Annotated in this window: 96 protein-coding genes and 2 tRNA genes (1 of these 98 cut by a window edge); 36 read left to right on the top strand and 62 right to left on the bottom strand. The window is 37.1% G+C overall.

What is annotated here, in order from left to right; genetic code table 11:
• From ACGHIN_RS03025 to ACGHIN_RS02940, 19 genes are all read right to left on the bottom strand, one after another.
• The coding region (locus ACGHIN_RS03025; RefSeq protein WP_390450698.1) for a glycosyltransferase at positions 1 to 2077 on the bottom strand (2077 nt) is incomplete at its 3' end.
• A complete protein-coding gene (locus ACGHIN_RS17360) occupies positions 2071 to 3150 on the bottom strand; it encodes a HEAT repeat domain-containing protein (RefSeq protein WP_438825483.1) in 1080 nt (359 codons plus the stop codon). The genes ACGHIN_RS03025 and ACGHIN_RS17360, both read right to left, overlap by 7 nt.
• A gap of 8 nt (positions 3151 to 3158) precedes the next feature.
• Positions 3159 to 3515: a response regulator transcription factor gene (locus tag ACGHIN_RS03020; RefSeq protein ID WP_390450697.1), complete on the bottom strand. Its 357-nt coding sequence runs from the start codon at positions 3513 to 3515 to the stop codon at positions 3159 to 3161.
• Between the two features lie 10 nt (positions 3516 to 3525).
• Complete coding sequence (locus tag ACGHIN_RS03015; protein ID WP_390450695.1) at positions 3526 to 7428, bottom strand: response regulator; 3903 nt, start codon at positions 7426 to 7428, stop codon at positions 3526 to 3528.
• A gap of 343 nt (positions 7429 to 7771) precedes the next feature.
• Positions 7772 to 8551, bottom strand: coding sequence for an alpha/beta fold hydrolase (locus tag ACGHIN_RS03010; RefSeq protein WP_390450693.1), 780 nt, complete (start codon positions 8549 to 8551; stop codon positions 7772 to 7774).
• A 13-nt stretch (positions 8552 to 8564) separates the two neighbouring features.
• Positions 8565 to 9554: an NAD(P)H-dependent flavin oxidoreductase gene (locus ACGHIN_RS03005; protein WP_390450691.1), complete on the bottom strand. Its 990-nt coding sequence runs from the start codon at positions 9552 to 9554 to the stop codon at positions 8565 to 8567.
• Positions 9555 to 9646: 92 nt separating this feature from the next.
• A complete protein-coding gene (locus ACGHIN_RS03000; RefSeq protein ID WP_390450689.1) occupies positions 9647 to 11011 on the bottom strand; it encodes a peptidylprolyl isomerase in 1365 nt (454 codons plus the stop codon).
• Positions 11012 to 11097: 86 nt separating this feature from the next.
• Complete coding sequence (locus tag ACGHIN_RS02995; protein ID WP_390450687.1) at positions 11098 to 12021, bottom strand: PfkB family carbohydrate kinase; 924 nt, start codon at positions 12019 to 12021, stop codon at positions 11098 to 11100.
• Between the two features lie 28 nt (positions 12022 to 12049).
• Entirely contained in the window at positions 12050 to 12607 is a 558-nt protein-coding gene (gene gldD / locus ACGHIN_RS02990; RefSeq protein ID WP_390450685.1) for a gliding motility lipoprotein GldD, read from the bottom strand.
• Between the two features lie 44 nt (positions 12608 to 12651).
• A complete protein-coding gene (gene mutY / locus ACGHIN_RS02985) occupies positions 12652 to 13695 on the bottom strand; it encodes an A/G-specific adenine glycosylase (RefSeq protein WP_390450683.1) in 1044 nt (347 codons plus the stop codon).
• A 25-nt stretch (positions 13696 to 13720) separates the two neighbouring features.
• The gene (locus ACGHIN_RS02980; RefSeq protein ID WP_390450681.1) at positions 13721 to 14185 is read right to left on the bottom strand and encodes a hypothetical protein; all 465 of its coding nucleotides are present in this window, start codon (positions 14183 to 14185) and stop codon (positions 13721 to 13723) included.
• A 74-nt stretch (positions 14186 to 14259) separates the two neighbouring features.
• The gene (locus ACGHIN_RS02975) at positions 14260 to 15621 is read right to left on the bottom strand and encodes a DUF5458 family protein (RefSeq protein WP_390450679.1); all 1362 of its coding nucleotides are present in this window, start codon (positions 15619 to 15621) and stop codon (positions 14260 to 14262) included.
• Between the two features lie 16 nt (positions 15622 to 15637).
• Positions 15638 to 16198: a type VI secretion system contractile sheath small subunit gene (locus tag ACGHIN_RS02970; protein WP_390450677.1), complete on the bottom strand. Its 561-nt coding sequence runs from the start codon at positions 16196 to 16198 to the stop codon at positions 15638 to 15640.
• Positions 16199 to 16355: 157 nt separating this feature from the next.
• Complete coding sequence (locus ACGHIN_RS02965) at positions 16356 to 18452, bottom strand: M13 family metallopeptidase (protein ID WP_390450675.1); 2097 nt, start codon at positions 18450 to 18452, stop codon at positions 16356 to 16358.
• A gap of 216 nt (positions 18453 to 18668) precedes the next feature.
• Positions 18669 to 20726: a M13 family metallopeptidase gene (locus tag ACGHIN_RS02960; protein WP_390450673.1), complete on the bottom strand. Its 2058-nt coding sequence runs from the start codon at positions 20724 to 20726 to the stop codon at positions 18669 to 18671.
• A 97-nt stretch (positions 20727 to 20823) separates the two neighbouring features.
• Entirely contained in the window at positions 20824 to 22068 is a 1245-nt protein-coding gene (locus ACGHIN_RS02955; protein ID WP_390450671.1) for a CinA family nicotinamide mononucleotide deamidase-related protein, read from the bottom strand.
• A 138-nt stretch (positions 22069 to 22206) separates the two neighbouring features.
• Complete coding sequence (locus ACGHIN_RS02950) at positions 22207 to 22749, bottom strand: lipocalin family protein (protein ID WP_390450669.1); 543 nt, start codon at positions 22747 to 22749, stop codon at positions 22207 to 22209.
• Between the two features lie 60 nt (positions 22750 to 22809).
• Entirely contained in the window at positions 22810 to 23544 is a 735-nt protein-coding gene (locus ACGHIN_RS02945) for a LytR/AlgR family response regulator transcription factor (RefSeq protein WP_390450667.1), read from the bottom strand.
• A gap of 98 nt (positions 23545 to 23642) precedes the next feature.
• Positions 23643 to 25391: a histidine kinase gene (locus ACGHIN_RS02940; RefSeq protein WP_390450665.1), complete on the bottom strand. Its 1749-nt coding sequence runs from the start codon at positions 25389 to 25391 to the stop codon at positions 23643 to 23645.
• 223 nt (positions 25392 to 25614) lie between these two features.
• Here ACGHIN_RS02940 and ACGHIN_RS02935 point away from each other — a divergent pair, with 223 nt between their 5' ends.
• From ACGHIN_RS02935 to ACGHIN_RS02925, 3 genes are all read left to right on the top strand, one after another.
• Positions 25615 to 27378, top strand: coding sequence for an amidohydrolase family protein (locus tag ACGHIN_RS02935; protein ID WP_390450663.1), 1764 nt, complete (start codon positions 25615 to 25617; stop codon positions 27376 to 27378).
• Positions 27379 to 27528: 150 nt separating this feature from the next.
• Positions 27529 to 28200 (top strand): SIMPL domain-containing protein, encoded by a 672-nt coding sequence (locus tag ACGHIN_RS02930; protein WP_390450661.1) that lies wholly within the window; start codon positions 27529 to 27531, stop codon positions 28198 to 28200.
• 11 nt (positions 28201 to 28211) lie between these two features.
• Complete coding sequence (locus ACGHIN_RS02925; RefSeq protein ID WP_390450659.1) at positions 28212 to 29414, top strand: vWA domain-containing protein; 1203 nt, start codon at positions 28212 to 28214, stop codon at positions 29412 to 29414.
• A gap of 69 nt (positions 29415 to 29483) precedes the next feature.
• Here the strand turns inward: ACGHIN_RS02925 and ACGHIN_RS02920 are convergent, their stop codons facing one another.
• Positions 29484 to 30173, bottom strand: a complete 690-nt coding sequence (locus tag ACGHIN_RS02920; RefSeq protein WP_390450657.1) for a complement C1q domain-containing protein — start codon at positions 30171 to 30173, stop codon at positions 29484 to 29486.
• A 220-nt stretch (positions 30174 to 30393) separates the two neighbouring features.
• Here ACGHIN_RS02920 and ACGHIN_RS02915 point away from each other — a divergent pair, with 220 nt between their 5' ends.
• Positions 30394 to 30981: a Crp/Fnr family transcriptional regulator gene (locus ACGHIN_RS02915; protein ID WP_390450655.1), complete on the top strand. Its 588-nt coding sequence runs from the start codon at positions 30394 to 30396 to the stop codon at positions 30979 to 30981.
• Positions 30982 to 30984: 3 nt separating this feature from the next.
• On the opposite strand, the gene ACGHIN_RS02910 is transcribed toward ACGHIN_RS02915, so the two are convergent.
• The gene (locus ACGHIN_RS02910; RefSeq protein WP_390450653.1) at positions 30985 to 32220 is read right to left on the bottom strand and encodes an NAD(P)/FAD-dependent oxidoreductase; all 1236 of its coding nucleotides are present in this window, start codon (positions 32218 to 32220) and stop codon (positions 30985 to 30987) included.
• 84 nt (positions 32221 to 32304) lie between these two features.
• Here ACGHIN_RS02910 and ACGHIN_RS02905 point away from each other — a divergent pair, with 84 nt between their 5' ends.
• A complete protein-coding gene (locus ACGHIN_RS02905) occupies positions 32305 to 32685 on the top strand; it encodes a SpoIIAA family protein (RefSeq protein WP_390450651.1) in 381 nt (126 codons plus the stop codon).
• Positions 32686 to 32853: 168 nt separating this feature from the next.
• Positions 32854 to 33198, top strand: coding sequence for a mannan-binding protein (locus ACGHIN_RS02900; RefSeq protein ID WP_390450649.1), 345 nt, complete (start codon positions 32854 to 32856; stop codon positions 33196 to 33198).
• Positions 33199 to 33248: 50 nt separating this feature from the next.
• Here the strand turns inward: ACGHIN_RS02900 and ACGHIN_RS02895 are convergent, their stop codons facing one another.
• Positions 33249 to 34439, bottom strand: coding sequence for an MFS transporter (locus ACGHIN_RS02895; protein ID WP_390450702.1), 1191 nt, complete (start codon positions 34437 to 34439; stop codon positions 33249 to 33251).
• A gap of 211 nt (positions 34440 to 34650) precedes the next feature.
• On the opposite strand from ACGHIN_RS02895, the gene ACGHIN_RS02890 reads away from it, so the two are divergent.
• Positions 34651 to 35511, top strand: a complete 861-nt coding sequence (locus tag ACGHIN_RS02890; RefSeq protein WP_390450647.1) for an AraC family transcriptional regulator — start codon at positions 34651 to 34653, stop codon at positions 35509 to 35511.
• Positions 35512 to 35577: 66 nt separating this feature from the next.
• Here the strand turns inward: ACGHIN_RS02890 and lipA are convergent, their stop codons facing one another.
• Positions 35578 to 36444 carry a lipoyl synthase gene (gene lipA, locus ACGHIN_RS02885; protein WP_390450645.1) on the bottom strand — a complete coding sequence of 289 codons (867 nt, stop codon included), beginning with the start codon at positions 36442 to 36444 and terminating at the stop codon, positions 35578 to 35580.
• A gap of 114 nt (positions 36445 to 36558) precedes the next feature.
• On the opposite strand from lipA, the gene ACGHIN_RS02880 reads away from it, so the two are divergent.
• Complete coding sequence (locus ACGHIN_RS02880) at positions 36559 to 37197, top strand: hypothetical protein (RefSeq protein WP_390450643.1); 639 nt, start codon at positions 36559 to 36561, stop codon at positions 37195 to 37197.
• Positions 37198 to 37209: 12 nt separating this feature from the next.
• Here ACGHIN_RS02880 and ACGHIN_RS02875 read toward each other — a convergent pair whose 3' ends face one another.
• Positions 37210 to 37770, bottom strand: a complete 561-nt coding sequence (locus ACGHIN_RS02875) for an RNA polymerase sigma factor (protein ID WP_390450641.1) — start codon at positions 37768 to 37770, stop codon at positions 37210 to 37212.
• A gap of 373 nt (positions 37771 to 38143) precedes the next feature.
• Between ACGHIN_RS02875 and tyrS the strand changes: the two genes are divergently transcribed.
• Positions 38144 to 39439: a tyrosine--tRNA ligase gene (tyrS, locus tag ACGHIN_RS02870; protein ID WP_390450639.1), complete on the top strand. Its 1296-nt coding sequence runs from the start codon at positions 38144 to 38146 to the stop codon at positions 39437 to 39439.
• 163 nt (positions 39440 to 39602) lie between these two features.
• Here the strand turns inward: tyrS and ACGHIN_RS02865 are convergent, their stop codons facing one another.
• Both ACGHIN_RS02865 and ACGHIN_RS02860 read right to left on the bottom strand, forming a co-directional pair.
• A complete protein-coding gene (locus tag ACGHIN_RS02865) occupies positions 39603 to 40007 on the bottom strand; it encodes a hypothetical protein (RefSeq protein WP_390450637.1) in 405 nt (134 codons plus the stop codon).
• 23 nt (positions 40008 to 40030) lie between these two features.
• Positions 40031 to 40537 (bottom strand): outer membrane protein, encoded by a 507-nt coding sequence (locus ACGHIN_RS02860; protein ID WP_390450636.1) that lies wholly within the window; start codon positions 40535 to 40537, stop codon positions 40031 to 40033.
• Positions 40538 to 40819: 282 nt separating this feature from the next.
• Between ACGHIN_RS02860 and ACGHIN_RS02855 the strand changes: the two genes are divergently transcribed.
• Together ACGHIN_RS02855 and ACGHIN_RS02850 are read left to right on the top strand one after the other, a co-directional pair.
• The gene (locus ACGHIN_RS02855; protein WP_390450634.1) at positions 40820 to 42847 is read left to right on the top strand and encodes an ATP-binding protein; all 2028 of its coding nucleotides are present in this window, start codon (positions 40820 to 40822) and stop codon (positions 42845 to 42847) included.
• The gene (locus ACGHIN_RS02850; protein WP_390450632.1) at positions 42834 to 43472 is read left to right on the top strand and encodes a response regulator transcription factor; all 639 of its coding nucleotides are present in this window, start codon (positions 42834 to 42836) and stop codon (positions 43470 to 43472) included. The genes ACGHIN_RS02855 and ACGHIN_RS02850 overlap by 14 nt, the downstream gene beginning before the upstream one ends.
• A 65-nt stretch (positions 43473 to 43537) precedes the next feature.
• On the opposite strand, the gene ACGHIN_RS02845 is transcribed toward ACGHIN_RS02850, so the two are convergent.
• Positions 43538 to 43987: a hypothetical protein gene (locus ACGHIN_RS02845; protein WP_390450630.1), complete on the bottom strand. Its 450-nt coding sequence runs from the start codon at positions 43985 to 43987 to the stop codon at positions 43538 to 43540.
• A gap of 285 nt (positions 43988 to 44272) precedes the next feature.
• On the opposite strand from ACGHIN_RS02845, the gene ACGHIN_RS02840 reads away from it, so the two are divergent.
• The 3 genes from ACGHIN_RS02840 to ACGHIN_RS02830 all read left to right on the top strand — a co-directional run bounded on the left by ACGHIN_RS02840 (position 44273) and on the right by ACGHIN_RS02830 (position 46873).
• Positions 44273 to 44911: an alpha/beta hydrolase gene (locus ACGHIN_RS02840; RefSeq protein WP_390450628.1), complete on the top strand. Its 639-nt coding sequence runs from the start codon at positions 44273 to 44275 to the stop codon at positions 44909 to 44911.
• Positions 44912 to 45018: 107 nt separating this feature from the next.
• Complete coding sequence (locus tag ACGHIN_RS02835; protein WP_390450626.1) at positions 45019 to 46347, top strand: PDZ domain-containing protein; 1329 nt, start codon at positions 45019 to 45021, stop codon at positions 46345 to 46347.
• Between the two features lies 1 nt (position 46348).
• Entirely contained in the window at positions 46349 to 46873 is a 525-nt protein-coding gene (locus ACGHIN_RS02830) for a hypothetical protein (protein ID WP_390450624.1), read from the top strand.
• On the opposite strand, the gene ACGHIN_RS02825 is transcribed toward ACGHIN_RS02830, so the two are convergent.
• Entirely contained in the window at positions 46870 to 47898 is a 1029-nt protein-coding gene (locus tag ACGHIN_RS02825) for a L,D-transpeptidase (protein WP_390450622.1), read from the bottom strand. The genes ACGHIN_RS02830 and ACGHIN_RS02825 overlap by 4 nt on opposite strands.
• A gap of 276 nt (positions 47899 to 48174) precedes the next feature.
• Here ACGHIN_RS02825 and ACGHIN_RS02820 point away from each other — a divergent pair, with 276 nt between their 5' ends.
• The 8 genes from ACGHIN_RS02820 (at position 48175) to ACGHIN_RS02785 (ending at position 56004) form a co-directional block, all read left to right on the top strand.
• The gene (locus ACGHIN_RS02820; RefSeq protein ID WP_390450620.1) at positions 48175 to 49644 is read left to right on the top strand and encodes a tetratricopeptide repeat protein; all 1470 of its coding nucleotides are present in this window, start codon (positions 48175 to 48177) and stop codon (positions 49642 to 49644) included.
• A gap of 309 nt (positions 49645 to 49953) precedes the next feature.
• Positions 49954 to 50883: a hypothetical protein gene (locus tag ACGHIN_RS02815; RefSeq protein ID WP_390450618.1), complete on the top strand. Its 930-nt coding sequence runs from the start codon at positions 49954 to 49956 to the stop codon at positions 50881 to 50883.
• A gap of 20 nt (positions 50884 to 50903) precedes the next feature.
• Complete coding sequence (locus tag ACGHIN_RS02810) at positions 50904 to 51887, top strand: hypothetical protein (RefSeq protein WP_390450616.1); 984 nt, start codon at positions 50904 to 50906, stop codon at positions 51885 to 51887.
• Positions 51888 to 51995: 108 nt separating this feature from the next.
• Positions 51996 to 52682, top strand: coding sequence for a hypothetical protein (locus ACGHIN_RS02805; RefSeq protein WP_390450614.1), 687 nt, complete (start codon positions 51996 to 51998; stop codon positions 52680 to 52682).
• A 48-nt stretch (positions 52683 to 52730) separates the two neighbouring features.
• The gene (locus ACGHIN_RS02800) at positions 52731 to 54314 is read left to right on the top strand and encodes a hypothetical protein (RefSeq protein WP_390450612.1); all 1584 of its coding nucleotides are present in this window, start codon (positions 52731 to 52733) and stop codon (positions 54312 to 54314) included.
• Between the two features lie 46 nt (positions 54315 to 54360).
• Positions 54361 to 54921, top strand: coding sequence for a hypothetical protein (locus ACGHIN_RS02795; RefSeq protein ID WP_390450610.1), 561 nt, complete (start codon positions 54361 to 54363; stop codon positions 54919 to 54921).
• Between the two features lie 334 nt (positions 54922 to 55255).
• Complete coding sequence (locus tag ACGHIN_RS02790; protein ID WP_390450608.1) at positions 55256 to 55681, top strand: transposase; 426 nt, start codon at positions 55256 to 55258, stop codon at positions 55679 to 55681.
• A complete protein-coding gene (locus ACGHIN_RS02785) occupies positions 55678 to 56004 on the top strand; it encodes a helix-turn-helix domain-containing protein (protein ID WP_390450607.1) in 327 nt (108 codons plus the stop codon). The genes ACGHIN_RS02790 and ACGHIN_RS02785 overlap by 4 nt, the downstream gene beginning before the upstream one ends.
• 94 nt (positions 56005 to 56098) lie before the next feature.
• Here the strand turns inward: ACGHIN_RS02785 and ACGHIN_RS02780 are convergent.
• From ACGHIN_RS02780 to ACGHIN_RS02690, 19 genes are all read right to left on the bottom strand, one after another.
• A tRNA-Asp gene (locus ACGHIN_RS02780) sits at positions 56099 to 56172 on the bottom strand.
• A 33-nt stretch (positions 56173 to 56205) separates the two neighbouring features.
• Positions 56206 to 56279, bottom strand: a tRNA-Asp gene (locus tag ACGHIN_RS02775).
• A gap of 126 nt (positions 56280 to 56405) precedes the next feature.
• On the bottom strand, positions 56406 to 56723 hold the full coding sequence (gene trxA, locus ACGHIN_RS02770) for a thioredoxin (RefSeq protein WP_123262984.1): 318 nt from the start codon (positions 56721 to 56723) through the stop codon (positions 56406 to 56408).
• Positions 56724 to 56795: 72 nt separating this feature from the next.
• Positions 56796 to 57971, bottom strand: coding sequence for a cysteine desulfurase family protein (locus ACGHIN_RS02765; protein WP_390450606.1), 1176 nt, complete (start codon positions 57969 to 57971; stop codon positions 56796 to 56798).
• Between the two features lie 15 nt (positions 57972 to 57986).
• Positions 57987 to 58463, bottom strand: a complete 477-nt coding sequence (locus ACGHIN_RS02760) for a hypothetical protein (protein ID WP_390450604.1) — start codon at positions 58461 to 58463, stop codon at positions 57987 to 57989.
• A 23-nt stretch (positions 58464 to 58486) separates the two neighbouring features.
• Positions 58487 to 59074, bottom strand: coding sequence for an HAD family hydrolase (locus ACGHIN_RS02755; RefSeq protein ID WP_390450602.1), 588 nt, complete (start codon positions 59072 to 59074; stop codon positions 58487 to 58489).
• Between the two features lie 4 nt (positions 59075 to 59078).
• The gene (locus ACGHIN_RS02750; protein ID WP_390450600.1) at positions 59079 to 59804 is read right to left on the bottom strand and encodes an SDR family NAD(P)-dependent oxidoreductase; all 726 of its coding nucleotides are present in this window, start codon (positions 59802 to 59804) and stop codon (positions 59079 to 59081) included.
• A 3-nt stretch (positions 59805 to 59807) separates the two neighbouring features.
• On the bottom strand, positions 59808 to 61124 hold the full coding sequence (locus ACGHIN_RS02745; protein ID WP_390450598.1) for an FAD-binding oxidoreductase: 1317 nt from the start codon (positions 61122 to 61124) through the stop codon (positions 59808 to 59810).
• Positions 61121 to 62008 (bottom strand): decaprenyl-phosphate phosphoribosyltransferase, encoded by an 888-nt coding sequence (locus ACGHIN_RS02740; RefSeq protein WP_390450596.1) that lies wholly within the window; start codon positions 62006 to 62008, stop codon positions 61121 to 61123. Before ACGHIN_RS02740 ends, ACGHIN_RS02745 begins: the two co-directional genes overlap by 4 nt.
• A 107-nt stretch (positions 62009 to 62115) precedes the next feature.
• Positions 62116 to 62805: a YiaD family glycine zipper/OmpA-like lipoprotein gene (locus tag ACGHIN_RS02735; protein WP_390450594.1), complete on the bottom strand. Its 690-nt coding sequence runs from the start codon at positions 62803 to 62805 to the stop codon at positions 62116 to 62118.
• Positions 62806 to 62830: 25 nt separating this feature from the next.
• Complete coding sequence (locus ACGHIN_RS02730) at positions 62831 to 63322, bottom strand: hypothetical protein (RefSeq protein WP_390450592.1); 492 nt, start codon at positions 63320 to 63322, stop codon at positions 62831 to 62833.
• Between the two features lie 121 nt (positions 63323 to 63443).
• The gene (locus tag ACGHIN_RS02725; RefSeq protein WP_390450590.1) at positions 63444 to 65150 is read right to left on the bottom strand and encodes a S8 family serine peptidase; all 1707 of its coding nucleotides are present in this window, start codon (positions 65148 to 65150) and stop codon (positions 63444 to 63446) included.
• Between the two features lies 1 nt (position 65151).
• Entirely contained in the window at positions 65152 to 65775 is a 624-nt protein-coding gene (locus ACGHIN_RS02720; protein ID WP_390450588.1) for a WbqC family protein, read from the bottom strand.
• 55 nt (positions 65776 to 65830) lie between these two features.
• On the bottom strand, positions 65831 to 67492 hold the full coding sequence (gene lepB, locus ACGHIN_RS02715) for a signal peptidase I (protein WP_390450586.1): 1662 nt from the start codon (positions 67490 to 67492) through the stop codon (positions 65831 to 65833).
• A 75-nt stretch (positions 67493 to 67567) separates the two neighbouring features.
• On the bottom strand, positions 67568 to 68269 hold the full coding sequence (gene dapB / locus ACGHIN_RS02710) for a 4-hydroxy-tetrahydrodipicolinate reductase (RefSeq protein ID WP_390450584.1): 702 nt from the start codon (positions 68267 to 68269) through the stop codon (positions 67568 to 67570).
• A gap of 131 nt (positions 68270 to 68400) precedes the next feature.
• The gene (locus ACGHIN_RS02705; RefSeq protein WP_390450582.1) at positions 68401 to 69039 is read right to left on the bottom strand and encodes a DUF5683 domain-containing protein; all 639 of its coding nucleotides are present in this window, start codon (positions 69037 to 69039) and stop codon (positions 68401 to 68403) included.
• Positions 69040 to 69930, bottom strand: coding sequence for a ParB/RepB/Spo0J family partition protein (locus ACGHIN_RS02700; RefSeq protein WP_123262971.1), 891 nt, complete (start codon positions 69928 to 69930; stop codon positions 69040 to 69042).
• A 40-nt stretch (positions 69931 to 69970) separates the two neighbouring features.
• Positions 69971 to 70744 (bottom strand): ParA family protein, encoded by a 774-nt coding sequence (locus ACGHIN_RS02695; RefSeq protein ID WP_123262970.1) that lies wholly within the window; start codon positions 70742 to 70744, stop codon positions 69971 to 69973.
• 166 nt (positions 70745 to 70910) lie between these two features.
• A complete protein-coding gene (locus ACGHIN_RS02690; RefSeq protein ID WP_390450580.1) occupies positions 70911 to 71741 on the bottom strand; it encodes an energy transducer TonB in 831 nt (276 codons plus the stop codon).
• A 392-nt stretch (positions 71742 to 72133) separates the two neighbouring features.
• Here ACGHIN_RS02690 and ACGHIN_RS02685 point away from each other — a divergent pair, with 392 nt between their 5' ends.
• From ACGHIN_RS02685 to ACGHIN_RS02670, 4 genes are all read left to right on the top strand, one after another.
• Positions 72134 to 73744: a hypothetical protein gene (locus tag ACGHIN_RS02685; protein WP_390450579.1), complete on the top strand. Its 1611-nt coding sequence runs from the start codon at positions 72134 to 72136 to the stop codon at positions 73742 to 73744.
• Between the two features lie 81 nt (positions 73745 to 73825).
• Positions 73826 to 75697, top strand: a complete 1872-nt coding sequence (locus ACGHIN_RS02680) for a hypothetical protein (RefSeq protein ID WP_390450577.1) — start codon at positions 73826 to 73828, stop codon at positions 75695 to 75697.
• Positions 75698 to 75837: 140 nt separating this feature from the next.
• On the top strand, positions 75838 to 76674 hold the full coding sequence (locus ACGHIN_RS02675) for an N-acetylmuramidase domain-containing protein (RefSeq protein WP_390450576.1): 837 nt from the start codon (positions 75838 to 75840) through the stop codon (positions 76672 to 76674).
• 12 nt (positions 76675 to 76686) lie between these two features.
• Positions 76687 to 77235 carry a TIGR02594 family protein gene (locus tag ACGHIN_RS02670; protein WP_390450574.1) on the top strand — a complete coding sequence of 183 codons (549 nt, stop codon included), beginning with the start codon at positions 76687 to 76689 and terminating at the stop codon, positions 77233 to 77235.
• Positions 77236 to 77272: 37 nt separating this feature from the next.
• On the opposite strand, the gene ACGHIN_RS02665 is transcribed toward ACGHIN_RS02670, so the two are convergent.
• Positions 77273 to 78559, bottom strand: coding sequence for an adenylosuccinate synthase (locus tag ACGHIN_RS02665; RefSeq protein ID WP_390450572.1), 1287 nt, complete (start codon positions 78557 to 78559; stop codon positions 77273 to 77275).
• Positions 78560 to 78753: 194 nt separating this feature from the next.
• Here ACGHIN_RS02665 and ACGHIN_RS02660 point away from each other — a divergent pair, with 194 nt between their 5' ends.
• Entirely contained in the window at positions 78754 to 79002 is a 249-nt protein-coding gene (locus tag ACGHIN_RS02660) for a type II toxin-antitoxin system ParD family antitoxin (protein WP_390450571.1), read from the top strand.
• Positions 79002 to 79301 (top strand): type II toxin-antitoxin system RelE/ParE family toxin, encoded by a 300-nt coding sequence (locus ACGHIN_RS02655; protein ID WP_390450569.1) that lies wholly within the window; start codon positions 79002 to 79004, stop codon positions 79299 to 79301. The genes ACGHIN_RS02660 and ACGHIN_RS02655 overlap by 1 nt, the downstream gene beginning before the upstream one ends.
• Positions 79302 to 79360: 59 nt before the next feature.
• Here the strand turns inward: ACGHIN_RS02655 and abc-f are convergent, their stop codons facing one another.
• Entirely contained in the window at positions 79361 to 80950 is a 1590-nt protein-coding gene (gene abc-f / locus ACGHIN_RS02650; protein ID WP_390450567.1) for a ribosomal protection-like ABC-F family protein, read from the bottom strand.
• Between the two features lie 334 nt (positions 80951 to 81284).
• On the opposite strand from abc-f, the gene ACGHIN_RS02645 reads away from it, so the two are divergent.
• The 3 genes from ACGHIN_RS02645 (at position 81285) to obgE (ending at position 83529) form a co-directional block, all read left to right on the top strand.
• Complete coding sequence (locus ACGHIN_RS02645; RefSeq protein WP_123262961.1) at positions 81285 to 81839, top strand: phosphoribosyltransferase; 555 nt, start codon at positions 81285 to 81287, stop codon at positions 81837 to 81839.
• A 47-nt stretch (positions 81840 to 81886) separates the two neighbouring features.
• Positions 81887 to 82465 carry an adenylate kinase gene (locus tag ACGHIN_RS02640; RefSeq protein ID WP_390450565.1) on the top strand — a complete coding sequence of 193 codons (579 nt, stop codon included), beginning with the start codon at positions 81887 to 81889 and terminating at the stop codon, positions 82463 to 82465.
• A gap of 80 nt (positions 82466 to 82545) precedes the next feature.
• On the top strand, positions 82546 to 83529 hold the full coding sequence (obgE, locus tag ACGHIN_RS02635; protein WP_390450563.1) for a GTPase ObgE: 984 nt from the start codon (positions 82546 to 82548) through the stop codon (positions 83527 to 83529).
• Between the two features lie 63 nt (positions 83530 to 83592).
• On the opposite strand, the gene ACGHIN_RS02630 is transcribed toward obgE, so the two are convergent.
• A complete protein-coding gene (locus tag ACGHIN_RS02630; RefSeq protein WP_390450562.1) occupies positions 83593 to 84324 on the bottom strand; it encodes a class I SAM-dependent methyltransferase in 732 nt (243 codons plus the stop codon).
• Between the two features lie 191 nt (positions 84325 to 84515).
• Here ACGHIN_RS02630 and ACGHIN_RS02625 point away from each other — a divergent pair, with 191 nt between their 5' ends.
• Positions 84516 to 85004: a DUF6438 domain-containing protein gene (locus ACGHIN_RS02625; RefSeq protein ID WP_390450560.1), complete on the top strand. Its 489-nt coding sequence runs from the start codon at positions 84516 to 84518 to the stop codon at positions 85002 to 85004.
• An 83-nt stretch (positions 85005 to 85087) separates the two neighbouring features.
• Complete coding sequence (locus ACGHIN_RS02620) at positions 85088 to 86398, top strand: DEAD/DEAH box helicase (protein WP_390450558.1); 1311 nt, start codon at positions 85088 to 85090, stop codon at positions 86396 to 86398.
• A 3-nt stretch (positions 86399 to 86401) separates the two neighbouring features.
• On the opposite strand, the gene ACGHIN_RS02615 is transcribed toward ACGHIN_RS02620, so the two are convergent.
• The 8 genes from ACGHIN_RS02615 to ACGHIN_RS02580 form a co-directional block, all read right to left on the bottom strand.
• Positions 86402 to 87472, bottom strand: coding sequence for an acyltransferase family protein (locus tag ACGHIN_RS02615; protein ID WP_390450556.1), 1071 nt, complete (start codon positions 87470 to 87472; stop codon positions 86402 to 86404).
• Positions 87473 to 88237, bottom strand: a complete 765-nt coding sequence (locus tag ACGHIN_RS02610) for a TatD family hydrolase (RefSeq protein WP_390450555.1) — start codon at positions 88235 to 88237, stop codon at positions 87473 to 87475.
• Between the two features lie 5 nt (positions 88238 to 88242).
• Positions 88243 to 88770 (bottom strand): DUF4269 domain-containing protein, encoded by a 528-nt coding sequence (locus tag ACGHIN_RS02605; protein ID WP_390450553.1) that lies wholly within the window; start codon positions 88768 to 88770, stop codon positions 88243 to 88245.
• On the bottom strand, positions 88763 to 89722 hold the full coding sequence (locus ACGHIN_RS02600) for a GSCFA domain-containing protein (protein ID WP_390450551.1): 960 nt from the start codon (positions 89720 to 89722) through the stop codon (positions 88763 to 88765). Before ACGHIN_RS02600 ends, ACGHIN_RS02605 begins: the two co-directional genes overlap by 8 nt.
• 70 nt (positions 89723 to 89792) lie before the next feature.
• Positions 89793 to 90764 carry a polyprenyl synthetase family protein gene (locus ACGHIN_RS02595; protein WP_390450549.1) on the bottom strand — a complete coding sequence of 324 codons (972 nt, stop codon included), beginning with the start codon at positions 90762 to 90764 and terminating at the stop codon, positions 89793 to 89795.
• Between the two features lie 101 nt (positions 90765 to 90865).
• A complete protein-coding gene (locus ACGHIN_RS02590; RefSeq protein ID WP_390450547.1) occupies positions 90866 to 92008 on the bottom strand; it encodes an inorganic phosphate transporter in 1143 nt (380 codons plus the stop codon).
• A gap of 12 nt (positions 92009 to 92020) precedes the next feature.
• Positions 92021 to 92659 (bottom strand): DUF47 domain-containing protein, encoded by a 639-nt coding sequence (locus ACGHIN_RS02585; protein ID WP_390450546.1) that lies wholly within the window; start codon positions 92657 to 92659, stop codon positions 92021 to 92023.
• A 151-nt stretch (positions 92660 to 92810) separates the two neighbouring features.
• Positions 92811 to 94493 carry a DEAD/DEAH box helicase gene (locus ACGHIN_RS02580; RefSeq protein WP_390450544.1) on the bottom strand — a complete coding sequence of 561 codons (1683 nt, stop codon included), beginning with the start codon at positions 94491 to 94493 and terminating at the stop codon, positions 92811 to 92813.
• A gap of 275 nt (positions 94494 to 94768) precedes the next feature.
• On the opposite strand from ACGHIN_RS02580, the gene ACGHIN_RS02575 reads away from it, so the two are divergent.
• The 3 genes from ACGHIN_RS02575 to ACGHIN_RS02565 all read left to right on the top strand — a co-directional run bounded on the left by ACGHIN_RS02575 (position 94769) and on the right by ACGHIN_RS02565 (position 97973).
• The gene (locus ACGHIN_RS02575; protein WP_390450543.1) at positions 94769 to 95434 is read left to right on the top strand and encodes a DUF2461 domain-containing protein; all 666 of its coding nucleotides are present in this window, start codon (positions 94769 to 94771) and stop codon (positions 95432 to 95434) included.
• Positions 95435 to 95690: 256 nt separating this feature from the next.
• Complete coding sequence (locus ACGHIN_RS02570; protein WP_390450542.1) at positions 95691 to 96485, top strand: FkbM family methyltransferase; 795 nt, start codon at positions 95691 to 95693, stop codon at positions 96483 to 96485.
• Positions 96486 to 96494: 9 nt separating this feature from the next.
• Entirely contained in the window at positions 96495 to 97973 is a 1479-nt protein-coding gene (locus tag ACGHIN_RS02565) for a lipopolysaccharide biosynthesis protein (protein ID WP_390450540.1), read from the top strand.
• Here ACGHIN_RS02565 and ACGHIN_RS02560 read toward each other — a convergent pair.
• The 4 genes from ACGHIN_RS02560 to ACGHIN_RS02545 all read right to left on the bottom strand — a co-directional run.
• Positions 97966 to 99039 carry a hypothetical protein gene (locus tag ACGHIN_RS02560; protein ID WP_390450539.1) on the bottom strand — a complete coding sequence of 358 codons (1074 nt, stop codon included), beginning with the start codon at positions 99037 to 99039 and terminating at the stop codon, positions 97966 to 97968. The two genes, ACGHIN_RS02565 and ACGHIN_RS02560, sit on opposite strands and share 8 nt — an antisense overlap.
• Positions 99040 to 99041: 2 nt before the next feature.
• Complete coding sequence (locus tag ACGHIN_RS02555; protein WP_390450538.1) at positions 99042 to 99896, bottom strand: glycosyltransferase family 2 protein; 855 nt, start codon at positions 99894 to 99896, stop codon at positions 99042 to 99044.
• A gap of 81 nt (positions 99897 to 99977) precedes the next feature.
• On the bottom strand, positions 99978 to 101378 hold the full coding sequence (gene aspA, locus ACGHIN_RS02550) for an aspartate ammonia-lyase (RefSeq protein WP_390450536.1): 1401 nt from the start codon (positions 101376 to 101378) through the stop codon (positions 99978 to 99980).
• A 63-nt stretch (positions 101379 to 101441) separates the two neighbouring features.
• Positions 101442 to 102168: the 3' portion of an N-acetylmuramoyl-L-alanine amidase gene (locus ACGHIN_RS02545; RefSeq protein WP_390450534.1), read on the bottom strand. 299 nt of this gene lie beyond the right edge of the window; 727 of the gene's 1026 nt are visible here — the last part of the coding sequence; its start codon lies off the right edge, out of view; the stop codon is at positions 101442 to 101444.

Below are 102168 nucleotides of genomic sequence, written 5' to 3'. Positions count from 1 at the left end.
CTGTATTGGAATTAAGAAAATAATCCCATTTACTTTTTGACGCTTTCTGATCAAGCTTTCCGGCACGGTAAAGATCAGCAGGTTCTGCCATATCTTTCGGAATACATAAAGCAGCTAAACCTAAGCAGAGAAATACCAATCCTATATAGACAGATTTGAAAGCCGATTTAGCAGCCAGCCAGAACGGAATAAATGATGCAATAATTAAAAGCCCTAATAATGCAAAGTTTTTTAAATTAAACATTCCGCTATCCCGTAAATTCTGTTCTATCTCCGCTTTGCTATAGTTTAAAATATCTGCCCCCAACAGTTTATGGGTTTCAGAAAAATATAAGAATAAAATGTAATGTGCGATAACAACAAATAAACCTATAATAATGGTTACTGTCTTTGCCCAGCTTTCTTTTATAAAATTCAGCAGTATATAGACCACTCCGGTTCCGAAAATAATCTTAAACATAAAGATAAAGTTATCCAGGAAAAGACCTTTGGCAATAATTGAAATATTCAGCCCTGAAACATAATACCGGTACCAAAACCACTCTACAGCTATTCCTAATAAAAACAGGCCGGAGAAAACGGCTGCGAACATGCCCCATGTTCTGAGGCTCATTTTCAGAATAGCGGACATTCTTTCCTTAAAAGGTAAATGCTGTGTGCTTTGATTAAAGCCTTGTCTCGTCATTTCTCCCCAGCTATGAGACTTTTTAAAATAATCTATAAATCCCTTCACACTTGCCTTGACAACAATAGGATGAAAATAAAAAGGTTCTAAAAAAGCGGTTCCGATTAATGTAAGAAAGTCCTTTCTTTTGGTGTACACCTGCCTGCTGACCAGATCTACCAATATACCATATATGGAATAAAGGAAACCGGTGGAGATCACTAAAGCAAACAACACGGTAAAAAATGACCAGTTGATAATTCCCAGCAATAAAAACACAATGAAAATAATGTACCCCAGAAACTCAACCAAAGGGCCTAAAAATTCAAAAAAGAGCCAATACGGAAGACTAATCATTCCTAGTTTTCCATATTTTGGATTAAATATAAGTCTTCGATGTTTCCAAAGGGTTTCCATGGTTCCGCGCATCCATCTGTTACGCTGTTTTTTAAGTATTTCTTTTGTCTCAGGAACTTCAGTCCAGCATAAAGGATCGGGAACTGTGATCACTTCATAAGGTTCTTTCTTTTCTTCCATATACTTTCGCATCCGGACAACCAATTCCATGTCTTCTCCTACCGTATTTTTATCATATCCACCGCATGCCAATACAATTTTCCTGTCGAAAACGCCAAACGCCCCCGAAATCAGGATAAGTCCGGATGCCCGTGACCATGCCATTCTACCCAGTACAAAAGCTCTGATATATTCTAAAGCCTGAGTTTTCCCTAACAGGGTTCTAGGCATATTAACATCTACCACTTTACCATTTTCAATCTTACAATTATTGGCAAGGCGAATTACCCCGCCACAGGCAATGATTTTTTTATCTGTTTCTTCCAAGAATGGTTTTGCGAGACGAAGAATAGCGTCCTGCTCAAGAATACAATCCACATCAATGCAAACAAGATAATCTCCCGAAGAAACATTGATTCCTACATTCAGGGCATCTGCCTTACCGCCATTTTCTTTATCGACTACAATAAGCTTTTTAAAGGCCGGATTCTTGCTTTTATAAATGCTTCTTATTGCATTGGTTTGTATTTCACCCTGTACAAAGAAAGATATGGATTCCAATTCATACGCTTCGATAAGCTTTTGTATGGAATCATCTTTGCTTCCGTCATTGACAATAATAATTTCCAGATTATGGTAATAGAGTGATAAAAGTGATCTTACGTTTTCCACTATGGTCATCCCTTCATTGTATGCCGGAGCGATAAGACTAAAAGTCGGAGCATTGGGATTAACAGCGATAATATTGTAATCGGTAAATGCATTTTCCTTCTTATAGCGTATCACTGCTCCTAAAGCATATACTCCTATCCATCCATAGATAAGAGCTACCGCCGAACCATAGAGCAAAAATACCCATATAACAATTTCGTAGACAATGTGTGAAAATTCTAGCATACTTTTTCCTGTAAAGCGTGTTTGATAATTTGAACCAATTGTTCTGATGAACCCTGATCATTGGCAACCTGTACCAGGTAATCGTGATGGCCCAATGAAAAAAGAGCTTCTGCCGAATAAATTTTGACTGCTGAAAAAGGGCTCTCCACCAATTGATGCTGTAAAAAACCCGCACAACATTGTTCTTTCAAAACCCGCATTACTCTGAGAATCTCAAGCTGCACTTCAAAAGGCTGTTCAGGATAGATATTCGTAAGTTCTGTAATGGTGGAGGAGTTTTCCAGTGACTGGAGGGCTTTCACAGCTTGTATTCTTACTTCTACAGAGGAGTGATATAGCAAATTCATCACTGCCGGATAAAAAGATAAAAGCTGGAATTTCTTCAGTAATCGAAGTGTGAAAATAATAACGGTATCGTTGGGGCTTTCAAGCCAACTTTTAAGAATGTCTTCATGATCCGCAGGAATATGCGTAATGGAAAGAAGTAAACGTAGCTGCTGCCATTCTGAAATTTTGGTAGAGATGGTATCCAAAAAACGCAATCCTTCAAATCCTTTAAAACTCACCATCGCATATTGAGCTTCCTGATACACCTGAGCTGAAGGATGTTTCAGGAACAATGAAATTTCCGGCAATGCTTCTTCAACATTCATTGCCGTAAGTTCCTGTATTCCTCCCGCAATGAGGTAAGGCTTCTTTTGATTAAGCTTTTTAAAGGCTTCGTCCTGAAGATTATAATCATTAAACAAATCTTTTATTTTGTTCTGCGCAGTGCCTGAAAACTTATTATCCGTTTCTACCAGTTTTTGCAGGAATAAATTCCTGAATAAAGGATAACCTGAAAATACTGAAAATCCGTCATTTGACGAGTCTATTTCTCCTTTATCATATACAATAGTTTCGGTTACTTTTTCATTAATGAGATCAGACCATTTTGAAACCCGGGCAGATTCTTTATATTGGTAAAAACTGTAAATAAGCACTACTAAAATTAATAATACGACTAACGACAGCATTCCTAAAAAAACGAGGAAAAGGTAATGAATTGAGCTTGAATCGGCTAAAAATAGCATTGTTATTTTTATTTTGGAGCAAATCTTTTAATTCTTAACATCAACTCATTAGGACTGAATGGCTTCACAATAAAATCGGAAGCTCCCATATCAAAAGCATTCAGTACTACTTCTTCCTGCCCCATACTGGAAAGCATAATGACAGGTATTTTTTTTTCCATTGTTTTTATGGATGACAGTATTTCAATGCCCGAGGCAAAAGGCATCATGATATCTGTGATGGCAAGATCCACCTCTCTGGTTTTTAAAGTATCAATAGCATCTTTTCCGTTGCGGGTAAGAATCACTTCATGTCCTTCTTTCAATAATTTGTGTTCAATAGTTTTCAAAATCAGTTCGTCGTCTTCAGCGATTAAAATCAACATAAATTATTTTTTATTGTATTAAACCTTTAATTAAGTTGAGCCCTATAGTCATTTCTTCGGCAATTTCCTCCTGCATGGAGGCATAATCATTAGTCTCCTCAATTTTATTTTCCCATTTGGCAAATGATTGGGCGAGTTTGAGCAAGCCTGCCACTCCCGCAGTTCCTTTTAGTTTATGAAGAAGCGCTTTGACGACAGCTAAATCTTCTTGTACTGACGCCTGTTTTAGTTCTTCATTGGAAGCGCTAAGCTCCTGGATCACCAGATTCAGAAATACTTTTCTAAAATCTTCGTCATCTCCTGTCTGTTCATTCAAAAGATTAATATCCAGATGTTTTTCCAACTCTAAAGAACTGCTATCCTGAGTTTTGTTGCTATGATGAGACATGTGCTTATTAAGCATTTCCAGAAGATCATTCTGCCTTAATGGTTTAGGAAGGAAATCGCTCATGCCCGCTTCAAGGCATTTTTCTTTTTCTCCTAAAATATTGCCCGCCGTAACTCCGATAATGGGAACGGTTTTATAATCTGACAACAAGCGTATCTGCTTTGTCGCTTCGATTCCATCCATTACCGGCATCTGAACATCCATCAGCACAAGATCAAAATGTTTTGCTTTACATAGCTCTAATGCCTGAAGCCCGTCTGTAGCCTCCGTTAACTGCGCATCTGGTATCAATGACTTCATCATTTTATGATTAAGCACCATATTCACAGGATTATCATCCACCAGCAAGACCTGAAGGGAAGGTGCAAACACCGGCTGTTCTGCTGATGTCGATAAAACCGTTCCACCCATATCTTTTTCAGTATTTTTTGAAGCCCTTTTCAATGTCCTGTACAGTTCTTCAGATTTTATAGGTTTAAGCAGGAAATAAGAATCTTCATCACGGCGGAAGGAATTGAGAACATCGTGTTCTTCCGAAGAGGTGTGCAAAACAACCAGTGGTGAATGCTCTCCCTGCGCATTAAATAATTCTTTGATTTTCTCGATGGTTTCAAGCCCCGAAATCACCGGCATATGATAATCCATTAAAATCACATCAAAACGTTCTCCTTGCATCAATATATGAAGGGCCTCCATTCCATTCGCAGCAAGCTTGGAATCAATGTTTTTATAAGCCAGCATGTGTTGCAGGATGATTCTGTTGCTTTCATTGTCATCTACTACAAGCACCTTATTAAGCTTCAATTCTTCATCTTCTTCAGGGCAGGACATTTCATAAGGAACCTGGATATCAAAATAAAATACAGACCCTTTTTGCAGCTCACTGTTAAGCGAAAGCTTGCTTCCCATATACTTCAGGATATTGTTTGAAATGGTAAGTCCCAATCCTGTTCCCCCGTAACGCTTGCTCACCGAACTGTTCTCCTGGGTGAAGGCATCAAAAATATGTTGCTGCTTTTCTAAAGGAATTCCAATTCCGGTGTCTCTTACAGCAAACCTCAACGTAATATTTTTATCGTCTAAAGCCAGTTTTTCAACTTTCAGCTCAATTTCACCATGCTCTGTAAATTTAACAGCATTTCCAAGGAGGTTGATCAGCACTTGCTTAAGGCGTGATTCATCCACCCATATGGTTTTCGGCAAACCCTGCTCTACATTCAGAAGCAGTTCTATATTTTTTTTCTGAGACTGGTAAAGGATTACATTAACCACCTGGCTTACCATATCATACATGCTGGATCTTTCTACTAAAAGGTCCATCTTTCCGGATTCTATTTTGGAAAAATCAAGAATATCATTGATAATATTGAGCAGATTTTCACCCGATTCATTAATATAGTTCAGATATTGAGTCTGTACTTCATTGAGTGGTGTTTTTAGTAAAAGATCTGAAAACCCGATCACCCCGTTGAGAGGAGTCCTGATTTCATGGCTCATATTGGCTAAAAACTCAGATTTGGCTTTGCTGGCAATATCTGCCATATTTTTGGCTTTCTTAAGCTCTTCATTTGTTTTCACCACATTGGTGATATTTTGTGCCGAAATAATGATACCACCGATATCACCTGAAAGATACCACGGTCTTACTTCGAGATTGTAATGTTGCCTGCCTTCTTTATGGAAGCCGTCTATAGGCATATTCTCATTTTTATACGCTTTACCTTTTAAAGCTTCTTCATAAATCTTTTTTCTGTCTTCAGGTACATCTGAAACCTCGAACATACTTTTTCCTACAAGCTCTACATCATTCATCCGGAATTCATCTTTCCAGCGGCTGCTCACCGAAAGATAATTGAGGTCTTTATCAAGCATAGCCACAGGTGCGGGAACATAATTAACGAATGACTGCAACATGGCTTCTTTTTGAGCCAACTCAAGGTAAACTTTCTTGAAGGCATCAATATCCTGGATGATTCCGAATACTTTAGTACACGCTTCATCTTCAAATTCCGGTATCCCTTTTACTCTTACCCAGATAGTCTCCCCGTCATTCCGTATAAGCTGAAGCTCTTCATCATAAGGTATCCCTTCTTTAACCGCCCTGTCAAATAGGAAATCCATCTTTTTTCTGCTTTCTTCTTCATAAAAGTTCAAAGCATTTTCAAAAGTAGGTTCAAACGTTTTCTCTACTCTATGAATATCTCTTGTAGATTGTGACCAAAATACAGAATTGTTTTTAAGGTTAATTTCCCATCCTCCTACCTGAGCGACAGCACTGGTTTGCTCAAGCATTTTCTTTGCATATACAAGATCTCTTTCCAGGCTCATTCTTTCCGTTACATTCAGGGCTGTACTGATCACATAAGGGTTTCCTTCTTCATTGATTTCAACCAGATTGTGGTATATCCAGATCATTTCTTCGCCTTCTTTTGTTTTCAGGATCATGGTTCCGAAATCTTCTTTATTCTCGTTGATCCGTTGTATGTATTGTTCAAGCAAAGGCCAGTTTTTTTCAGGCACAAGATCTTTCAGGTTCAGCCCTTTAATTTCATCTGCTTTATAATGCAGGGTTTCCCTGCCTTTTTCATTCACAGCCAGAATATATCCTTCCATATCATGCATACTCATAAGACCTATTGCATTTTCAAAGAAACTTCTGAATCTTCGCTCGGAACTCTCCAGTTTCATCTTTTCTTCAATAAGATGGGTGATATTGATGCCGAAACATAAAATTTCGGTGCCATCCTGGTTCTTTTTTAATGACCACTCAATAATGACAGTTGACTGATCAATCTTTGTGGAAGTAGTGAATTTATATTCTTCTTCTTTTTCGGAGAAATCTTCTACCTGTGATCTTAATACAGGGCAATGTTCTCCCAAAAAAGTTAAAAAGTTCTGATTTTGTGCCTGATTCTTTTTTATACCGAATGTTTTTTCAAAAGCCGGATTTACATCTTTAATCATTAAATGTTTATCCAGAACACCAATAAGGTTATTAGAAATACTGAAGGTCTCTTCAAAATATTCGGCTTGAATATTTTTTCTTTTTCCCATCAGCAATTTCATAATTGCATCACCTATTTTCTTAAGTAACCTTATCTGATCTTCCGAAATTGCCCTCGGCTTATAATCAATAACACAAAGGGTGCCCATTACAAAACCTTCATCATCCAACAGAGGAACCCCTGCATAAAAACGAATCCCACCGTCTATCATGATCTGATTACTGCAAGATCTGTGATCCAATAATGTATCATTAATGACCAGAACTTCTCCGCTGGCAATAGAGTATTGACATATTGTGTCTTCACGGTTCACAAAATCCAATGGCAATCCCACACAACTTTGAATGGTCTGTGTATCACTTTCCATCATAGCGATAAGAGATGCGGGGCAATCGGTAATCATGCTTGCCACTTCCGCAAATACATCCAATTGTGGTTCTTTTCCCAAATTTAAAAGCTCGAAAAAGGCCATTTTTTTGAGGCGCTCATCTTCATTCCCAGGAACAGAATATTTATTCATATATACTTTAAATAAGTTAAGTGAGTTCCATTTTTAGTGAAATACACGTAAAAGCAAGTTACAAATTAATTCGAATAGGATTATAAAAAAAGTTACAATAAACACATATATGTAATAATTTAATAAATAATTCAAATTATAACACGAAACAAATCACCAATATCAAGTATTGATTAACAGAGGCTTACATGATTAATAACTAAATATAATTCACCCTTAAGACATAATTCCTTTCACCATTAATAAATGTGATTTTCATAATTCATTAGAGAAAGAGAAGTCAAAAATATTCTTAATAAATGGTATTATACATTAAAAAGTAGAAGCGGGCTAAGGCCCGCTTCTACTTTTTAATAATTGTATTAATAAATTCCACTGATCGGTGTAAAACTAATTCTGGGATTTCTTTATGGGGTGTATGGCCAATATCTGGAATAATATATTTCTCTGCGATTCCATTTACCTGGCTGATCGTTTTTTCAACCTGATCCAGAGTACCATATTCATCTGCTTCTCCCTGGATAAATAATAACGGACAGTTTATACCGGGTAAGAGATATTCAATATTCCAGCTTCTGAACCGATCGCTTAGCCAAGTTTCCGTCCATGCTTTAAATAGCATATCTACCTTATCTCCATGGTATTTTTGCAGACGTTCTCCCAGATTAGTCGTTTGGTAAGCCTCAAAAGCATCTTTAACACCTTTTACCGTGACATCTTCTACAAAAATATGTCCAGCCTCACAGATGACGGCATTGATCTTTTCGGAATATTTACTCGCGGTAATTAAAGCTATGGTTCCGCCATCACTATGTCCAAATAAAATAACATTACGGAGATTTAATGCATTTAACAGATCATTCAATACATCTGCTTCCTGCTCCATATAATTGTTTTGTCTCTCATGAGTGGGCATTGGGCAGGATTTTCCGTAACCCAACCGGTCATACAACAAAATATTGCATTGAGCTTCTGCAGCAATCTTAGCCGGGAAATCCCGCCAAAGCTGTGCACAGCCTAAAGAATCATGCAGGAAAACAATAGTGGGCTTATTTTCAAACGAATTGTTGTATTCTATATAAAGGGCTTTCCCTTTGATTTCAATGGATTTACTTTTTATCAAAACTCAAACTTCATTAGAATGCAGGCATTTTTGTTTCCTCAAATTCTCTCAATAGATTATTGAAAACGGTTTCTACCGGAAGAATCTCATCAATTAAAGCTGAAACCTGACCTATTTCCACCTCTCCTTCTTCCATATCACCTTCAAACATTCCTTTTTTGGCTCTGGCTCTTCCTAAAGCGGTTACTAAAGCTTCCGTATTTCTTCCAGTCTGGTAGATGGTTTCGAGCTCATTGAAAAACTTATTTTTCACCATTCTCACAGGGGCCAGCTCCTTTAATGTAAGATGGGTGTCTCCTTCCTGAAGTTCCGTTATCTTCTTCTTCCAGTTTTCATGAGCACTTGCTTCAACCGTTGCGGCGAAACGGGAGCCTATCTGAACTCCGTCTGCTCCTAAGATCATAGCTGCTTTCATTTGGGAACCTAAAGCAATTCCTCCTGCTGCGATCAATGGTTTGGAAATGTGTTTTCTGACGTTCGGGATCAGGCAGAAGGTGGTGGTTTCATCTCTTCCGTTATGTCCTCCGGCTTCAAAACCTTCAGCTACCACTGCATCTACTCCTGCATCTTCGCATTTCATGGCAAATTTTGTAGAGGATACCACGTGAGCCACTTTCAGTCCTTCTTTCTGTAAAGTTTCCGTATAGGTTTTAGGATTTCCCGCAGAGGTAAAGACAATTTTCACGCCTTCTTCCAGAATGATCTGAATCACCTCATCAAGATTGGGATACAACATGGGAACATTCACTCCGAAAGGCTTATCTGTAGCCTGTTTACATTTCTGAATGTTTTCTCTTAATATATCGGGATACATACTTCCAGCTCCTATTAAACCTAATCCGCCACAGTTTGAAACGGCGGAAGCCAGCCTCCATCCTGAGTGCCAGATCATTCCTGCCTGGATGATTGGATATTGAATATTAAAAAGTTGTGTGATTTTATTCTGATTACCTTGCATTTCGTGAAGCTTTTTCGCTGAATTGAAATCTATAAAATTGCTCATGTTGTAAAAATACTAAAAACAAAGGTTCTTGAAAAATTTTATCCGGAAACATGAATAAAAAAAACCTCCAGATTTTCTGAAGGTTTTAATTTTTATTTATTGATTGATTCTTTTTTCCAGTTGGCTTTAAAGTTACAGGAATCATAACGTCCGTCTATGGAAATAAAAGTTGTCGGAAGCTTGGAGTTGACAAACTTTTCAACCATTTCGTTTCGTTTTTTGTTAAGCGCCATCTGCTTGATTCTGTCGTAATCTGTTTCAAGAGTGATCTGGTGAGCAGGAATTACCTCTTCAATTTTAACAATTTTAACAACTTTTCTTCTGTTATCTTCGTCTTCAAAAGCTGTGGTGATGTCACCTTTATTTAATCCTGCTAATTCATAGCTGATGGTTCCAGGAACAGATTCTCTCTCAATTTTGCTTGAACCGTCCGCACCCGGAATTAAACCGGCATTGAATTTAGTTCTTTTATCATCAGAATATCTGAACGCCACATCTTTAAAAGTCATTTTCCCATCAACGATTAAAGTTCTTAGACTGTCTAGTTTATTCTTAGCCGTCTTAACTTCCTCATCTGTAGGAGTAGCTTTTAAGAGAATGTGCCTTGCATCATATATTTTCCCCGATTTTCTTACTAGCTGAATCAAATGGTATCCGAATTCGGATTCCACAGGTTCTGAGATTTCTCCCTCCTGAAGGTTTAAAGCAGCAGCTTCAAACGGTTTTACCATCTGTCCTTTATTAATGTTTTTGTATAATCCTCCATTAGCCGCTGAACCTTCATCTTCTGAATAGATTCTTGCCTGGCTTTCAAAACTCTCTCCGCCCTGAATATCCTGCTTGATCTTTTTCAGCTTGTTGATAAGTTCTTCTTTATGAGCTTCTGTAAGTTTAGGATACATCATGATCTGAGCCAGGGAAATTTCATCTTTTACTTCCGGAAGCTGCATTTTATACATATTGTAGAAATCCGTTACCTCATTAGGAGTAACGTCTGCTTTTTCTGTAACCCTCTGATATTTTGCCTGACCATAGTACGTATCGGTATCGATTTTCTCGATAGCGTTCTTCATTTCATACCCTGTTCTGAATTTATATGCTGCAAGCATGGTTTTTTCATCCGGGAATTGGGAAAGCAATTGATTATATTTAGCGTTCGCCTGTTCTTTAATAGCTGCCGAACGGTTTTCAATCAAAGTATCTTTTTTCGCTTCATAAACAAGAAGCTTGTTATTGATCAGATTTTCCAAAAACTCACACTTATCTGTATTGGATGCTCCCTGCTGCTTTGCATAATTCATCTGTTCGCTTACATCAGACTCCAGAACAATTTCATCCCCGATCACCGCTGCAATCCCATCTACCAACTGCCCCTGCTGTAATTGAGCTTTTGCATGCCCGGAAAACAACATCATAAAAACACCTAAAAGAAAAGTGATTTGTAGTTTATTTATCATTATACTATTTAAATAAGTTGCAAATTTAGAATTCTTAATGAATTACACTCAATTTTTTATTATAAATATTTCTTAAAAAGACCCATTTATTGCAGTTCGACATCAAATGTCGTCAATTCTTTGAATTGTCTTAATCTGCTGAACATATCTGATTCCGTTACTTCCTGAAGTCTTTCGGTTCCAAATTTCTCAACGGTGAATGAAGCCATTGCAGAACCTACGATTAATGCAGACTTCATTGTTTCGAAATCGAATTTGCCTTTTTTTGCCAGATAAGCCGCAAAACCTCCCGCAAAAGTATCTCCGGCTCCGGTAGGATCAAATACTTCTTCCAGCGGAAGCGCAGGAATAGCGAAAATTTTGTTATCATGGAAAAGTAGTGCGCCATGCTCTCCTTTTTTAATGATCACAAATTCAGGCCCCATGGTATGAATTTTTTTAGCTGCTTTTACCAGTGAATATTCTCCTGAAAGCTGTCTTGCCTCTTCGTCATTAATAGTGATGACATCTGTTTTGGCAATCATATCCATTAAAGTATCCCAAGCGGTGTTCATCCAGAAGTTCATCGTATCCAGGATTACCAGTTTAGGACGCTGATTCATTTTTTCAAGAACAGATAGCTGAACTCCGGGATGCAGGTTCCCTAAGAGCAAAATTTCGGAATCCTGCATGGAATCAGGAATTTTAGGATCAAAATTTTCCAGAACATTCACTTCGGTTACCAAAGTATCCCTGGTGTTCAGATCGTTATGATATTTTCCTGACCAGAAAAACGTTTTCCCATCCTTTACAATTTCAATACCCTCGATGTTCACATCTCTGTCGGTAAGCAAATCCAGATATTCCTGAGGGAAATCACCTCCTACTACGGAAACAATTCCTGATTTCACTCCTAAAACGGATGAAGTCAACCCGATAAATGTGGCTGCGCCTCCTAAAATTTTATCTGTTTTACCAAAAGGGGTCTCAATTGCATCAAATGCAACGCTTCCTACAACTAAAAGTTTCATATATTTTTCAATGTATTTTTATACGTAATTATTTTTTCCATTCAAATGTGTCCAGCAGGTGCATCATGTCTTTTTTGATGTAATTAACTGCGGGAGCCAGTGAATCCGGCTTTGGTCTTGTGTTAAAGTATAAATAAGCCGTCACAAAATGTCTTGTGCTGTCTGTAGCATAAAACTGAAGGTTAGAGGCACTTTGTCCTTTTAATTCATAAAAGTTTCCATATACTTTTCTTTCAGGATATTCGAAAGATTTTGTATCGATAGCACTCGCTTTAATGGTATGCTCATACACCATTTTCTCCGCTTCTTTGATATGGTCTGCAAAGTCATTCTTAATTGGATAATAAGTAATGAAGACTTTTGCCTTCATTTTCGGGTAATTAAGATAATACCAACAAGGTCTTTTGGCGTCTGTAATGGTGGCAAAATCGGAATACTCAAAACCGTATGCACAATCCTTATCCAGTTTCTGATATTTAGGCGCGGGATATTCGAGACGAAGCTCCCCGTATGGCTTGGGAACAGGATCTTTTCCACAGGACCATAACAGCAATGATGCAAAAATAAAAATGACTTTTTTAATCATTTTGCAAAAGTACAAATTAGATTTTAGATTTAAGAAGACAAATTTCAGTCTTTCAGTGAGTTTTGAATATAATTTTCCAGCGGTTTGGGAAAAGATTTTTCATGGGAACCTTCAAAGTCTGTAATGAGGTATTGATTTTGCGCTATAAAGTTATTCCAGACAGGTTCTGAAACCACATCCACATTAGAAATCTCAATTGTCAGATTTTTATGTGTTAGTTTATGATTGATGGTTTTTACTTCTTTACTGAACGGTTCCAGTTCCTCAGGAATAACAGCCGGAAATTCAAAGAGCTTTTTCCAGATGAAGTCGTCTTTTCTTTGCTGAATAAGAAACTGACCGTTTCTGTGCACGAAATAGTATTTCAGATGAAGGTCTTCACTTTTTGCTTTTTTGGTTTTTACAGGAAATTCCGAAACTTTATGAAGCGAAAATGCCAAACAGTCTTCTTGTAAAGGACATTCTCCGCATAATGGATTTTTAGGTTTACAGATTTCTGATCCGAGGTCCATCATAGCCTGGTTAAAATCTCCTACATTTTCAGGCAGAATTAAAGTTGCTAATTCCGAGAAGTAAGCAAATGCCCTCGAATTGGAAATATCAAAATCATCTGCAAAAATCCGGCTCAACACTCTGTAAAAGTTTCCGTCCACTGCCGGAATTTTACCCCCGAAACAAATGCTGGTAATGGCAGCAGCAGTATATTTCCCTACTCCATTTAATTTCAGGATCTCATCATATTGAGACGGGAAAACACCGCTGTAATCGTTCATGATCTGTCGGGAAGCTTTGTGTATGTTGATGGCCCTGGAGTAATATCCCAGACCTTTCCAATACAGCAAAACCTCATTTTCTTCAGCTTTAGCCAAAGTTTGTACATCAGGAAACCTCCGGATAAAATTATTATAATGATTCAGCCCCTGACTAATCCTTGTTTGCTGAAAAACAATTTCACAGATCCAGATTTTGTACGGATCTTTTGTCTGTCTGAAGGGTAAATCCCTGGCATTTTTCCTATACCAGCTCAGAAGCTTGTTGCCTATGTATAAAAATTTCGAGTCTTTATTATTCTTGTCCAAAAAAGTCATCTCATTTAATCCTGCAAAGATAAGCTTATTTGTTTTCCTTAGCCACAGAATATACGGAAGCTCCCTTGAGCCATTGGTATTTAAGGTTTTTTTCTTTGGCAATAAAACGATATCCTTTAAGCTTTTGTAGATAGAGGTACATGGAATCTTTTTTTAGTTTCAGCCTGTAATTGGAAAGGAACTGCAATGGATAATTAATGGCAGAATCCCTAGTGGTTTTCACTAATTCTCCTGAACTGACCTTATAAATGAAAACTGCTTTTCCCCTGCCAGAAGAACTGTCTGCAAGTTTTACATCTGAGGTTGCAATGACCAATTGACTCTGATCATAGCATTCTTCTTCACTCATTACGTAAGCTTTTCCTTCATGTCGTTCATCGGCAAAAAGGTCTATTTTATGTTCAGGACGCTGTAGTTTTTTATCTTCACAGCTTATCAGAAAAGCTAAGAAAAATAAAGGTAAAGCATAAATAACTCTACTTTTGATCATATTAATTTTCATATTATGGTAGAAAAAAACCGATGTAAAGTTGCATCGGTTTTTTATAGATATTAAGTTCAATTTTATTCCTGAGCGTATTCTGCATCCCATTCGTTACCATCATCTCCTTTATGCCCGTCCAATTTAATAACGAAGCTTTTAGTAGGGAAATAAGGGGTTAAACGGATGTCCAGCCATACTCTGTCTTTGTTCACTTTATCCTGTTCAAAACGAACGATCTTGAATTTTTCAATCAGTTTATCCGGGCCTTTGATACCGTCTAAGAAGGTTACGATCTGTCTTCTCAAATCGTCTTCGTTTCTTGCATTCCAGTTTTCGAAAGCACGTCTGTTTAAGAAATCTAATAGAACTTTCGTTACATAATCAAATACACGAACCACGGAATAGGTTTGAAGTCCGATATTGTCTCCGGTAAATAATGTTTTTGCCGAGAAAGCCATAATTTTACCATATTCATTTACCATTGGTACCAGTCCCATTTTTTCCAGCTGGGAAATTTCGCTTTTCTTCAGCTCGAATTTCACGGCATCCACTTCGTTGATATTGCCATGCTTTTTACCTGCTGCAACCTGAGACATCAATGTTTTATGGATTTTTCCGGCTAATGAGGTGGAAGGTGGAAGCTCTACATTTTCTTCTTCCCCTACTTCTTCAGCTTTACCACGTCCTACAAGCCAGTTGCAGGTCATAATCACGTTACTTCGGTGCAGCTCTCCCCCTGTAAGATTGGCTGAGTGGAAAAGATCTACCACATCATCCGGCTTATCAAGATTGGCGAAATCCGTAACCATCATTACTTTGTTTTCGTTACAGATTTTAGCCCATTTTTCAATGACTTTATTAGAACCTAAATACCCGGGAATGGCCAGGATAGAATAGTTATCTCTAAGATCCAGACGATCATAGTAGTTTTTAAATTCTTCAGCAATCGCATCAATGAAAAGCGGGTTATCCAAATCACTTACCTGATCAAGACTGGCGTTGACGATATTTACATTGTCTACTTTATCTAATTCCGTATTTTTATAGAATTGAGCCACAGTTCTGTAGTTGGTTTCCAGCTGACGAACCGCATCAAGGGCATTTTTCAGGTTTCTTTTTAAACTCTGATCAGCCTGTTGTGCTTTATTTTTGCAGGTTTCTGCCATTTTATCGGCGGATTCGTTCCCTTCTAAAAGGCTTATCCAAAGGTTGATTTTTTGAAGTAATTCTTTTCTTTCGTCTGCTTTATTGCTATCATTAAGGAAAATTTCTTTCCTTGCTTTTCTTGTAGGGTTCATATTGGCAATGCCATCCACAACGGATTCAACAAAGCCGAAACCTCCCATTTTATTAAGTTCGGCCAGTGGGTTCCCCTTCGGTTTACCCGCCTGTTGCTGTTGACCCTGTTGTTGGCCTTCTGCTGCCTGTAGTTTACTGTCCATGATTAAAGTCTTTTAATTATTTTTCAAGTTCTTGTGCCACTTCTTTCAATACTTCCACAAATGCAGCTCTTGTCTGCTCGTTTTCCAGCATATTACGCAGAATTTTATTCGTTTTCAGCTGGCGTACAATTTTATTGTACTGCTCCTGTTCCATACTAAGCTGTTGTAAATAATTTGAATTCTGGGTAAGATTTTTGGGTGTGAAATCCGCAAGATTCTGAAAACGGAATTCCTCTTCTACCACTCCACCGTCTTCCGTTTCATGCTGTACGCTCACAGAAGGTTGAAAATGTTTGAAGACGTCATCCACAGTCTTTAATCCTGTTACAATTTCAGGGGTATAAGACTCCTCGGTAGTAAGCTGACTTACAATGAGTGATTTATTCTCTTGTATTTCCTGAATAGCTTCATTAGCGTCTACTTTGACTTCGTTTCCGCCAACACCATAATTGAACATTGCCATATTATTATTATTTTGAGATTTTTGATTTTGGTGAGGATTGTTTTTAAAGTAACCTGTTGCAGATTCGAACATGCCACCAATCCAATGTTTAAATTTAAAAAAAAACTGTAACATACAAAATTTTGTTAAGATTTTTCTTGAAATATTTAATTTAATTCATTATGTATCAATTAAAAAATAGCATTTAATGATGTCACTAAACTATGAAAAATAAATAAAAAAACGCATCATTCAGATGCGTTTTCTTTTCTAACAATTGTCGGTAACACTATTACCAGATTTTTATCCTGTCCTGAGGAGCTTTATACATTTTATCACCAGGCTTTATATCAAATGCCTTGATAAAGGAATCCTGATTGACTAACGGACCAAATGCCCTGAAGTACCCCGGTGAGTGCGGGTCTGTTTTTACCTGGTTTACCATATGCTGATCCGTAGATTTTGTTCTCCATACCGTAGCCCAGCTCATGAAGAATCTTTGATCCTGAGTGAATCCGCTGATTAATCCCGGATTACCATGATCTTTCAGATACATTTGAAGGGCGTCATAAGCAACGGCTACTCCGCCTAAGTCCCCAATATTTTCACCGCTTGTAAATTTACCGTTCACAAAGCTTCCTTTTACCGGCTCATAAGCATTGTACTGAGCTGCCAATTGCCCCACTTTTGCATCAAAGTTCTTACGGTCTTCATCTGTCCACCAGTTATTCAGGTTTCCGTCTCCGTCGAATCTTGAACCACTGTCGTCAAATCCGTGAGAAATTTCGTGCCCGATAACGGCTCCAATTCCTCCGAAATTCACCGCTGCGTCCGCTTTAGGATTATAGAAAGGCGGCTGAAGAATAGCTGCCGGGAAAACAATCTCATTGTTTGAGCCGTTATAGTAAGCATTTACCGTTTGAGGAGTCATTCCCCATTCTGTTTTATCTACCGGTTTTCCTACTTTTTCCAGACTTCTCTGATATTGCCAAGCTGCAACATTCTGAAGATTGGAGTATAAAGTGGCTCCCTGTTCCGGAGAGTTTACTTTTAATTGAGAATAATCTTTCCATTTATCCGGATAAGCAATTTTCACACTGAATTTAGATAACTTTTCCTGCGCTTTCACTTTGGTAGTTGCCGACATCCAATCCAGGTTATTAATATGGGTTTTGAATGATTTCAACAGGTAATCGATGTAGGTTTCCATCTGTTGTTTGGCTTCCGGAGTGAAATATTTTTCAACATACAGCTTCCCGAAGGCTTCTCCAAGCACTCCGTTCACAAGAGATAATCCTCTTTTATCCATCGGACGCTGTTCTTTTTGTCCCTGAAGATATTTGGAATAGAAATTGAATCTGATCTGCTCTAAATTCTGATCAAGATTACTAGCATTTCCATTAATAACATGATATTTAAGGTAATCTTTTACCAGCGGGAGGTTTTTCTGGGTCAGGAACTGATCCATATTCTGATAATATTTCAGCTCTCCGATAATTACTTTATCGGTATTGACTCCTGCTTCCGTTAAATATTTAGCCAGGTTGATGTTTTTAACCAAACCTGATAATTCAGATACTTTTTTAGGATTGTACCTTAGATTGGCATCTCTGTTTTGCTCGAGCGTTAAAAGATATTTAGCCAGCTGCTTTTCAAAAGCCACTACATTCTGAGCTGTCTGGTCTGAGTTTTTATATCCTAAAACACCAAATAATTGAGCTACATAATTCTGATATTCCGCTAACGTTCTGTTGTTGGCTTCATTTTCTTTCTGATAATAGTCTCTTCCTAAACCAAGATCTGGCCCTCCAAGATATACAGCATTCATTTTAGAATCCTTCATATCTGCTCTTACACTCCATCCATAAAAAGAGTTGTCCCCGAACTTTGTTCCTTCCAAAAGATATTTCTGAAGATCATTAAGGTTTTTGATGGCATCGATTTTTGCCAGATCTCCTTTGATGGGAGCCAAACCTTCTGCATTTCTTTTATTGGTATCCATGAAAGAAGCATACAGATTCTGGATTTTCTGCCCTTCTGAGCCTTCTGAATATTTCTCGGAAAGAATTTTATTGAGAATATCCAGGGAAGCGTCATCCACATTTTCTCTCAATGCATTGAAAGATCCCCAGCTTGATTTATCGGAAGGAATCTGAGTGGTCTTTACCCAATTTCCGTTAACATAGCTAAAAAAATCATCCTGCGGACGAACACTTTTATCCATATATGATAAATTGATCCCCTCTTCTTTTACTTCTTGTTTCACAGGTTCTGCCACTGCCACTGCAGTTTCTGTCTTAGTGCTTGTATCAGCAGTTTTTGTTGTACCGCATGAATTTAAAAATACGACCCCTGAGAAGGCAAGTATTCCAATATTTAGCTTTTTCATTAAAAATAATTTTTGATTGAACACAAACTTACCAAATATACGAACTTTAATGATAAGTGATTAATGATAATTGATAAATGGTCAAAAATTGACAGCTGTGAATCCCGGAGTTTAGTTATGAGGTACAGGATTTGGGTTAGACGTTTATTGAGAAAAATGATCAATTATCAAAAAAACCGCTCATTGCTGAGCGGTTCTATTATTTATTGGTAATGATTACCAGATTTTAATTCTGTCTGCAGGTTTTTTATACAGCTTATCCCCTTCTTTTACATCGAATGCTTTATAGAAAGAATCAACGTTGATAATCGGGCCGAAGCTTCTGAAATAGCCAGGAGAATGCGGATCTGTCTTCACCTGGTTGATCATGTATTTTTCACTTGATAATGTTCTCCAAACGGTTGCCCAGCTCATGAAGAATCTCTGATCTTGGGTATATCCGCTGATCGATCCCGGGTTTCCTTTATCTTTTAGATACATCTGAAGCGCATCATAAGCGATATTGACACCACCCAAGTCGGCAATATTCTCACCATTGGTAAAAGTACCGTTAACGAAGGTTCCTTTAACAGGTTCATATTTATCGTATTGAGCAGCAAGAGCTTTTGTCGCTTTTTCGAAGTTGGCTTTATCTTCCGGCGTCCACCAGTCTACTAAGTTTCCGTCTGCATCGAACTGCGCTCCTGAATCGTCAAATCCGTGGCTCATTTCGTGACCGATCACCGCACCGATTCCACCAAAATTAATAGCTGCATCAGCCTGAGGATTGAAGAAAGGCGGCTGAAGAATTGCAGCAGGGAAAACGATCTCGTTGTTTACCGGGTTATAATATGCATTTACAGTCTGTGGAGTCATTCCCCATTCTGATTTATCCACTGCTTTACCGATTTTTGCCAGGTCTTTGTTATACTGCCATTCTGTAATGTTCTGAAGGTTTGCATATAGGTTTCCTCCTTTCGCTTCAGAAACGATATTTAATTTAGAATAGTCTTTCCATTTATCCGGATAAGCAACTTTCACCGTGAATTTGTTCAGTTTCTGCATTGCTTTTTCTTTGGTAGTGGAAGACATCCATGTTAAACCGTTAATGTGAACTGCAAAACTTTTCTTTAAGTAATCAATTAACTCAACCATTTGAGCTTTAGCTTCAGCAGGGAAATATTTTTCAACATATAATTTTCCGAACGCTTCACCCAATGTTCCGTTGATCAGCTCATATCCTCTTTTGTTCAAAGCTCTTTGTTCCTGCTGACCTCTTAAATATTTGCCATAGAAAGCAAATTTCATATCACCCAGCTTTTCGCTTAAGTAAGAAGCACTTCCGTGGATCATGTGGAATTTCAGATAATCCTTGATTACAGGAAGATTCTGAGCATTGATGAATTGATCCAGGTTTTTGTAATACCCGATTTCCCCGATGATTACTTTATCTGTATTCACCCCTACTTTTTTAAGGTAAGCAGGAAGGTCTACATATTTCACCAATCCGGAAAGCTCAGACATTGTTTTTGGATTATACTGAAGGGTATTGTCACGGCTTTGCTCGTTCGTTAAATACGTCTGTGCAATGCTTTTTTCGTAATCAACGATTCCTTTTGCCGCTGCATCAGCATTTTTGTACCCTAATTCTTTCAACATGGAAGCTACATACTTGGTATATTCTGCAAGGGCTTCGGTATTTTTTTCGTTGACTTTCTGATAATAATCTCTTCCTAAACCAAGAGCAGCGTTACCTAAGTAAACCGCATTCATTTTAGAGTCTTTCAAATCTGCATCCACTCCCCATCCGTAGAACGTATTTTCTCCTTCTTTCGTTACTGAAGTCAGGTAATTCTGAAGATCTGCCAGATTTTTGATCGCATCAATTTTACTGATGTTAGCCTGAATAGGTTTGATTCCGTCTGCATTTCTCTTCTGCATATTCATATAGGTAGCATACAGATCCTGGATTTTTTTCCCCTCTGTTCCGTCAGCAAACTTATCTTTCAAAAGAGAGTTCAAAATCGTCATGGAATTGTTATCCGTATCGTCAGCAAGCTTATTGAAACTTCCCCAAGTTGGCTTATCAGACGGAATTTTGGCAGTTTTCATCCATGTTCCGTTCACATAGTTATAAAAATCATCCTGAGGACGTACAGATTTATCCATCAGACTAAGGTCTAATCCTTTATCCGTAGCATTCACAGCCGTTTTGGTTGCATTAGCCTGAGCCTGCAATACATTCTGTGAACAAATTCCTGCTAACAAGAACAGGGAAAGCGTTAATTTTTTCATTATAATTACAATTTATACAATATGTATGTCTTTTCTTCAATTTGTTACTGGAAGTAATCTTTTTCCCGTTATTATTTATGCTATAATTATCTTCAATTTATATCAACATCCCGATCAGGTCCTGAAGGATTTTCTGTGAAACAAAATTCATAAAATCAAGTCTTTCCAGATGGGGCATATATAATTTTGAGGTTTGTTCTTTTTCTTTGATTCTGATGGTATAAAAAACGGTTCCCACCTCTTTTCCGTCCTCACCTTTTCCGGGACCCGCCACTCCGGTAGTGGAAAGAGAGATGTCTGTATCAAATAATTCCTGACAACCTTTTGCCATTTCCTGGGCAACTTGTTCGCTTACTACAGTATACTGATCAATGGTATCCTGTGAAACTTTTAAAATTTCAACCTTTTTTTCCGAAGCATACGCAATGATTCCCCCCAGAAAATATTTTGAGCTTCCTGAGTTGGAAGTGATCATTTTGGCCAGTTCGCCTCCTGTACAACTTTCTGCGGTAGAAATGGTTAGTTTCTTTTCATTCAGCAATTCGCCTAAGATTTTTTCAATTTTATCTTCGGATGTAGCAATGGTATGCCCCTCCACTAAAGGGAGCAGTGTTTGTATCTGATCTTCCAATTGTTGCTGCAACAGATCTTCATTATTTCCTTTTGCGGTTAATCTCAGCTTTACCCGGGTTCCTACCGGAAGATAAGACAATGCCATATGATCTGGAAGAGCAAGCTCCCAGTTTTCAATGGTGTCTGCTAAAATACTTTCGGGAATTCCTACCACGGAAACAATTCTTGTACTGATATAGTTAAGGTTGAATTTATCTTTTAAATATGGAATGATCTGATCTTTGATCAGTGGCTTTACTTCATAAGGAACTCCCGGAAGGCTGAAACACAATTTTCCGTCCTGCTCCATCATCATACAGGGAGCGGTTCCGTAATAATTTTGAAAAACTAAGGATTTTGTAGGGACAAAAGCCTGTTCTCTGTTTCTTTCAAGAATTTCAAGCCTTCCCCTTTTTTCCATATACTTTCTCAGATGCTCGAAAGTGACCTCATCCAATGTAATTTCATCATTGAAAAATTCAGTAAGGGCTTTTTTGGTTTTATCATCTCTGGTTGGACCTAATCCTCCTGTAGTGATCACAAGATCGCCCAGTTCAAGTGCGAAGCGCAAGGTTGTTTTGATGGTTTCAATTTCATCTGAAATAGTGAAGATCTGTACTACCTGTATTCCAATGTTTTTAAGTTCGGTAGCAATAAAATTAGAATTGGTGTCAACGGTATTTCCTGAAAGAATCTCATCACCAATGGTAATCAGAACAGCTTTTTCCATATGTATATTCTCGAAAAAATTCTTATACAAATGACGGGAAAATAAATGTGGCGGACAATATATTTAACTTAAAATTGTAGAAAAGCGAAATCGAGAAATCGTAAAACCGCTGCATTGTTTACATGCTTACTTTCTTTACTATTTATGATGTCTTACCCAAATCAATTCATCCGTATTATATCCTATCCTTTTTGCTTTTTCAAGAAATCTTTGCCGTATGCTTTCAGGGATTTCCGTAGTTCGGGAAAGTATCCAAAGGTATTTTAAGCTGTTTCCGGCAACCAAAGCATATTGATAATTTTCATCAATATCAATGACATTGTATCCGGACCAAATAGGTTTAAAGAAAGATACTTTGAGACGGGCTTCCGTTTTATCTTTTACAAATCTTGCTTCTCCTACCGCTTCTTTCCATTCTTTTTTCACCACGTTGTAGCCTCTGTTTTCTACACGGATGCTTCCATTGGGATTTTGAGTATAGGTCGCAGTAACATTATCCATATTCCGTTCAAATTTATAATCGAAACGGGCTATTTCATACCATTTTCCCAGATACTTCTGAGCGTTAAAGTTTTTTATGGCTGTTGCTCCTCTCGGAATTCCCACGGAACAGGAATTAAACAAAATCACTCCTAAAACACCCAATGAAACAGGAATCATTATTTTCTGAAGATTTTTCATAATCATATAGTTTGGTGGTTATGATGAAAGCGTCAAAAACAATGCCTTTACTTTATGAATCTACGAGAAAACTTTCAGGAAATTATCTTTAAAGCTGCCAGAAACTTCAATTTCTGTATCGTCAGATAGTGTTACCGTTCCGCTTTTGTGATAGGATTTTACAAAATTGGTATTGATGATATGGGAACGGTGTACTCTTACAAAAGGGGCTTCCAACAAATCATCAAAATGTTTCAAAAACCTGCACACCATCTTTTTGGAGTGATCGGTAAGATAGACCTGGGTAAAGTTTCCGTCTGCCTGAAGCCGTACAATATCTTCTGTTTTCACGACATCAAAACCTTGTAAGGTGGGCAATATAAGCTGTTGCTTTTCAGGCTTTAATTTTAAATTTTCCAGTAAAATTTTATTTCTGTTGAGCTCTTCTTTCTTTTCGATGCTTTCCACCACTTTATTCACCGCCACAATGAGCTCCTGAATATCAATCGGCTTTAAAATATAATAGCTTGCAGATTTGTTCAGTGCCTGTAAGGAATATTGTGAGAATGCAGTAATGAAAATGGTTTCGTAAGAAAAATCTTTGGTAGCTTCGAGCACATCAAACGCATTTCCAAAGGGCATTTCTACGTCCAGAAATACAAGTTGTGGCTGTTTTTCCGCAATCAGGGGAACCGCTTCTTTTATATTTTCTGCCTCTCCGAGAATGTCGACCTGCGGACAGTATTTGGTGAGATAGTTCTTCAGAACATCTCTTGCAATGGTTTCGTCGTCTACGATTACGGCTTTTATTTTCATTTTTCAGGATTTAAATAAGGATGAGCATGAGTATGAATTATGAGTTATGGATAATACAACTCGTTCCCCGTAACTCTTAAACCATAACATCATGTAACTCATAATTTATAACTTATAACAACCAAAACTCCCTGTTCATTTTTCTTATCTGTAATATGGCATTGGATGTCTTTATCATACAGATCATTCAATAAGGCAATCCTCTCCAGCGTATTTTTCATTCCGCGCCCTTCTCTCGTTTTCTGATGTTGTGTTTTTTGCTTTTTGCTTTCCTCTATTCCTATTCCGTTGTCTTCAATGGTGATTTTCAAATGATGATTGGGTTTTTCAAAACTCAGTTTCAGAAATCCTTTTTCTGTTCTGTATCGCAATCCGTGCCAGATGGCGTTTTCCAGAAATGTATGAATAAGCATTCCCGGAACTTGAAGGCTTTGCATGTTCAATCCTTCATCAACATGGATTTCATAATCGAATTTATCCGCAAAACGTGTTTTTTCCAAAGCGAGATAATTTTGCAGTAAATCCAGCTCCTGCTGAAACGGAATAAAGTCTTCAGTGGAATTTTCCATCACCCCACGCATCAGTTTTGAAAATTTAGTCAGATACTGATTCGCTTCCAGTTCATTATTGGTTGCAATAAATTGATTGACACTATTTAAGCTGTTGAAAATAAAATGCGGATTCATCTCGCGGCGAAGTGACTGTAATGCAATTTTTTTATTCTTAACCTGAACTTTTTTCAGGGTCCAGAAAATAAATCCTACTAATCCCAATAGCAGGATCAACGCCCCTATCAAGCTGTAATTAAAGACATTTTTCTTACGAATAAGCTCATCTTTCAGCTCTTTTTCTTTCTCCAGTTGTGAAATCCGTTCTTCGGTATCTTCTAAGATTTTGTTATCCACCAGACTTCTGTCCTTGGAAACCAAATTAGGAAGTTTGCCGAGAAAATCCCTGTAAAGCTGTATGGAAGCTCCGGTATTTTCAGAAACATTGTATAAACTGTCCAGTTTCTGAACACTTTTTTGTGCTTCCAGTGTATGTCCTTTTTCTATGGCAATGGCATAGGCATTTTTTAATAAATTAATCGCCTCCTGCGGATCATTTTTTTTAATGTAGATATCTGCCAATTCCTGGATCTGATTTACTTTTTCTTCTGTGTTTTCCTTTACAAAATCTTCTTTCAGGACTTTCTTTTTGGCTTCGATCGCTTTATCAAAATCTTTATTCTCCACATAAAAATCCGTCAGTTTCTGGTTGATTTCCAATGCCTGTTGCGGGGCAGCCTGTTCTTTAGAGATTTGATAAGCATTATTCAGGTTTTCTTCTGCCTTCGGAATATTTTTTTGTTGAATATTAACATCAGCCATTTGACTATACCCTGCTGCCAAATCTCCTTTTTCATTCTCTTTTCTACTGATACCTATATTATTGCGAATAGCCTCAGCTTTTAATTCTGCTGAAGGAGAAGCCAGCCTTGCCGCATCATTAGAATTCACTGCCCTGTTCTCTTTGGAAAAGCTGATTTCTGCCGCCTTGCTGTAATTACTGATAGCAGGGGTAATTTTATTTTGTTTTTCCTGGGACTGGGCCAGTTTTCTGGTTACTGTTTCCAGATTTTTTTTATCATTTAAATTCTGATAAGCGTTTCTGGCTTTGATCAGGTACTCTTCGCTTTTGGCATAATTTCCCTGGTTATAGTAATCGTTAGCTATCCCTACATAAGTATCTGCAACACCTTTTTCGTCATTGTTATCAACTGCTTTTCTCAGTTTCGATGCAGATTTAAGGGCTTTTGAAACCCGCGTAGAGTCTTGGGCAGAGGAAAAATTTCCAACCGCAAACATGAAGATTAATATGATTTTGAAGAGTAATTTCACTATTTCCCAATCTATACTGCAAAGTAACTAAATCTTTGTTTATACTTCCTCATTCTCTACCAAGTCAGAACACCTTTTCACCAAGTTTACCTTAAAGGCTTTTCAATAAAAAAAACGTATCCTTGAAATTTTATAACATTTGACAGGAACTGTTTCGTTATTTTTGTTCAAAAGAAAAACTTGATTGACCATGAAAAAAACCTGTTGTCTATTTCTTATCATATACTTTCTAAGCAGCTTTATCCATCCCTTACAGGCTCAGACTTATATTGAGAATGTTACTATTGTAGATGTGATCAATAAGAAACTTATTCCTAACCAGACTGTTATTATTAATAAAGGTATTATCGCTGAGATCAAGCCCGCCGGAAAAGTAAAGCCTCCCCAGAAGGCCAATATTATTTATGGTAAAGGAAAATTTTTAATTCCGGGAATGACTGACGCGCATGTGCATTTCTTCCAGAGTGGAGGTTTATATGCAAGACCTGATGCATTAGACCTGAGGAAACATACTCCCTACGAAAAAGAAATCGATTGGGTACATAATCATATGGAAGATTTCATGCAGCGTTATCTTAAATCCGGGATCACATCCGTAATTGATGTGGGAGCTACCTATAATTTTCTAACTCTTAGAAATTCATTTTTACAAAAGGCTAATCTACCCAGTGTATATATGACGGGACCACTCTTAACTACCTATGAGCCCGAAGTTTTTAAAAAGTTGGATAAAAATGAACCCTTCAGCCTTGTCACTTCTATAGAGGATGCGAAGAAGCTGGTACAAGATCAGCTTCCTTACAAACCTGACTTTATCAAAATATGGTATATTGTAATGGGTGAAGGTAAAGAAGCGGAGGCTGCCGCAAAAAAGCATGAGCCCATTATAAAAGCTATTATTGAAGAAACCCATAAAAATAATTTAAAGGTAGCTGTACATGCAACTGAACGGATTACAGCACAGATTGCAGTTCAAAACGGAGCTGATTTTTTAGTACATAATATTGAAGATGAAGTGGTTTCTGATGACTTTGTAAAACTATTGAAATCAAAAAAGGTGGTTGTATGTCCTACGCTTATTGTAGCAGATAATTATTACAAAACGTATGCTCAGAAAAATGCCTACACCACCTATGAATTGGAAAATTCTAATCCTACTGCCATAGGGTCCATATATGATCTGAGGCATCTGTCTGATACTGCAGATTCATTAATGATTAAAAAATTAAAGACCAGGTTTAATCTCCCGCAAATAAATACTTATACGGCAAAAGTAGATTCCGTCAGAATGGTTAATTTAAAAAAACTGGCTGATGGCGGCGTAACGATAGCTGCAGGTACAGATGCGGGAAATATAGGGACTCAGCATGCCACATCATTTATTGCTGAACTCAAAGCTATGAAAGCAGCAGGAATGAGTAACTGGCAAATTTTAGAATCCGCTACTATAAATCCTGCCAAAATATTCAATAAAGAGAACAGCTCCGGAAACGTTTCCTTAGGTAAAACTGCCGATCTGGTCCTGTTGGACTCTGATCCTATTGAAAATTTAGAAAATCTCACCAAGATAAATCTCGTAATTAAAAACGGCCAGACATTAGAACCCGGCACAATAGTGAAAGTCACCCCGGAAATTTTAGTGCAGAAGCAGCTTAATGCCTATAATGCAAGAGATATTGAAGCTTTCGTGGAGCCTTATTCAGATGATGTAGAGCTTTATCTTTTCCCTCATCAATTATTGAGCAAAGGCAAGGAAGCCATGAGAAAAGACTATGGAGAGATGTTCAAGAGGCTTCCGGATCTTCATTGTGAGATTAAGCAAAGAATCATCAATGGTAATTTCGTTATTGATCAAGAAAGTGTTTCCGGGATGAACCCCACCAAGAAAGTGGAAGCAACCGCTATCTATGAAATTAAAAATAATAAGATCTCCAAAGTGTATTTTTTACAATAATAAGACTTTTATAAAATCAGAATACAGAGGCAATCCTTAACGGGATTGTCTTTTTTTATGCTCACCAATTCAAAAAGCAGTTTCACCAAGTCTCCCGATTTCCGGTCTGTCATACCGCTACCTTTACTTCAAAATTTAAAACAAGAAATTATGAAATTGAGACATTTTTTATTGATCGGAATCTTTGCACTGGGAAGTTTTATGAATGCGCAGGAAGTAAAGAAAAATGCAATTGAAGTAACAGGAATTGCCGAAATGGAAGTGGAACCTGATGAAATTATCTTCAACATCGGGATAAAAGCGGATAATAAAAATGATCTGGCCGAAAGCGAAAAGAAATTATTCGAAATCTTAAAAAGCAATCATGTGAAAAATGAGGATATAGATTTCAAATCCATGTACCAGAATATCTATTCAAAAACTAAAACTTTCACAAAAAGCTACCAGTTCAAGGTCGGTACAAAAACAGAGGTAAACAAATTGTTTGAGGATCTGAACCAAAAATGGGTAAGCAACATTACCATTGCCGAAATTAAAAACACCAAAATAGCGGACTTTAAGAAAGTAGTAAAGATCAATGCCCTAAAAGCAGCCAAGGCAAAAGCAGATTACCTGTTGGAAAGCATTGGTAAGAAAACGGGAAATCCTTTGGAAATTATTGAGATCGAAGATTATACAAGCGATGCAGTTTTACCGGCTTATGCTCAAAAAATGGTAAGCAATGTTCAATTGCAATCTGAAGCTGCACAAGACTATTCTTTCGATAATATTGAAAAAATCAAGCTGAAATACAGCATCAAAACAAAATATGAAATCCTTTAAATAATAACATCATGTCAACTTTTAAAATCTTAACATTAGTAGCAGGAGCAGCGTTTTTAAGTGCTCAGAATCCTTCACAGGTGGGCTGCATCAAAAGAAACCCGTACGTTCAAAACGAAAGGACATTTGTTCAGCAAGAAGCTTCTTCAACCTCTTCAAATTCCCTCGCTAAGGAAAATAAAATCCAAGTGGCCCTTTTATTAGATACTTCCAATAGTATGGACGGGCTTATTGATCAGGCTAAATCCAGACTCTGGAATATCGTGAATACATTGACCACCTTAAAGTATAACGGACAGGCTCCACAGATTGAAATTGCTTTATATGAATATGGTAATGATGGAATAAGCGACGAAAATTACATCCGACAGGTAACTCCGTTAACACAGAATCTGGATGTCGTTTCCGAAAAACTGTTTGCTTTAAGAACCAATGGCGGAAGCGAATTCTGCGGCGCCGTCATCCGTGACGCTTCCATGAACCTGAACTGGGATACCAATGATAAAAGCATGAAGCTGATTTATATTGCAGGAAATGAGCCTTTTGACCAGGGAAGAATCAATTATAAAGAATCTGTTTCATCGGCAAAAGCTAAAAGGATCTATACCAATACGATTTTCTGTGGAGACAGAAATGAAGGAATCCGGACTTCATGGCAAAACGGGGCTGCAATCGGTGATGGAAAATATTTTAATATCGACAGCAATAAAAAGGTGATCTACATTGAGACGCCTTACGATATCAGAATTTCCGAATGCAATGCTAAATTGAACGACACCTATATTTATTACGGAAGCGCCGGTTATGAATCTAAGAAAATGCAACTCGTGCAGGATAAAAATGCCGCCATGCAGTCTGCTTCCAATGCTGCGGAAAGAACGGTAGCCAAAGCCAAGAAAAATGCTTATAAGAATGATAATTGGGATCTGGTAGACAGAGCGGAAAAGGATATTAATTTCATTACAACCGTTAAAGAGGAGGAACTTCCTGCAGAACTGAAAGGTAAAAGTAAAGAGGAAATAAAAAAAGCAGTCGCAGCAAAATCTGCTGAACGTGAAAAAATTCAGAAAGAGATTGAGGTGCTTTCCAAAAAAAGACAGGATTATATTGATGTTGAAATGAAAAAGAGAGGCAATACAGATACGGATGATCTTGGAAAAGCTATTGAAAAATCTATTGTAGAATTAGGCCGTCAAAACGGATATAGTCTATAGTTATAAATGTACAGGAACGGCCGGCTTATATTAAGCCGGCCGTTCCAAAGTACGAAAAAACACAAATCATTATTTTATCTGGTGAATGGTAAATAATGATGATGCCCCTGATAAAAGGTCCAACGTCGGTACAGATGCTTTGGCCCCAAAGAAAACCTGATCCCCCGACTTCAGTGCTACTACTATCTGTGTTCTTCTTGTAGCAGGAGATACAGGAACTCCGAGAAGGCTAAGATTGGTGTAGCTTTCTTCCGCCACCAGCTCCGGTGGCAATATTCCTTTTTGTACAAAAATCCCGATTCCTAAATCACCTGCAGAAATTGCCGATGACACCTTATACTGAACATACACTTCATAAATGCCATCCAAAGGAGCCGTAAAAATGTTATTGACCATATCAAAATCACTATTTTCATCGATAAGCTCTTTATCAAATAATATTTTTCCCCAATTGTTAGCCGATGAAATTGCCACAGGAATTATATTATTGTTACCTGTTCCGGATACAAATGATTTATTACCCGAAACAGGTGCTGCCAGTTGAGCTTTTGAGATCGTCTGAACATATCCCTGTGCATTCTGTACCAGGATAGAGTCCGCGCAAGAAGGTGTCAAACATTTTTGAGTGACACGAACACGTAAATTTCCATTAATATCCAGGGTAGCTTGCGGATCAGTTGTATTGATGCCCACCTGTGACCAGCACTGCACTCCTACCCAAAAGAACAGCAACACTGTGATGAAGTATTTTTTTTTCATGATCTGGTTAATTTTAGATTTATCAACAAATTTAAAACCCAGCCACAAATAAATTATCATAATCATTAACAATTTGATATTTTATTAGCAAAAGCTAAATTATTTATTAACTTTCGTTAACGATAAATCAACAAAAAACTGCAAATCATTATTATTTACTCAGTTATAATTGTCAAATTTGGATTAATATTATTAAATTAGTTATCCAAAAAAAACACAAATGAGATCTAATGAATTTACTCAAGACTATTTTGAGCAAAACGGTTTTCTACAGGACAGTGACCGGGAAAAACTGTTGGAATTGGTTCAGATGGTTACCTTTCCGGAGAATAAAATTATCCTTCACAGAGGAGAACAAATCAGCCAGGTGGGCGTTGTTTTAAAAGGCCTTATAAGAGTATACGACAAAAACAATAAAACTGTATGGTTTGTTCCTGAAAACGGTATATATGGCTGTATGGAGATTTTAGCTCTTAAACGTCCTTCATCACTTACCTATGAAGCCCTGGAAGAGACCACCATGTTCCTTCTTAATTATGATGACTTGGAGGAATCGATAAAAACCCACCCCAATATAGCTACCCTGCTTTTAATGTATTGGAAAAAAACAGCAATGGATATATATGGTAATTTTTATTCTTTCCTTCATCTGACTCCCGAAGAAAGGTATCTTCAGCTGCTTAACCAGAATTCCAAATTGATCCTAAGAGTAAAATCTAAGGATCTTGCTACTTATCTGGGGATACATCCTGTGTCATTAAGCCGATTAAAAAAACGATATTTTAACTCAAATGATGACAGATCTTAAAGTTTATCTTTCAAACTTAAAATATCTTGATAAGGGGTGTTTTTTGTTTTTCATGAACAATGAAGCCATTTCCATCCCTGTCACCGAAAAAGTGATTCCGTTGCCCCCAAAACCGAGAACAAAATATGAATTTTTAAACCTGGGATGTTCTCCGATGTAAGGCAGCCCGTCTTTGGTTTCCCCAAAAGTTCCTGCCCAGACAAAATCTGTGTACAACAGATAATCAGGCTTGATTTTTTTCAGGGCCTTAAGAATTTCTTTTTCTTTTTTGTCAAGAAGTGCATCCCGTTTTCCGGCGTCATGAAAATCTTCGTCTCCACCCCCAATCAGCATTCTCCCGTCATCCGTGGTCCGCATATACATATAAGGCTTGTCTGTGTTCCATACCAATGTATCTGTCATATTCCTGAATTTAGTTTTATCGATCTCGGAAACTATGGCATAGGTACTTTTAAGATCAACAAAATTTTCTTTGATGAGGTTTTTGCTTTCATATCCTATACAGTAGATTATTTTTTTAGCTTTAATCTTTGGTCCGTTAACGGTAGAAACAAGATTATAGCCTTTATAGTGTTCTACAGACTTCATCTCCGTCTTATCAAAGATCTTTAATCCTTTTTTAATATTAAGCTTAAATAATTCATGAGCCAATTTAAACGCATCAATGCTTGCTCCCTGAGCAGACAGTATTCCTCCATATGTATTTTCAAAACCGAATTTTTTCAGAATGTCATCACTTTCCAGCCATTTTACTTTAAAACCTGCTTTTTTGCGGACCTCAAATTCCTTTTTCAGCCATACAACATCATTTTTTTTTGAAGCAAAATATACGGATTGCTTTCTTTTAAATCCTGCATCAGATTTAATTTCCTTTGCCAGCTTTTCAATCGTATCAATCGCTTTTGAACAAGCTTTATAACTTTCTACGGCCCCTTTTTCTCCTACCTGTTCCATAAGATCAGAAAGCGGAACATCTATTTCATACTGAAGCATTGAAGTGGTTGCCGATGTACTCCCGTTACAAATTTCTCTTTTATCGATAAGAATCGTATTATATCCGTCTTCTATCATTTGATGGGCAATTAAACTTCCTGTAATTCCCCCTCCAACAATAAGAACATCACATTTTTCATCTGATTTTAAGGAAGGATAAGAAGCAATAAGCCCATTTTTTAACAGCCAGAACGGCTCATTCGATTTGAGATCCATATTAATATTTTTCACTAAAACAATCAACATTTATACCTTTTTTAACAATTTTCCTTTAAGTTATGGTTTAATTATTGCTGTTTCCTCAATTCAACCACATTAAATATTTAGACTATGATCACGATTATTCCTGAAGCACCGGAGAATGTTGCGGCTTTCAACGCAACTGGTGAAGTTACTAAAGAGGATTTTGAAAGTGTTATTATTCCCCATGTAAAAGCTAAAGTAGACGAGTTTGAAGAGCTTAATTACTTACTTTATCTGGATACAGACGTAAGTAATTTTACGATGGGAGCCTGGCTGCAGGATGCACTTTTAGGGTTGAAGAACTTAACAAAATGGAACCGCACTGCCATTGTTACAGACCAAGAAGGAGTGCAAAACTTCACTGATATTTTCAGTGTTTTAATGCCCGGAGAATTTAAATCTTTCCCGAAAGAAAACTTGTACAACGCCCTTTACTGGTGTAAAAACGGCGATGAAGTTGAGGCATAGTAAACAATTTAAATAAAAGAGAGAAAACTGTCTTCTGTGAGATCATAGAAGGCAGTTTTTATTTCTACCCGTATAAATACCTAATCATCAATTTGGTATTTTATACGCTATATATTTCTCTGAAGTGTGAATACATTTGTAATGTTAACCAACACAAAAATTTACACTATGTCAACATTTAAAATCAACATTATTGCAGGACCACTTTGGAGCAATGATGAAGCACAGAAATTAGGGAGCCGCATTGCAGCGGCCCATTTAGGAAAATTTACCGGACAATGGGCTACCATTGTGGAGGGAGAAATGAGCGTGATAGAAGTAGAATATAATACACAACCAACAGGCAGCACAGAATATACTTTAGATGTATTAGCTGGTCCGATTTGGAGTGACGAAGATGCCAAGGCAGTTTGCCCGGCTATCTGCGCTTCTTACGGAGGTACCTGGAACGGACAATGGACCACCGTTGTGGAAGGTAAAATGAGCGTTTGCAGCTGTGTATTCAAATTCTAAAAGAATTTAAACCATACCAAAAAATTCGGCCTCCTTCGGAGGCCGAATTTTTATTGATCGCAGGAAATACAATTTGCGGGTATTTCCTCTTCATCTACAGACCTGTACAAGTACATATATCGTATGCTGATCATTAATCCTATAAAAGTCATTCCCACTCCTACCAACGAAGGATAATTGAATGACAAACCATATTCCAAAGGGATTCCTCCTAAAAATGCTCCCATCGCATTGGCAATATTGAAAGCTGCCTGCATAAAAGCGGCTGCCATCATTTCACTTTTCGGTGCTGCTTTCATCATCATGATGTTGATCGGAGAAGCAACAGACATAGACAAAGCCCCGCAAATAAAGGTTAATACCAATGCTATATTCTGATACTCCGAAAGGAAATATACCCCTGCAAGTGAAGCCATCATCAGGAACAATAATAAGGAACATGTTTTTTCAGGGCCTAATCTGTCTGATAAAAATCCGCCGGCAAGATTTCCAACCACCATTCCACTTCCGGCAAGAACCATTACATAAGCCATTTGGCTGCTTTTAATCCCGGCAATTACCGTCATCAGCGGAGTGATGTAACTAAACCATGTAAAGAGGCCTCCAAATCCGATCGCCGTGATCATTAAAACCAGCCATGACTGTTTGTGTTTAAGGAATTTCAGCTCTTCAAGGAAATGACTGTCTTCCTTTCTTTCAACAGCAGGAAGCCAGAGTTTCAAAGACAAGAGAGCCAATAAGCCTATTATAGCCACAATAACAAAATACCACCTCCAATGAAAAGCATGTCCAATATAAGTCACCAAAGGAACCATCGCCAAATTAGCTACGGTAAGCCCGGTAAACATCAATGAAATATAAAGTGCTTCTTTTCCTTTACCTGCAAGCCTTGAAGCAACCACGGTCCCAACTCCGAAAAATGCTCCATGTGGTAATCCGGACATAAACCGGATGATCATCATCGTCGTGTAATCAGGAGCTACTGCTGACAGGGCATTAAATAATGTAAAAAGGATCATTAATGCAATCAATACTTTTTTAGGTGGAAACTTTACTGAATATCCTATTAAAATAGGGGCCCCCATCACTACACCCAATGCATATGCCGAAATCAAATGTCCGGCTTCCGGAATGGTAATCTGTAAAGTTTTTGCCATATCGGGAAGTAATCCCATGATTGTAAATTCTGTAGTTCCGACCCCCAAACCACCAATAGCAAGTGGCAGTATCCTTTTGTCCATCATTCCTGATATATTTTAAAAATTTGGTCAATTGATTATGACGGTTCTGAGCAATTTTAAGAAAAATATAAACCTGATAACCAATTGTATAGTTTGAAATGCAAAAATCGAGAGAATTATCGGTTCTTACTTCTTTCTGAATGATCTAAATTTGCTCTGTATTATCATTTATTTTTATTTTTAATTTCACAAATAATCAAAATAGAACCAAATGAAGATCCAGAAAGAAATTATTGAGTTTGAAAACGGAAAGTCCTTTAAACTCTTCTCCCCTTCTTTAAAGAATTGCTTTTTCTGGCATTATCATCCCGAAATAGAGCTGGTTTATGTAGAAGCAGTAAGCGGAATCCGCCATATCGGGAAGGATATTTCCGGATTTGCCGAGAGCGATCTGTTATTAATAGGCTCCAATGTACCTCATCTTAATTTTGACTATGGGATTCAGACCGAATGCTGGCAAATGGTATTGCAGATGAGGGAAAATTTCCTTCAGCAGACCATTCTTCCTGTTCCGGAATTTGAAAATATCAAACTTCTTTTGGAACGTTCCTATCTTGGGTTGTCATTTTATGGAGAAACCAAAAAACAGGTGGTGGAAAAACTTCATCTTCTGAGAAAAAAGAATTCGTTTGATTCTTTAATCGGTTTGATCGAAATTTTACAAATTTTAGCAGAATCCGACGAAGTAAAGGAGCTTAACAGTGAAGACACCAGAATTAAATGGTTCCTGAACGACAAGATCAGAATGGGAACGATCTATGACTACATTCATGAAAATTATGATAAAAAACCGAATGTGAATGAAATTGCCCAAATGGTCAGCCTGAGTACTCCTGCTTTTTGCCGTTATTTTAAAAAGCAAACCAATATGACTTTTACGGATTTTGTAAATAATTACAGGATCAACCAGGCAAGGATATTTTTATTAAAAGAGTCTTCCATCACGGAAGTTTGTTTTATGGTGGGGTTTGAAAGCCTCTCCTACTTTAATAAACTATTCAAGCAGCATGTGGGAGAAACACCCTCGGAATTCAGAAAAAGGCATTTGAATAAAATTGATATTGTCAGGTAAGGCCGAGGATAAGATTAAGGATAAGTTTTTAAATGAAAATCGCTCCGGTTTCGGAGCGATTGTATTTTAGTGAATATGTTTTTCTGCGTGGTAAGAACTTCTTACAAGAGGCGAGCTTTCCACATGTCTGAATCCTAAGCTTCTTGCAAAATCCCCGAACTCATCAAATTCTTCCGGTGTAATGAATTTTTTTACAGGCAGATGTTTCTTCGTTGGCTGTAAATACTGTCCTAATGTAATGACATCTACATTGGCATTTCTGATGTCTTCAATGGTTTGGAATACCTCATCTTTAGTTTCTCCCAATCCCAGCATCACCCCTGTTTTAGTTCGTCTTTGTCCTGCTTCTTTCAAATATCTTAAAACGTCAAGGCTTCTTTCATATTTAGCCTGAATTCTCACTTCTCTGGTTAAACGTTTTACCGTTTCCATATTATGTGAAATCACTTCCGGAGCTACGTCTACTAATCTGTCAAGATGTTTAGTGATCCCCTGAAAATCCGGGATAAGAGTTTCCATTGTGGTTCCCGGAGAGATTCTTCTTACGGCATTGACTGTTTCACCCCAAAGAATAGAACCCATATCTTTAAGATCATCACGGTCTACAGAAGTAAGAACGGCATGTTTGATCTTCATTAATTTGATTGAGCGGGCTACTTTCTCCGGTTCGTCCCAGTTGACATCAAGTGGTTTTCCGGTTTTCACACCGCAAAATCCACAACTTCTGGTGCAAATGTTTCCCAAAATCATGAAGGTAGCAGTACCTTCTCCCCAACATTCTCCCATATTCGGGCAGCTTCCGCTCTGGCAAATGGTATTTAATTTATATTTATCTACCAAAGTTCTTAATTCTCTGTAATTCTTTCCTGTAGGAAGTTTTACACGGATCCACTTTGGCTTTTGAACGGTAGTATCTTGAATTGAATTTTCCATTTCTAAAATTGAAGGTCAAAGTTAAGGAATTTTTAATGGAAACCATCTAACGGAAAAATTGATGGAACAGATAATTAATAATTGTACATTTGCCTTACACCAAATTCAGACCTTATGAAGAAGACAGTTTTTATTTTATCTATAGTATCCACTACATTTTGTTTTGCTCAGGAAGAATTTCGGCCAGCGGGTTCGGAGGTTATAGAAACAGTAGACGGCGACCTTGACGGCGATACAATTCCGGAAAAAGTTATTGTTTATAATACAAAAGACACTACAGATACCGGAAACATCCGTGAAATCCAGATTTTGAAAAAGGTAAACGGAAAATGGTCAATACTGGAAAAATCCAGAAATGCCGTTCTTGAAAGTAAAGGTGGCGGCATGATGGGCGATCCTTATGGAGACACGAAAATCGAAAAGGGCATTCTAATGATTTCCCAGTCCGGAGGAAGCAGCTGGAAATGGGGGTATACAGATAAATACAGGTTTCAGAACGGACGCTTTGAACTGATTGGTCATTCTTCCTCCTATGGAAGACCCGGGGATTATTGGGTAGATGTGGATTTTAATCTTTCCACCGGACAATTGGTGTATGAAAAGGAAGTGGAAGATACCACCAATCCAAGTAACGGAAAGTCCCAAAAGGAAACTTATATCAAAAAAGGATTAAAAATCAATCTGCAAAACAGGAATCAGAAAGATGAGATAAAAATAGTTCTTCCTAAGACAAAGGCGGAAATTTATATTTGATTAAAGCGTTAATTAATCTTCCTCAAATTCATTATTTTTAAGTAATTCGGCTAAGACTTTTTTAGCACGCATTACTCTTACTTTGGTATTGGCAACGGAAATTCCCAACTCATCCGCAATTTCTTTAATGCTTTTTTCCTCAAAAAACCTTAATCTGATAATATCCTGGTAATTAACGTCTAAAGATTCGATGGTTTTGATGATCTTTTTTTGTTCTTCTTCAGAGATCATCAGTTCTTCCGGAGATTTTGCATACTGGTTTCGTACTTCTTCAAGATTTTCTGTGGCATCCTGATTTTCCCGGCTTCTTTTTCTCCAGAAATCAATCACCGTATTCTGGGCAATCGTAAGAACCCAGGTTTTAAACTGAAAATGCGGATCGTACATATCCAGCTTCGATAAAACTTTGGAGAAAACATTGACGGTAATTTCATCTGCATCATTCTCATCCCGTACTTTTTTCATAACAAAAGAAAAAACATCCACCCAAAAAATATTAATGAGTTTCGTCTGAGCTTTCTGGTCTTTGTCCTTTGCTTTCTGGATGAGCAGGAATAGTTGTTCTTCGTTCATTATTAACAAATATAATCTATTTTGGGGAAAATTACAAAGAGATAATCTACTATAAGCGAATATGATAATGCAGATTCCACGCTCCATTTCATTTTGCTCTGAATAACAAGCTTGTGGTTGATTTTATCCTGTCAATTTGCACTTTCTATAAAACATCATCTTTGTCATTCCGTAGGAATCCATACCTTATTTTCCTTTGAATGGTTGAGATTCTCCGGCGACATTCTGACTGACAAAAAGCTATGTTATTTTCCCTCAATCCAGCTCTAACCCATTTTACCATTTTGCTTTTTTCCCTTTTAACTCTTCCGTTTTCACCTTCTTACCACTGAATTTACTATCTTTGCACCGTTAAATTTTAAAGAAAATATAAATGAATTCCTTTATTGAAGAACTAAAATGGCGTGGTCTTTTTGCCGATATGATGCCCGGAACCGATGAGCAACTGAATAAAGAGGTGACTACTGCATATATTGGTTTTGATCCAACTGCTGATTCTTTGCATATCGGAAGTCTTATTCAGATAAAAATCTTAGCGCACTTTCAGCAACACGGCCACAAACCTATTGCTTTGGTAGGAGGTGCAACAGGAATGATCGGAGATCCGTCCGGAAAATCTGCAGAAAGAAATCTTTTGGATGAGGCTACTTTGCTTCATTATGTAGATTGTCTGAAAAACCAGCTTTCAAGATTTTTGAATTTTGAAGGAAATGAGCCGAATAAAGCGGAACTGGTGAATAACTATGACTGGATGAAGAATTTTTCGTTCCTGGATTTTGCTAAGAATGTGGGTAAAAACATCACAGTAAACTATATGATGTCCAAAGATTCTGTAAAGAAAAGACTTACGGGAGAAGGCGGTGCGGAAGGGATGAGCTTTACTGAGTTTACGTACCAGCTTATTCAGGGATACGATTTTCTTCATTTATACCAGAATAATAATGTAAAACTTCAGATGGGAGGTTCTGACCAGTGGGGAAATATCACTACCGGAACAGAATTGATCAGAAGAAAAGCACAGGGTGAAGCTTTTGCTTTAACCGTTCCTTTGATTACAAAAGCGGACGGATCTAAGTTCGGAAAGTCTGAAAGCGGTGAAAACTATTGGCTGGATAAAAAGAAAACATCTCCATATAAATTCTACCAGTTTTGGTTGAATGCGACTGATGAAGATGCAGAAAGATTCATCAAATTCTATACATTCTTAGGGAAAGAGGAAATTGAAAGTTTAATTGAAGAGCATAAAGCCGCTCCACACGAGAGAAAGCTTCAAAAGAAACTTGCTGAAGAAGTTACGGTTTGGGTTCATGGAAAAGAAGAATATGAAAAAGCTTTAAAAGCTTCTGAAATTCTTTTCGGCCGTTCTACCGCGGAAGATCTTGTAAGCCTTGACGAAGAAACTTTTTTGGAAGTATTTGACGGTGTTCCTCAAAAAGAGATTGCTAAAGCCGATGTGTTAGGAATAAATATTATCGATCTTCTTTCCGAAAAATCCGGGTTTCTGAAATCTAAAAGTGAAGCACAGAGAGAAATAAAAGGAAACGCAATTTCAGTAAACAAACAAAAAGTGAACGATACTTTCACAGCTAATGAAAGCGACCTGATTGATGGCAAGTTTTTACTGCTTCAAAAGGGTAAGAAGAGCTACTTCATTATTAAAGTTCAATAAAAAGCTTCAAACAATATCATTATAACGAGAGAGACACTTTGGAATCAAAGTGTCTCTCTTTTTAATACAAAATTAACGGCATGAAAAAACTACTTCATTGTAGAAAATCAATTCAAGTAAAAAAGCCGCGTACCACTGCGGCTTTAGAGAAAGTTATCATTTTTTAAAAGTTATAGGTCGCGTGTGCTGATAACGCTTGTCCTGTGGCAGTTGCTTCTTTTTTCAGTTCTCCGTCTACAAAAATCTGAACTTTTAAGGTAGAAGAAGCATCAGCGCCTTCAGCATTCATTCCCATATTTACTCCCATAGCGCCAGGAGGAACGGTGATTTCCGGACTTGTCCATGTAGTACCGCTAAGGCTCGTTGCCGTGGTAAGAGTAGTATCGTACCCATAAGTCACCATATCCATATCACTCCCAGCAGAAGCAGTAGCTTTGAAAACTACCTTATGGCTTGTTCCGTTGTCATCATCATCATTACTGCATGAAGATGTAATGCCTAAAAATAATGTAGTTAGTAAAATAACAAATGTATACTTAAGTGTTTGGTATATATTGATTCTTTTCATATTCTATTTTTTGAGATAATTGATTAAAATTTATAAGTTATTCCTGCTTTTCCACCAGAAGCAATTGTTCCGCCCCCGAATTCAACATTTACTCCGAAATGATCGGTGAAATAATATCTTGCTCCGGCCTGTCCTGCAAAACCTACTCCTGAAGATTCTCCTCCATAATAGTCATAATCAGCTCCGTTATATTTGTAGGAGAATGAGTTGTAAGCCAAAGTTACTCCCGCATAGATGTCCCACTTATTCGGTATTTTAAAAAGAGTATTAAAATGATAATTCCCGTTTACACCGATTCCGAACCAGGTTCCTTTGATATCCCCTGCATACTTTTCAGTGGTAAAGCTTGCTTCGGCTCCTATGGTAATGTCATTGTGTATTCCATAATCAAAACCTGCATAAATTGGCATTCCCCATCCGTTTGACAGTCCGATACCCGCATTCACCTGGGCTTCACCTTTTTGCACTCTTTGCGCATTCATTACCCCGAAAAGGGAAATCAACCCCAGTAAAAAGATCTTCTTTTTCATTGAAATATTATTTTAATGTTTAATTTGAGAATTCATGAGTCATTGTGACTTATGCAAAACTATCAGTGTCCGGCACAGACTGCAATCCTGAAAAAACAGTAATTTTTTCTACCAGTTTTCAGGTATATTTTATGAGGGGCTGATCTAGTATATTTGGCAAAATATACCACTAAGAAGTTTAGTTTCCGGATTTTATCCTGTCAATAAAAATAACAGGCATTAGATACTATAATTCTTAACGTATTTTTCTATTTTTGAATTGTTACATCCTCATCACAGACTATGGCAAATAATTATCTATTTTTCTTATTATTTTCATTATTGGGTTCATACGAAGCCAATGCCCAGGGTGCCTATTTTTATTATCTGGAAAAAAAGAACAGTAATTTTGACAGCCTGGTTGCAGCCACCAATAATGAAACCATAGACACTGTAAAAGCACTTAAATCTTATCAGATAGCCGCCACTTATTTCACAAGGCAGGATATAGAGAATTATAATAAATATCTTAAACAGGGAATCAGCAGCGCCTCCAAAAGCCAATTGTATAAAGACATAGGACTTTACTACCAGTCTTTAATCAATTTTACAAAACCAGATGTAGCCTCTCTTCTTGAAAAGGATTTCACAGCCATAGAATCCATTCTAAAAAAATACAAAAGTAAAGAAGCAAAAAAAATAAGGGTTATCATGTTTCAGAACCTTTCCTTAGTGAAAAGAATGCAGAATAAGGAAGTGGAATCCATGAACATTATTATCACCAAGGCGATACCTTTAGCTCAATCCATCGGAGATTATGAACTTATCGGTGGCTTACATAAAGGAGTAGCCCTCTCCTTTTACAATTCACAGGATTTTGCAAAAGCTATAGAACATTGTAACACAGCTGAAGCTTTTTTTAATAGGTTGAAAAGGCAGACGCCACAGTCAAAAGGCTTTCTGGGCGAAACTCTTCTGGTGAAAGCCGAATGCCTGATGAGAGAAAATAAGATGCAAGAAGCGAAGACAGAACTCAATAAAACCTATGCTATCATTAAAGACTATCCTGAATCCAACTTTCACTCTTTTTACTTCAGTACTTTAGGCTACTATCAGATGAAACTGGGAAACTATTCTGAAGCATTTAGGGATTTTGATTTAGGACTCACTAATGCCGAAAAATATAAGAATACTACCATTATTGAAAGAATAAACCTGTTTAAGCAACAAATTTACCGGGAGATGAAAGATTACCATAAATCTAATGAAATCCTGGCCGAAGTTTACAAAACATCTGCTTACAAAAAAAACAGACAGGAGACTTTAAAAGAACTGGTAAGAAATTATACAGCGCTTAAAGATACAGCCAATGCCAATTTCTATGGCGAAGAGCTTATCAATTCTATAGACAGCACCAACACAGTGCTTATTCATCAAAACATAGCTGATCTTGAAGCCAGATATAAAAAAGCAGAATCTGAGAAAAAGATTGCCAGTCTCAATAAAGAAAAAATTCAAAAACAATTGGAGGTCAATAAAAAAAATTCCTATTTGTGGATTTTAGGATTGGTTTTATTATTATTTCTCAGCCTTCTGATTTTTCTGTTCCTTTTGTACAGAAAAAATAAAAAACTGTCCGAACAAAAGGAGATTAATCTTCAGCAAAAAATAAAAGATATTAAGCAAAAAGAAGAATTATCTCTTACAAAAGCTATTCTGGAAGGAGAAGAAAGAGAAAGGGAACGGATTGCTAAGGACCTTCATGATGGCCTCGGAGGCATGCTTGCCGGTGTTAAAATCAACTTTTCCACATGGTCATCCACTAATCTGGAAGCAGACCAGCACAAGGAGTTCTATAAAATTCTGAATCAGCTGGATCATTCCGTTACCGAACTGAGACATGTAGCCCGAAACCTGATGCCTGAATCCCTGTTGAATTTCGGCCTGGAAATCGCCCTTAAAGATCTCTGTGACTTCTATACCAGGAAAAATCTGGAAGTGGAGTTTCAGCCTATTAATATCAATAAAAACATTCCGCTTTCCATACAGCTTAACATTTACAGGATCGCCCAGGAATTGCTGACTAATTCAGTGAAGCATTCGGAAGCTACCAATATATTGCTGCAATGTTCACAATCTGACGAATACTTCTTAATCACCGTCGAGGATAATGGAAGAGGGTTCAGAGAAGAAGACTTTAAAAAATCCAAGAGCATGGGTCTTCATAACCTTAAGAACAGAGTAGACTATCTCAAAGGCAAAATGGAAATTAATTCTGACCACGAAGGCACCATTATTAATATTGAATTAAATACCTATGCAATCTCATAAGATAAATATCGTTATTGTGGATGACCACCCGATTGTTATTGAAGGGCTGAAAATGATGCTTAAAAGCCATTCGTTCTTCAGTGTTTCCGAAAGCTTTACTTCGGCATCAGAGATCACCCAGTATGTAAAATCCAATATGGTGGATATTATTCTGCTCGATATTACTTTACCTGATGCCAATGGGATCGAGCTGTGTAAGGACATTAAGAAAATATCACCCGACACTTCCGTGATCATGTTCAGCAACCGTTCTGAACGGAGCATCATTATGCAGTGCATCCAAAATGGAGCAAGTGGCTATTTACTGAAAAACACTTCCATTGAAGAGCTTATAGAATGTATAAAAGGAGCCCTTTCCGGGAACATTGTCTTTTGTAACGAAACGAAACAGATCATCAGTAAACCTTCTCAAAGTGAACTGTCATTGCCCAGGCTTACCAAAAGGGAAAAGCAGATCTTAAAGCTTGTAGCCCAGGGAAAAACAAGCAGCATGATCGCAGAAGAGCTTTTTTTAAGTCCTCTTACTGTGGATACCCATCGAAAAAACCTTTTACAAAAGTTCCAGGCAAAGAATTCAACCGAACTTATCACCATCGCTTTACAACAAAATATGATAGAGGAATAACAGCTATAAATAAAAAATACCGCTGAATAGCGGTATTTTTTTATTGTAATATAACTTGCTTTGATTTATAATTCCAAGAAACTGTGGGCAACAGAAACACTTTTCGTTCCGCTTCCTTCAACAGTTTTAGTTTCTGCAATTTCACCATCAATCCAAATGGTTACGGTTAATTTAGAATCTGCATGTAACAATTCTGCATTCGCAGCTAAATTTAATTGGGATTGGCTGGAATTTACAAAAAACTCTCCGCTTGTCCACGTAAAACCTGTTGGATCAAAAATAGTATTTGAGCTTGTTCCCACCTGTGTAACAATAGTCTTGAACTTACTAAATGTAGTCGGTGGCGGAGTAGCCGGTCCCCCGTTAACTATTTTAGCTTCAAACTGCACAATATGATCTGTAAATTCATCATCGTCATCATCTTTACAGGAATTAACAACAGAAATTACCGAGAATAATACGATGAATAAAAAAGAAAGTCTAAGTAAACTTTTTGATTTGTAAAATTGCTTCATTTCTCCAAATAGATTTTTAATGTTCCAAATATAGGTTTTTTATCAATATAAAAATAACTTTTTTGAAAATTTTCCAATAAAGATTTCTAAACGATATCAAATCAATAAAAAGCAAAAATATGGTCTATTTCAACATATGAATAATTTAAATTAAAATTTATATAAACTATATAAAAAACTATTAATCAGATGTTAAATTATAATTTATTTGAACATTATATTTAAATAATAAATATTCTAAAACCCAGAGCACTTTTTAATTCAATTTATAGCTATATTTGTTTTATGAATTTAGATTACATCATTAGGGAGCCGGAGAATATCTCTCCAGATACACCTGTCCTTTTTATGCTTCACGGATATGGCAGTAACGAGCAAGACCTTTTCAGTTTCAGGGAAACACTACCCCAGGATTGGCTGATCATAAGTTTCAGAGCGCCAAGAAATACTCAATTCGATGGATATTCCTGGTATGATATAGATTTCAATAATCCTGAAAATTTTATAGATATTGATCAGGCCAAAGAATCCCTTCGTGCTGTTATGGAAAACATTATGGATATTATCAACCGTTATGGATTAACTCAAGGGCAAACTCATCTATGCGGATTCAGTCAGGGAGGGATTTTATGTTATGCTCTGGCCCTACAATATCCTGAGCTGTTTCACCGTATTGCCTGCATGAGTGCTTATCCTGAAAATAAATTACTTGGAAACGTTACCAAAGACAAAAAGAAACTGGAGCATCTGCGATTTTTCATCTCTCATGGAACGGATGATGCGGTTATTCCATTAGATTGGGGAAGAAAGGCTGCAGATTTGTTATATGATCTCAATTGCTATTTTACCTTCCGGGAATATATGAGCGGACATGGTGTAAACCAAAAGAACTATATGGATTTAATGGAATTTTTCTCGAAATAACCCAAATTAAACAAATAATATTTGAATTTATTGCAGTTTATATAAAGATTCTCGACATTGAGAATCTTTTTTATTTTTCATAAGAATAATTTCACTAAATTCAGTAAATGAATTTAAGATACTTTCTACTTACCCTACTCTTTAGCATTTTCATCAATGCACAAAACACTTTTGAGATAAAAGATGCTAAAAAAACCATAATTCCATTTAAACTTATTAATAACCTTATTTTCATTCCTGTTACCGTTAATGGAGCTGAACTTACTTTCTTACTGGATACCGGCGTCGCAGAAACCCTGCTTTTCAGTTTAGAGAATAAGGAAATTCAGTTAAGCAATGTGGAAAAAGTCAGATTTTCCGGGTTAGGTGGAGATTTAAGTATTGATGGATTCAGATCTGACCACAATGTCGGAAAAGCAGGTGACAATTTCATTAATGGCTCTATGACCATTTTTATCATCACCAATCAGGAGTTTAATATTTCTACCCATGTTGGAATTCCCGTGAATGGAGTAATCGGGTATCATTTCTTTAAAAATCATCCTATTGCCATCGATTATCTTTCCAAGAAAATAACCATTTATAACAATGATAACCTGTTCAGAAAAAAAGCACAAAAATTTGAAGAGTTTCCTATTTCCATTGAAAAAAATAAACCTTACATCTATGCAGATGTAGAAATGACCAATGAAAAGAAAAGCTCTAAACTTTTAATCGACTTAGGAAACAGCGATCCTATCTGGCTCTTCCCTACCCTGATTAAAAATTTCGTATATAATCGCCCTAATATTGACGACTTTTTAGGAAGGGGCTTTAATGGGGATATTTATGGCAAAAGAAGTCGGATTCATAATTTTTACATCGGTGATTTTAAGTTTGAAAAACCCCTTACTGCCATGCCCGATGAATATTCTATTCAGCACGTAACTTTAGTAGAGGATAGAAAAGGTTCCGTAGGAGGCGAAATAATGCGTCGTTTTACGGTTATTTTTGATTACCCTAATGAGAAATTGTATCTGAAAAAAAACAGGCATTTTGATGATCCTTTTCATTTTAATATGAGCGGACTGGATTTCAGGCAGGACGGCCTTCAATGGGAAAAAGACTTTGTGTCTGTAGAAACTACCAAAACCAATAAAATTGCCGCTGAACTCACCGCCGGTGAAAGGTTTCAGTATAAATTTGTTTTAAAGCCTGTTTTCTCCATTTCCGGAGTAAGAAAAGATTCACCCGCAGATAAAGCCGGCTTTAAAAAAGATGATCAGATTATTACTATTAACGGAAGCAAAACCTCTGATATGACCTTGGAAAAAATTATGGAAATTATGAAATCCGAAGAAGGAAAATCCATAACCATGGTTGTACACAGAAAAACAGCCAAACTGACCTTAAGTTTTATACTGGAAGACCCTATCCCATATCAAGATCAAGAGTAATATGAAAACCGAAGAAACCACTTTAGACAAAATAAGAACCAGACCGAGGTTCAAAATGTTTACTGATCTCAGCAAGGAAGAATATGCCGAAAACCTCAGGACCTACCTCAATGAGCATAAAGGTGAATTTTCTGGCAATATCAATAAGGAGGTTGCTACTATTTTCGTAGAAACTGAAAACGATAATTACTGGAAACCCAGGTTGTCACTAAGAATAGAAACCGAAGATGAGCAGACCACCATAAGAGGTGTATTCGGGCCAAGCTCCGCAGTATGGACGTTCTTCATGTTTCTCTATTTTTCATTCTCAATATTATGGATGACTTTTTTCACCATGTACTATGTGGAAAAACAAATTAACAGCAAGGAATTTCCCTGGGCCCTGAACGCTTCATTTGCTATGCTCGTCTGTATAGGCTTAACGTACGCCGCCGCAAGATTCGGACAGACTAAAGCTAAAAACGAAATGCAAAAGCTCAGAAAGTTTGCCGAGGAGTCTACTTTACAGTTTGAAAAAAAGAACTAATGCAGAGCTTCTCCCACAGGTTTATCTTCCGCAGTTTCTTTTGCTTCCAGCTCTAAGGCTTTCGCAGCTTTAATAGAATCGGCCACCTTTTCCCTGTTAGCCTGCTCTTTCAGCATTTTTTCAAGATTAGGCTCAATGAGCTTAGTCATTTCCTCTATGGAAATATTATTTGCATTAGGATCATCCAATAGCTTTCTCCAAGGCTTTCTGCCACCCCATTTATAATCTCCAAAGACTATTACCGGTGTTCCATTAGCTTTTAATGTAGCTCCTCCCGGGTTCAAAATCCAGGTATCGGCATAAGAATACAGCCATTGAGCATCTTTCATCAATAACCGAAGACAGGAATGTGAGGCAGGATACCCGGGAAGATCATACTGATGCCATCCGATTCCTCCCGTATTGTGAATATTAAAATTATAAGGAAGCTTCCATTCACTACTTACTGTAGAGATAGCCAATTTCTTTTTCCAATTGGCGAACATCAGTCCTCTCTTGGTTTGTGCCGCTTTTTTTCCCATACTTGTTGGTCCCCATTTTACCAGACTCCCGTTAGAATATACTCCATAAGCCTGAATAGGATAGGAAAAAACAATAAACTTCTTTACTTCGCTCAATACATCCAGCTGCATCGGGAAAGGTGAATAAGCCATCAGAGTCGTATCTATTTTTACGGGAACCACCAGGGTGTCCGCATTCCATTTATTTTTAGAATCAAGCCTGTTGAGAGCAAGAATTGCATAACGCTCCTTCTCGGTATACTGCTTATTGAAAACCGAAAACATGGAATCTCTCAGCTTTTTATCTTTGGGAAGTATGAAAGCTCCATAAAATCCGTTATCCTTCATTTGAGGAGGTATAGATTCTTTTACCACTACAGAATCCTTTTTGATAGAGTCCTTCTTTTGGGACGGAGATTCCATAGAAGAAGAATCTTTAAAAGTATCGCTTATTTTTTCTATTTCTTTTTTACATGAAACCAGTAATAAAGCACATAAGCATGTGTACAGAAATGATTTTTTCACAAATTTGTTCATAAAATAAAACAGGTCATTTAGTTTCGCTACTGCAGTACAAATATCAGACCTAAAATCTAATAATAAAAATACTTTGAAAAATTACCGTAAAAAAACGGATTAGAAAAATCATCAATACAATCTGATTAATTGTATATCACTTGGTATAAAAATGGACCTCTGTATCTGTAATAGCATATTAAACTCAGAGAATTCAGAACAAATAGTTAAAAGAAAACTTTAAACCCGATATTTATTCCGTGTATTTTTCTATTTTCGTATTTAATGAAATACTTTAAATACCTATTTCAATTCATCATTACTGTTGGGCTATTATCCTCATCAGCAATGCTGCTTTCTCAAAATATTTACAAAAAGTACGATTCCATTCTTCTGAATAAGCCTAAAGAAATGGGGAAAAATAATATTCCCAGAGAGAAGATCATTCTGTGGAATATGGAAATGCTGGAAAAAATGAAAAAAGAAAATTATACCAGAGGAATAATTTGGGCTCATATTAATCTCGCAAATCAATATTGGAATTTAGGGAAAGATGAAGAAAGTATTAAAAATTTAAACATTGCCAAAAAATTATCTGATGACCATGGGGTTGATTTTTTCACCCGTGCTAAAATTTATCAGGAATATTCTCAGACATATTATAATATGAACCTTATAAAAACAGGGTTAACATATAATTCTAAGGCGGGCTATTATGGAAATAAAATTGAAGACAAGGACAGAAGGAGTAAATTCTTATACTACGTCTATTCTTCAAGGGTAAATTTTTTATATGATACCAAAGAATTAGATTCTGTTTTATTTTATTTACATAAATCAATAAAGCTATATGAAAGCCCGCATATTGCTTCGTCTATAGCTAACTTTTATATAGAATATCAACCTAATCAGGACTCTGCCAAAGTCTATTTAGACAGAGCTCTCAATGTAATCAATCAAAAGAAAAAAGAAACAAATAGCTATGAAGTTTCTGTTGTATATTATTACTATGCCCAATATTTTTTCAGGGAAAAGAATTATGAAAAGGCCATCAGCTATTTACATCAATCTCTTGAATATAATGAAAAATTAAAAAACAATGGTCACACCCAAAATATATATCAGCTCTTGGCATTATGCTATAGAAATCTGGGAAATATAGAAAAAGAAAAAGAATATCTGGAACATTACGTAAAGCTGAAAGATAGTTTAGGCCAGCAACAGGCCAAGGGTATAGATTTGACACTAAAAAATATAGAACAGGAAACAGCCGAAGAAAAGGAAATTCTTAAAAAAAAGACCCTCATCAATGTCAGTATTTTGCTGGGCCTATGTTTTCTGGTGTTTGCCTACCTGTATTATCAGAATAATAAAAAAAAGAAACTGATCGCAGAAAGCAAAAAAATCATTTCCCAGAAAGAAGATGAAACAAAAAAATTAGAAAAAAGGATTGCAGGAGCTCATGAAGATTTAATCCAACTGGCAAAAAATAATGATATGGGGTTTCTGGAAAAATTCCAGGAAGTTTATCCTAACGTGGTCCAAAAGCTCCTAGAATTAAATCCGGATCTCACCCAGGCCAACCTTTCATTCTGTGCGTTAATCTGGCTGGGATTTTCTTCTAAAGACATTGCCGAGTTTACTTTTATGCAACACAAATCTGTACAGATAAAAAAGAACAGATTGAGAAAAAAACTCAACCTGGGATCGGATGTAGATCTCTATCATTTCCTTAAATCTCTTACGGATAATTAACACTTCCAAATCGTTTTTTAGTTAAACTTCTTGGTTTCGACTTTTGAAACAAAATTAATATAACATTGTAAATCAAAATGTTACATAAGTGTTATACCTATGTTAAGCCTGTTTTTATCTTTATAATTAGGTTCTGATATAAATTTGTCACCATAAACACAAATGTACTATATAGGGCAGTAATTTCTTGTAATGAAATACCTGTACCTCACTCATCAATTTAGATGAGATGGTTGTAAGCTATTACCTGAAGGGCTGCCTTATTTTAGTATCTCCATTTACTCAAATAATTAAAAATTGAACAAGTTTATGATGAAAAAAAATTTTTTAGCAGGCTTATTGCTTTCTTTTATGTCTGGGCACGCCCAAGTGGGGATTAACCAAAATAACCCTTCCGCTACTTTAGATATTCTCTCAAAAGGAAATACTTCGGCAACAAAGGCTTTTGAGGTAAACAATTCTTCAGGAACGGAGATTTTTACTATTCTGGACAACGGAAATACCGGAATCAATGTACCTGCTCCCACGGCAAAACTACACACCAATGGGAATATCCGATACGAAAACCTGCCACAGCTCACATCCGGTGTCACTCCTTTAGCCATAGACGCAAACGGATATGTGGGCACTTATACCCCTGTTGCGCTCTACTCATATATTACTATTGATAATACTCAGGTTACCTCAAGTTTTTCTCTTTACAGCAGCGCCATATATTATAATTTACCATTCCAGGCTACCGGTATTCTTAGCAATTCCCTGGGCGTGACGCTGGGTTCTGATGCTTCGGCAACGCTCAGCAGGACCAGCGGTGCCAATGATGCGGTAACCAATGTAGTGTATATTACTATTCCCAGTCCGGGGGTATATAAACTGAATTTAAATTACTATACCAATTGTACCGGTTCCCCATCCGGCTCTAGTGGGGGCGCCAATTTTCTGGGCATAGGAAGCGGCATTTATCTGGCTTCTTCCGGAAGTACTGCTTATGCAGAACAATCTACTATACGTAACAATGCTTTTCCTTTACGGGATAGTGCCGGTAACCTAAACACGGGGCAATATAACTATCCTGCACAAAATAATGTATTTACGATTGTAGAAACCACCTCCCCCAACCAGAAAATTGCCTTATTTGTCAATTGGGGAACTGCAGATCAGTTCAATACCAATGTGTGCTCTCTTTCAACGCCTACCGGTCTTGATAAGAAAGTAGCCTTGATTATTTCCAAATTATAATAAAAAACTGCACAAACAAAATGAATAAAATATTCTTCATACTAACCCTTGTTTCGTGTTTTTTATCTGCTCAACAAAATCAGATTGGGATCAACACGGCAACACCCTCTGCAATGCTGGATATAGTGTCTAAAGACAACACCAATATTACAAAGGCTCTGGAGGTGAACAATTCGTCTGCAACAGAATTGGTGAAAGTAACCAATGCAGGCAATGTGGGAATTAATATAGGAGCTTCTGTTCCCGCTGCCTTACTACATGTAAATTCTGCAGGAAGCCTGAATATAAGGCATGAAAATTTACCGGCATTGTCTTCACCAGCCTACACACCTCCCTTCAACAAACTAGGAATAGATGGTTCCTTTAATGGAGTTGGAGTACCTGGTACGGTTAAATATTTATATTATCAGCAAGCCTCTAACTATCCTTCTACTTATACAGGCTCACCAACTTTTACAGGAGGTTTTTCTCTGTATGACTCAAATCAATATACTAATATTCCGATAGGTAATGATGTCGGCCTAAAAGGCAATACTGCAGGGTTTACCTTCGGGACAGATGCTACAGCTACAGTTAATGGGCAGGTGGTGAGCAATGTAAAATATGTAATCATCCCTGAACCCGGTGTATATTCTTTTGAATTTTGGGGATCTCTCCGCTGCAATAGATACAACAGCACTCAAAACTATACCTTAACCGGGCAAATGCAGGTAAATACGGTGTTTGCTACCGCGTCCGGAACAACTTACACTACTAATACCATTGCAAGAGGTATCTTAAACTCAACAAGAGATAATTCCGGGAATACTACCAATACCTCTTATGCTTTTGCCAATCCTCAGGTATTGACGCAAGTATTACAGACAACAGTACCTAATCAGAAAATAGCCCTGTTCTTACAATACATAAGTGGTGAACCCAATCAGTTCACACATGATGAATGTTATCTGAATGTACCCGCCGGAAGCAATACAAGTTATTATTTAATTGTCACCAAAATGTAACCGCATCCAAAGTTGAAAAACAAACAATTACACAATACCTTATTAAAATTTAAAAAAGTTGTTATGATTAGAAAAAATTCTTTTTACAAAGCCCGATTGGCAAAAAAAATGGCAAAAATTTTATTGACCATTTTACCATTGTATTTCAGCTTTTTATCCGGTCTTTTATTTGCCCAGACCGGTAATGTAGGAATCAACACAACCAATCCTACTAATACACTGCATATAGTCTCCGGGGCGGATCCTTTGAGATTGGAAGGTTTACAGCCGGGAAATTCAGGAAATAACATCCTTACCGTTGACGGAAATGGTGTTGTGAAGCAAAACGCCAGTGTAGTGGGCTTACAGAACGGAAGTTACTTTGCACAGGGAAACAATCTTGTAAGTATTCCTGCAGGTCAGGCACTACCTATTGACGGAGTTACCATAACTTTCACTCCGACTGTCAATGTGAATGCTATGGTTACAGTATCTGCATTGCCATTGCCCTCAGCAGCAGGTTCAAATGTACAGGGAAGTATTGATCTATTACAAAACGGGGCAAAAATATCATCCCAGTACTATTCTTCCTGGGATGGGCAAAATCTTAATCGCCTGGGAAATTATTCCACAACGACCAGGCTGGTTCCCCTAACAGCCGGTACCGCTTACACCTTTTCGGTACAGGCTAAATCCTGGATAGGAACTACCGTATTTAACAAAGACCCTACTGTAGCACCAACCTATCTAAATGCCACAGCAAGTGATTCCAATTCGATGAAAACAACAATGACGATTGTATTATTTTCAAGATAAAAACACAAACAAACAGATTCAGCATTATAATCTACTTTAATTAAAAATATGATGAAAAAAAATTTTTCAGGATGGTTATGTCTCATAGCCGGGGCTGCCATTCATGCCCAAATGAACGTAGCTTTTACAAGCAAAAGCTTTGCGACAAGCGGACAGGAAGACCTTTTACATTCAGGTTTTACTTATTTTAATGCAAAGGCTAATCCGGTTAAAATTCAGGAACCCTCGGCAGGCTCCTATCAATCGGGTGTTTACAAGAGTGTTTTAGTTCAAGACTCTGATGGTGACGGCATTACGGATGATCTTGATCTGGATGATGACAATGACGGAATATTGGATACGGTAGAATGCCCTTCTATCACCAATCATCCCGTGTATCATTTGTATGATGATAATATTTCATCTACTAACTTTTTAGACCTATATAAACAATTAGATGGGATTGGTTCTACATTTGTCTGCCCTGTAATTAACTGTAGTGTTAATCCATATGGTTCTTTATATAAAAGTACAAATATAACCGGAAGCGTAACCAATCTTGCGTATGATGACAGTAAGTATTATACCGTAGATGCCGCAGGAAATCTATTGTATACCAATAATATTATTAACGGAACGTTTACCAATTTAGGCAATGCCAATATAGGAACCGGTTTCCTAAACTTAGCCTATGATAATGGCATTTTTTATCATTGGAAAAGAGTTGGTACCACTAATGCTTTTACCTTATACAGCTCGCCAGATCCGACTACAGTTCCATGGGTATTGATGGGGACAGTCAATGGAAGAGTATACTCATTTACAAGTGGTGGTTATACCTATGAATTAAAAGATATGGCTGTAGATGACGGCGTTTTCTATTTCATGTACTATTCTGCAAATGTAGCAAATAATGACAATGCTAATCGTACGATTGTTTACTCTACAACGACTCCTACTGCTTTAACTCCAACATGGCAAAATTTAGGTTCCACTAATTTTGGAACGGGAGTTTACAATATTGCGATTGGTTCTGAAGATTTATATGTAACCTGTGACCCCGATGGTGACAATATTCCCAATCACCTGGATTTAGACTCAGATAATGATGGTTGTGTAGACGCAATGGAAGGTGATGAAAATGTAACTGTTTCCCAATTGGTAACAGCAGGAGGTACTGTTGTAACGGGTTCTATGGCAAGTAACCAAAACTTATGTGCTTCGGTGACCTGTGTAAACGCACAAGGCGTTCCTTTGGTTGTAAATTCCGGTGGTGCTGCTGACATTGGTGGAGACCGGGGACAGGGTATCGGATCATCACAAAATGCAACCGTAAATAGCTGTGCCTGCTACAACAATCCATCTACCTCAACGGGAATAGATTCCAAATTCGGAATTACCCTTCTGAAACGGGCTGGAAATCAAAATGGCACTACACCAACAACCAATCAATGGCCAATGGTTCGTAAATCAGCACATGCCGTTTTAGAATCCAATACCAAAGGATTTGTCGTAACCCGTGTATCAACAGCCGGTTTATCTTCTATTACAAATCCGCAGGAAGGGATGATGGTGTATGATACGACTGCCAAATGCTTAAAGATTTATGATGGTGCTGCATGGAGCTGTTTTTCAAATCCAGCATGTCCATAACGAAGAAAGCCCTAAAACTTTTTTAAACTCTTCAAAAACAAAATCAATGAAAAATATAAAAATTATATTATCGCTTATAACAGTAGCCCTATCCTCTACAGCGTTTTCACAAATTATTATTGGTGACCAGACGGGAACAGCAACAGCAAAGACCTCTGTATTATTAGAATTTGCCAATACCGGCAACAAAGGAATTATTTTGCCTTATGTGAGAACTATCCCCGCATCTCCTACAGAAGGAACCATTATTTTAGATGCCAGTACAGCAACCACTGCACGGGTAAAATACTATAATGCCAACAGCATAGCAGGAACCAACGGCTGGACAGATTTAAGCGGACAGAATGCAGATATTACCGCCGCGCTTGCCCAACAGCCAACCGGTGTTACGGAAAGTACTGCTAAAACAATAATTGGGGCAGTAACTACCACATCAGATGGTGTATTGGTTTTAGAATCTGCCACAAAAGCAATGATACTACCTATAGTGGCATCTACAGATAATATTCCGAGCCCAAGCCCCGGAATGATGGTGTACATCAATAAAGCGGGAGCAAAACGCCTTGCCGTTTTCAACGGAAGCAAGTGGAGCTATTGGAGACCATAGTCTAAATTTCCCTTCGGACAGAGAGTTAAAATCAAAACACAAATGTCATTATAATATGAAAATCCGAAGGGAATTTATCTTTTAGTAACGGTAAAATAATTATCACTGTAACGATCATTAAGAATAATGAAATTCAGCATTAAGTATGCATACATTATTGGAAAAACAAAAACTGAGGTTTTGAAAGAACTGGGAAACAACCTTATTTTTTTTCAAATAATATCTGGGTGTATCATTTAAATACAAAATGGTGGCAAAAGCGAAAAAAACTTTATCTATTTTTTGAAAATAATCGTGTAAAACATATTAATATAGAAATGATATTATAATAAAAATGGAAAATTTCAAAAACATTCATATAGGTCGTTTAATCAGTCAGGCTGTCCGGGAAAATGATATGGAGCTATCCCGTATCTGTAGTTTTCTGAAACGTACAGAAACAGAAGTTCACCAGATGTATGAAGCTGATAGTCTTGATACAGAAATCCTTTTAAGATGGAGCAAACTTTTGGGTTATGATTTTTTCAGAGTGTACAGCCAGCATTTGATACTATTTTCACCCTCATCGGCTGCTGAAAAAGGTGAACCTCGTCATAAATCGAACCTGCCTCAATTCCGAAAGAATATTTATACAAAAAATATGATTGATTTTATTCTTGATTTATTAGAAAATGGGGAAAAAACCAAACTACAAATTATTAATGAATACAAAATTCCAAAAACTACTTTATATAAATGGATACACAAATACAAAAAATGAATACAAGACCGGATTACCATAAGATTTATTCGGATATAATCCAGTTAAGATATCCTGAGAAAGAAAAGTATTGCCAGGTTATTCTTTCCCAAAATCCTATTTCTGAGCTGGAGGTCATTAAACTTAATGATATTATTTTTTCTCAGCAGGAAAATGAAAATCAGATTTCCAACCAAAGGCATCGTGCTTACAATGAGCAAGTGATTTTAAAGATCCTAAATTATCAGAAGAAAAACAGATTGAATAATACCCAATTGGCCATTCACTTCAATCTTAGCAGAAATACCGTAGCCAAATGGAAAAAAATATATAAAATAATATAATTCTTTTCTGCAGGGCTATGAGAATTTTATTTAGATACGTTGCTAAATAGTATTAAAAGAAAAAGTCGCTATTTAGCGACTTTTTTATTTGTAGCGATCCGGACGGGACTCGAACCCGCGACCTCCGCCGTGACAGGGCGGCATTCTAACCAGCTGAACTACCGGATCAATTTTTTTAAAGTAAATTGATAAAAACTTATGCGATCCGGACGGGACTCGAACCCGCGACCTCCGCCGTGACAGGGCGGCATTCTAACCAGCTGAACTACCGGATCATTAAATTTAAAAGAGCTTGTTTCTTTTTGTGATTGCAAAAATACACCTTTTTTAGTTACCTGCAAATTATTTTTTAAAAAAATGCCTCCCATAGCTGGAAGGCGTTCATTATCAAAGTTATTTTTTTACAAGTGTGCGCTTAGCTTTTCAGCGATAACATCTTTAGGAGCTACCCCTACCAGTTTATCCACTACTTCTCCATTTTTAAAAATAAGAACCGTAGGAATATTTCTGATTCCGTATTGCATTGAAATTTCCTGGTTGTTATCAACATCCACTTTTCCTACTACTGCTTTTCCTTCGAAGTCTGCAGCCACTTCTTCAATAATCGGTCCCAGCGTTCTACAAGGTCCGCACCATACTGCCCAAAAGTCTACTAATACAGGTTTATCTGATTTTAAAACCGTTTCCTGGAATGAGCTATCTGTAATTTCTAAAGCCATTTTATTTTTATTTAATTAATATTATATTTTCAATTATTTACAGTTCAAAATTAACACTTTTAAGCCATAAGCTTATCTATGCTGAGCATTTGTTTTTTCTATAACAAAGTCATTTGAAATTTCTTTCAGAGCTGTTACTAACGTATCAATATCTTCTTTAGAGGTCAGATGACTAAACGAAATACGTAACGGTGTACATTGATCCATTTCATCTTCAGATAATACCATCATCATAACCATAGAAGGTTTTGAAGCTCCCGAAGAGCAGGCGCTTCCCTGTGAAACAGCTACCCCTTTCATATCCAGCTGAAGGCCGATTAATGGATTTTTATAAGGCAATAATGCGCTTAAAACCGTATACAGGCTATTTTCTTTTTCCGCACTCCTTCCGTTAAATTTAATCCCCGGAATTTCGGCAGATAATCTTTCAATGGCATAATCTTTAATCCCCTGCATATGGTTGGTATAAGCCTCCATATGGTCCAAAGACAATTCTAAGGCCTTGCCTAGCCCTACAATCCCACTTACGTTTTCAGTTCCCGCTCTTAAGCTTCTTTCCTGAGGTCCGCCGGTAATAATCCCTTTAAGGCCCGTTGCTTTTCTAATGAATGCAAATCCTACGCCTTTCGGCCCATGGAATTTATGAGCGCTGCATGAAGCAAAATCAACTTGAATCTGAGAAAAGTCAAGGTTCATATGAGCCATAGTTTGTACAGTATCTGAATGGAAAAGAGCGTTATGCGCCTTACATAATTCAGCAATCCTTTTGATATCTGTAATATTTCCGATTTCATTGTTAGCATGCATTAAGCTCACTAAAGTTTTTTTATCAGAAGATTTTAAAAGTTCTTCCAGCTTATTGAGATCAATATCACCTTTTTCATTAGGGCGGATGTAAGCTACTTCCACTCCTTTTCTGTTTTTCATATCCAAGATACTTTCGGAAACACATTTGTGCTCTAAAGGAGAACTTATGATCCTTTCCACGCCAAGATGCTCTACGGCGGATTTAATGATCATGTTATTGGATTCTGTTCCGCATGAAGTAAAGATAATTTCAGCAGGAGTTACATGCAGATAGTCTGCAATCTGCCTTCTTACATTTTCAAGCAGAATTTTTGCTTCCTGTCCAAAACTATGGGTAGAGGATGGATTTCCAAAATTCGTCTTCATGATGCTTACCATGGCATCAATAACTTCTTCTGAAAGAGGCGTGGTTGCAGCGTTATCTAAATAGACTTTATTCATTTTTAGTTTTACTTTTTACTTGGAATATTTTAATTCTACAGCAGTGAACTGGTAATTGGAAGGCACAGTGAAAATCATCCATGGTTTTGAAATCACCTGTATTTCCATTCCTCCTGAAAGGGATTGCGGAACTTCAACGTACAAGATATTATTCTTCACTGAAACACTTTTTATTTCAGTGATTTTATGATCTCCTGATCTGAATTCTCCCAGATTATACAATATAACTTTCTTATTTTCAGGAAAATCCGGATAATTACCCGCAGGTTCTTTGCCGACTTCCCCAATTGTAAAGCTTCCGCCTTTTACTGCTTTCAAAAATTCCTGTTCGTTTTTTAAAATAACAAATCCGGGACGGCCTGTTCCTCCCTGAGATTCTGATACAAGAATTTCTGCATTGGTCTGCATATTCTGAGATTTTTGGGATGTTTGGGATGGTGTGTTGACACAACTCATAAGAATTGCAAAACACCAGACAATCAGTTTGTTCATTTTTACATTTTTACATTCCAAAATTAATGAAAAAATTGGTAATGTCCTTCATTTGCCCATTTAAGCATATACTTGTCCCCCGAAGTATCTCCGAAAGCTATAATTTTATCAAATTTAGAATTGCTGATTTCTTCTTTTATGCGTACAAGCTTTTCTTTTCCGTTGCAATTTTTACCGATAAAATTCCCCGTAAAAATGCCGTTCTTAAACTCCGCTTTGGTGGAAACCAACTGCATTTGCAAAGCATCAGCAAAAGGTTTGGCCCAAATATCCAGTGAAGCGGTAACCAGCAAACTCTGAGTATTAGTGCGGTCCATATGATTGATAAAATCCAGTGCGTTTTCACGGACAATTTTAGGATAGTGATGTTCAAAAAATTCTTTGGATTTTTTTTCTATCTTCTCTTTAGTCTGCCCTTTAAGAATAGAGCCTATGAAGCTTTTTTTTACCTTTTCAGTCTCTGCAAGCTTTAATTTCAATAAAATAAAGAGCGGAACATGTTTAATAAATTGTAGTCGGAATTTGCCAGGATCATAAAACTTAAGATACATAAACATGGTATCTTTATACGTTATAGTACCGTCAAAATCAAAACAATACAATTTCTTCATAAGGCTAAAGCTTTAATTTTTTGAAAATAAATTCAGGGATATTCCTGATGATCATCATAATAACGCCCCAAACCGGTAAAACGTATGCGACGTTCTTTTGTTTTTTGTAAGCTTTATAAATACAGTCTGCCGCCTGCTTTGGAGTCGCCGTTAGTTTAGGGTTTAAAGGGAGTCCTTCCGTCATTTTTGTAGCCATAAATCCGGGCTTTATGGTCAGCACGTGAACTTTTTTATCAAAAAGATAATTTCTCAATCCGCTTAAATAGGCCGTGAAAGCTGCTTTTGCGCTTCCATAGATGAAATTACTCTGTCTTCCCCGGTCACCCGCAACGGAAGATAAACCGATAATGGTTCCGGATCTCCTGCTTTCAAATTTCTGAGCAAAATAGTTGATCACCGGAATCAATCTGGAGTAATTGATATCTATAATTCTTTCCGTATTCTTATGATCATAAAGCCCTTCTTCCGTTCCTTCACCCAGATATCCGGTGGCACAAAACAGCAGGTTGGAATAAATATGATCAAATTGGTTATAATCGATTTCTTTCAGTAAATCCAGCTCAATCACTTCAGATTGCTGAAGAAATTTCACATCAATATGTCTTGCAAATCTTTCCGTAGTTTCTTTATTTGAGGTAAGGAGGTATATTTTTTCAAATTTTTCTCCTTCCTGAAGTGCTTTTTCCACAAAAGCCTGCGCTACTTCAGACGTACTTCCCAGAACTATCATTGGCTAGTGATTATTTATGATTCTTTTGTGCTGTAAAGACACAAATTTTGGGTTTTGAATGTTTTTAAGATAATTGGTCAGAGAAGATCTGCTCATACTGTCTTTCGTCAGATAAATCCGGCCTCCAAACTCCTGAACGATCTGATCCAGCTGATCCACCAGTTTTTTCAGCTTTGAATTAACCTTAAAGTCTAATGCCAAGGTATAGCCTTCAAAAGGGAAAGAATTGTAAGCTTCCGGATTATTTTTTCCAAACAGCTTTAGCACAGCCAGAAAGGATCCGTTTCCACTATTGGCAATGGTTTCCAGTATTCTTTTCATTCCTTCTTTTCCTGTTTCTTTCGGAATTACCATTTGGTATTGGATAAACCCGGACTTGCCATAAATTTTATTCCACTCATTAATGGCGTCTAAAGGGTAAAAGAAGGTTTCGTAATCAATAAAGCTTTTAACTTCTTTTTTGGCCTGCTTTTTATAATACAATACATTAAAAATCTTTACGGTAAGAGCATTCAGAACAAAATTAGGAAAGTAAAAAGGAACTGTTGGCTGGAATTTCTTTTTCAGTCTCAATGGGTTTTGCTTTAAATGTTGAGGAAGCTCATGCTGAAAAGCATGTTCACCCCTCATCAAAATACTTCTGCCTATGTTTTTTCCTTTCTGAAGACAGTCAATCCACGCAACGGTGTAGGTCCAGCTTTCACTTTCTTCAAACAGTTTGAAAATTTCGTCAAGGTTCTCCGCTTTGATGCTTTCCTGACGAATGTAGGCCGTTTCTATATTTTTAAGCTTGAATTTAGCGGTCAGAATAATTCCGGTGAGCCCCATTCCGCCAATCGTCGCCCAGAACTTATCTGCATTCTCTTCCCGGGAACAGGTAATAATTTCTCCGTTTTCATTCATTAACTTGAATTCAATCACGTATTCTGAAAAGCAGCCCTCGGCGTGGTGATTTTTTCCATGAACATCAGAGGCAATAGCTCCACCTATGGAAACAAATTTGGTTCCCGGAGTCACATACAAAAAATATCCCTGCGGAACCACCACTTCCAATACTTCTGAAAGCAGAACTCCGGATTCACATTCCATTACACCGTTTAAACGGTCAAAACTGATCAGTTTATTAAGTTTTCTGGTAGAAAATATATGTTCGCCCAGTGAAGCATCCCCATAACATCTTCCGTTTCCTCTGGCAATAACTTCATTATGGCTGAGTATAAATTCTTTTATTTTACTGAAGCTGTCATCCGATTTCATTTCTTTTTCCACTACCGGATAATTGCCCCAGTTGGTAACCTTCTGTATAAAATTCGGCTTCATTTTTTAAAATAAATTTGAATTAGAAATGTGGCTACCCATAGTAATAAAGTAACCTGGATATACCGGTCTCTGTACACAATTTTTGTCGGCGATTCCGTTCTGTTATACACTAAGGTCTGCTGCAGATACCTTAGGAATGCAAATACTACAAAAATAACGGTATAAAAAACTCTTTCATGAAACCTGTCCTGAACTTCCGGTGATAAGGTAAACATCAGGTAGCAAACAATAGCTAATGTGACGGATATGGAAAGGGCAATATCTGCAAACTGCACATTATAGCCGTCCAATGCTCTTCTTGTCTTTCCGGAAACCTGTGCGTTGATAAGTTCGCCTCTTCTTTTTCCAATAGCTAAAACCAATGCTAAGACGAATGTCAGCAGGATCGCCCATTGGGAAATACTGATCCCTGTTATATATCCTCCTGCCAATACTCTCAAAACGAACCCGATCGCAATAATAAAAATATCAATAATGGGAACATGCTTTAATTTAAATGTATAAGCCAGGTTCATCACGAAGTAGAAAAGGATAATCGTGGCAAATTTCCATAAATCCTGATGAAAATATGCCTGGGCGAAAAATACAAGGGCAATGTCAGCTGCAATTAACCCTATAAGGATTCCTATCGCTTGTGATTTTGAAATAGCTCCGCTTGCCAATGGTCTTCTTCTTTTTTCAGGATGTTTTTTATCTGCTTCAATATCATTATAATCATTAAGAATATAAACTACACTGGCAGCGAGGGAAAAGATGATAAAAGCAAATATGCTTTTGGTAAGTAAGTCCAGATTGGTAATGTTGCCGGAAAAAAACAGCGGGACAAAGACAAACAAATTCTTTACCCATTGCTCTACACGCAGCAATTTCAGATATTTCTTCATTTATGTTATTTCAATTGCAAAAATAGTAATTTCAAAATTTCCAGCATAAAAATACAAAAAAAACCGCCGAAGCGGTCTTTTAAGAAAATATTTATATGTTTAATTAATTACTGTCCTTGCTGGGCATCATTAATCATTTTCTCGTTGGCAGTAATTGCAAATTCAACTCTTCTGTTTTTTGCTCTACCTTCTTCTGTATCATTAGTTGCTACCGGCATGCTTTCTCCTTCTCCCATAGCAAATAATCGGCTTGAAGCGATTCCTTTAGCTGATAAATAGGCTTTTACGGAATTCGCTCTTCTTTCTGAAAGTCCCATATTATAATCATCTGAACCTTTGCTGTCTGTGTGTCCGTAGATATTGATATTGGTATCAGGATTGTTGATAAGGACCTGAGCCAGTTTATCCAGGTTGGTTTTAGCTGTGCTTGTAAGATCTGATGAATCAAAAGCGAAGTTAACAATACTTTCACTCATGGTAATTTTAATACCGTCTCCTACTCTTTCTACTTCAGCTCCAGGCAAAGTTTCTTTAATTTCTTTAGCCTGCTTATCCATTTTAGAACCAATAACGTTACCGGCTACACCACCAATAATACCTCCTAATACAGCGCCTAATGCAGCATTTTTACCTTTTCCTACATTATTCCCCAAAATACCTCCAATTACTGCTCCTGAAGCTGCCCCTACCGCAGTTCCTCTCTGTTGGTGGTTTGAGTTTTGAACTGCTTCACAGCTCGTTAATAACAAAGCTGATGATAAGAAAAATGCTCCGATATATGTTTTGTTAAATCTCATCTTATTGAATATTTATTATTAATAATTATTTCATTCCTGTTCTTTGAAAATTGTACACAACCCTTACTGTGCTTCCATCAAAAGGAACATTCTGTTCAAGCGAAAACTGGTCTGTAGTCTGATTGATCAGGTTCAAAGTATATCCTGCAGTATTTTGCTTAGCTTTTGTTCCTGCATAAATTTTCTTGAAAGAGAAAGTGTTTCCTCCTGTAGCGTCGATCTTGATCGGTTGCGTAACGGCAGGACAAGATCCGCCACCGTTTAAAGTATATGCCCCGGAATAATTATTAGGGATCAATCTCCAGTGGCTTCCTACGAAGCACTGAGCGTCTGCCCCTTCATCAAAAGGTTTGATTTTATACTGTTTGTCGTAATCAATACTTACGATTTGCCAGTCTCCCTTCATCTTAAGGAATTCTGCTCTCTGATTTTGTGATGCTTTTGCATTGTTAACTGAGGAACAAGACACTGCAAAAAGTGATGTTCCCAACATTCCTGCAAGTAGTAACTTTTTCATATCTGTTTATTATTTTAGATACAATAAAGTTACAAAAAACCGTGCCAAAATTGTAAAAAAAAAGAAAAAGTCCCAGAGATTGGGACTTTTTCTAGTATAAATTTAATGTAAGTATCCTAATTTACAGCTTGATTGGTTTCCCTGCAGGCTTTTTCACCTTTTTAGCAGGCTTTACAGCTTTTTTAGCAGCGGAAGATGATTTTCCGTTATAGAAATTGGCGTAAGCATATTCAGCTGCCTTTTTCAAATCGATAACACCTCCTGCCTGAGAGTAGTCTCCAAACTGGTTTTCTGTATTTGGATTGCTAGATTTCACTAAAGATTCAATAATCTGATCCGGTTTAAGATTTGGCATATAAGACAACAGAACTGCTGCTGCACCTGCCACTACAGGAGAAGCCATTGAAGTTCCCTGAAGGTATCTGTATTCATTTTTCGGAACGGTAGAATAAATTTCTTCACCCGGAGCAAATACATTCACCATTTTTTTGTTAAAATTGGAGAATCCTGCTCTGAGCTCATTGTTTCTGTTGGTACTTGCTCCCACTACAATAACGTTGTTTACAAACGGCTTTTCATCTGTAACATTTTTAAAGTTGGTAGGATAAGCAAGGTGTTCAGCAACGTCTTCGTTTTCATTTCCTGCCGCTTTTACTAAAAGAACTCCTTTATCCTGAGCATATTTGAAAGCATCCCAAACTACATTTTTGCCGGGAGAAACGGGTTTACCAAAACTCATATTCAAAATTTTAGCTCCGTTATCAACAGCATATCTGATTGCATTGGCAACGTCTTTATCTCTTTCATCCCCATTTGGAACCGTTCTTACGGACATAATTTTTGCTACTTTTGAAGCAACCCCGTACTGAATTTCTTTTCCCTGAGGAAGTCCCGCAATGATACCCGCCACGTGAGTTCCGTGTTCTGCGTCCGGCCCTTCATAGTGATTGTTTCCGTAATTTTTTTCAGAATAGTCATCATAGTTGTCTCCAACGATTTCTTTTCTCGGATCATAGTTCACGTCATACTGCTTGGATTGAGGTCCGAAATGGTCTATCGCTTCTTTCATTTGCGACTTCATTTCTTTTTCAAATTCCGCAGCAGATTTCCCTTTAAATTCCGGGCTTTGAGCCACCTGATTTAAGATCTGAAGGGCAATAGCGTCTTTTTGATCCGTTGAAGGCTTAATAGCAGAAATATTTTCAGCCGTTACAGATTTACCGTTCAATAATTTAACCATATTAGGAATTAAATCGTTGATCATGGTATAGGTCTGCATGCTTTGTTTTGCTTCCATACTTTTCTTGCTGAAAAGCTCTTTGGATTTCATATACATGGCAAATTCCTCCGGCATTTTAGCCTGATTCGCTTTATTTTTTGCAGAATCTTCTCCTTCAAAGACTGGTTTATATCTGGCAACCACTCTGGTTACTTCCATATTATCCACATCAACATCTCCATTTTTACCTCCTATGAAGTTCCAACCGTGAATATCATCGATGTATCCGTTCCCGTCATCATCCTTTCCGTTGTTGGGAACCTCATTTGGGTTCGTCCATATATTTTTAACTAATCCCGGGTGATCTACCTGAACTCCACTGTCCAAGACTCCTACAACCACAGTTGTCGGCTTCAACCCTTTAGATTCTAGAAATTTATATGCATTTTCCGTATTCACTCCGTATACTTTTGCCGTAGCATAATCTTTATGATACCACGTCATTAAGTCTTTATTCTCTTTAGGGTCCACAGCTTTTTCCTGGGCTTCCTGGGCATATGTAAAGCTAAATCCCGCTAAAAAAACAGCAGCTAATAATACCTTTTTCATGTTAGTATAAATGTTTAATATTTTTAATATAAGTCAAAGATTCAGGCCCTTTGTTACAAATTAAGTCCAAAATTGACAAATCTTTTAAAAACCCCAGCTTATCTGAGAACGTCTGATAGTATTCTTCCATTTCAAATTCCGAAGGAATTTTAGCTGAAAAACGCTCTCTGAAATTGATCTCGTCAGGATTTTTGATATATTCTACATTCAAAGAGTGTGCCTTTTCTGTTTTTAAGATCTGTTGGATGATTTCCAATCCTTTCAGATTAAAATCGACCAGTTTTTTTTCATTAATATCAAAAATTTTCCTGATTTTATCCTCATAATACTCAAAATACGGGGAGCTCTGATACGCGGTTTGGATCGACTTCCAATGAAGCTTTCTCCAGTCTTCGGATTCGGAGATCTCTATATCCTTTAATTCTCTTTTCCCATTGTGACTAATGGGAATAATCAATGAAAGTTTCCCGTTTGCCCCGTAAATATTGGCTCTGTTTCTATACGTCTGCTTTGGAAAGCTTTCAAACTGTTCAAATATAATATTGTTTTCAGGGTTCAGAAAAACTGAGAACCATGAAATGGGTGGTAAATAAAATACCGGCAGTAACACATTCTTCATATTCATTATACAAAAATGAAGTATTTTTTCAAATACTTCATTCTATTTCTGTTTTATTTAATTATAAATCTTCTTCTGTTTTTTTCTTTCTGAACAACTTTACAAAATATTCCCATCCGAAGAATAAGATAAGGATCATTGCGGCAATCCACCAGTATGATGTTTTGTTGGCTTCTCCTGTATTAGTGGCCTTGAACATTCTATCCCAACGTACTTTAAATGGAGCCTGGTAAGAAGAGCTTGCATCAGCAAATGCTCCCTGTAAACTCATCCAAGTGAACATTGGCTTACCAACAATATTCTCCTCAGGAACGAAACCAAAGAATCTTGCATCCAATGATGCATCTCTGTTGTCCCCGACCATCATATAATAATCCTGCTGGATTGTATATTGAGTCGCTTCTTTTCCATTGATGAAAATTTTTCCGTTTTTATTTTCCAAGCTGTTGTGCTCGTATTCGGAAATGATCCACTGATACATGGGAAGTGTTTCTTTATTGATCGCCACAACATCCCCTTTCTTAGGAATTCTCACAGGACCATACCAGTCCTGGTTCCAAGGTTTGTTGATAGGGAAAATAGACTGGGTAGTATCTATGCTTTTTGTATAGGCAGTTCTATCAGCATTTAATTTATATGAAATGGTTGCGGAATCTTTCGGATAGATGTTTTCTTCCATTGAAATAACATTCGGTAACGCTTTGATCTCTGCAGCCGTTTTATCCGTTAATCCCTGGAAAATATATTCAAAACCTTTATCACCCTGCATTTCTCTTACCGGTAAGAATCCATAGGTATTATACAGTGACGGAATATCCAATTGCTCTCCCGTATTTACGGTATATGCATGCTGAACTTCCTGATCTCCCAAAACAGTTTCCGGTTTTCCGTTCACGAAAAGTCTTCCACTTCTCATTTCAAATGTATCTCCGGCTGTAGCCACACATCTTTTTACATACGGATCTTTTCTGTCGATCGCTGTATGTACTGAATCCTGCGGATAGTTGAATACTACTACATCATTTTTCTGAGGTTTATTGAATTGTAATATTCTTGTGTATGGCAACTTTACTCCCTCCACATAAGATTTGGGATCATTTTTAGGATTTCCATCTTTTTGGGTATCATAAATTGTACCCTGCAAGAACGGGATTGCTAACGGTCTCATCGGCAATCTGTACCCATAACTCCATTTGTTTACAAATAAGAAATCTCCTACTAACAATGTTCTTTCCATGGATCCAGTAGGAATTCCGAAAGGCTGGGTTACAAATACGTGAATGATGGTTGCAAAAACTACTGCAAAAGTAATAGACCCTAGGAATGTATCTTTCTTTTTAGCATTTTTCTCTTCATCCGTTAAAAACAATTCATTGGCATTTTCATCCTCCAGTTCCACATCTTTGGAATAGTTCACCGTTGCCATATAAATGAACGGCAGAATTACTGTAAGAAGCTGATGCTGGAAAAGGTTTTTTCCAAATTTTTTCATTAAATAAATATGGAAAACAGACATCATGATTGGTCCTACAATCGGTAAATAGGATAAAACAGCCCACCATTTTGGATGTTTGGTTTCTTTTAAGATAATGAAATAATTATAGAAAGGTATAAATGCGAATAACGGACTATAGCCCATTTTCTTGAACAGCTTCCATGTTGAAATTCCCATCAATACGGATAGGATGAGAACATATACTGTATAAGTTAAAAAGTAATTCATAAATTTCGTGCCTATTCTGTTAATTTGTGTTGAGCAACTTATTATTAGTTAATCATTATGAAGTTTTGTTACAGCTTACAGTCCCAAAACGTCTTTCATGGTAAAGTTTCCTTTTTTGTCTTTGATCCATTCCGCAGCCACTACCGCACCTAACGCAAAACCGCTTCTATTGAAAGCCGTATGCTTTATTTCAATTTCATCTACCTCACTTCTATAGAATACGCTGTGGGTTCCCGGAACCTCATTTTCACGGATGGCAAAAATACCTAATTGGTTTCCCTGAGTTTCTTCTAACTTCCAAGCTTCAAATTTAGGGTTATGCCTGAAGATCCCTTCAGCCAGAGAAATAGCCGTTCCGCTTGGAGCATCTAATTTATGAACGTGATGAATCTCTTCCAATTGACAGGAGTACTCATCTACGTTCTTCATTAAATCGGCTAATTTTTCGTTCAAAGCAAAAAATAAGTTTACGCCTAAACTGAAGTTGGAACCATATAAGAATGCTGTATTATTTTCCACAGCCAGTTTTTCAATTTCGGACTTCTTTTCAAGCCAGCCCGTTGTTCCGCAGATTACGGGAATTTTGTTTTCCAGACATGCTTTTATGTTATCAAATGCCACTTCAGGCAATGAAAATTCAATAACAACATCCGGATTATTAAGGTTTTCAGAAGTTGGGGTTTCTTTCAGTCGGGCAACTACTTCATGCCCTCTTTTTGTGGCAATTTCATCAATGATCTTACCCATTTTACCGTATCCAACTAATGCTATTTTCATATTTATTTTATTTAACTATCCGTTTTATCTATTTTTCAAAGCAAAGATCGCAAAGAAAAGTTAACATACTTGAGCTCGCAAAGGCATTTCATTTAGCAAGTATTCAATAAAAACGTATTCAATATTAATTTTTAAAATCTGTAACTTAAACTCAGGCCTGTTTTAGGAGGTGCCATTCCATACTGATCCTGGATTACGGCTGGATTTAAAGACAGATCAGGGTCATGACGGCTTTCATAAAGATGAGCATCTACCACCGCATCTACAACATTCAATATATATATGAGCGCTGTAAAGGCAATAGCATAATCTCTTTGCCTTTTCGCTCTATCCTGGGCATTTCCCAACGCTACTTTATCCAAGTTAGGGTGACTATCGACAAATTCGTTAGGAGTCCCGTTTAATTTGGCAATGTAATATTCTCTGTATTTTCTGTATTGCTTATCATTCCAGACCGCAATTCCTACTCCTGCTCCCACAGCTCCCCAAACGATAGGAATTTTCCAGTATTTTTTATTGTAATACTGTCCTAATCCGGGAAGAACTGCAGAATATAATCCTGCTTTTGTAGGATTCAGCTTAAGGGTCTGTTTGGTGGGCCCGTTCGCATTTTCAAGATCAGCAATGATCTGGGATTCGGATTTCGCAGGTTTTGCCGCAGAGATACTGTCTTTCGGATGATATTCCACCCGAATGGTATCATTGGGATTAACCTGTGAATATGCCGTCACGAACAGGCATAAGAAAAGTGTGAAAAGTATTTTTTTCATTTATTTAATATGGGATAAAATATATTCCAGCTCATCTTCATTTTTGAAGTCCAGAACAATTTTACCTTTTTTACCATTTCCGGAGGTTTTGATCTCCACTTTTACGTCTAAGATATCAGCAATTGTTTTCTGAGCTCTTTTATAGTTGTTAGACAGTTCCGGCTTCGCTTTTTTAGCTGCGGGTGATTTCGGGTTTTTAAGAAGTGCGGACGCCTGTTCGGTTTGGCGAACATTCAACTGTTCCTTGATGATCTTATCAAAAAGAATTTGCTGTAATTCATCATTTTCCAAGCTTATGATGGCTCTACCATGTCCTGCAGAAATTTCACCGCTTCGGATCGCATTCTGTATATCCGGGCTTAATCTTAATAATCTGATGGAATTGGTAATGGTACTTCTGTCTTTTCCCACTCTCTGGCTCAGATTTTCCTGCGTCATCCCGATTTCATCCAAAAGCCTTTGGTATGTTAGTGCGATTTCAATGGAGTCAAGATCTTCTCTCTGGATATTTTCCACAAGAGCCATTTCCAACAGTTCCTGATCGTTAACCAAACGGATGTAGGCAGGAATAGAGGTAAGACCTGCCAATTTACTGGCTCTGTAACGTCTCTCCCCGGATATGATTTCAAACTTTTCCCCATCTTTTCTTAAGGTAATCGGCTGGATCACGCCTAAGTTTTTGATAGACTGGGCAAGTTCATTTAATGCTTTTTCGTCAAAATAAGTTCTTGGCTGGGTAGGATTCGGGTAGATATCCTCTATAGACACTTCTACAATATTCCCTACAAATTTATCTGCCCCTTCATCGGTAGCAGAGTTGATTGTCGCTTTGGATTCGGCACTTAAAATAGCGCCCAAACCACGTCCCATAGCTCTTTTTTTGTCCTTCATATTATACTTCAAGCTTTAAGCTTATGGCTTTAAGCTATTTTTAATTCTTTACTAATTTTTCGTTCTTCAACAGCACTTCTTCCGCCAATTGGATATACTGGATGGCTCCTTTACTTTCGGCATCATAATTCAGGATGCTCTCTCCGAAACTTGGTGCCTCACTCAATCTTACATTTCTGCTGATGATGGTTTCAAAAACCATTTCAGGGAAGTGTGCATTTACTTCTTCCACTACCTGGTTAGACAATCTTAATCTGCTGTCATACATGGTAAGAAGCAATCCTTCAATATCTAAATCCTTGTTATGGATCTTCTGTACATTTTTAATGGTATTCAGGAGTTTCCCTAATCCTTCCAATGCAAAATACTCACACTGGATCGGGATAATTACCGAATCTGCTGCTGTAAGTGCGTTAACGGTGATCAAACCTAAGCTTGGTGCACAGTCGATAATGATGAAATCATAATCATCTCTTACACTCTGCAATGCCTGCTTCAGCATATATTCCCTATCTTCCTTGTCTACCAGCTCAATTTCTGCCGCTACCAGGTCAATATGTGAAGGAACAATATCCAGATTAGGTGTACTTGTTTTTTGGATACAACTTTTCGTGTCTACACTATGCTCCAATAAATTGTAAGTGGAATACTGCACTTCCTCAACACCCAGGCCGGATGTTGCATTCGCCTGAGGATCAGCATCAATAATTAATATCTTCTTTTCCAATACCCCTAATGCCGCGGCCAAATTTACAGCTGTTGTTGTTTTTCCAACTCCCCCCTTTTGATTAGCGATACCTATGATTTTTGCCATTATTAGAACTTTAAGCTTCAAAAATACACTTTTTTCTTTGCTCTTCGTGAACGGTGAAAACTAAATTGAGTTAAAATATTGTTAATAAGAGTTTTATGCATTAAAAAAATTATCCACAAAAAATAGCTCTTTGTGGATAACTGTTCAAGATTTGTAATTAATAATATTATTCAAATTTCATTGAAATCGGAAATTTGAAATAGCTTCTTACGGCTTCTCCTTTTTTATTTTTTCCAGGGACCCATTTCCCTCTGATCGATTTAATGGTTCTGATAGCTTCATTATTAAAATCTGCGTCTCCTCCATTGGCTTTGATTCCGGAAATAGTCCCGTCAGTTTCCACAATAAAGGTAATGGTTGTTTTCATCAGATCTCCGCTTCCTTCGAAACCGGAACCGTCAAAGTTGCTGATTACTTTATTTCTGAAGGCATTGATTCCGCCTACGAAATCTGCTTCAACAGCAGGTACTTCAATTACATCAGGATTCTTTTTTTCAACAGGTGGTTGTGGCGGCTTCACTTCAGGCACAATAGGTCCTCTTCCGGTATTTGAAGTTGGAGGAACATAATCATCTGTTTTTGTCGGAGGTGCATTAAAATTGTCAACAGGTCCGGCAACAGCATCATCAGGTACTTTTTCTGTTTTTTTATCAGGAGCCTTAATTGATGGTGTAGGAACAGCATCAATATATGTTCTCACTTCAGGACGCGCAGGCTGTACTGCTGGCGGCTTTACTTCAGGAGGGTTAACGTCCACAGGATCCAAAATAAATGGCCCTTCAGGGGTCGTAGTTATTACAATGGGTTCAGTTTTAAACGCCGAGATCACCATTGGAGTAATTGAAATCGCAGCCAATAAACCAACGCCTACAAAGAGTGCTTTCGTTAGTAGTCTGTCTGATTCATTTCTTAATACATAGGCACCGTATTCCTTATTGCGGTGCTCAAAAAGAATTTCATTCAAGCGAAATTCTTGGCTTTCGTGTAGGTGTTTCATCACTAGTAAAATATTTAAACTGTTAATACTTGTGATTATTAGTTTTTCAATGCTTATCAATAAGTATTATACCAATATCAAAATATTTGCCAAAATTTTGCCAAAACCTCATCATTTTATAAAAAATTATACCAGCATTTTAAATTTAACTATGCATACAATAATAATCTATTAACAATAAGATTGTTACAGTTTTTATTTAACAACAATAATTATTAAAAATTTAAAAAAATTCAACATAAAATAAAAAACAGTAAAAACCACATCCTCAAAATCGGAAAAACACTGAGATATTTTTTCTGAACCCAAAATACATTTGTACCATACAAAACAAACAAAAAAGGGAAAGCTGAAAACCTAACAGAGTAAGCACTATTTAAAAACTGATAATTATGCCAACTTTAACACAAGAAGCAAAATCCAACTCACTAATGAGTATGCTATTGAAGCAAGTTTATGACACTGTAACCAACGGAGGGAATCCTGATTCTTTAGGACCGGATGATTTCATTGCCTTTGATCCGGTAGGGATTACTCTTTCTGAAGACACTTTCGATTATGCGCTTAACGGGCTTTTCGGAGATGCTCCATCACCAAAACCAATGCTTGACGGGACAGGGAAACCGATCCTTGATGCCAATGGAAATCCTAAAGTAGATATGGAAGCCTACCAAAACGCTTTATCTAACAGCAAATTCAGAAAATATCTTCAAATGGAGCAATTTGCTGCCATGGTAGATGTAGTTCCTTCTCAACTTCCCCCTCTTACACCGGACGGAAACGGAAGATCTATGACTATTATGAGTGTTATGAACGACTCCCAGAAAAGAGTTTCTAAAGTATATGAGGATCTTTTACAGTGGTCTGTAGTTGTAGACACTCAGTTTGATGAAAAGGTTGAAAAGAAACTGGATTCTTTAAGAGATAAATTATTCAAAATTAAAAAAGTAAAAAATCCAGACTTTGATGAAAATGCACCGGTAGACGATATGAATAAGCCGGAAATCTTCCACACTTTCGTATCTCCAACATATGCCAAATATATCGAGTATCAAATGAAATACTATGATGTGGTAGATGCCAACAACGAAATCAGAACCGCTGCTGATAATGGAGACGCGGAAGCTATGGCTAAGCTTTCCATCGACGGTAAAAACATGAAAAAGCGTGAAGATGCAGCTTTAAAAGCATGGCAGTCTTTAGGATATAAAGAAGCAGTGGAAAGAATTCAGAATTACCTGAGCGAAATTGAAGAAAAGCATATGCTTGTTATCAAGAAAAGAATTCAGTCTGAGTTCAGAAACAGCCAGAGAACAAGAGTGCTGGACTACACCAACTACTCTCCTTCTATTCCGGTTGCTGCTAATGCTTTGAAAGAATCTAAAGGATGGCCAACCATTACCATTACGGAAGGTGAATCCAATTATGACTATTCAAAAACAGTTCATAACTGGAGTGCAGCCGGAGGATTCAGCATGGGAATTTTCTCTATCGGAGCCAAAGGTGGAGGAAAACACGAAAAAACTAAAGTGAATACAGATTACACGAATATGAAGATCTCTTTCAAATTAGGAAAAGTAAGAGTGGAAAGAGGTTGGTTCAATCAACAGTTCGTAGAATCTAAATACTGGAAGTTACACGAGCAATCTCCACAAGCATTGAACGGAGATATGATCAGCGACGGTAAGGGTAAAGGATTAATGCCTTCTATCATTACAGAATTGATTATCGCTAAAGATGTTTCTCTGGATTTCACCAATAACAGTACAGCATTCACGGATGTTAAAAATTCAGTAAGCTCAGGAGCAGCCGTGGGGATCGGACCTTTCGTATTCGGAGGCAGCTACAGCTATGACAACCAGGATGTAAAATCCAATGCAAAATGGAATGGTAAGAAATTAACTTCAGACGGAATCTACATCATCGGTTACAAATGCCACGTAGTTCCAAAATCTCCAAACCCAAATCCGGAGATCAAGAAGTGGACAGACGGAAAATCATAATATCTTCTCTATAAATGAGTAACCGGCAGGAGCTTTTCCTGTCGGTTATTTCCCAAAAACTAATTACCAAAACTAATAGCCATGAAATATTTTATTGCCGTTTACCAAAAGCTGAAAAACATTTATATGTCACAAAGCTCCATGGAAAACGATTTACCGATGATCTGTCCTTCTTTGAGAATCTATGAAAATGAAGACCTTGAATTACTGAAACCTCAAAGCCTGCTTAATGATGAGCAAAAGAAAGCGCTCTCCATTATTAAAAAACAAAATATGGCTTATGAGCTTAATTCCGTGCCCATTTCTTCCAATTTCTGGGATCTGAATCCTAACAATTCTCTTTTTGATATTTACAGGGACATCCTTGAAAAAAATAATCTGAAAAATATTGAGGAACACCTGGACAAAGTACTGGAAACCAAAAGCACCATTCTTTTTGATGCTAAAAACAACGATACCAAAGAGTTTAAAGCTTATAAAAAGTATCGAACCAACCACGAAACTGCTGTCAACAATATCACTTCCCATCTGGAATTGTTTGACGGATTGGACACAGATGAAGAAAAAAACAACTGGAACGATCAGCTGATCCACCTTAACAATATAAAAGAGCTTGCTTTTTCCGAATGGAAAGTAAAAGGCAATAAAGATATCATTGAAAAAGAACTTGCCAAGATCAACAAAGCAACAGAAGCGGATCTGTATGTGGCGATGGCTCAAAATGCCAGAAATACTTTTGAAGCTGCTGAAAAAACAGATGTCATCAACCAGGCGTCCATCCATGATATTAATTTCATCCCATATGATTTTATGGAAAATGAATCGGGATGGAACAGCATGCGAATTGAAAAGTCTGAGCTGGAAGGATTACATTCTGAAGCCAAGAATGCTACGGAAAATCTGCCTTCTGAAATTCTCTCCATCGATTATGATGAAAGCATGATCGAAGCTGTGGAACTTGAGTATTCTTTTGTGCATTTAAAAAGAAGCTGGTTTAATAAAAATTTTATGCTGTCTTCTGTATTTGAGTGGAATGAGCCTAAAAAAATATCGGACGGAATGACGATTTCCAATGATTTCAAACTACCTGCATTCCCCAAAACAATGATGCTGATGAAAAACCTTAAGATCATTCTGAATCCGGCGATTAATAGTGAAGCGATAAGCAATCCGAATCAGCTGGTATATTTTGGTCCGCTGGTCATGAAGCAACAGGTTTTTGTGAATAAAAATAACAATCAAAAGTTTTTAAAAGCCATTACTAATGTGAAGACGATCAAATCTGATCAGCTTAATTATATGGCTAAAAAAACGGCGACTGTTGAAACCATGAAAATGACTCCCGTGAATGATATTGCTGTAAAGCCAGCCGTTGTTGAACCAACACCTACTCCTGCGCCAGAAGCGATGAAAGCCGCAGCCAGCACTGCTTTTGTTAACAAAATCAATCTGGGTGGAATGATGGGCGGAATCAAGATTCCTGCAACCCATGGAGCAAGCCCTGTACAGCCAACCCCAAAACCAGTAACCCCTTCTCCAAATCCCATTAAAGTTCCTTGGGGAACATGGGGTCCTAAATACCCAACTACTCCTATTCCAACCACCCCGCCACCTCCACCGCCTACCGGAGCGAATGTACAGTTCAAGATTTTGGATAAAATGAATAACGAACCTATTTACAAATGTGCGCTTTCGATCAAAGGAACCAATAACAACCGGATTTTTGAGATCGAATCCAATGAAATAGGAATCATCAACCAGTTTATTCCTATCGGGGATTACAGCATCGAGCTCAGAATTGATGATTATGCTGTACTGCAGCAGAATTTCAGTGTGACCAATGCGAATCCATTGTCCCTGGAATATAAACTTCAAAGAGAGGAAGTGAAATTCAAATCGTTCTTCCTGATTGGCATGATCTGCGAAAGAATGCCTAAAATACCTATGAATTAGTAGTATTTGTACTCATGTATTCATGTATTATGTATTAATGATTAAAGAGTTTATGTGTAGATTTTGCCTTTATTTATTAACTCGAATCCCGAAACACGAAACTCATACAACCCGAACTTATAACTCAAAAAACTAAAACCATGAAACTTTTAAAATATTACACAAAATCTCCGGAAGTTCTCACCCTCTGTGAGCTTCTTTACAAACTGGGATATAATATCCGGATCTCTGATTCTTTCAACCTGGAAGTTGATGCTGCCGTAAAGGATTTTCAAAAGAAAAACTTTTTGGTGGTGGATGGGATTGTAGGGGTAAAAACCTGGACGATGCTCCTTGAAAAAACTGCTGCTCCGGTAAGCTCCATAAGCTCCACTGATAAATTCTTAAAGGAAAGCGACCTGATGGGTTTTGCCGACCAATACGGTCTTGAATTGGCTGCCGTAAAAGCCGTCAACGAAATTGAAAGCAGCGGAAAAGGATTTTTAATCAACAATAAACCTAAGATCTTATTTGAAGGACATATTTTCTGGAATGAACTGAAGAAAAGAGGTATTAATCCGAGTTCTTTTTACAATGCCAATAATAAAGATGTTTTATACCCTAAATGGACCAAAATTTATTATCAGGGAGGAGTAAAAGAATATGACAGGCTCAACGAAGCCATTTCATTGGGAAGCGATCCAAAATTTAAGGACGCAGCATTGTGTTCTGCTTCCTGGGGATCATTTCAGATTATGGGATTCCATGCTAAAAATCTTGGGTATTTCGATGTGAATGAATTTGTTTCCAAAATGGAGATCAATGAAGGGGAACATCTGAAAGCATTCGGGAAATTCCTTGAGAAAAACGGACTTTTAATCCATTTAAGAAATAAAAACTGGGCAAATTTTGCCAAAGGATACAATGGCGGCGGGTACAAGCTCAATAAGTATGATGAAAAACTGGCGAAAGCATACGCTAAATATTCTAAAAACTAAACACTTATAACCATGGCACTTACAAAACAATATGAATGGCTCGTGAAAGAAAACGGGCCTATCATGATCAAACAGGCACTGAACCTTTTCGGTACTACAGAAGTACCCGGTGCGGGAAATAATGCAACCATTTTATCTTGGGCACAGGAAGTAGGGCAAGACCCGATGTACAATGGCGTTAAAAAATTCTACAATGCCGATTCTATTCCCTGGTGCGGGCTTTTTATGGCGGTTGTAGCCAAAAGAAGCTCCAAGCAGATTGTTAAAGATCCTTTATGGGCCTTGAACTGGGGAAATTTCGGGAAACATACTCCTACCCCAATGCTAGGCGACGTGTTGGTTTTCATCCGAAACGGCGGTGGACATGTCGGACTGTATGTGGGTGAAGATTCCACCTGCTTTCACGTATTGGGCGGAAATCAAAGTGACAAAGTCTGCATTACCAGAATTGAGAAAAAGCGGCTTTATACCGCCAGAAGACCAAACTACATCAACCAACCTGTTAACGTAAGGAAAATTTCACTTTCTTCTTCAGGCACCGTTTCAAGCAACGAGGCCTAATAAAAAATCCTGCTTTCGCAGGATTTTCTTTTTTATCTTAGAATAATTCTTTTCTGATGATGTTCTGACTTCTTTCAGGTCCCACAGAAACCAGGTATACATTGATTCCTAAGTATTGCTCAATAAACTCAATGTATTTCTGAGCATTGGCAGGAAGTTCATCGTAGCTTCTCGCTTTTGTGATGTCTTCTGTCCACCCCGGAAGCTCTTCATAGATCGCTTCGTAGTCGTAAAGCTTTGTTGTTGAAGAAGTGAAATAATCGATGATTTTCCCATCTTCTGTTTTATACTTGGTAGCGATCTTCAAAGTATCAATTCCTGTAAGAACGTCTAGTTTTGTAATAACAAGGTTGTTGATCCCGTTGATCATACAAGCATGCTTCAAAGAAACCAGATCTAACCAACCTGTTCTTCTTGGTCTGCCTGTCGTCGCTCCAAATTCGTGTCCGATCTGTCTGATCTTCTCGCCTAATTCATTATCCAGTTCAGATGGGAAAGGTCCGTTTCCTACTCTTGTACAATATGCTTTGGCAACACCAATTAAGTTTTGAAGAGATGTCGGCGGAACTCCTGCTCCTGTACAAACTCCTCCTGTAGACGGAGAAGATGAAGTTACGTAAGGATACGTTCCGAAATCGATGTCCAACATCAACGCCTGAGCTCCTTCGAATAAAACATTCTTTCCTTCGTGGATCGCTTCGTTCAATTCCAGTTCCGTATCAACAATTCTGTCCTGAAGCTGTTTTCCGATCTCTAAAAACTCATTGTAAATTTCTTCAACATCTAAAGCCGGCTTTCCGTAATATTTTTCAAACAGAGAATTCTTAACTCTTAAGTTTTTCTCAATTTTCTCTCTTAAAATTTCAGGATTTAAAAGGTCTACCATTCTGATTCCCACTCTTGCGATCTTATCTTCATAGCAAGGTCCGATTCCTTTTTTGGTAGTTCCGATTTGTGTTCCTCCGTGCTCTTCTTCACGGTACGTATCCAGCAAAATGTGGTAAGGCATGATCACATGCGCTCTTCTGCTGATAAAAATGTGGTCTGTTCTTAAGCCTTTGCTTTCAATTTGATTAACCTCCTTAATAAAAGATTTAGGATTGACCACTACTCCGTTCGCAATGATACATTTCCCTTTGCACTGAAGAACTCCCGATGGAAGAAGGTGCAACACAAATTTTTCTTCACCTACATAAACGGTATGACCTGCGTTGTCTCCCCCCTGGAAACGTACAACGTAATCCGATTTAGCCGATAAAACATCTGTGATTTTTCCTTTACCTTCATCTCCATACTGAAGACCTACAACTACGTAAGTTGACATATTTTACTTTTGTTTTTAGATTCGTGCAAAATTACTTTTAAAAAATTGGGTGAGCAAATTTGTGGGGAATTTTATTTTTTGGGTGGGTGGAAATCATGTTGTTGACAATAATTATATCAAAACTAATAGTTTGTTTATCTACATCTATTTGATTAAATACCAAGAATTGGTATATTTGATTCAAAATTATAATTATGGCAAAAAATACATCCATACTTTTAGGTGATTATTTTGATAATTTTATTAATCAGCAGATTAAATCCGGAAGATTTTCTTCTGCAAGTGAAGTGGTGAGAGCTGCTTTACGAATGTTTGAGTATGAAGAATCTAAAAAAGCAGAACTCATCAACGAATTAAAAAAAGGGGAGAAATCTGGTTTTACTGAAAATTTTGACCGCAAAGAATTTTTAGATAACCTTCACCAGAAACATACTGCTGAATAATGAAATATAAAATCAGCAAAGAAGCTTTAAACGATTTAGAAAAAATTTGGCTATATACATTTGAAGTGTGGTCAAAAGAGCAGGCAGATCATTATTTCAATTTATTCATAGATGAAATTGAATATTTATCCGAAGATCCAAAATCAGGAAAAGATTACAGTGAAATCAGAAAAGGATATTTCCGTTCGAGGGTAAAATCGCATTTTATCTTTTATAAAATTAATCTTAAAAATGAAGAGATTGAAATCATCAGAATTCTTCATCAACAAATGGATATTTCATCAAGGTTAGACGAATAAAAAGCAAACCTTACAGGTTTTAAAAACCTGTAAGGTTTCAGACTGCAAGAAATCTCTTTTTAATCCAAAATAATTTCTCCACTTACTCCAACCTCCTTCACAAACACCCCATCATGCGAAATCACCAGCAAAGTTCCGCGATAATCTTTGATAGAATTTGTTAAAATCTCCACATTTTGAAGGTCTAAATTATTCGTTGGCTCATCGAGGATAATCATATCCGGAGCTTTATTACTGATAGAAAGTCCGCATAGAAGGATGCGCAGACGTTCTCCCCCACTCAGAACATCACATTTTTTGTCCCACGTCTCTTTTCCAAATAAAAATCTGGATAATAAGGTTTTCACTTCAAATTCCTGCAGGGCGTTATCATTGAACTGTTGCACAAACTCATATACTGTGGCATTTCTATCGATCAGAGAATATTCCTGGTCAATATACATCGTCTGAAAATCTGATCTTGTAACTTTCCCGGAAGAAGGTTCCAAATCTCCCAACAACAGCTTTATTAAAGTCGTTTTTCCGGAACCGTTGGAACCTTTGATGAAAATCCTGTCACCACTCCGGATTTCAAGACTGAGATTTTCTTTCCAGAGATTTTCTTCGCCATATTTAAAATTAATTTCCTCCGCAGAAACCAGAATTTTTCCGGAATGCAGATTCGAATCATTAAAATTCACTTTCATCTGGTCAGAATTCCTTACAGACGAACGCAATTCCCGCAAATCCCCGGAAATATCATTGATTTTCTCGGCATGAACGCTTTTCAATTTGGAAGTATTTTTTTCCGCATTATTCCGCAGCGTATTCATCATGATTCTCGCCACGCCTGATTTCTCCTGTTTTCCTTTTCCTCTTGCATCGAGCTTCTGTTTCCGTTCCAGTGTTTCACGTTCCTTTTCTTTCGCCTTTTTCAGTGCCCGTTCTTTGGAATGAATATCATTTTGCAATGCCTCATTTTCGATTTCTTTTTGTTCAGCATAAAAATCATAATTCCCACCATACGTAGAAATTCCCTGATTGCTCAATTCAAAAATAGTATCCACTAAATTCAGCAAAGTCCGGTCATGACTCACAATTACAACTGTAGAACTTGTTTTTTGGATGAATTCATATAATAAATTCCGACCTTCCCAATCCAGATGATTCGTGGGCTCATCCAATAAAATAATATCCGGCTGATTGATCTGAATTCCGGCAAGAAAAACCTTTGTCTTTTGTCCGCCACTCAGGCTTTTCAGTTTTTGGTGTAAGTCCACATTCTCAAGTTTCCAGTATTGTAAGGCATTCTGACAGCGTTCTTCAATGTCCCAGTCATCATTCAAGGTTTCAAAATAGATGTCATCCACTTCCCCATTGGTAATTTTTTGAAGCGCTTCTAATTTTTTGTCAATTTTCAGGCATTCGGCAACGGTCAGGTGATTAAAATTCCCAAACATTTGCGGAACATATAACAGATCACCTTGAATATTGATATTTCCTTCCAGAAGTTCAATTTCACCGGCAATCAGTTTCAGTAAGGTGGATTTTCCCATGCCGTTACTTCCGACCAAAGCCGATTTGGTATGAGATGGTATCGTTAAATTTATAGAATTAAAAAGCAGATTCCCCGCAGGAAACCCAAAGGATATATGATGTAGAAAAAGCATGATTTCTTTCTTAATTAAGGTTAAACTTCAATAACCGAATGGTTATTTTTAATTAAAAATCCGAAAGAAACTGTATCCTACATGTCTGTTATTTTGGGGTTTGTGAGTTACAAAGATAGTGATTTGTTTTAAATTTGCTTTTTTATCTTTCAGTTTGTCATTCTGACGAAGGAAGAATCTCTTATCCTCTATCCATAACTTGTCAATAGATTCTTCATTCCACTTCGTTTCATTCAGAATGGCATTTCAACTTAAATCCTTTTCGGAATCTGAAATAAAACAGGAAAATATTTTCATCAAAAATCCGTAACTTTGCCTCCTACTAATTTTATTTATGGAAAGCATTCAAGTTCACGACAAAACTTTCGTTCCTTATCTGAAGGACGCCGAAATTCAGGAGATTGTAAAAGCTACGGCTTTAAAAATTTATGAAGATTACAAGGATGAAGTTCCTGTTTTCATTGGTGTTTTGAATGGAGTGATCATGTTCTTTTCTGATCTTTTAAAATATTATCCGGGAGAATGCGAAATTGCCTTCATCCAGATGAGTTCTTACGTAGGAACAGAATCTACCGGGATTGTTTACCAGAAAATGGAGCTTACCAAAGACGTGAAAGACCGTCACATTATTCTTGTTGAAGATATTGTGGATACAGGAAACACGGTGGAAAGCCTTTTCAAATATTTCAAGGAAACACAGCGTCCAAAATCCGTAAAACTGGCTTCATTCCTATTAAAACCTGAGGTGTATAAGAAAGATTTCAAACTGGACTACATTGGAAAAGAAATTCCTAACAAGTTTGTTCTTGGTTATGGATTGGATTATGATGAATTGGGAAGAAACTTACCGAATTTATATCAGCTGGAAGAAGGAAAAATCAACGAATAATTTCAAAATCTGAAATTCAATTTTAAAAATATCTAATTAAGTAAAAAATGATAAACATTGTTCTGTTCGGCCCTCCAGGAAGTGGAAAAGGAACACAAGCACAAAACTTGATCGAAAAATTCAATCTAAAGCAGGTTTCTACCGGTGATCTTTTCAGATACAACATGAAAAATGATACGGAACTTGGAAAACTGGCTAAGTCTTATATCGATAAAGGCGAATTGGTTCCGGACCAGGTAACAACAGATATGCTGATCGATGAGATCAGAAAGCCTACCGATACGAACGGATTTATTTTTGACGGGTACCCAAGAACTGTTGCTCAGACGGAAGCGTTGGAAAAAATCGTTAAAGAAGAGCTGAATGATGAGATTGATATCTGCCTTTCTCTGATCGTGGAAGATAAGATTTTAGTGGAAAGATTGCTAAAAAGAGGGGAAACCAGCGGAAGATCAGACGACAGCAATGTAGAGATCATTGAAAACAGAATTAAAGAATATTATACGAAAACAGCGGAAGTTGCCGAGCTATACAAGCAACAAGGTAAATATGTAGAGGTAAACGGTGTGGGAGAGATTGATGAGATTGCCCAAAAATTGTTTGCTGAAGTAGAGAAAATTAAATAGTTAAAAGTGATGAGTGATGAGTTATAAGTTTTTACAATTCATACTCATAATTCATAACTCATAACTCCTAATTATAAGAAATGTCAAATTTTGTAGATTACGTAAAGATTCATTGTAAAAGCGGACACGGCGGTGCAGGTTCTGCCCATCTTCGCCGTGAAAAGTATATCCCAAAAGGTGGTCCTGATGGTGGAGACGGGGGACGCGGCGGACACATCATCATGAAAGGAAATGCCCACGAATGGACTTTACTCCCTCTTCGTTATACCCGTCACGTAAAAGCGGAACGCGGTGAGAACGGAGGTAAAAATCAGTTGACAGGGGCTTTCGGTGCTGATGTTTATATTGAAGTTCCCATTGGTACCATCGCTAAAAATGAAGATGGCGAGATCATCGGGGAAATTTTAGAGGACGGACAGGAAATCATTCTGATGCACGGTGGAAAAGGTGGTTTAGGAAATGAGCATTTCAAATCTTCTACCAACCAGACTCCCAGATATGCGCAACCGGGGCTTCCTGGTGAAGAAGGCTATATTACTTTTGAGCTTAAAATTTTAGCAGATGTAGGATTGGTAGGATTCCCGAATGCCGGAAAATCGACTCTTCTGGCTTCCGTTTCAGCTGCAAAACCTAAAATTGCCAATTATGCATTTACAACATTAACGCCCAATTTAGGAATTGTAGATTACAGGAATTACAAATCTTTTGTAATGGCAGATATTCCGGGGATTATTGAAGGTGCTGCAGAAGGAAAAGGTCTTGGACACCGATTTTTGAGACATATCGAAAGAAACGCTATCCTTTTATTCCTGATTCCTGCAGATTCTGAAGATCATTTCCAGGAGTTCAAAGTTTTGGAAAATGAGCTGAAGGAATATAACCCTGAACTTCTTGATAAGGATTTCATTATTTCTATTTCAAAATCCGATCTTCTGGATGATGAGCTGAAGAAAGAAGTGGCGGCAGAATTCCCTGAAAACAGACAGCCTTTGTTTTTCTCAGGGGTTACCGGTGAAGGTCTCACCGAATTGAAAGATGCAATCTGGAAAAAATTACACGGATAGAATCCATATAAAAAAGGATCAACAAATTGTTGATCCTTTTCTGTTTTTATCAGGCCGACTTTTCTATTTCCTGCAAATAATGATTTTTTCATTAGCGGAAAGTCCATAAAAGTCATCAGCCGCAAAAGTTCTGACTTCTGTTTGTAATCCTGCTTCTTTTAATCTGTTTTCCAACCCTGATACTGAATAAATCCTCACATGATTATCCTGACCGAAGTATTTCAACCTGTCTTCGGGAGTGGTAATAGTATAATCTTCATATATTTCCCCTTCTTTAAAAGGGGTTTGTACCAACAAAGTGCCTCCCGGCTTCAGTACTCTGTGCAATTCTTTCATGGCTTCAGTATCTTCAATGATGTGTTCCAGAATATGATAGCATGTGATAAGATCAAATGTATTGTCTTCAACATTAATATTTCTGATATCAAAATGGTAGTCTGCCAGAAAATCATCTTCATAATCTGAAGAAAAATACTGAATATTTTTATCTGCTTTTAATTTTTTATACAAAACCCTGAAAGGAGAAAAATCCAGGAAAGACATATCAGGCTTTAAAAACTCTGTTTCCAAAAGCTTATACAGTCTTCTTATTCTTGGAATGCTGCCACAAACAGGACATATCTTTTCCCCGTTCGGTAATTCTGCAAACCCTTTCAGTTGTGTGCCGCAAATATTACATCCATTATTATTTCCCCTATAAAAAGGAACTAATAATTTCCTGAATTTTTCTTCATTATTAATAAGTACTTTTTCGGGAATTAGATTTTTTGCAACAGTTTTTAAGAAGTTATACATGGGAAAAAGGTGAAGTAAATTATACGAATTAATCTGATCAGAAAAAGTTTATTGTTCCAATATCCTGTAGGTGCTACCCTGCAAATATATAACAAATTAATTGATAAACCCGGACCGGTTTCATCACTTCATTTCTTTATTCTTTTAATGTTTTTGGAACAATTCTTGACAGACCTCCATAAAATTGAATTATGAAATATGTACTAAGTCTTTTTGCCTTTGTCTTTTTATTTTCATGCACTGCACAGAAAACACAATCGAAATTTGCTACAATTGAATATGAAGCCGGAGCATGTTTTGGCTTCTGCCCTATTTTTAAAATGACCATTAATCCGGACAGAACGGCCGTTTTAGAAGCGGAACATTTTAATTTCACCAAAGATCCGTCAAAAGCTGAGTTTTCCAAAGAACGGGAAGGGACTTTCAAAGCTACGATTAAGGAAGCAGATTATAACAAACTGATTTTATTACTGGATGGACTGGATGTAAAGAATTTACAGGACAACTATGGAAATCATAATATTACAGATCTTCCGTCCTCTTATCTCAGAATCAATTTTACGGATGGAAGTTCTAAAAATGTAGAAGATTACGGAAAGAACGGCAGCGAAAAATTATCACAGGTCTACCAGTTTTTTGAAGATTTGAAACATAATCAGCAGTGGACTAAAGTGAAATAAGCTTTTTAAAATATTTAGACTACCTTTGCATAAGCTAATTCCTTCAATGTGAAGGAATTTTCATTTAATTAAAAACAATTCATTTGAATTTTACAGATCTAAACTTAATAGAATCCATTGCAAAAGCAATCAAGGAACAAGGATATACCCATCCAACCCCAATTCAGGAAAAATCCATTCCTGAAATTTTAAAAGGAAAAGATTTCCTGGGATGTGCACAGACTGGTACAGGAAAGACGGCGGCTTTTGCTATACCTATCTTACAGAACTTAACAAACAGCAAAACGCCCAATCGTCATATAAAAGCTCTTATTCTTACTCCTACCAGAGAATTGGCCATACAGATCGAAGAAAACATCAATGCGTATGGTAAATACCTCCCATTGAAAGAGCTTGTTATTTTTGGCGGTGTGAAACAGGGAAACCAGGAAGCGGCTTTAAGAAAAGGCGTTGATATTTTAGTGGCAACACCGGGAAGATTGCTTGACTTTATTTCCCAGGGAATTATCAGCCTAAAAAATATTGAAATCTTTGTTCTAGACGAGGCGGACAGGATGCTTGACATGGGCTTTGTACATGATGTAAAGAGGATTATTAAACTTTTACCTCAAAAAAGACAATCTCTTTTCTTTTCAGCGACGATGCCTGCAGAAATCCAGAAGCTTGCGGATTCTATTTTAAGCAATCCCGTAAAAGTTGAAGTAGCTCCGGTATCTTCTACTGCTGAGACCATCAAACAATCGGTTTACTTTGTAGAAAGGGAAAACAAGCTGAATCTTCTTACCCACATTCTTCAAAATGACATTTCCGATTCTGTTCTTGTATTTGCAAGAACGAAACACGGAGCAGATAAAATCACAAAAAAACTTGTAAAGAGTAATATTTCGGCTCAGGCTATTCACGGAGACAAATCACAGAACGCAAGACAGAATGCGCTGAATAATTTCAAATCAGGAAAAACCAGGGTTCTTGTGGCTACTGATATTGCTGCAAGAGGGATCGATATTGATGAATTAAAATTCGTTATCAATTTTGAACTTTCTGACGTCTCCGAAACCTATGTACACCGAATCGGAAGAACGGGAAGAGCCGGTGCGGAAGGAACTTCTATTTCTTTTGTCGACGGATTAGATTTATTAAACCTTAAAAATACCGAAAAGCTGATCGGAAAAAAGATCCCTGTGATTAAAGACCATCCTTTCCATACGGATGATCTGGTGGCACAGAAAAGAGATTCCAATAATAAGCCAGTACCTGCAGGTGGTGAGAAACCAGCTTCCCCGTCTTTATCAAGGGGATCCGGAAACAAGAACAAAAACAATAAGAAACCCGGTGCATCAGCCTCTTTGGGATATAAAAAACCCAAGAATAAGAATTTCACCAGAAAAAAATAACATCTATTGTGATGCTGGTCTGAACTTACTTTTTAAGGTAAGGAATTTCTTTTCATAGTATTTGTACGAAAGATGAGATATGAATACAGTGATCAATATGATCAATAGAAAACTCGAAACAATAACTATAGGTACACTTATATTATATTGAGCTGTCAGCTTTAGAAATATAAAACCCATAGGCTGCATAACAATGGCGTGGTACATATAAATTCCATAAGATATTTTTCCCAGATAGATCAGTTTTTTATTCTCAAAAAAACTGATCTGCTTTTGGGTAAATGAAATAAGAAATACGCCAAATAAAACCATACTGAAAAGATGATATGGTAGTCCTTCCATCATATTGGTAAAAAAGTCGGTTGTAAAATAAACCAATAACAGAATATAGCTTATACTCCGGATAATACCGGGAAACATAAATCCTCTTCCTGCGATTAAAGAGCACCACCCCGCAAAAGAGAAATAAAAAAACATCATGTTATATTTTCTGAAAAAATCAAATTCCGGAAAATAATATACGCCAATAAATAAAAAGCTGAACAGTAATAAAAATATTCTGATATTTTTCTGCGGCATTAAGAGAATAAGAGGTGCAATTAAGAGGTAAAACTGTTCTTCAACCCCTATAGACCAAAGTATTTCAAGAATCCCTCCGGGACTATAGGTAGCAAAAATATTTGGAAAAAATGTAAACAAAAGAACTGCTCCTTCCCACAAATTATAATTTATTGCAAAATCAAATCCTATTTTGGGAAGTAGCACATTATAATATAACAATCCTACAATGGCTACCAGATAATACAGTGGAAAAATTCTGAGTATCCGTCTCATATAGAAATTTTTCAGATTGATACTTCCTGAATCTGTCTTTTCTTCAAACAACTGCCTGATGATCAGAAAACCGCTCAAAGAAAAAAACATGAATACAGCCTCACTTCCTTTATTAAATACAGGTAGTTCATTATAAGCCGGTAATCCTCTGTTTTTAAAAAATTGGGGGATATGAAAGATCATAACTAACAATGCCAGAAAGAATCTTAAGGAGGTAATGTTAGGAAGAGTCCTCATCATTTATTTACCAAAAATATTTTTTGCATTTTCAGTCGTAATTCTATCAATTTCAGAAAATTCTTTTCCATAAATATCCACCAGTTTTCCTGCCACCAGATCAAGATAAGAGCTTTCGTTTCTTTTACCTCTGTGCGGAACCGGAGCCAGATAAGGGGAGTCTGTTTCCAGAACGATTTTTTCTAAAGGAATCTCATGGAGAAACTGGTCTATTTTTCCATTTTTAAAGGTGACTACTCCACCGATTCCAAGAATGAAATTCAGATCAATGGCATGGTTTGCCTGCTCCAGATTTCCTGAGAAGCAATGAAAGATTCCACAAAGTTTCGGATGTTTTTTTCTTTCCAGCACTTCAAAGACCTCATCAAAGCTTTCTCTGGTATGAATAACGATAGGTAGATCTTTTTCAATAGCCCAGTCGATCTGCTGTTCAAAAGCTTTTATCTGAATATCTAACGTTGTTTTATCCCAATACAGATCAATTCCGATCTCCCCGATCGCAGGGAAGGCCCTCTGATCAAGATAGTTTTTTACAATTTCCAATTCTTTTTCCCAGCTTTCCGGCTTTACATAACAAGGATGCAGTCCCATCATGGAAAAAATATGCCCGGGATATTCCGACTCTAATTGAAGCATTTTTTCATGCGACTCTGAATCTATAGCCGGAAGATAAAATTCCGTAATTCCTTTATCCAAAGCTCTCTGAATAGCTTCTTTTCTATCTTCATCAAATTCTTCTGCGTATAAATGAGTATGTGTATCAATCATTTCTTTTACATTTTTAATAGATCTTCATAAGGATTTTCCAGATTGAGCAACATTCCGAAAGCAGGCTCAGTTTTGATTCCTTTTTTCTTTAATTCTATTATTTTCCGTTTAAATTCTTCTCCTTTTTCTTTTAATATTCTGTATTCCGCGATCATATGTCGATAAGCATTCTGCTCAACGGTTGGTGTATTCTGTACGAAGATTTCAATGGGAAATTCCTCCAGCATAAAGTTGATCACAATAGTTTTTTTACCGTTTACAACCATATTTTCAACCTTAACTTCAGCATCATATGGAATCAAACCGCTTAATGCCACCATTTCCAGAAAATCATTTTCACACTCCAGATCATCTTCACAAATAATATCCAGATCGCTGGTTTCAATATCAATTCCAAGCGGAATTGTTCCGGTAAGAATGGGAGAACAGCCATTTAGTTTTTCAAAAACCTGATATTTTTTCAAGACTTCGTAAGCTCTTCTCTGCTTTTCATTACCTTCTTTCAGGTAATCAATTCTGGTAAAGTCAATCATTTGAAAATATCTTATGCTTTACTTTTTTACGCTGAGCTTCAATTCTCTGATCCAATTTTTCTCTGAATTCGATATATTTCGGATCTTTTTTATCTTCCGTTTTATGTTCAAGTGCCTTATTGATCTTAAAATTCTCTTTAATAAATTCCTTGGTTTCTTCAGAAAAATACGCTTTCCCAAATTTCTCAAAAATATAATTAATGGCCTGAGCATTTGGATGAATCATGTCTTCCTTATAAAAGCGATAATCACGAAGATCATCCATTACAATCTCATAAACGGGCAGATAATGACAGTTTTCCAGTCCCGAAATCACTTCATGAACAGCAGTAATCAGTTTGGATTTGCTCAATTGGTTTTCAACCATTCCGTCTTTGGTATGGCGAACCGGGGAAACCGTAAGCAGGATCTGCACATCATCCTTGCAAATATCCTTCAGGTTTAATATGGTATTATAAACCGAGTCCGTAATTTCCTGCTGGGCTAAAAGCCTCTTCTCAAAATATTTCTGTGGAATCTTATGGCAGTTGGCCACCAGCTTTTTCTTAGGAATAAACTCATAAATAAATGAGGTTCCGTAGGTAATGATCACCCAATTGGTTTCCTGAAGAAACTGATTGCCTTCAACTATTTTAGTATTGATCTTTTGTAACGTCTGATGAATATATCGTGTATCAAAACTTGTATGATGATCCAGTGAAATATAAGCATCGTTAAAGGTAATTAAATCCTCTTCCGTATAAAATTCCGAATCGTGAAGCCTTTGTACCGCATTACTGATCGAAAAGGGGTTAAAAACAGTCCCAAAGGGGTTACTCACGGTCTGAAGCTGTCCCTGTTTGAACAAATCCGACATTTCTGAAGCAAAACAAGACCCGATTGAAAATATCTTATCTTCAATTTCTATTTTGTGCTCCGATTCATGAATGTCTACTTCAGTCCTGAATTTCATGGGTATAGATGGTAGGTTCAAGGTGTTAGGTTATAGTTAAATGCTGCAACCTAAAGTCTGCTACCTAAATTTAACTTTCTCTTCTTAACAAATAATTAGCCAGCTCTATAAACGGCTTTTTCTTCTCCTCAGAAATATTGATTCTTTGTAAGTAGCTTTGTCCAATTTCGTTATGCTTTTCAATCAGACGCAATGCTTTTTCATCAACCTTAGTTCTTCTGAAAATCTTTTCAACACCATATACTTTATCAATATTATCGGTTTTTTTAGAATACCAGTAATCCAGCTCTTTCCTTTCTTCATCCGTTCCATGCTCTCTCGCCAGCAAATAAAGAACTGTTTTCTTGTTTTCGTAAATATCTCCTGCATGCTTTTTTCCGAACTGTGCCTGATCACCAAATACATCCAGATAATCATCCATAATCTGGAAAGCGATTCCGATATGTTTTCCGAAATTAAAAATAGCTTTGGCATCCTTAAAATTAGCTCTTGCGATGAGAGCTCCTATTTCAAAGGATGAAGCACTCAAAACCCCTGTTTTATAAGTAATCATTCTGATGTAGTCATCAAATGTTACATTTTCCTGGGTTTCGAAGTTAATATCATATTGCTGTCCTTCGCACAATAATAGCCCTGTATGGGTAAAAATCCTGATGCAGGCTTTGAAAATTTCAGGCTCAAGATCTTCAAAAAATTTATAGGCCTTCAGCATCAATCCGTCACCTGAAAGAATTCCTACATTTAGGCCATGCAATGTATGAATGGTAGGTTTATTTCTTCTCAGGGGAGCTTCGTCCATAATGTCATCATGGATCAAAGTAAAATTATGGAAAAATTCGATAGCCAGTGCCGGTTTCACAGCCTGCTGGAGATCGCCGCCAAATAAATCGCAGGCCATAAGAACCATTATCGGGCGAAGGCGTTTTCCTCCATGAGAGATAATATAGTTCATAGGTTCGTATAATTCGGCAGGCTTGTCTTTGAAGGTATATTTGGTAATGGCTGTTGCAACCATTTGCTGGTATCTGTCTAAAAATTCCATAAAATGCTATAATTTGAACAAAAATACGATTTTTCAAGGCTTTATAAAACAAAAAACTTTGCCTTTCAGGCAAAGTTTTATGATGGTATAAGTATCTTTTCTTATGTTAACCAGGTTACTATAAGATAAGTAATCCCTGCAACGATGGCTGAAATAGGAATCGTTAGTATCCAGGCCCAAAGTAAGCTTACAGTAATCCCCCATCTTACAGCAGAAACTCTTTTCGTTAATCCTACTCCGATAATAGAACCGGTAATGGTGTGGGTGGTAGATACAGGAATACCGAAATGGTCTGTAATGAATAACGTAATAGCACCCGCAGTTTCGGCGCTCACCCCTTCCAAAGAAGTTACTTTTGTAATTTTGGTCCCCATTGTTTTGATGATTTTCCATCCTCCGCTCATCGTTCCTAAACCAATTGCCAGGAAGGAAACCAAAGGAACCCAAAGGTAATGTTCGGCAAAATAATCGAAACGGGCTGCAGATTCAAGATTCACATAAATAGGATCATTCAGCATTTGCACATGATAATAAATCAATGCTGCTCCAATAATCCCCATTACTTTCTGGGCATCATTCAAACCGTGTCCTAAACTGAACAAAGCGGAAGACGCAAGCTGTAGTCTCTTGAATGATTTATCTGCCTTATGAGGGTTTGATTTTTTATACAGGTGGACAATGATCAGGGTGATAATGATTGAAATGATCATCCCGATAATCGGAGCCATGAAAATAAACAAAAAGATAGGAATCACTTTGTTAAATTTCACAACGTCCTGCTTGGTTAATTGATTAAAGGCCAATTTAAGAGTATCAATAAAACCAAGATCAGGCTGACTTGCCACTACATGATGATAATCCATCATAAAGGCATGAGTTAAAGCTGCGCCTAAAAAGCCACCAATCAGAGTGTGTGATGATGATGAGGGAATCCCAAACCACCATGTTAACAGGTTCCAGGCGATAGCTGCAATAAGACCAGAAAATATAACTTCAAGATTGATAAAATTCTCATTAACTGTTTTGGCAATCGTGTTACCAATTTTAAATTCTCCAATTACATACGCAGCTAAGAAAAAAGCTGCGAAGTTCCATAATGCGGCCCAAAGTACAGCCTGGAAAGGAGTTAATACTTTTGTAGAAACTATAGTTGCAATTGAGTTGGCTGCATCATGAAAACCATTGATATAATCGAAGATTAAAGCCAGGGCAATAATAACTATAAGTAAAACCGGAAATTCCATTGTTATTATTGTTTAGGCGTATTTAATCATGATGTTCTCAATCGTGTTGGCAACATCTTCTGCTTTGTCAGTTACAACTTCAAGATAGTTCAGTACAGATGAAACTTTAATGATATTGATGGCATCGTTTGTTTCAAATAATTCAACCATTGAGTTGGAAAGCAAATCGTCTGCAATATTTTCGATAGAATTTACTTTGATACAAGCTTCTTTTACCTGCTCCATATTTTTAAACCCTTTCAGGTTTTTCATAGCATTCTGGATCTCCAGACATGCTTTATGGATCAATAAGGAGAAGTCTGCGTAAGCCTTCATTAAAGGCGATTTATATAAGAATATATATTTTGTAGAAGCATAAATGTAGTCTGCAATATCATCCAGCCCTGTAGCTAGTGTATGAATGTCTTCACGATCGAACGGTGTAATAAAGTTTTTGCCCAGTTCTACGAAAATTTCGTGGGTAAGCTCATCATTTTTGTGTTCGTAGTCGCTCATTTTTTTCAACATAGAGTCGTCATTAAGATCGAAGTCTTTTACTCCATTGTTGAATTCTTCAGACATTGCCACCAGGTTTTCAGTTACTTTTTCGAAAAGTACAAAGAAGATTTTATCTTTTGGTTGAAAAGCGTGGAAAATATTACCAATTCCCATTGTAAAGTTTTTATAATTTGTTTGCAAATTTCTTAAAAAAGCATGGTACGTGAAACAATCTTATGTTAAGTTTTATTAACATACGCTTACTCCCTGATTATCAAATAAAAAACCGGCCAAAAAAGCCGGTTCTTGTATTTTTTTCAGGACTTTAGTTTGCCACTTCCGCCCTCATTTCCTTTCCTTTGAACTTCATGGAGGAAATATTACTCAACACATTATCTTTAAATGATTTTTCCACTTCAAAGAATGAGAATTTTTCCAGAATTTCAATATCACCGATTTCCGCTCTTTTTTTGCTTTTTCCGGCAGTTGCCTTATTAATAATATCCAAGACATCCAGTTTTTTCAACTGATCTTTTTTACCCAGATTAAAGAAAAATCTTACCATGTTTTCATTTCTTCTTCTAGGTTTTCCACCACGATCTCTGTCTCTTCCATCTCTATCTCTATCCCTTCCTCTATCGCGGTCTCTCCTGTCTCTTCTTGAACCTTCATCATCCCTGCTGCTTAGCTTTTGCTCTACAAGATCATGCCTGTCTCTATAATATAAGGCAAGATCTTTAAGCTGAACCTGTAGCAATCTGTGAACTAATTCTTCTTTGCTGAATTCTGACAGATCAGGAATTAAAGCATCATCGAATTCGAAATAATCTTCATGTTCTGCAAAAAGATTTTCAAAAACACCTCCCACCTGAGCTTTCACAATTTCTTCTCCGGTAGGCACTTTCTTCTCGTTGATCTCAATTTTGGTTGCGAATTTAATTTGCTTCAGCTTTCTGCTTTCTTCAGGCTTGATCAAAGCCATTGATATTCCGTCTTTTCCCGCTCTTCCTGTTCTTCCGCTTCTGTGAACGAATACTTCAGGATCATCAGGTAAAGAATAGTGGATCACGTGTGTAAGGGAGTTTACGTCTAATCCTCTCGCAGCTACATCGGTTGCTACCAAAATATCGATATTCTTCAATCTGAATTTCTTCATCACCGTATCTCTCTGCGCCTGAGAAAGATCTCCGTGAAGCGCGTCCGCAGCATACCCGTTCTGCATTAAGAAATCTGCTACTTCCTGAGTTTCCATTCTTGTTCTGCAGAAAATAATGGAATACTGGTTCGGATTGGCATCGATTAATCTTTTTAGGGCTTCTTTTTTCTGACGGTAGCCTACCACATAATACTCGTGAGTAATGTTTTTCTTCACTTCGTTAATAGAACCTACAGAAATACGGTGTGGCTTGGTGAGATAATTTTTGGAAATTCTCTCTACCTCTTTGTTCATCGTAGCCGAGAACAGGAAAGTTTGTTTGGTTTCCGGAGTTTCACTTAAAATTGTTTCCAATTCATCTTTGAAGCCCATGGAAAGCATTTCATCAGCTTCGTCCAGTACTAACCAGTGAATGGCTGAAAAATCAAGCGCTTTTCTGTTGATCAGGTCAATTACCCTTCCCGGAGTTCCTACAATAATCTGAGGTTTATCCTTCAAAGATCTTATTTGTTCTGTAATGCTGCTTCCACCATAAACCGCAGTGGTTTTGATGTTTTGCATGTATTTAGAATAGTTCTTTATGTCTTTAGCAATCTGAAGACATAATTCTCGTGTCGGACAAAGCACCAATAGTTGGATTTTGCGACTCGTATCGTCAATCATATCCAAAATCGGAAGCGAAAATGCTGCTGTTTTGCCTGTCCCAGTCTGCGCAAGTGCGATTAGATCGCGAATATCTGAAAGAATAAAAGGGATAGTCTGTTTTTGGATTTCTGTCGGGCTTTCGTAGCCCATTTCGCCAATTGCCTTAAGAATGTCAGGACTTAAATTGGTTTCCGTAAATAAATTCATTAAATATTTTAAAATTTTTGCAAAGATACAATAATTATTTGAATTTTATTTCAAGTAATATTACGAGATTAATAATTTTATTTTGAAAAATCATATTCATTTTAAAATTTTCTCAAAAAAAATGCTTAATTTTTATTGGGTATCTAATTACATTCCGTCAATATTTTCATAATCAAATTATTGGATTTTTTTTCTCAAAAAAAATATAATCTGTAAGGCGGAATACGGCTTGGGGGTATGAACTGTTTTAATTACATTTGAGTAAAATTAAAAAAATGTCAGCTACTCTTTCTCCCAAAACATTCGAATTTTTAAAAAAATTAACTAAAAATAATAGCCGTGAGTGGTTCAATGAAAATAAAAGTCTTTATACAGAATCTCAGGAAAATGTAGTTGAATTTTTGGAAGATCTTATCAAGGAAATGGCTGGTTTTGATGAAGAGCTTTCAAAAATTGATGCTAAAAAGTCGCTCTTCAGGATTTACAGGGATACGCGATTTGCTAAAGATAAATCCCCTTACAAAACGAATTTCGGAGCATCCCTGGGAATGGGGAAAGGCAGCCAGAAAGGTGGCTATTACCTGCATCTGGAACCTGGTAAATCTTTTATTGCCGGAGGTATTTATATGCCGGAACCGGCAGTTTTAAAAGAAGTGCGTAAAGAAATCTCATTATATGGTGATGATTTCCTCAATATTCTGAATCAGAAGGAGTTTAAAAAACATTTTCCGGAACTGGATCAGGATGATAAACTGAAAAAAGTTCCGCAAGGCTTTGAAAAGGAAGATCCGATGGCTGAATACTTAAAGCTGAAAAGCTTTATTGTGGTTTATTACTTAAAGGATGAGGAGGTTCAGGACAAAAATGCAGTGAAGAATCTTGCTAAAATTTTCAAACTGATGAAGCCTCTGAATGATTTTTTAAATGCTCCGTTTTTGTAAATAGCTCATAACTCTATAATTTATTCATTTCGCAGAATATTTTAACGGTCGATATACCGTTCTGATTCTGCGAAATGAAGTTTAACACGTCATAAGTTAGTGCCAATTTCTCATTTTGATTCAATATTCTGTCCTTCAGGCATCCGGGAAAACAGCATCAAATATTATCTTTTGAAAATCAACTGATTACAAATTAAGTATTTTAACATTAGTTTAACATTTTTGCGTATATTTGCTATTCGTCAAAAACTAAAGGATGTCTTTGTACCAGAGAATTGCAGAAAAACTACAATATATAAGTCCGGATTTTTATAAGAAAAGATATTTTAAGAATTTAAATCATCTTAGTAAAGATAATTTTTCAAAAAGAAATGTGGAGCCGGAACTGGTATGGATTAAAGAATATCTTCCCAAAAATGCTGTTATTCTTGATATCGGAGCTAATGTGGGAACTTTTCTTTACCAGCTCGAAGGTAAATTGGATCATGAAAATATATATGCATTCGAACCTAATAAAAAGCTGTTCCGACGTTTAAAGAGGATTTTTCCTTCTATGAGGGTACTTCCCCTGGCTCTTTCGGATGAAAATACCACTGCAGAGTTTAAGGTTCCGGTTATTAATGGAAAAATAATATCTTCAAGGGGAACGCTTAACACTTCGTATAAAGAGCAGGGAGAGCAGAAAAGCTACCTGGAAAAAGTAAAAGTTATTAAGCTTGACGACTGGGCTGCGCTGGAACACTTCCAAAGATTAGACTTCATCAAGATAGATGTGGAAGGCAATGAAATGAAGACCCTTGCGGGGGCAAAAAAAACAATCAGGCAGTTTCTACCTACTCTAATGGTAGAAATGGAGCAAAGACACCATGCGAAACCTATTTGGAATGATATTTCCGAAATTGAAAGCTGGGGATATGAGGCTCAATATCTGAACAGAAAAAGTTTTGAACTTGAAAAGCTTACGGAAGTGATCCTTACCAAGAATACGAATGACGAAAAGAACAAAACAGAATACATCAACAACGTTATTTTTGTTCCTAAACATTTTTAAAAAAGTATTATGAGTGTAGTAGCAAGACAAGGATTTAAATATTCCATCATCGGATATATTGGCTTCTTGTTGGGTACGGTTTCAGCAATTTTTATTTTCCCGAATGATTTTGAATTTTATGGGAAGCTGCGCTACATTCTTCCTACAGCGGAAATGCTGGTTCCTTTTGTGGTACTGGGAATTTCTTACTCCAACGTCAAATTTTTTCACACTGTGGAAAAGGACGGCAGGAATCAAAATATGCTTTCCCTTTCTTTACTGACTATTTTTGTCAATTTTTTGATTTTTACAATTGTATTTTTCCTTATTCCCTATATTTATCCCAAATTCCGAAATTCGGAAGCATGGAAAATCAAGGAAATGATTCTTCCTTTGATTCTTGTTCTTTCTTTTTGTGCTATTTTCAATAAATATACTTCGAATTACAAAAGGATTGTGGTTTCCAATATTTTCGACAATCTTTTCCCAAAAATAGCCAATTTAGGCGCCTTCTGTCTGTTTTTCTATTTTGCATTATCCCAAAAGGTTGCTTTTGCATTTTTCTTCGGGATGTTTGCCCTTATGCTTTTCGGGTATATTTATTATACGAACAGATTAGAAAAGATCAGGCCCGACTTCAATACGGAGTATTTCAGGAAGAATAATTTCTGGAAAGAATTTTTCAACTATAGTTTCTTTGGGTTTTTAGGTACTTTCGGAAACTATCTGGCGATTAACAGCTTTATGATCGGTGAATTTCTGGGGATGGAGGAAGTGGGTATATATTCTGTATTATATGCTTTGATTTCCCTGATTTCTATTCCTCAATTGGGCTTATTCAATATTTCCGCTCCCATTATTAATAAAACACTGATTGACGGAGATATGGAAGAGCTTGACAGGTTTCATAAAAAAACTTCGCTGTCCTTATATTTTTTAGGGGCCGTGCTGTTTTCCTGTATCATGGTAGGGTTCCCTTATCTAACTCAGTTTATGCCTAAAAACGGAACGATGCTCAGAGAATATGAACCTGTAGTCTGGATCTGGGGTTCTGCCGTCTTAGTGGATCTGGCAACAGGCTTTAACGGAAATATTATTTCTCTTTCCAAGTATTACCGGTTTAATATCCTAGTGATGCTTCTGCTTGCCGGACTTACGATCGGGCTGAATTATTATTTCATTAAGAATACGGATTTAAAGTTGATCGGGATTGCATTATCGACCGCTATTTCCCTGACCACTTATAATGTTATCAAAATCATTTTCAACTATGTGATGTTCAAAGTATCTCCTTTGAGTATTGAAATGATTTTTGTATCCATCATTTGTACTTTAGCCATTACAGTGGCCATTGTGCTTCCCAATTTCAACAGTAATTTCATCAACCTTATTTACAAACCTGCGGTAGTATTGGCATTGATCTATGTCGGGAATTACTTTACAAGGATATTTCCAGTGGAGGATTATATGAATATGAATTTCATAAAAAGTGTTTTGAGATTTAAATAGAGATTATATTTTTCAAAACCTCTTCCAAACGTTTTTGTACCCTTTCCCTGTTATAATTTTCATGAAAATCGAACTGCTGATTTTTAAGTTCTTCAAGCTGTTGTATTACATTTCCTTCCTGTTCAGGAATAATGAAAGAAAGCCTGGAAGGATAATTGCCCGGAAAAACAGCTAATTTACCGTATTTAATGGCATCTCCTATATTTCCTGTCATTTTAGTGACTCCATAGATTTCTTTCTGGCTGAAAAATTCAGCTTCCTGTTGAACCGGGCACCATAAAACATCTGCTTTTTGCATATGGCTTTCAAAATCATCCGCTGAAACTCTTTCGGAAAAATATTTGATATTGATATTTTCCAGAGCGCGTTCTAAACCAATTATTTCTTTTAATTCCTTTCCTGACGCTTTACCAAGAAATACAAATTCCAATAATTGATTTCCTCTGACAGATCCATTTTTAAAATTATTTTCTCTATCATTTATTATTGAAAAGATTTTTGCATAGTCTCTTCTTTTCTGCGAAACGCCTCCGGGAATAACAATAGTTAAAACTTTATTATCCGGTCTGTCATTATTCTTCGTATAAAAAAGCGGTAAAAATTTATAGTTTTGGGCAACTAAGCCTTCATCTAAAACCAACAGGTTTTTTGCTTTCTTATATACTTCAGGAGCAGAAACCAAGCTTTCTTTCCACCATAGTTTAAGCCTGTAAATAATATCTCCTTTAAAAATATTTCTGATCAGTTTCAGTTTTGAAGCCTGAATAAAATTAAGATTGTGTGCAATGACCGCTGCATTATATTGCCGGACAATGGCGAGGAAAGTATTGAAATAACGATGGACGGTTCCTATGATGATCAGATCATATTTCTGCGTTTTAAGCTGATCCAGGATCATTGAACTATCGGAAAGATAAACAGATTCGCCATTTTCCTTTACCTGGTCTTTGATTCTTTTTGAAAAATAATAATCTACTGCAAATTCTTCCGAACCGTACATGACGTCCATGAATCCCTGTGCAATTTCTGCGTGGGTATCAATTTCTATGTATGCTATTTTTTTCAAATTTATATCTTCAGCCATTTCTTTTTCAAAGCTTTCCAACGCTGCTGGTTAATTATCTGTTGTTCTTCCTCCGTGATTTTCAATTCCAGCTTTTCTGATCTGCAATTTTCATATGTTGAAATAATCCGGAAGAAAAATGAAACTGACCTGCTTTTCACAGCTTCTTTGGCAGAAGCAACATAAGCCAGAAAACGACGTAATCCCAGAAAATAAAAATATCTGCCATAATACTGAGATTCCCTTACCGTATAATCAGCCCCTTTAACTTTAATTAATTTTACATGTAAATCGGATAAAACTACTTCTTTCCAGCCTAAATTTTCAAGAAGAACGGAGTCTATATTATCCCATCCCAGCGTTTCCCTCAATCCTCCGATGTCTGCAAAGCATTGTTTTCTGTAGGCTTTCATAGGGCCACGCACATGGTGTTTATTCGAATTTCCTTCATACACCCATTCTCCGTTTTTTTCAATATAAAGCAAGCCTCCCACCAAACCATATTCCGGATTTTCCCGGAAAGCTTTTTCAATACGTTTAAGATAGTTCCCCGGTAGAATGATATCTGCATCAAATTTGCAGATAATATCAAATGTACCCGGTTCCTGCGTTTCTAGCCCTTTCTTAAAAGCATTAACGACTTTGGAACCTGGCTGATGTCCCGATTTTTGCAAATTGACGGATTCAAAACGGGAATCATGATCTGTAAATCCTTTGATTACCTCCGGAGTTTTGTCTGTGGACCCATCATTAACGATCACCACCTTAAAATCCTTAAAGCTTTGTTGCTCTAAAGATTTTAAAGTGAATGAAAGATTATTTTCTTCGTTGTGTGCAGGAATTATAATTAAGAATCTCACGGTCAAATGATAAATGATGAATGATGAGTGATCAATGAATTGATTGTAATGCGTTTACTAACTGATCACTTCACATTTATATTATTTATTATGAGGTTTCAGCATATTCCCCGGGTCAAGGATCTCATCAAGTTTTTCCTGAGAAAGCAACTCTTTTTCCAATACCAGGTTATAAACGCTTTTTCCTGTTTCCAGCGCTTCCTTGGCAATTTGTGTGGATTGTTTGTAACCGATATACGGATTAAGGGCGGTAACAATTCCTATACTGTGCTTCACCATATTTAAGCATACTTCTTTGTTAGCAGTGATGCCTACTACGCATTTTTCACGCAGGGTATCTAAGGCGTTGCAAAGGAAGTTGATGTTTTCCATAATGGCATGGGAAAGCACCGGCTCCATTACATTTAATTGCAACTGGCCTGCCTCTGCAGCGAAGGTCACGGTAAGATCATTTCCTATAACTTTAAAACATACCTGATTAACTACTTCCGGAATTACCGGATTTACTTTTCCCGGCATAATGGATGAACCGGGCTGCATCGGTGGTAAATTGATTTCAAAAAGTCCTGCTCTGGGGCCTGAGGAAAGCAACCTTAAATCATTACAGATCTTGGATAGCTTTACGGCAAGACGTTTCATTGCTGAAGAATAGATGACGTAAGAACCTGTATCGGGAGTCGCCTCCACTAAATCCGGTGCCGAAATCACCGGATACCCTGTAATTCTGGCTAAGTTTTTAGCACATAGTGTGGCATATCCTATCGGTGCATTTAATCCTGTTCCGATGGCGGTGGCCCCCATATTGACTTCAACAAAAAGATTGGCATTATTATTCAACTTAGAGATATCTTCTTCCAGGGTAGCGGCAAAGGCTTCAAACTCCTGCCCTAACGTCATGGGAACAGCATCCTGAAGCTGGGTTCTACCCATTTTAATGATACCCTGGAATTCTTTTCCTTTAGCACGGAAAGCTTCTACAATCTTTTGAAGCTTCACCACCAGGATTTCATTCATTTGAAGCAACCCCATTTTTATCGCTGTAGGATAGGCATCATTGGTAGATTGTGAAAGGTTAATATGGTCGTTGGGCGAACAGAATTCATATTCTCCTTTATTTTTGCCTAATTTTTCCAATACTCGGTTGGCGATTACTTCATTGGCATTCATATTAATGGAAGTTCCTGCGCCTCCCTGGATCATATCTACAGGAAACTGATCGTGAAGTTTACCTTCGATAAGCTCATCACATGTTTCTGATATTTTGAAATATAAATTCTCATCCAGCAATCCCAGCTCATAATTGGTTTTAGCGGCAGCCTTCTTTACAAAAGCAAGTCCTTTAATAAATTCAGGATATGAAGAAAGAAGCTGACCGGAAATTTTAAAATTATCGATTGCTCTTTGAGTCTGAACTCCATAATAAGCATGTACAGGTACACTCAGTTCGCCTAATAAATCGCTCTCTTTTCTGAAATTTTCCATTACAGGTGTTTAAAGTTTTAGGTTTGTTTATATGATAAAAACGCATCATACGATGCGCTTTATTTATTTTACAGGATATTTTTGTATTAAAGCCTGCAATATGGCCCATGTTTCCGCATCCATGATTCCGTCATAATTCTGAGGACGGAAATGATACTGGAATGCCTCAATAGTTTTTTTAGTGGCTTCATCCCATTTCCCTCCCGGCTCTATTCCATATCCGAACTTTTGCAGCTGGGTCTGCACATTAAAAATAAATGAAGGTTCATTGTATTTAGCAGCAAAATCCAGGGTTGCAAGGTCATAATAGCTTTGTTTTGTTGCTTCGTCATACCACATTCCTATCTGATATTCATCGTAGAGCTTTTTCCAGGGAAATAAAGGTCCCGGATCCTGCTTCCTTGTAGGAGCGATATCTGAATGTGCTAATACATTGGTTGGAGGAATTTGGTATCTAGTGATGATATCTTTAGCTAATGCAGCCACTTTTTTAACCTGAGCATCGTTAAAAGGAACAAATACTCTTTTCCCGATACTATCCGCTGTATATCCCGCATTCACAATCTCAATACCAATTGAAGTGTCATTAAGATTCTTATCTGCCCTCCATGAGCTTACTCCTGCATGATAAGAGCGTTTATTTTCATCTACTAACTGATAAATTTCATTATCCCCGGTATTATTAACCAGATAATGTGCACTTACCGCCTGTTGTGTTAATACAGTAATGGATTTATCGTCCGGCAAGGCGGTATAATGTAATATCAAATATTTCTGTCTGAAATTTTGT

Origin of the sequence: Chryseobacterium barbadense (assembly GCF_042849955.1) — a bacterium.
GTDB lineage: Bacteria > Bacteroidota > Bacteroidia > Flavobacteriales > Weeksellaceae > Chryseobacterium.
This window is presented reverse-complemented; position numbering and strand designations above follow the sequence as displayed.

Bases quoted from the DNA above. Each gene is read 5' to 3' on its own strand.
- ACGHIN_RS02940 (WP_390450665.1), bottom strand. From the start codon at position 25,391: ATGTTTGCGGTTGGAAATTTTTCCTCTGCCCAAGACTCTACGCGGGTT.
- ACGHIN_RS02730 (WP_390450592.1), bottom strand. From the start codon at position 63,322: ATGAAAAAGTTACTACTTGCAGGAATGTTGGGAACATCACTTTTTGCA.
- ACGHIN_RS02950 (WP_390450669.1), bottom strand. From the start codon at position 22,749: ATGAAAAATCTTCAGAAAATAATGATTCCTGTTTCATTGGGTGTTTTA.
- tyrS (WP_390450639.1), top strand. From the start codon at position 38,144: ATGAATTCCTTTATTGAAGAACTAAAATGGCGTGGTCTTTTTGCCGAT.
- ACGHIN_RS02910 (WP_390450653.1), bottom strand. From the start codon at position 32,220: ATGTTGATTGTTTTAGTGAAAAATATTAATATGGATCTCAAATCGAAT.
- ACGHIN_RS02740 (WP_390450596.1), bottom strand. From the start codon at position 62,008: ATGAAGAAATATCTGAAATTGCTGCGTGTAGAGCAATGGGTAAAGAAT.
- gldD (WP_390450685.1), bottom strand. From the start codon at position 12,607: ATGATTAAAAAAGTCATTTTTATTTTTGCATCATTGCTGTTATGGTCC.
- ACGHIN_RS02835 (WP_390450626.1), top strand. From the start codon at position 45,019: ATGAATTTAAGATACTTTCTACTTACCCTACTCTTTAGCATTTTCATC.
- ACGHIN_RS02685 (WP_390450579.1), top strand. From the start codon at position 72,134: ATGCCAACTTTAACACAAGAAGCAAAATCCAACTCACTAATGAGTATG.
- ACGHIN_RS02935 (WP_390450663.1), top strand. From the start codon at position 25,615: ATGAAAAAAACCTGTTGTCTATTTCTTATCATATACTTTCTAAGCAGC.
- ACGHIN_RS02855 (WP_390450634.1), top strand. From the start codon at position 40,820: ATGGCAAATAATTATCTATTTTTCTTATTATTTTCATTATTGGGTTCA.
- ACGHIN_RS02805 (WP_390450614.1), top strand. From the start codon at position 51,996: ATGGCAAAAATTTTATTGACCATTTTACCATTGTATTTCAGCTTTTTA.
- ACGHIN_RS02860 (WP_390450636.1), bottom strand. From the start codon at position 40,537: ATGAAAAAGAAGATCTTTTTACTGGGGTTGATTTCCCTTTTCGGGGTA.
- ACGHIN_RS02980 (WP_390450681.1), bottom strand. From the start codon at position 14,185: ATGATCAAAAGTAGAGTTATTTATGCTTTACCTTTATTTTTCTTAGCT.
- ACGHIN_RS02975 (WP_390450679.1), bottom strand. From the start codon at position 15,621: ATGGACAGTAAACTACAGGCAGCAGAAGGCCAACAACAGGGTCAACAG.
- ACGHIN_RS02995 (WP_390450687.1), bottom strand. From the start codon at position 12,021: ATGAAACTTTTAGTTGTAGGAAGCGTTGCATTTGATGCAATTGAGACC.
- ACGHIN_RS02640 (WP_390450565.1), top strand. From the start codon at position 81,887: ATGATAAACATTGTTCTGTTCGGCCCTCCAGGAAGTGGAAAAGGAACA.
- ACGHIN_RS02865 (WP_390450637.1), bottom strand. From the start codon at position 40,007: ATGAAAAGAATCAATATATACCAAACACTTAAGTATACATTTGTTATT.
- ACGHIN_RS02820 (WP_390450620.1), top strand. From the start codon at position 48,175: ATGAAATACTTTAAATACCTATTTCAATTCATCATTACTGTTGGGCTA.
- ACGHIN_RS03020 (WP_390450697.1), bottom strand. From the start codon at position 3,515: ATGTTGATTTTAATCGCTGAAGACGACGAACTGATTTTGAAAACTATT.
- ACGHIN_RS02925 (WP_390450659.1), top strand. From the start codon at position 28,212: ATGTCAACTTTTAAAATCTTAACATTAGTAGCAGGAGCAGCGTTTTTA.
- ACGHIN_RS02600 (WP_390450551.1), bottom strand. From the start codon at position 89,722: ATGAAATTCAGGACTGAAGTAGACATTCATGAATCGGAGCACAAAATA.
- ACGHIN_RS02795 (WP_390450610.1), top strand. From the start codon at position 54,361: ATGAAAAATATAAAAATTATATTATCGCTTATAACAGTAGCCCTATCC.
- mutY (WP_390450683.1), bottom strand. From the start codon at position 13,695: ATGACTTTTTTGGACAAGAATAATAAAGACTCGAAATTTTTATACATA.
- ACGHIN_RS02890 (WP_390450647.1), top strand. From the start codon at position 34,651: ATGAAGATCCAGAAAGAAATTATTGAGTTTGAAAACGGAAAGTCCTTT.
- ACGHIN_RS02875 (WP_390450641.1), bottom strand. From the start codon at position 37,770: ATGAACGAAGAACAACTATTCCTGCTCATCCAGAAAGCAAAGGACAAA.
- ACGHIN_RS02945 (WP_390450667.1), bottom strand. From the start codon at position 23,544: ATGAAAATAAAAGCCGTAATCGTAGACGACGAAACCATTGCAAGAGAT.
- ACGHIN_RS02955 (WP_390450671.1), bottom strand. From the start codon at position 22,068: ATGGAAAAAGCTGTTCTGATTACCATTGGTGATGAGATTCTTTCAGGA.
- ACGHIN_RS02800 (WP_390450612.1), top strand. From the start codon at position 52,731: ATGATGAAAAAAAATTTTTCAGGATGGTTATGTCTCATAGCCGGGGCT.
- ACGHIN_RS02675 (WP_390450576.1), top strand. From the start codon at position 75,838: ATGAAACTTTTAAAATATTACACAAAATCTCCGGAAGTTCTCACCCTC.
- ACGHIN_RS02725 (WP_390450590.1), bottom strand. From the start codon at position 65,150: ATGAAAAAGGTATTATTAGCTGCTGTTTTTTTAGCGGGATTTAGCTTT.
- lipA (WP_390450645.1), bottom strand. From the start codon at position 36,444: ATGGAAAATTCAATTCAAGATACTACCGTTCAAAAGCCAAAGTGGATC.
- ACGHIN_RS02765 (WP_390450606.1), bottom strand. From the start codon at position 57,971: ATGAATAAAGTCTATTTAGATAACGCTGCAACCACGCCTCTTTCAGAA.
- ACGHIN_RS02850 (WP_390450632.1), top strand. From the start codon at position 42,834: ATGCAATCTCATAAGATAAATATCGTTATTGTGGATGACCACCCGATT.
- abc-f (WP_390450567.1), bottom strand. From the start codon at position 80,950: ATGCTTTTTCTACATCATATATCCTTTGGGTTTCCTGCGGGGAATCTG.
- aspA (WP_390450536.1), bottom strand. From the start codon at position 101,378: ATGGAAAATTTCAGAAAAGAGAGCGATTTATTAGGCGAACTGAGTGTA.
- ACGHIN_RS02680 (WP_390450577.1), top strand. From the start codon at position 73,826: ATGAAATATTTTATTGCCGTTTACCAAAAGCTGAAAAACATTTATATG.
- ACGHIN_RS03015 (WP_390450695.1), bottom strand. From the start codon at position 7,428: ATGAATAAATATTCTGTTCCTGGGAATGAAGATGAGCGCCTCAAAAAA.
- ACGHIN_RS02585 (WP_390450546.1), bottom strand. From the start codon at position 92,659: ATGGGAATTGGTAATATTTTCCACGCTTTTCAACCAAAAGATAAAATC.
- ACGHIN_RS02615 (WP_390450556.1), bottom strand. From the start codon at position 87,472: ATGATGAGGACTCTTCCTAACATTACCTCCTTAAGATTCTTTCTGGCA.
- ACGHIN_RS03005 (WP_390450691.1), bottom strand. From the start codon at position 9,554: ATGAGCAATTTTATAGATTTCAATTCAGCGAAAAAGCTTCACGAAATG.
- ACGHIN_RS02915 (WP_390450655.1), top strand. From the start codon at position 30,394: ATGAGATCTAATGAATTTACTCAAGACTATTTTGAGCAAAACGGTTTT.
- ACGHIN_RS02810 (WP_390450616.1), top strand. From the start codon at position 50,904: ATGAATAAAATATTCTTCATACTAACCCTTGTTTCGTGTTTTTTATCT.
- trxA (WP_123262984.1), bottom strand. From the start codon at position 56,723: ATGGCTTTAGAAATTACAGATAGCTCATTCCAGGAAACGGTTTTAAAA.
- ACGHIN_RS02645 (WP_123262961.1), top strand. From the start codon at position 81,285: ATGGAAAGCATTCAAGTTCACGACAAAACTTTCGTTCCTTATCTGAAG.
- ACGHIN_RS03000 (WP_390450689.1), bottom strand. From the start codon at position 11,011: ATGATAAATAAACTACAAATCACTTTTCTTTTAGGTGTTTTTATGATG.
- ACGHIN_RS02745 (WP_390450598.1), bottom strand. From the start codon at position 61,124: ATGAAGCCGAATTTTATACAGAAGGTTACCAACTGGGGCAATTATCCG.
- ACGHIN_RS02720 (WP_390450588.1), bottom strand. From the start codon at position 65,775: ATGAATATGAAGAATGTGTTACTGCCGGTATTTTATTTACCACCCATT.
- ACGHIN_RS02695 (WP_123262970.1), bottom strand. From the start codon at position 70,744: ATGGCAAAAATCATAGGTATCGCTAATCAAAAGGGGGGAGTTGGAAAA.
- ACGHIN_RS02845 (WP_390450630.1), bottom strand. From the start codon at position 43,987: ATGAAGCAATTTTACAAATCAAAAAGTTTACTTAGACTTTCTTTTTTA.
- ACGHIN_RS02930 (WP_390450661.1), top strand. From the start codon at position 27,529: ATGAAATTGAGACATTTTTTATTGATCGGAATCTTTGCACTGGGAAGT.
- ACGHIN_RS02785 (WP_390450607.1), top strand. From the start codon at position 55,678: ATGAATACAAGACCGGATTACCATAAGATTTATTCGGATATAATCCAG.
- ACGHIN_RS02570 (WP_390450542.1), top strand. From the start codon at position 95,691: ATGTCTTTGTACCAGAGAATTGCAGAAAAACTACAATATATAAGTCCG.
- ACGHIN_RS02900 (WP_390450649.1), top strand. From the start codon at position 32,854: ATGTCAACATTTAAAATCAACATTATTGCAGGACCACTTTGGAGCAAT.
- lepB (WP_390450586.1), bottom strand. From the start codon at position 67,492: ATGAATTACTTTTTAACTTATACAGTATATGTTCTCATCCTATCCGTA.
- ACGHIN_RS02840 (WP_390450628.1), top strand. From the start codon at position 44,273: ATGAATTTAGATTACATCATTAGGGAGCCGGAGAATATCTCTCCAGAT.
- ACGHIN_RS02750 (WP_390450600.1), bottom strand. From the start codon at position 59,804: ATGATAGTTCTGGGAAGTACGTCTGAAGTAGCGCAGGCTTTTGTGGAA.
- ACGHIN_RS02590 (WP_390450547.1), bottom strand. From the start codon at position 92,008: ATGGAATTTCCGGTTTTACTTATAGTTATTATTGCCCTGGCTTTAATC.
- ACGHIN_RS02920 (WP_390450657.1), bottom strand. From the start codon at position 30,173: ATGAAAAAAAAATACTTCATCACAGTGTTGCTGTTCTTTTGGGTAGGA.
- ACGHIN_RS17360 (WP_438825483.1), bottom strand. From the start codon at position 3,150: ATGCTATTTTTAGCCGATTCAAGCTCAATTCATTACCTTTTCCTCGTT.
- ACGHIN_RS02595 (WP_390450549.1), bottom strand. From the start codon at position 90,764: ATGGAATTTTTAGACAGATACCAGCAAATGGTTGCAACAGCCATTACC.
- ACGHIN_RS02625 (WP_390450560.1), top strand. From the start codon at position 84,516: ATGAAATATGTACTAAGTCTTTTTGCCTTTGTCTTTTTATTTTCATGC.
- ACGHIN_RS02660 (WP_390450571.1), top strand. From the start codon at position 78,754: ATGGCAAAAAATACATCCATACTTTTAGGTGATTATTTTGATAATTTT.
- ACGHIN_RS02790 (WP_390450608.1), top strand. From the start codon at position 55,256: ATGGAAAATTTCAAAAACATTCATATAGGTCGTTTAATCAGTCAGGCT.
- ACGHIN_RS02755 (WP_390450602.1), bottom strand. From the start codon at position 59,074: ATGAAGAAATTGTATTGTTTTGATTTTGACGGTACTATAACGTATAAA.
- dapB (WP_390450584.1), bottom strand. From the start codon at position 68,269: ATGAAAATAGCATTAGTTGGATACGGTAAAATGGGTAAGATCATTGAT.
- ACGHIN_RS02895 (WP_390450702.1), bottom strand. From the start codon at position 34,439: ATGGACAAAAGGATACTGCCACTTGCTATTGGTGGTTTGGGGGTCGGA.
- ACGHIN_RS02815 (WP_390450618.1), top strand. From the start codon at position 49,954: ATGATGAAAAAAAATTTTTTAGCAGGCTTATTGCTTTCTTTTATGTCT.
- ACGHIN_RS02905 (WP_390450651.1), top strand. From the start codon at position 32,305: ATGATCACGATTATTCCTGAAGCACCGGAGAATGTTGCGGCTTTCAAC.
- ACGHIN_RS02575 (WP_390450543.1), top strand. From the start codon at position 94,769: ATGTCAGCTACTCTTTCTCCCAAAACATTCGAATTTTTAAAAAAATTA.
- ACGHIN_RS02760 (WP_390450604.1), bottom strand. From the start codon at position 58,463: ATGAACAAACTGATTGTCTGGTGTTTTGCAATTCTTATGAGTTGTGTC.
- ACGHIN_RS02605 (WP_390450553.1), bottom strand. From the start codon at position 88,770: ATGATTGACTTTACCAGAATTGATTACCTGAAAGAAGGTAATGAAAAG.
- ACGHIN_RS02610 (WP_390450555.1), bottom strand. From the start codon at position 88,237: ATGATTGATACACATACTCATTTATACGCAGAAGAATTTGATGAAGAT.
- ACGHIN_RS02705 (WP_390450582.1), bottom strand. From the start codon at position 69,039: ATGAAAAAAATACTTTTCACACTTTTCTTATGCCTGTTCGTGACGGCA.
- ACGHIN_RS02670 (WP_390450574.1), top strand. From the start codon at position 76,687: ATGGCACTTACAAAACAATATGAATGGCTCGTGAAAGAAAACGGGCCT.
- ACGHIN_RS02665 (WP_390450572.1), bottom strand. From the start codon at position 78,559: ATGTCAACTTACGTAGTTGTAGGTCTTCAGTATGGAGATGAAGGTAAA.
- ACGHIN_RS02960 (WP_390450673.1), bottom strand. From the start codon at position 20,726: ATGAAAAAATTAACGCTTTCCCTGTTCTTGTTAGCAGGAATTTGTTCA.
- ACGHIN_RS02700 (WP_123262971.1), bottom strand. From the start codon at position 69,930: ATGAAGGACAAAAAAAGAGCTATGGGACGTGGTTTGGGCGCTATTTTA.
- ACGHIN_RS02655 (WP_390450569.1), top strand. From the start codon at position 79,002: ATGAAATATAAAATCAGCAAAGAAGCTTTAAACGATTTAGAAAAAATT.
- ACGHIN_RS02690 (WP_390450580.1), bottom strand. From the start codon at position 71,741: ATGAAACACCTACACGAAAGCCAAGAATTTCGCTTGAATGAAATTCTT.
- ACGHIN_RS02735 (WP_390450594.1), bottom strand. From the start codon at position 62,805: ATGAGATTTAACAAAACATATATCGGAGCATTTTTCTTATCATCAGCT.
- ACGHIN_RS02880 (WP_390450643.1), top strand. From the start codon at position 36,559: ATGAAGAAGACAGTTTTTATTTTATCTATAGTATCCACTACATTTTGT.
- obgE (WP_390450563.1), top strand. From the start codon at position 82,546: ATGTCAAATTTTGTAGATTACGTAAAGATTCATTGTAAAAGCGGACAC.
- ACGHIN_RS02965 (WP_390450675.1), bottom strand. From the start codon at position 18,452: ATGAAAAAGCTAAATATTGGAATACTTGCCTTCTCAGGGGTCGTATTT.
- ACGHIN_RS02830 (WP_390450624.1), top strand. From the start codon at position 46,349: ATGAAAACCGAAGAAACCACTTTAGACAAAATAAGAACCAGACCGAGG.
- ACGHIN_RS02630 (WP_390450562.1), bottom strand. From the start codon at position 84,324: ATGTATAACTTCTTAAAAACTGTTGCAAAAAATCTAATTCCCGAAAAA.
- ACGHIN_RS02970 (WP_390450677.1), bottom strand. From the start codon at position 16,198: ATGTTACAGTTTTTTTTTAAATTTAAACATTGGATTGGTGGCATGTTC.
- ACGHIN_RS02580 (WP_390450544.1), bottom strand. From the start codon at position 94,493: ATGAATTTATTTACGGAAACCAATTTAAGTCCTGACATTCTTAAGGCA.
- ACGHIN_RS02565 (WP_390450540.1), top strand. From the start codon at position 96,495: ATGAGTGTAGTAGCAAGACAAGGATTTAAATATTCCATCATCGGATAT.